General features: G+C 48.2%; 96 protein-coding genes, 3 tRNA genes and 1 pseudogene (2 of these 100 only partly in view). 66 read left to right on the forward strand and 34 right to left on the reverse strand.

Annotated features, from left to right (window positions below; genetic code table 11):
- A protein-coding gene (locus tag EWA64_RS20655; protein WP_061894375.1) for a S41 family peptidase crosses the window boundary here: on the reverse strand, positions 1–1917 show its 5' portion. The gene continues 1347 nt to the left of window position 1, outside the view; only the first 1917 of its 3264 coding nucleotides appear in the window; it begins with the start codon at positions 1915–1917; its stop codon lies beyond the left edge, outside the window.
- A gap of 290 nt (positions 1918–2207) precedes the next feature.
- Between EWA64_RS20655 and EWA64_RS20660 the strand changes: the two genes are divergently transcribed.
- Positions 2208–2708: a GNAT family N-acetyltransferase gene (locus EWA64_RS20660; RefSeq protein ID WP_039442645.1), complete on the forward strand. Its 501-nt coding sequence runs from the start codon at positions 2208–2210 to the stop codon at positions 2706–2708.
- Positions 2709–2755: 47 nt separating this feature from the next.
- Here the strand turns inward: EWA64_RS20660 and EWA64_RS20665 are convergent, their stop codons facing one another.
- Positions 2756–3031 carry a GNAT family N-acetyltransferase gene (locus tag EWA64_RS20665; RefSeq protein WP_039428082.1) on the reverse strand — a complete coding sequence of 92 codons (276 nt, stop codon included), beginning with the start codon at positions 3029–3031 and terminating at the stop codon, positions 2756–2758.
- A 176-nt stretch (positions 3032–3207) separates the two neighbouring features.
- Between EWA64_RS20665 and EWA64_RS20670 the strand changes: the two genes are divergently transcribed.
- Positions 3208–3954, forward strand: coding sequence for a flagellar brake protein (locus tag EWA64_RS20670; RefSeq protein WP_061894374.1), 747 nt, complete (start codon positions 3208–3210; stop codon positions 3952–3954).
- 230 nt (positions 3955–4184) lie between these two features.
- Here EWA64_RS20670 and EWA64_RS20675 read toward each other — a convergent pair whose 3' ends face one another.
- The gene (locus EWA64_RS20675; protein ID WP_061894373.1) at positions 4185–6545 is read right to left on the reverse strand and encodes a Lon protease family protein; all 2361 of its coding nucleotides are present in this window, start codon (positions 6543–6545) and stop codon (positions 4185–4187) included.
- Between the two features lie 274 nt (positions 6546–6819).
- Here EWA64_RS20675 and EWA64_RS20680 point away from each other — a divergent pair, with 274 nt between their 5' ends.
- Positions 6820–7314 (forward strand): hypothetical protein, encoded by a 495-nt coding sequence (locus tag EWA64_RS20680; protein WP_061894372.1) that lies wholly within the window; start codon positions 6820–6822, stop codon positions 7312–7314.
- Positions 7315–7328: 14 nt separating this feature from the next.
- Complete coding sequence (locus EWA64_RS20685; RefSeq protein ID WP_061894371.1) at positions 7329–8960, forward strand: ABC transporter ATP-binding protein; 1632 nt, start codon at positions 7329–7331, stop codon at positions 8958–8960.
- 212 nt (positions 8961–9172) lie between these two features.
- Here EWA64_RS20685 and EWA64_RS20690 read toward each other — a convergent pair whose 3' ends face one another.
- On the reverse strand, positions 9173–11218 hold the full coding sequence (locus EWA64_RS20690) for a prolyl oligopeptidase family serine peptidase (RefSeq protein ID WP_061894370.1): 2046 nt from the start codon (positions 11216–11218) through the stop codon (positions 9173–9175).
- Between the two features lie 160 nt (positions 11219–11378).
- Positions 11379–12278, reverse strand: coding sequence for a LysR family transcriptional regulator (locus EWA64_RS20695; protein ID WP_061894369.1), 900 nt, complete (start codon positions 12276–12278; stop codon positions 11379–11381).
- 172 nt (positions 12279–12450) lie between these two features.
- Between EWA64_RS20695 and EWA64_RS20700 the strand changes: the two genes are divergently transcribed.
- The 10 genes from EWA64_RS20700 to EWA64_RS20745 all read left to right on the forward strand — a co-directional run bounded on the left by EWA64_RS20700 (position 12451) and on the right by EWA64_RS20745 (position 23327).
- Entirely contained in the window at positions 12451–14145 is a 1695-nt protein-coding gene (locus tag EWA64_RS20700) for an L-lactate permease (protein WP_061894368.1), read from the forward strand.
- A gap of 165 nt (positions 14146–14310) precedes the next feature.
- Positions 14311–15450, forward strand: coding sequence for an FMN-dependent L-lactate dehydrogenase LldD (gene lldD, locus EWA64_RS20705; RefSeq protein WP_061894367.1), 1140 nt, complete (start codon positions 14311–14313; stop codon positions 15448–15450).
- A 95-nt stretch (positions 15451–15545) separates the two neighbouring features.
- Positions 15546–18389 carry an FAD-binding and (Fe-S)-binding domain-containing protein gene (locus tag EWA64_RS20710; protein ID WP_082796655.1) on the forward strand — a complete coding sequence of 948 codons (2844 nt, stop codon included), beginning with the start codon at positions 15546–15548 and terminating at the stop codon, positions 18387–18389.
- A gap of 114 nt (positions 18390–18503) precedes the next feature.
- On the forward strand, positions 18504–19259 hold the full coding sequence (locus EWA64_RS20715; protein WP_061894365.1) for a helix-turn-helix domain-containing protein: 756 nt from the start codon (positions 18504–18506) through the stop codon (positions 19257–19259).
- A 124-nt stretch (positions 19260–19383) separates the two neighbouring features.
- Positions 19384–21252 (forward strand): MFS transporter, encoded by a 1869-nt coding sequence (locus EWA64_RS20720; RefSeq protein ID WP_061894364.1) that lies wholly within the window; start codon positions 19384–19386, stop codon positions 21250–21252.
- A gap of 48 nt (positions 21253–21300) precedes the next feature.
- Positions 21301–21951 carry a PGAP1-like alpha/beta domain-containing protein gene (locus EWA64_RS20725; protein ID WP_061894363.1) on the forward strand — a complete coding sequence of 217 codons (651 nt, stop codon included), beginning with the start codon at positions 21301–21303 and terminating at the stop codon, positions 21949–21951.
- A gap of 162 nt (positions 21952–22113) precedes the next feature.
- On the forward strand, positions 22114–22695 hold the full coding sequence (locus EWA64_RS20730) for a porin family protein (RefSeq protein ID WP_061894362.1): 582 nt from the start codon (positions 22114–22116) through the stop codon (positions 22693–22695).
- A 216-nt stretch (positions 22696–22911) separates the two neighbouring features.
- Positions 22912–23002, forward strand: a tRNA-Ser gene (locus tag EWA64_RS20735).
- A 33-nt stretch (positions 23003–23035) separates the two neighbouring features.
- Positions 23036–23111 (forward strand) — tRNA-Phe (locus EWA64_RS20740).
- A gap of 140 nt (positions 23112–23251) precedes the next feature.
- Positions 23252–23327, forward strand: a tRNA-Asn gene (locus EWA64_RS20745).
- A 347-nt stretch (positions 23328–23674) separates the two neighbouring features.
- On the opposite strand, the gene EWA64_RS20750 is transcribed toward EWA64_RS20745, so the two are convergent.
- Positions 23675–24547 carry a mechanosensitive ion channel family protein gene (locus EWA64_RS20750; RefSeq protein WP_061894662.1) on the reverse strand — a complete coding sequence of 291 codons (873 nt, stop codon included), beginning with the start codon at positions 24545–24547 and terminating at the stop codon, positions 23675–23677.
- Positions 24548–24665: 118 nt separating this feature from the next.
- Positions 24666–25118: a copper resistance protein NlpE gene (locus tag EWA64_RS20755; RefSeq protein ID WP_061894360.1), complete on the reverse strand. Its 453-nt coding sequence runs from the start codon at positions 25116–25118 to the stop codon at positions 24666–24668.
- A 242-nt stretch (positions 25119–25360) separates the two neighbouring features.
- Here EWA64_RS20755 and artP point away from each other — a divergent pair, with 242 nt between their 5' ends.
- The 6 genes from artP to EWA64_RS20785 all read left to right on the forward strand — a co-directional run bounded on the left by artP (position 25361) and on the right by EWA64_RS20785 (position 29871).
- Positions 25361–26089 (forward strand): arginine ABC transporter ATP-binding protein ArtP, encoded by a 729-nt coding sequence (gene artP / locus EWA64_RS20760; RefSeq protein ID WP_039428106.1) that lies wholly within the window; start codon positions 25361–25363, stop codon positions 26087–26089.
- A 63-nt stretch (positions 26090–26152) separates the two neighbouring features.
- Complete coding sequence (locus EWA64_RS20765; protein WP_061894359.1) at positions 26153–26884, forward strand: arginine ABC transporter substrate-binding protein; 732 nt, start codon at positions 26153–26155, stop codon at positions 26882–26884.
- A 1-nt stretch (position 26885) separates the two neighbouring features.
- On the forward strand, positions 26886–27575 hold the full coding sequence (gene artQ / locus EWA64_RS20770) for an arginine ABC transporter permease ArtQ (protein ID WP_061894358.1): 690 nt from the start codon (positions 26886–26888) through the stop codon (positions 27573–27575).
- Positions 27572–28240, forward strand: coding sequence for an arginine ABC transporter permease ArtM (gene artM, locus EWA64_RS20775; protein ID WP_061894357.1), 669 nt, complete (start codon positions 27572–27574; stop codon positions 28238–28240). The genes artQ and artM overlap by 4 nt, the downstream gene beginning before the upstream one ends.
- Before the next feature lie 200 nt (positions 28241–28440).
- Complete coding sequence (locus EWA64_RS20780) at positions 28441–28854, forward strand: GFA family protein (protein ID WP_061894356.1); 414 nt, start codon at positions 28441–28443, stop codon at positions 28852–28854.
- A gap of 267 nt (positions 28855–29121) precedes the next feature.
- Positions 29122–29871 carry a substrate-binding periplasmic protein gene (locus tag EWA64_RS20785; protein ID WP_061894355.1) on the forward strand — a complete coding sequence of 250 codons (750 nt, stop codon included), beginning with the start codon at positions 29122–29124 and terminating at the stop codon, positions 29869–29871.
- Between the two features lie 293 nt (positions 29872–30164).
- Here the strand turns inward: EWA64_RS20785 and EWA64_RS20790 are convergent, their stop codons facing one another.
- Positions 30165–30941: a substrate-binding periplasmic protein gene (locus EWA64_RS20790; RefSeq protein WP_061894354.1), complete on the reverse strand. Its 777-nt coding sequence runs from the start codon at positions 30939–30941 to the stop codon at positions 30165–30167.
- A 205-nt stretch (positions 30942–31146) separates the two neighbouring features.
- Here EWA64_RS20790 and EWA64_RS20795 point away from each other — a divergent pair, with 205 nt between their 5' ends.
- Both EWA64_RS20795 and EWA64_RS20800 read left to right on the forward strand, forming a co-directional pair.
- Positions 31147–32682, forward strand: a complete 1536-nt coding sequence (locus EWA64_RS20795) for a methyl-accepting chemotaxis protein (protein ID WP_061894661.1) — start codon at positions 31147–31149, stop codon at positions 32680–32682.
- Between the two features lie 39 nt (positions 32683–32721).
- Positions 32722–33450, forward strand: a complete 729-nt coding sequence (locus tag EWA64_RS20800; RefSeq protein ID WP_061894353.1) for a transporter substrate-binding domain-containing protein — start codon at positions 32722–32724, stop codon at positions 33448–33450.
- A 120-nt stretch (positions 33451–33570) separates the two neighbouring features.
- Here EWA64_RS20800 and EWA64_RS20805 read toward each other — a convergent pair whose 3' ends face one another.
- Positions 33571–35613 (reverse strand): PhoX family protein, encoded by a 2043-nt coding sequence (locus tag EWA64_RS20805; RefSeq protein ID WP_061894352.1) that lies wholly within the window; start codon positions 35611–35613, stop codon positions 33571–33573.
- A gap of 260 nt (positions 35614–35873) precedes the next feature.
- Here EWA64_RS20805 and EWA64_RS20810 point away from each other — a divergent pair, with 260 nt between their 5' ends.
- On the forward strand, positions 35874–36212 hold the full coding sequence (locus EWA64_RS20810; protein ID WP_039442679.1) for a YggL 50S ribosome-binding family protein: 339 nt from the start codon (positions 35874–35876) through the stop codon (positions 36210–36212).
- 450 nt (positions 36213–36662) lie between these two features.
- Here EWA64_RS20810 and EWA64_RS20815 read toward each other — a convergent pair whose 3' ends face one another.
- Positions 36663–36974: a hypothetical protein gene (locus EWA64_RS20815; protein WP_061894351.1), complete on the reverse strand. Its 312-nt coding sequence runs from the start codon at positions 36972–36974 to the stop codon at positions 36663–36665.
- Positions 36975–37952: 978 nt separating this feature from the next.
- On the opposite strand from EWA64_RS20815, the gene rimK reads away from it, so the two are divergent.
- Together rimK and EWA64_RS20825 are read left to right on the forward strand one after the other, a co-directional pair.
- Positions 37953–38858 (forward strand): 30S ribosomal protein S6--L-glutamate ligase, encoded by a 906-nt coding sequence (rimK, locus tag EWA64_RS20820; RefSeq protein WP_039428130.1) that lies wholly within the window; start codon positions 37953–37955, stop codon positions 38856–38858.
- A gap of 65 nt (positions 38859–38923) precedes the next feature.
- On the forward strand, positions 38924–39352 hold the full coding sequence (locus EWA64_RS20825; protein ID WP_039428131.1) for an ATP-dependent zinc protease family protein: 429 nt from the start codon (positions 38924–38926) through the stop codon (positions 39350–39352).
- A gap of 27 nt (positions 39353–39379) precedes the next feature.
- Here the strand turns inward: EWA64_RS20825 and EWA64_RS20830 are convergent, their stop codons facing one another.
- Entirely contained in the window at positions 39380–40171 is a 792-nt protein-coding gene (locus EWA64_RS20830) for an MBL fold metallo-hydrolase (RefSeq protein WP_244881455.1), read from the reverse strand.
- Between the two features lie 235 nt (positions 40172–40406).
- Complete coding sequence (locus EWA64_RS20835) at positions 40407–40787, reverse strand: hypothetical protein (RefSeq protein ID WP_061894350.1); 381 nt, start codon at positions 40785–40787, stop codon at positions 40407–40409.
- 266 nt (positions 40788–41053) lie between these two features.
- Between EWA64_RS20835 and EWA64_RS20840 the strand changes: the two genes are divergently transcribed.
- The 9 genes and pseudogenes from EWA64_RS20840 (at position 41054) to EWA64_RS20880 (ending at position 53805) form a co-directional block, all read left to right on the forward strand.
- The gene (locus tag EWA64_RS20840; protein WP_425315134.1) at positions 41054–41404 is read left to right on the forward strand and encodes a hypothetical protein; all 351 of its coding nucleotides are present in this window, start codon (positions 41054–41056) and stop codon (positions 41402–41404) included.
- A 90-nt stretch (positions 41405–41494) separates the two neighbouring features.
- Positions 41495–42877 carry a TolC family protein gene (locus EWA64_RS20845; RefSeq protein ID WP_061894348.1) on the forward strand — a complete coding sequence of 461 codons (1383 nt, stop codon included), beginning with the start codon at positions 41495–41497 and terminating at the stop codon, positions 42875–42877.
- A gap of 4 nt (positions 42878–42881) precedes the next feature.
- Entirely contained in the window at positions 42882–44591 is a 1710-nt protein-coding gene (locus EWA64_RS20850; protein WP_061894347.1) for an efflux RND transporter periplasmic adaptor subunit, read from the forward strand.
- The gene (locus EWA64_RS20855; protein ID WP_061894346.1) at positions 44588–47716 is read left to right on the forward strand and encodes an efflux RND transporter permease subunit; all 3129 of its coding nucleotides are present in this window, start codon (positions 44588–44590) and stop codon (positions 47714–47716) included. Before EWA64_RS20850 ends, EWA64_RS20855 begins: the two co-directional genes overlap by 4 nt.
- Positions 47717–47810: 94 nt before the next feature.
- The gene (copI, locus tag EWA64_RS20860) at positions 47811–48377 is read left to right on the forward strand and encodes a copper-resistant cuproprotein CopI (protein ID WP_170320335.1); all 567 of its coding nucleotides are present in this window, start codon (positions 47811–47813) and stop codon (positions 48375–48377) included.
- A 164-nt stretch (positions 48378–48541) separates the two neighbouring features.
- Positions 48542–49996, forward strand: a complete 1455-nt coding sequence (locus EWA64_RS20865; protein ID WP_061894344.1) for an ATP-binding protein — start codon at positions 48542–48544, stop codon at positions 49994–49996.
- A complete protein-coding gene (locus EWA64_RS20870) occupies positions 49993–50643 on the forward strand; it encodes a response regulator transcription factor (RefSeq protein ID WP_061894343.1) in 651 nt (216 codons plus the stop codon). Before EWA64_RS20865 ends, EWA64_RS20870 begins: the two co-directional genes overlap by 4 nt.
- A complete protein-coding gene (locus EWA64_RS20875) occupies positions 50640–51482 on the forward strand; it encodes a DUF2861 family protein (RefSeq protein WP_061894342.1) in 843 nt (280 codons plus the stop codon). The genes EWA64_RS20870 and EWA64_RS20875 overlap by 4 nt, the downstream gene beginning before the upstream one ends.
- An 88-nt stretch (positions 51483–51570) precedes the next feature.
- Positions 51571–53805, forward strand: a pseudogene (locus EWA64_RS20880) (glycoside hydrolase).
- Positions 53806–53878: 73 nt separating this feature from the next.
- On the opposite strand, the gene EWA64_RS20885 reads toward EWA64_RS20880, so the two are convergent.
- The 3 genes from EWA64_RS20885 to EWA64_RS20895 form a co-directional block, all read right to left on the reverse strand.
- The gene (locus EWA64_RS20885; RefSeq protein ID WP_061894341.1) at positions 53879–55579 is read right to left on the reverse strand and encodes a methyl-accepting chemotaxis protein; all 1701 of its coding nucleotides are present in this window, start codon (positions 55577–55579) and stop codon (positions 53879–53881) included.
- Positions 55580–55840: 261 nt separating this feature from the next.
- Positions 55841–56851, reverse strand: a complete 1011-nt coding sequence (locus tag EWA64_RS20890; protein ID WP_061894340.1) for a sensor domain-containing diguanylate cyclase — start codon at positions 56849–56851, stop codon at positions 55841–55843.
- Between the two features lie 83 nt (positions 56852–56934).
- Positions 56935–58515, reverse strand: a complete 1581-nt coding sequence (locus EWA64_RS20895) for an ATP-binding cassette domain-containing protein (RefSeq protein ID WP_061894339.1) — start codon at positions 58513–58515, stop codon at positions 56935–56937.
- Positions 58516–59011: 496 nt separating this feature from the next.
- On the opposite strand from EWA64_RS20895, the gene EWA64_RS20900 reads away from it, so the two are divergent.
- Both EWA64_RS20900 and EWA64_RS20905 read left to right on the forward strand, forming a co-directional pair.
- Positions 59012–59596, forward strand: coding sequence for a hypothetical protein (locus EWA64_RS20900; protein ID WP_244881453.1), 585 nt, complete (start codon positions 59012–59014; stop codon positions 59594–59596).
- A gap of 83 nt (positions 59597–59679) precedes the next feature.
- Positions 59680–60270 carry a hypothetical protein gene (locus EWA64_RS20905; RefSeq protein WP_061894338.1) on the forward strand — a complete coding sequence of 197 codons (591 nt, stop codon included), beginning with the start codon at positions 59680–59682 and terminating at the stop codon, positions 60268–60270.
- Positions 60271–60313: 43 nt separating this feature from the next.
- Here the strand turns inward: EWA64_RS20905 and EWA64_RS20910 are convergent, their stop codons facing one another.
- Positions 60314–61645 (reverse strand): ferredoxin reductase family protein, encoded by a 1332-nt coding sequence (locus EWA64_RS20910; RefSeq protein ID WP_082796653.1) that lies wholly within the window; start codon positions 61643–61645, stop codon positions 60314–60316.
- Positions 61646–61786: 141 nt separating this feature from the next.
- Positions 61787–62293, reverse strand: a complete 507-nt coding sequence (def, locus tag EWA64_RS20915; RefSeq protein WP_039428204.1) for a peptide deformylase — start codon at positions 62291–62293, stop codon at positions 61787–61789.
- A gap of 296 nt (positions 62294–62589) precedes the next feature.
- Between def and paeA the strand changes: the two genes are divergently transcribed.
- Positions 62590–63882, forward strand: coding sequence for a polyamine export protein PaeA (gene paeA, locus EWA64_RS20920; RefSeq protein ID WP_061894336.1), 1293 nt, complete (start codon positions 62590–62592; stop codon positions 63880–63882).
- Between the two features lie 100 nt (positions 63883–63982).
- Here paeA and EWA64_RS20925 read toward each other — a convergent pair whose 3' ends face one another.
- The 5 genes from EWA64_RS20925 to EWA64_RS20945 form a co-directional block, all read right to left on the reverse strand.
- Complete coding sequence (locus EWA64_RS20925; RefSeq protein WP_061894659.1) at positions 63983–65152, reverse strand: D-alanyl-D-alanine carboxypeptidase family protein; 1170 nt, start codon at positions 65150–65152, stop codon at positions 63983–63985.
- A 184-nt stretch (positions 65153–65336) separates the two neighbouring features.
- A complete protein-coding gene (locus EWA64_RS20930; protein ID WP_061894335.1) occupies positions 65337–65855 on the reverse strand; it encodes an NUDIX hydrolase in 519 nt (172 codons plus the stop codon).
- Positions 65856–66024: 169 nt separating this feature from the next.
- On the reverse strand, positions 66025–68205 hold the full coding sequence (locus EWA64_RS20935) for a TonB-dependent receptor domain-containing protein (protein WP_061894334.1): 2181 nt from the start codon (positions 68203–68205) through the stop codon (positions 66025–66027).
- Between the two features lie 203 nt (positions 68206–68408).
- Positions 68409–69341: a hypothetical protein gene (locus EWA64_RS20940; RefSeq protein WP_061894333.1), complete on the reverse strand. Its 933-nt coding sequence runs from the start codon at positions 69339–69341 to the stop codon at positions 68409–68411.
- A gap of 157 nt (positions 69342–69498) precedes the next feature.
- Positions 69499–70365 carry a YdcF family protein gene (locus EWA64_RS20945; RefSeq protein WP_061894658.1) on the reverse strand — a complete coding sequence of 289 codons (867 nt, stop codon included), beginning with the start codon at positions 70363–70365 and terminating at the stop codon, positions 69499–69501.
- 175 nt (positions 70366–70540) lie between these two features.
- Between EWA64_RS20945 and EWA64_RS20950 the strand changes: the two genes are divergently transcribed.
- The 3 genes from EWA64_RS20950 to EWA64_RS20960 all read left to right on the forward strand — a co-directional run bounded on the left by EWA64_RS20950 (position 70541) and on the right by EWA64_RS20960 (position 74619).
- Positions 70541–71911: an L-serine ammonia-lyase gene (locus EWA64_RS20950; protein ID WP_061894332.1), complete on the forward strand. Its 1371-nt coding sequence runs from the start codon at positions 70541–70543 to the stop codon at positions 71909–71911.
- Between the two features lie 299 nt (positions 71912–72210).
- Positions 72211–73695 (forward strand): peptide MFS transporter, encoded by a 1485-nt coding sequence (locus EWA64_RS20955; protein WP_061894331.1) that lies wholly within the window; start codon positions 72211–72213, stop codon positions 73693–73695.
- Positions 73696–74067: 372 nt separating this feature from the next.
- Positions 74068–74619 carry an outer membrane beta-barrel protein gene (locus EWA64_RS20960; RefSeq protein WP_061894330.1) on the forward strand — a complete coding sequence of 184 codons (552 nt, stop codon included), beginning with the start codon at positions 74068–74070 and terminating at the stop codon, positions 74617–74619.
- Between the two features lie 216 nt (positions 74620–74835).
- Here EWA64_RS20960 and phnR read toward each other — a convergent pair whose 3' ends face one another.
- Genes phnR through EWA64_RS20975 form a run of 3 tightly spaced genes read right to left on the reverse strand, consistent with a single transcriptional unit; the run spans position 74836 to position 76595 of the window.
- On the reverse strand, positions 74836–75540 hold the full coding sequence (gene phnR / locus EWA64_RS20965) for a phosphonate utilization transcriptional regulator PhnR (RefSeq protein ID WP_061894329.1): 705 nt from the start codon (positions 75538–75540) through the stop codon (positions 74836–74838).
- The gene (locus EWA64_RS20970) at positions 75528–75692 is read right to left on the reverse strand and encodes a hypothetical protein (RefSeq protein ID WP_156478517.1); all 165 of its coding nucleotides are present in this window, start codon (positions 75690–75692) and stop codon (positions 75528–75530) included. Before EWA64_RS20970 ends, phnR begins: the two co-directional genes overlap by 13 nt.
- Before the next feature lie 33 nt (positions 75693–75725).
- Positions 75726–76595, reverse strand: coding sequence for an AraC family transcriptional regulator (locus EWA64_RS20975; RefSeq protein WP_045568708.1), 870 nt, complete (start codon positions 76593–76595; stop codon positions 75726–75728).
- A 132-nt stretch (positions 76596–76727) separates the two neighbouring features.
- Between EWA64_RS20975 and EWA64_RS20980 the strand changes: the two genes are divergently transcribed.
- The gene (locus EWA64_RS20980) at positions 76728–77882 is read left to right on the forward strand and encodes an aminotransferase-like domain-containing protein (protein ID WP_061894328.1); all 1155 of its coding nucleotides are present in this window, start codon (positions 76728–76730) and stop codon (positions 77880–77882) included.
- A 71-nt stretch (positions 77883–77953) separates the two neighbouring features.
- On the forward strand, positions 77954–78655 hold the full coding sequence (locus EWA64_RS20985) for a lipoate--protein ligase family protein (RefSeq protein ID WP_061894327.1): 702 nt from the start codon (positions 77954–77956) through the stop codon (positions 78653–78655).
- Here the strand turns inward: EWA64_RS20985 and yjjG are convergent.
- Positions 78652–79326: a pyrimidine 5'-nucleotidase gene (yjjG, locus tag EWA64_RS20990; protein ID WP_039463590.1), complete on the reverse strand. Its 675-nt coding sequence runs from the start codon at positions 79324–79326 to the stop codon at positions 78652–78654. The two genes, EWA64_RS20985 and yjjG, sit on opposite strands and share 4 nt — an antisense overlap.
- 112 nt (positions 79327–79438) lie before the next feature.
- Between yjjG and EWA64_RS20995 the strand changes: the two genes are divergently transcribed.
- The 3 genes from EWA64_RS20995 (at position 79439) to EWA64_RS21005 (ending at position 81436) form a co-directional block, all read left to right on the forward strand.
- Positions 79439–80344 (forward strand): LysR family transcriptional regulator, encoded by a 906-nt coding sequence (locus EWA64_RS20995; RefSeq protein WP_061894326.1) that lies wholly within the window; start codon positions 79439–79441, stop codon positions 80342–80344.
- 69 nt (positions 80345–80413) lie between these two features.
- A complete protein-coding gene (locus EWA64_RS21000) occupies positions 80414–80725 on the forward strand; it encodes an antibiotic biosynthesis monooxygenase family protein (RefSeq protein ID WP_061894325.1) in 312 nt (103 codons plus the stop codon).
- A gap of 24 nt (positions 80726–80749) precedes the next feature.
- Positions 80750–81436, forward strand: coding sequence for a helix-turn-helix transcriptional regulator (locus tag EWA64_RS21005; RefSeq protein ID WP_061894324.1), 687 nt, complete (start codon positions 80750–80752; stop codon positions 81434–81436).
- Here EWA64_RS21005 and EWA64_RS21010 read toward each other — a convergent pair.
- Both EWA64_RS21010 and EWA64_RS21015 read right to left on the reverse strand, forming a co-directional pair.
- A complete protein-coding gene (locus EWA64_RS21010) occupies positions 81433–81978 on the reverse strand; it encodes a sugar O-acetyltransferase (RefSeq protein WP_039463602.1) in 546 nt (181 codons plus the stop codon). The genes EWA64_RS21005 and EWA64_RS21010 overlap by 4 nt on opposite strands.
- 111 nt (positions 81979–82089) lie before the next feature.
- Positions 82090–82488: an OsmC family protein gene (locus EWA64_RS21015; RefSeq protein WP_061894323.1), complete on the reverse strand. Its 399-nt coding sequence runs from the start codon at positions 82486–82488 to the stop codon at positions 82090–82092.
- Between the two features lie 143 nt (positions 82489–82631).
- On the opposite strand from EWA64_RS21015, the gene msrB reads away from it, so the two are divergent.
- Positions 82632–83771 carry a peptide-methionine (R)-S-oxide reductase MsrB gene (gene msrB / locus EWA64_RS21020; protein ID WP_061894322.1) on the forward strand — a complete coding sequence of 380 codons (1140 nt, stop codon included), beginning with the start codon at positions 82632–82634 and terminating at the stop codon, positions 83769–83771.
- A 300-nt stretch (positions 83772–84071) separates the two neighbouring features.
- Complete coding sequence (locus tag EWA64_RS21025) at positions 84072–85088, forward strand: GGDEF domain-containing protein (protein ID WP_061894321.1); 1017 nt, start codon at positions 84072–84074, stop codon at positions 85086–85088.
- 137 nt (positions 85089–85225) lie between these two features.
- Here the strand turns inward: EWA64_RS21025 and EWA64_RS21030 are convergent, their stop codons facing one another.
- Positions 85226–85801, reverse strand: coding sequence for an aldolase/citrate lyase/malate synthase family protein (locus EWA64_RS21030; RefSeq protein WP_061894320.1), 576 nt, complete (start codon positions 85799–85801; stop codon positions 85226–85228).
- Positions 85802–85984: 183 nt separating this feature from the next.
- Between EWA64_RS21030 and EWA64_RS21035 the strand changes: the two genes are divergently transcribed.
- Both EWA64_RS21035 and EWA64_RS21040 read left to right on the forward strand, forming a co-directional pair.
- The gene (locus EWA64_RS21035; RefSeq protein WP_061894319.1) at positions 85985–87505 is read left to right on the forward strand and encodes a DUF3612 domain-containing protein; all 1521 of its coding nucleotides are present in this window, start codon (positions 85985–85987) and stop codon (positions 87503–87505) included.
- 469 nt (positions 87506–87974) lie between these two features.
- Positions 87975–89969, forward strand: coding sequence for a methyl-accepting chemotaxis protein (locus EWA64_RS21040; RefSeq protein ID WP_061894318.1), 1995 nt, complete (start codon positions 87975–87977; stop codon positions 89967–89969).
- Positions 89970–90014: 45 nt separating this feature from the next.
- On the opposite strand, the gene EWA64_RS21045 is transcribed toward EWA64_RS21040, so the two are convergent.
- Entirely contained in the window at positions 90015–91397 is a 1383-nt protein-coding gene (locus EWA64_RS21045) for a diguanylate cyclase (RefSeq protein ID WP_061894317.1), read from the reverse strand.
- Positions 91398–91540: 143 nt separating this feature from the next.
- Here EWA64_RS21045 and EWA64_RS21050 point away from each other — a divergent pair, with 143 nt between their 5' ends.
- Positions 91541–92155 carry an alpha-ketoglutarate-dependent dioxygenase AlkB family protein gene (locus tag EWA64_RS21050; protein ID WP_061894316.1) on the forward strand — a complete coding sequence of 205 codons (615 nt, stop codon included), beginning with the start codon at positions 91541–91543 and terminating at the stop codon, positions 92153–92155.
- 71 nt (positions 92156–92226) lie between these two features.
- Positions 92227–93339 (forward strand): DUF3541 domain-containing protein, encoded by a 1113-nt coding sequence (locus EWA64_RS21055; protein WP_082796652.1) that lies wholly within the window; start codon positions 92227–92229, stop codon positions 93337–93339.
- 55 nt (positions 93340–93394) lie between these two features.
- Here the strand turns inward: EWA64_RS21055 and EWA64_RS21060 are convergent, their stop codons facing one another.
- Positions 93395–95827 (reverse strand): beta-mannosidase, encoded by a 2433-nt coding sequence (locus tag EWA64_RS21060; protein WP_061894315.1) that lies wholly within the window; start codon positions 95825–95827, stop codon positions 93395–93397.
- 373 nt (positions 95828–96200) lie between these two features.
- Between EWA64_RS21060 and EWA64_RS21065 the strand changes: the two genes are divergently transcribed.
- Together EWA64_RS21065 and EWA64_RS21070 are read left to right on the forward strand one after the other, a co-directional pair.
- Positions 96201–98684 carry a bifunctional diguanylate cyclase/phosphodiesterase gene (locus EWA64_RS21065; RefSeq protein WP_061894314.1) on the forward strand — a complete coding sequence of 828 codons (2484 nt, stop codon included), beginning with the start codon at positions 96201–96203 and terminating at the stop codon, positions 98682–98684.
- A gap of 41 nt (positions 98685–98725) precedes the next feature.
- Complete coding sequence (locus EWA64_RS21070; protein WP_061894313.1) at positions 98726–99490, forward strand: substrate-binding periplasmic protein; 765 nt, start codon at positions 98726–98728, stop codon at positions 99488–99490.
- On the opposite strand, the gene EWA64_RS21075 is transcribed toward EWA64_RS21070, so the two are convergent.
- Positions 99491–100210 carry a UTRA domain-containing protein gene (locus EWA64_RS21075; protein ID WP_061894656.1) on the reverse strand — a complete coding sequence of 240 codons (720 nt, stop codon included), beginning with the start codon at positions 100208–100210 and terminating at the stop codon, positions 99491–99493.
- A 220-nt stretch (positions 100211–100430) separates the two neighbouring features.
- On the opposite strand from EWA64_RS21075, the gene EWA64_RS21080 reads away from it, so the two are divergent.
- From EWA64_RS21080 to nosR, 6 genes are read left to right on the forward strand one after another with little or no spacing between them, the layout of a single operon-like run.
- Complete coding sequence (locus EWA64_RS21080; RefSeq protein WP_061894312.1) at positions 100431–101573, forward strand: HDOD domain-containing protein; 1143 nt, start codon at positions 100431–100433, stop codon at positions 101571–101573.
- 10 nt (positions 101574–101583) lie between these two features.
- Positions 101584–101949 carry a response regulator gene (locus EWA64_RS21085; protein ID WP_039441266.1) on the forward strand — a complete coding sequence of 122 codons (366 nt, stop codon included), beginning with the start codon at positions 101584–101586 and terminating at the stop codon, positions 101947–101949.
- A complete protein-coding gene (locus EWA64_RS21090; RefSeq protein ID WP_061894311.1) occupies positions 101946–102530 on the forward strand; it encodes a chemotaxis protein CheX in 585 nt (194 codons plus the stop codon). The genes EWA64_RS21085 and EWA64_RS21090 overlap by 4 nt, the downstream gene beginning before the upstream one ends.
- Positions 102521–103852: a PAS domain-containing sensor histidine kinase gene (locus EWA64_RS21095; protein ID WP_244881450.1), complete on the forward strand. Its 1332-nt coding sequence runs from the start codon at positions 102521–102523 to the stop codon at positions 103850–103852. Before EWA64_RS21090 ends, EWA64_RS21095 begins: the two co-directional genes overlap by 10 nt.
- A 17-nt stretch (positions 103853–103869) precedes the next feature.
- The gene (locus tag EWA64_RS21100; protein WP_061894310.1) at positions 103870–105483 is read left to right on the forward strand and encodes a GGDEF/EAL-containing response regulator; all 1614 of its coding nucleotides are present in this window, start codon (positions 103870–103872) and stop codon (positions 105481–105483) included.
- Between the two features lie 10 nt (positions 105484–105493).
- A complete protein-coding gene (gene nosR / locus EWA64_RS21105) occupies positions 105494–106825 on the forward strand; it encodes a response regulator c-di-GMP phosphodiesterase, NosR family (protein ID WP_061894309.1) in 1332 nt (443 codons plus the stop codon).
- 35 nt (positions 106826–106860) lie between these two features.
- Here the strand turns inward: nosR and EWA64_RS21110 are convergent, their stop codons facing one another.
- Together EWA64_RS21110 and EWA64_RS21115 are read right to left on the reverse strand one after the other, a co-directional pair.
- Entirely contained in the window at positions 106861–108483 is a 1623-nt protein-coding gene (locus EWA64_RS21110; RefSeq protein WP_061894308.1) for a HAMP domain-containing sensor histidine kinase, read from the reverse strand.
- Between the two features lie 9 nt (positions 108484–108492).
- Positions 108493–109302, reverse strand: a complete 810-nt coding sequence (locus EWA64_RS21115) for a phosphate/phosphite/phosphonate ABC transporter substrate-binding protein (RefSeq protein ID WP_052074272.1) — start codon at positions 109300–109302, stop codon at positions 108493–108495.
- 278 nt (positions 109303–109580) lie between these two features.
- On the opposite strand from EWA64_RS21115, the gene EWA64_RS21120 reads away from it, so the two are divergent.
- From EWA64_RS21120 to EWA64_RS21150, 7 genes are all read left to right on the forward strand, one after another.
- The gene (locus tag EWA64_RS21120; RefSeq protein ID WP_061894307.1) at positions 109581–110648 is read left to right on the forward strand and encodes an ABC transporter substrate-binding protein; all 1068 of its coding nucleotides are present in this window, start codon (positions 109581–109583) and stop codon (positions 110646–110648) included.
- Between the two features lie 13 nt (positions 110649–110661).
- Entirely contained in the window at positions 110662–111468 is an 807-nt protein-coding gene (locus EWA64_RS21125) for an alkaline phosphatase family protein (RefSeq protein ID WP_061894306.1), read from the forward strand.
- Entirely contained in the window at positions 111465–112367 is a 903-nt protein-coding gene (locus EWA64_RS21130) for an ABC transporter permease (protein WP_061894305.1), read from the forward strand. Before EWA64_RS21125 ends, EWA64_RS21130 begins: the two co-directional genes overlap by 4 nt.
- Positions 112354–113142: an ABC transporter permease gene (locus tag EWA64_RS21135; protein ID WP_061894304.1), complete on the forward strand. Its 789-nt coding sequence runs from the start codon at positions 112354–112356 to the stop codon at positions 113140–113142. Before EWA64_RS21130 ends, EWA64_RS21135 begins: the two co-directional genes overlap by 14 nt.
- Positions 113139–114158, forward strand: a complete 1020-nt coding sequence (locus EWA64_RS21140; RefSeq protein ID WP_061894303.1) for an ABC transporter ATP-binding protein — start codon at positions 113139–113141, stop codon at positions 114156–114158. Before EWA64_RS21135 ends, EWA64_RS21140 begins: the two co-directional genes overlap by 4 nt.
- 1 nt (position 114159) lies before the next feature.
- A complete protein-coding gene (locus EWA64_RS21145; RefSeq protein WP_061894302.1) occupies positions 114160–114819 on the forward strand; it encodes an HAD family hydrolase in 660 nt (219 codons plus the stop codon).
- A 145-nt stretch (positions 114820–114964) separates the two neighbouring features.
- A protein-coding gene (locus EWA64_RS21150; RefSeq protein WP_061894301.1) for a PTS sugar transporter subunit IIA crosses the window boundary here: on the forward strand, positions 114965–115343 show its 5' portion. The gene runs 62 nt beyond the window's last position; the window shows 379 of its 441 coding nt (coding positions 1–379); its start codon is at positions 114965–114967; its stop codon lies beyond the right edge, outside the window.

The raw sequence follows: 115343 nt of genomic DNA on the forward strand, positions 1-115343 counted from the left end.
GCCAACTTGGTTTGCCACCAACAGCGCTTTGTTATCACGCGAGAGGTAGGTAAAGCGTGGCGACATTGAGTACGGCGTGATGCGGTAAGTACGATGCTTGAGTCCACGCGGTTCAACCTGTGTCTCCATCGGCATGGCTTGCTCGCCCTCTTCGCCCCTGTCGAGCGCGATTTCTCGATCAAGCCACTTCTGCTCTTTACTTTTCTTCAGCTCGTAATCGGCCTTTTGGTTGAGCACCGTAACGTAGACATCCGACTGTACTGCCCAATCGTCGATATCACGCAGGCTGTTTCTGTCGGTTAACCAGTAGACCATCTGTCCATCTGCGCTAAATTTCGGCTCACCCTCAACAAAACCGCTGTTGGTGATCTGCACTGGCGCTTCGCTGCCGTCGGCTTTGAGCAGTACGATATCGGCGTTGTAAACCGCACGGTTACGCGTCACCAAGTATTGGCTATCTGGCGACCATGCGTAGCTTAGATCTTGGTCATGGTAGGAATAGAGCTGGGTATCATTGAGTAACACATAGTGTTTATCTTCTTCCAGATTGTAAACTTTAAGCGTGTTGCTGTTTTCACGGTACGCCAGCTTTTTGCCATCAGGCGAGTAGAGTGGCTGAGTTTGATCAACAGGCTCATCCGACAATTGCTCTTCTCGCACATCCAGTGAAGTGGAAAAGCTCTTGCCCGTATCATTCACATAGCTGTGGAAGATATCCCAGTTGCCATGGCGTTCGGAAGCGTACACCAGCGACAAACCGTCAGCTGAGAAAGAGACATTTCGCTCCGCTTGCGGGGTTTTGGTGATGCGTTTGGTTGCCCCCGACAGCAGCGATACCGTGTAAACATCACCACGGGCCACTATCGCCACTTCAGGCGCCACCGGCGAAACCGCGATTTCTGTCGCTTCATAATTGAGATTAACGAAGTGTTTGCCTTGCCCGAGAAACACCTGACGGATATTGACCTCAACTGGCTTAGCGGCGAATTCACTCGCCGCTTTTAGCCAAATTTGTCCGTCAAAACCGTAGGCGAGATCGCCTTGTTGACTGGTTGAAAGAAAACGCACAGGCAAAAACTCGTGCTGAGTGATTTGCACTGGATTATCCGCTTCATTCAACCCTTTTTGCCAAATGTTGAAGCTGCCTGAGCGCTCCGACAAATAGTAGAGCGACTGCCCATCGGCAGACCAAACGGCATCGCGATCTTCACCACGGTAGTGCGTGATACGGCTATGCTTGCCTGTCTGTGGATCAAAGCGCCAGATGTCGCGCGCTGCATCAGAGACATCGCGTTTACGCCATTGCTGTTCCATCGGGGATGGCAGATCAGTATACAGATACTGACCATTTTGCCCATTGATGGATAAACTGCTGAGCGGATTCGACAGCATTAACTTTTCTCGCCCACCCTCTGCATTCACCGCATACAGATGCGCAGACGCGGTGCCGGCAAAGCCATTGTTCACACTGGCATCGGCATCGCCCAAACGCGCTGAGCTGAAATACACCTGTTTGCCATCGGCGCTGAAAGCGTAAGGCACATCTTTACTGAAGTGGTAAGTTAAACGCTTCGCTTCGCCACCGCGCAGCGAAGTGATGAACACGTCACCCGGGCCAAAGCGGTCAGCAGTGAACGCGATCGACTGACTGTCTGGCGACCAAACTGGGTGCTCGCTGTAGCTGTCAGCCGAGGTCAGCGGCTGTGCATCGCCCCCTTGCGAAGGCACCAACCAAATCTGTCCGGCATAGGTAAAAGCGATATGTCGGCCATCTGGCGACAAGGCAATATCGCGCATCCAAGTTGGGGATGGCATTTCGGTCTTTGGAACAACACTTTCCTGAGCAACGCTCATCATTGGGCAAGCGAGAGTCATCGCCAACACCACGGAGCTAGGAGTAAAACGTCGCAATTGCATCAGTTTTCCTTATTACTTTTTAGTTATTTAATGTGACCTGTTTATTCAACAGTGACACGGCATCCTATTACAGAACAAAATCTTTCTGAACAAAAAAATGGCCACAAAAAATGGTGCAACTGCTCACTTGTCAGCCAAGCCTCCAATAACTCTACTGAAATCTCCGCAAACCTCGGCGATTTTCCTTAGTTTTTTCTGAAATCAACTCACTCAATTTATTAACAAAAAATCTGGTTTTTATGATTTTTTCTAGTTAGATTGGTTAAAAAACAACAAACAAGGAGAAAAGCATGGAAATTATCGTTCGTCCGACGTGCGTTGATGACGCGCAAGCACTGGTGGAACTCTATTCACAACCGAAAGCGCAACGTGAAACCCTGCAACTCCCAAAGCCGTCAGTAGCAATGTGGAAAGAGCGCTTATCGAATATTCCCGCCGGAGTGTATAGCTATGTTGCGGTTGTCGATGGCAAGGTGGTCGGCAATATCGGCTTTCACCATTCTCAACGCCCGCGCACCGCGCACACAGCCTCATTTGGCATTGGCGTGCATGACGATTACCACGGTTTGGGGATTGGCAGCAGGTTGATCGAAACGGTGACTGAGCTGGCAGACAACTGGCTTAACGTTCACCGTATTCAGATTGAAGTCAACAGCGATAACGAAAGAGCCATCGCCCTGTATAAGAAACATGGCTTTGTGATTGAGGGAGAAGCGGTGGATGCGTCATTTCGCGATGGCCAGTTCATCAATACTTACATCATGGGGCGCATTCGCCAGCGTGCTAGTTAAGACGCAAGCATAGGTTATCAAGGCCAGCCGCGCTGGCCCTGTTTTTGTCAGGCGGCCAAGCTCTGCCAGCGCGGATTGCGCTGTAAATAATGCTTCACATAGCTGCAAATAGGCACCACTTTGTAGCCAGCTCGCTCAATTTCAGGCAGTACCGCTTCCATCAATACTTTACCGTATCCCTTCCCTTGCAGGGCCTCTGGTACCTTAGTTGAGGTAATGTGCATCACCCCGTCGACCAGTTGATAAGCGAGCGTGGCATAGTACTCTCCTTCCAAATGCACGCTGTAACGTTGACTTTTCTCATCATGAGTGACGTTATTCACACTATTCCTCCAAAATTTCAGGTATTTATCATTGAACATGTTAATCCCCCTGAATAAAATTCCCAATCGAAATATGCGCGAATACCATTTGGGGCATACGCTTAGTGTATGCGAGATGGCAGTGACACAACTGTGCCAAATCTCTCGGGCTGCTCTATCAGGAATCACTACAATAAATGACGTTATCTATGGCGAGAATTCAAGGACGTAGTCCGTCGGTACAACAGAGCAATCAAGCGCACAAGGTATCCACTTTAAACAGTACGGACGCACTGGCGATGATTGAGCATGGCAGTGAGATGACGCTGAACGTCACGACACCTGTCGGCATCAAGTTTTTAACCACAAGTAAGTTCATTGGTTCGCATTCGAACAATGCGATCTTGATCGAGGTGCCACAGATCTCGGATGAAGATCTGCGCTTTTATTTTCAAGCAGGTTTTTGGATCAATATCAAAGCGCTGTCGCATCGCGGTGAAGGGGCGATCATTCAGTTTCGCAGCCAAATTTCCTACCGCTTGGGCGACCCATTCCCGCTGCTGGTACTGAGTGTGCCGAGCACCATGCAGGTGTCGCAGCTGCGCAAAGAGATCCGCTATGAAGTAAACCTTAGCGCGAAAGCCTATTTGGGCGAGGTTGGCGTGGATTGCGAAATACGCGATCTCTCCCGTGGTGGCTGCCGATTTATTACTACGCCGATGAGCCGCACTTTCCAAGTGGGCGAAGAAGTGTCGCTCGATATTGTCTTAGGCAAAAATGGCGGCGTGACGCTCGCCCCGCTTAAAGGCAAAGTGTGCAATTTGCAACGCTCGACCCACTACGCACGCTACGGAGTGGAATTTGATGACTACGGCAAAGTCAACGCCAAGAGCCTGCTCAGCCACCTCACTTTCGATGGTACCAAACTGAAGCTAAGAAGCTAGATGATAAAAAAACCGCCCATATTTGTGGCGGTTTTGTATTTTACAACACGTGGATTTTACAGACGGAAGAAGCTTAACTGCTCTTTCTGTTTTTCAGCTAGATGTGAAAGCTCAGCGGAATCAGGCACCACCTCTTCTGAAATACACGTCAATTGATCGACCATGTAATGCACGTGGCGAACAGGCCAGAGAAGACACAGTAAAGGGCCACTTTGTGACCCTTGAAAGACTTATTTGCGCAATGCGTTAAGCTTCGCTTGGGCGATACCAAAGATAGTATCGATCGGGTAGCTGCCGTCGTCAGTCGGCTCACCAGCCCGTTTGCCAGTGAAGATTTCAATCGCTTCGGTGACGTGCTCAATCGCCCAAATGTGAAACTCCCCTTTTTCTACTGCGCGGACAATGTCCGGGCGCAGCATCAAATTGTGCACGTTAGAGCGCGGGATGATCACGCCTTGCTGCGGATGACGTCCTTTGATCACACACACATCAAAGAAACCTTCGATCTTCTCGTTCACGCCGCCAATCGGCTGTGATTCACCAAACTGGTTCATTGAGCCGGTGATCGCAATATCCTGACGGTTTGGCTGTTTAGAAAAGGCCGATGCCACCGCGCACAACTCCGCCATACTGGCACTGTCACCATCCACACCACCATATGATTGTTCAAAGGTGATCGTGGTGGTTAACGGCACACGCGCATTGCGACCGAACACCGACGACAGATAGGCAGAGAGGATCATCACCCCTTTAGAGTGAATACTGCCGCCAAGATCGACACTGCGCTCAATGTCAATCACTTCGCCATCACCGTAACACGTGGTGGCCGTAATGCGGTTGGGTGCGCCAAATGCATGATCACCGGTGCTGATCACAGACAACGCGTTGACCTGACCGACCGCTTTCCCCTCGGTACGGATCAAGGTGGTGCCGTTGATAAAGCCTTCCATCACCATGTCTTTTAAGCGGCTCACACGCATCTCTTGATTGCTCAGCGCCTCCTCCACATGACCGATGCGGATCATGTTAGAATTGGACTGCTTCGCCACGTAGTTCGACTCACGTAGCAGATTGGCGATGTGCGCCGAATGCAGGGAAAGCTTGCCCTGATCAGCGACGATACGCGAACTGTGCTCGATGATGCGCGCAATGGCTTTTTTATCGCAATGCAGCATGTTGTTGTCATGCACCACGCTAGAGATAAAACGCGCGTACTGAAGCTCAGATTCCGCGGTGCGTTTCATCTCGTCTTCGAAGTCGGCGGTGACACGAAACAGTTCGCTAAACTCAGGATCATAGTGTTGCAGCAGTTGGTAAGTGCGATAGTCACCAAACAAAATGATCTTAATATCCAGTGGAATAGGCTCTGGATCGAGCGATACCGCGCCAGTCAGCGTGACCTCTTTTTCCAGTGACGTAAAACTGAGTTGGCGTGAGCGCAGCGCTCGTTTTAGACCATCCCAAACGTAAGGCTGTTCGAGCACTTTTTGTGCATCCATCAACAGCACGCCGCCGTTAGCTTTGTGCAAACTGCCTGCGCGAATCAGCGAAAAATCGGTAAACACCGTGCCTTTAAAAGTCGCGGTTTCAATCGAGCCAAACAGAGTGTGATAGTTAGGTGTCTCTTCCACTACTATCGGAAACTCGTCGGTTTTGCGGCTGACCAGCACATTCACTTTGTAACGACGTGGCAACTTTTTATCCAGCGCCGCCGAGGCGATTTCCCCTTGCTCACCGCTCTCTTCCAAAAAGATGTCGGCATTCTCGATAATGTCTTTTTGCAACTCGGTGAGATAGGTTTTGATCTCCGGATACTGTGAATAGTCGAGTTTGAGCTGCTTGATAAAGTGGGTGATCACATCCCGCGTTACATCATCATTGAGCTTTTTGATCTTTTCGGTGTAGGCTTCTTCCCACTCGGTGAGCTGACGCACCATGGAACGTAAACTGATTTCCAGTTCATCAATGCTAGCGCCAAAGCTCTCTTGCTCTTTACGACTCAGCACATCAAAAGTTTCTTCGGTATGCAGCTCTTCGCCATTCATCGCGACAAACTGATAATCGCCCTGCGTGGTAATCGTAAGGCTGATGCCTTTCTCTTTCGCATCTTTGGAGATGCGTTCCAGCTCCGCTTCTTGCTTTTGCGCCAACTGATTTTTCAGTTTGTCGGCGCGGCTGAAATACATTTCATTGTCAAACGCCAACGGCATCGCATTGACCAGCTTGGTCATCAGCTTCTCGATATCGTTACGGAAACGTACCCCGACACCTTGAGGAAGTTTAAGCACTTTCGGCGTGCGGATATCTTCAAAATTCGCCACATAGCACCAGTCGTACAGCGCGCTGGCATCGTGAGGATGACGATTGAGGTAGCGCAGAATCATGGTGCGTTTCCCCAAACCGTTCTGGCCGATGGCGTAAATGTTGTAGCCTTTCTCCTTGATCGACATAGCAAACTCGACCGCTTTTTGCGCGCGTTCTTGTCCGACAATCTCATCGATCGGCGTCAACTCTTTGGTTGACTTACATGGCAGTTGTTCTAATTCAGCCACAGAGTAAAGTTGGTCTGCGGTAAGTCTTTGAATCGCCATACCTGCCTCCTTGTTCTTGTTGTTGTCTTGTTACCCTAAGCCCGAACAATGTGGTCATTGAGCGTTCTGTCGAGATGGTTGGGCGTATCTAGCATCACAGTACATCAAGTCTAGTTGGATTTAATAGGATTTTTAGTGACTTAACCTACAGCCCCGCACAACTGGCGATATTTCCACCAACTTGGCTCACTAGCTTATGCTTTTGATACTCACTTGCATTTGATAATAATTTTCATTTAAACTTATGAAAATTATTTTGCCGAGGATTGAGACAGTGGATGTGGAACAATGTTGGATGCGCTACCTCAAAGCGCAAGAGCTGATGGAACAAGGCCACTGGCCGGAAGCGCACCATTTGTTTAACGATGTGCTTTCACATCTGCCTATGCATATTCAATCTGCAACCGAGGCCTGTTCACTCAAGCCCTGCCAGTTTGCCTGCCTGCTCAGCGGGCTGCGGGACGCCAGCATCGCTCAATCTGAAATTTATAACCGTATGGGGTTGCATCACGATGCTTTCAGCACTCTCAATCAAACCTATGCGTTGTTTCAGTTCCTTGCTTTGGAATCGGGCGAGTTAATCGACCGTTTACGCTCCACTCTGGTGCAACATACCGACGCGCTGCTTTCTTACATGACGGCTTTCTGCCGCGCCCAACGCAACGCGCACTGGATGCTGGAGTTGGAACACGTCAGCCATGCGCATGCTCAGTTTTCGGCGCTCCATCATTACTCAGGGGCTGCTCAAGTGGCCAGAGTGCTCAATTAAGACAAGGAATTTCAATGTCATCGCAAACCATTCTCACGGTAGAGAATCTCTCCGTCAGCTTTACCACCAATGACGGTATCGTGGATGCAGTAAAAAACGTCACTTTCCAGCTCCGCGCAGGAGAAACGCTGTCGATTGTCGGCGAATCTGGTTCCGGAAAATCGGTCTCTTCCAGCGCCTTAATGAAGCTGTTGCCTAACAACGCCATTATCCATCCAGACTCTTCGATTGTTTTTGAAGGTCAATCGATCTTAGAAAAAAGCGAAAAAGAGATGCGCACCATTCGCGGTGATCGTATCGGTATGATTTTCCAAGAGCCGATGACTTCGCTCAACCCCTATTTGCGCGTCGGCATTCAAGTCGCCGAAGCGATCATGTGCCATCGCGCCGTTTCGCCCAAGCAAGCCAAAGCGAGAGTGCTGGAGCTGTTTCATCTGGTGCATTTGCCGAATCCACAGCAAGCCTATAGCAAGTTCCCTCACGAATTTTCGGGTGGTCAGTTGCAACGCATTATGATCGCCATGGCGCTGATCAACGAGCCCGATATTCTGATCGCCGATGAACCCACCACAGCACTGGATGTGACGGTACAAGCGGAAGTGCTGCAACTGATCAAAGAGATCCAAGCCAAAATGGGCATGGCGATATTGTTCATCACCCACGATCTTGGCGTAGTGAAACACTTTGCGGACCGCGTACTAGTGATGTGCAAAGGCGAAGTGGTGGAACAAGGTGAAACGGCGACGCTGTTTGACAATCCGCAACACGATTACACCAAGATGCTGATCAACGCTATCCCGAAAGGCAGCAAAATCGCGGTGGATGAGCAAGCGCCCATGCTACTCAAAGCAGACGATATTCGAGTGCAGTTTCTCACCAAACCTCACTTCATCCCTAGCCGCTGTGAATATTTTGAGGCAGTCAAAGGCATTTCGCTGCAACTCAAACGCGGTGAAACCTTGGGGATTGTTGGCGAGTCCGGTTCGGGAAAATCGACCTTAGGCCGCGCTTTGATTGGCCTACTGCCTTGCACTGGGCACATTGAATTTCAAGGTAACGATCTCAATCAGATCAGTGCCAAGCAACGTTTTGAGCTGAAGAAAGAGATGCAAATGGTGTTTCAAGATCCCTACGGATCGTTATCACCACGCATGACGGTCGGCGAGATAATCACCGAAGCGCTCACCGTACATCGCCCCCAAATGAGCAAAGCCGAACGAATGCAACGAGCCCGTGAAGCGCTCAAAGAAGTGCGCTTAGAGCCAAATGCGATTAACCGCTACCCGCATGAGTTCTCTGGTGGTCAGCGTCAGCGCATCGCCATTGCCCGCGCCTTGATCCTTGAGCCGTCGCTTATTTTGCTCGATGAACCGACCTCAGCGCTCGATCGCTCGGTGCAGTTAACCGTGATTGATCTACTCAAAGATTTGCAGCAAAAACACAATATCGGTTATCTGTTTATCAGCCACGATCTGTCGGTGGTTAAAGCGCTTTCAGATCGCGTGTTGGTGATGCAAAAAGGCGAAGTGATGGAACAAGGAAGCGCCGAGACGATTTTCCATCATCCACAAAGCGATTACACCAAGAAGCTGATCAGCGCCTCATTTGATCTCGATAGCCAACTCAACGTGGAGGAAGTGGCCTAGCGTCATCTGTTTGTCGCAATTACACATTACTATCCAAACCAGCAGATTAAATAACAACGTCAGTCATCATTACAACAAGCAAAAAACAGAAGTATTAAAAAGTAGGTATAGCTACCTTCGGCATGGCCGCCGACCCGTCAGTTGTCTCAGGCTTAACAGACGCTGACAAAAATGCCGCGACACTGTCGCGGCATTTTCACTTTATCGCGGGCTTAAGCTGGGCTGAGCTCACGGATCCCCATGTTGAACAGAGTAAAGGCATACAAGTCTGCCGACAGATCGATCATCTTACTCATTGGCATTCCCGCACCATGTCCCGCATTGACATCAATACGGATCAGAACAGGATTCTCCCCCGCCTGCTTTTGCTGTAGCTGGGCGATAAACTTGTAGGAGTGGGCAGGTACAACACGATCATCGTGATCGGCGGTGGTGACTAAAGTGGCAGGGTAAGCAACGCCTGCTTTGACGTTGTGTACCGGAGAGTAGCCCAACAAATACTGGAACATCTCTTCACTTTGCGCCGAGGTACCGTAGTCATATTTCCAACCTTCACCAGAGGTAAAGGTGTGATAGCGCAACATATCCAAAACTCCCACCGCAGGCAGCGCGACCTTAAACAGTTCGGGCCTCTGCGTCATACACGCGCCGACCAACAAGCCACCATTGGATCCGCCGCGAATCGCTAAATGCGCACTGTCTGTGTACTGCTGTTCAATCAAGTACTCGGCCGCCGCGATGAAGTCATCAAACACGTTCTGCTTTTGCATTTGCGTGCCGGCGTTGTGCCATGCTTTACCATATTCACCGCCGCCACGTAAGTTGGCTACCGCGTACACGCCGCCCAGCTCAAGCCAGCTTGAAACCATGCCGGAAAAGGCAGGCGTGAGGCTGACATCAAAACCACCGTAGCCATAAAGGATGGTCGGGTTTTTGCCGTTGAGCTGAATGCCTTTTTTGTAAGAGATGATCATCGGGATCAAGGTGCCATCTTTTGAGGGGTAAAACACCTGCTCAGAGATAAAATCTTCACGCTTAAATGGCGCGCTCGATTCGCGATACACCACCGACTCGCCACTGTGTACATCCAAGGCAAAAATGGTCGGCGGCGTCACGTAGTTGGTGAAGGTATAGTAGAGCGTTGTTTGCGACTTTTTCCCTTCCAAACCGCTCGCGCTGCCTTGTCCGGGTAACTGAATTTCTCGGATCAGCTCGCCTTGGTAGCTGTACTGCACCACTTTCGACAGCACATCGACCATGTAAGTGGCAAACAGATAGCCACCCGCGGCTACCACCTCTAAGGGCTGCTCTTGCTCGGCGATCACATCGCGCCACTCGCCGCTGGCAATATCCACGCTGACCACTTTGCCGTTAGGGGCATGCAAATTGGTGTAGAGGATAAAGTGGCTGTCGGTTGCGTCGAGCAGCTCGGTGTCCGAGTCAACATGCTCCAGCAGCGTGAAGACTTGGCGCTCCTCGCTGTGCAGATCGACATAAAACAGTCGGTTACCTGAGGTCGACTCATGGCCGCTAATCAGCAAATAGCGATCATCATCTGTCGTTTGAGCATAGACATAGCGATGCACTTCGCCCTCATTTTCACCGAATACCAACACATCTTCTGATTGCGGGGTGCCGAGCTGATGATAATAGAGCTTGTGCTGCTCAGTGCGCGCCGAGAGCTCACTGCCTCGCGGTTTGTCATAGCGAGAATAGTAGAAACCTTGGCTACCGAGCCACGCCACGCCGGTAAATTTCACATCGACAATTTCTGGTTCAATCTGCTCACCAGTTTGAGTGTTGAGCACAAAGATCTTGCGCCAGTCACTGCCCCCTTCGGAAATGGTGTACGCCACCAGCGAATCATCTTTAGAAAAATAGACCTGATCTAACGAAGTGGTGCCATCGGGTGAAAAGCCATTGGGGTCGAGAAATACCTGCGCTTCATCCTGATCGCCTTTGCTGCGATACAACACGCTTTGGTTTTGCAGGCCATCGTTTTTATAGAAATAGGTATACTCGCCGCGCACGAACGGTTGAGAGTACTTGGCGTAATTTTGGCTGGCCGCGATTCGTTCACGCAGCGCATTGCGAAATGGGATTTTCGCTAAGTAATCGAAGGTCACGGCATTTTGTCCATCCACCCATTGCGCGGTTTCCTCGCTGCGATCATCTTCCAACCAGCGATAAGGATCGGCGACAGGATGGCCAAAATAGTGTTCGATAAGTTCTTGTTTTCGTGTGTTTATATATTGCATAACGTCCCTGTGGTCTTTCTATGCTTGGAATGAAAGGAATCGCCAGCCATCGACTATTCCTTGCTAATAAGAATAATTTTCACCCCTTAGTTCGGGGTGAGAGGCGGCTTTTTCAAGGTTAAATTGGCAACAATCATCGAAATGCTGAATAGATCGCAGTTCAGAAATAGTGCGAGATGGTGAGATAGCGCGCGCGAATGTGTTCAATTAACAGGCGAACTTTGTTCGGTGGTTGACGCGTAAATGGATAGACGGCGTAGATGCCAAGCTTTTTACCCACTTGCTCTGGAAAAATATCCACCAGCTGGCCGTTGCGAAAATCGTGGTAGACCAAACAACGTGGCACATAAGCGATACCGTGGCCACCGAGCGCCGCTTTGCGCAGTGCGGTGGCGTTGTCGGTAGAAAAGCAGCCAGAGACTTTGACAATGTAGTTACCTTTGTTGCCTTTAAACTCCCAATCTGACGCGCCCGTGGTTTGATAGGCGTATTGCAGACAGTTGTGGTTGGTCAAATCATCCGGTTTGATCGGTTTACCATGCTTGGCGATGTACGAGGGTGAGGCGCACACCACCCACTGTGAGTCGAGAATGTGACGCGCGATCAGGCTGGAATCTTCCAAATAGCCAGTGCGGATCACCAGATCGTATCCTCCAGCGATTAAGTCAACAAAGCGGTTGTCCAGCGACATATCAACGGTTAGCCCCGGATGCAGGTTGCAAAACTCAGCCACCGCGTCGGCTAAAATCAGATCGCCCGAGATGGTCGGCACCGACATTTTGATGTGGCCGCTGACGTTTTCGCCGAAACCGGAAATCGCGTCCATCGCTTCCATCGTGGCTTGCTTCACATTTTTAGCACTGTGTAACAACGCCTTGCCTGCTTCGGTTAACGTCAACTTTCGCGTGGTTCGATACAATAGCTGCACGCCTATCTCCTCTTCCAATCTGGCAATTCTTTTACTAACTACTGAATTTGTAAGGCCATTTTCTTCCGCCACCTTACTAAAATTGCCCTGTTCTACCACTTGGCAAAACAAAATTAGGTCATCTGCACGCATCTTATTATGTGATTTTTGGAAATAATGAATTTCATTATTTCCCTATATCAATAAAAAAGAAAGGGGTAAATTCACCACAAATTAACAACCCCATTACAAAAACAATAAAGGATTTTCAATATTTCAGCCGAACTCGCCTGAGATTGGAAAGTCAGAGTACGAGGAAGTACCCATGAGTGAAACCATACTTGCCTTGGTGGCCTTTTCGCCGATTGTCGTCGCCGCCATCCTACTTGTTGGCCTTAACTGGCCTGCTAAAAAAGCCATGCCCGTCGCCTTTGGCCTGACCGTTGTCATTGCCCTATTCTTCTGGGATATGTCCGGCACACGCGTGCTGGCGTCTATCCTACAAGGGCTTGGCATCACAGTGTCAGTACTGTGGATCGTGTTTGGCGCCATTTTCCTACTTAACACCCTAAAACATACGGGCGCCATCACCACCATACGTAACGGCTTTACCGACATCTCCGCTGACCGTCGCGTCCAGGCCATCATCATCGCTTGGTGTTTTGGCTCTTTCATTGAAGGCGCATCTGGTTTTGGTACACCAGCGGCAATCGCAGCGCCGCTACTGGTAGCGATAGGCTTCCCTGCATTAGCAGCGGTGCTGATGGGGATGATGATCCAATCGACGCCCGTCTCTTTTGGCGCAGTCGGTACGCCGATCATCGTCGGCGTCAACAAAGGTCTCGATACTCACAACATCAGTGAAAGCCTGCTCGCCCACGGTTCAAGCTGGGATATTTACTTACAGCAAATCACTTCAAGCGTCGCGCTTATTCACGCCGCCGTTGGCACTGTGATACCAGTGCTGATGGCGATGATGCTGACCCGCTTTTTTGGCAAGAATCGCAGTTGGAGCGAAGGCTTGGACATTCTGCCTTTCGCCCTGTTTGCTGGCTTGGCATTTACCGTGCCTTACGCACTAACTGGAGTGTTCCTTGGCCCAGAGTTTCCGTCTCTGATTGGTGGTTTGCTTGGCCTAGCCATTGTGGTAACCGCGGCGAAAAAAGGCTTTTTAGTCCCCAAAAGCCAATGGGATTTTGAAGCGGAAGAAAAATGGCCAACGGAGTGGTTGGGTTCACTGAAAATCGACCTTGAAGAGGTCAAAGGCAAGCCGATGAGTTTGGCCAAAGCGTGGACACCTTACGTGCTACTGGCGGTAATTCTAGTCGCTAGCCGTGTCAGTCCCGATTTCAAAGCGCTGCTCACTGGCATCAGCATTGCGTCTGGCAATATTCTCGGTGAAACAGGCATCACTACCGCGTTTCAGCCACTCTATCTGCCGGGTGGGATCTTAGTCTTCGTCGCGCTGTTGGCCGTGCTTATCCAATCGGGCAGTGTCAAGCCGATGGCGAAAGCGTTTGGTGAATCAAGCAAAACCTTGCTTGGTGCTGGCTTTGTTCTGGTCTTCACTATCCCTATGGTGCGTATCTTTATTAACTCTGGGGTTAACGCCGCGGATTTGGCCAGTATGCCCGTCACTACCGCGAACTTCGCTGCGGACCTAGTGGGCTCGGCGTTTCCGGCACTGAGTGCCACCGTCGGCGCACTGGGCGCGTTTATCGCCGGCTCCAACACCGTCTCTAACATGATGTTCAGCCAGTTCCAGTTTGAAGTGGCGCAAACCCTGACCATTTCCAGTGCGATTGTGGTGGCGCTGCAAGCGGTGGGCGCTGCCGCAGGCAATATGATCGCGATTCACAACGTGGTCGCCGCGTCTGCGACTGTCGGGCTGCTTGGGCGTGAAGGTGCGACGCTACGCAAGACCATTATTCCCACGTTCTACTATCTTGTGATGACAGGCATCATAGGTTTGGTCTTGATCTATGGTTTGCAACTGACCGACGCCCTGATGATCCCATAACCACTATGTCACTGCACGGCATCGCGCGCCACATCGATTCGGCGCGCATGCTTGGCAAGCTCACTTTCAGATGTCGACTGCGACTTGTCGCGCAGTCAGTGAAAGCGGATTGAGCAGTGTAACACGCTCAAATCGCGCCCTTAGATTGACAGCTAGGAACCCAATATGATTATTTCCGCTTCTACCGATTACCGCGCTGCGGCAAAAGCCAAATTGCCTCCGTTTCTTTTTCATTACATTGATGGCGGCTCTTATGACGAGCGCACGCTCAAACGCAACACTGATGACCTCGGCGACGTTGCGCTGCGCCAACGCGTGCTGCGTGACATGGCTGATCTCAGCTTAGAAACAGAAATTTTTGGTGAAAAATTGGCGATGCCTATCGCGCTTGCCCCTGTCGGTTTAACCGGCATGTACGCGCGGCGCGGCGAAGTGCAAGCGGCGAAAGCGGCGGAGAAGAAAGGCATTCCGTTTACCATGTCGACCGTTTCCGTCTGCCCGATTGAAGAAGTCGCACCCGCCATTCAGCGCCCCATGTGGTTTCAGCTTTACGTGCTCAAAGATCGCGGTTTTATGAAAAACGTGCTTGAACGCGCCAAAGCAGCAGGCGTGACCACGCTGGTGTTCACGGTTGATATGCCGGTACCGGGCGCGCGTTACCGCGACATGCACTCTGGCATGAGCGGCCCAAATGCGGCGATGCGTCGCGTGTTTCAGTCGATGCTGCATCCAAGCTGGGCGCTGGACGTCGGTTTGCTGGGTAAACCGCACGATCTGGGCAACATTTCCACCTATCGCGGCACGCCAACCAAGCTGGAAGATTACATCGGCTGGCTGGGGGCGAACTTCGATCCTTCCATCTCGTGGCAAGATCTCGAGTGGATCCGTGACTTCTGGGACGGGCCGATGGTGATTAAAGGCATCTTAGACCAAGAAGACGCCAAAGACGCGGTTCGCTTTGGCGCTGACGGCATTGTGGTATCGAACCATGGTGGCCGCCAGCTGGACGGTGTCTTATCGACCGCCAAAGCACTACCGGGGATTGCCGATGCCGTCAAAGGCGACCTGAAAATCTTCGTCGATTCGGGCATTCGCACCGGCCTAGATGTGGTGCGTATGCTGGCGCTTGGTGCTGATTGCACGTTGCTTGGTCGCTCGTTTGTTTACGCACTGGCGGCGCAAGGTGGCGCTGGAGTAGAGAACTTGCTGGATCTCTATGCTAAAGAGATGCGCGTTGCGATGGCGCTCACAGGGGCAAAAACCATTGGCGATCTTTCGCGCGATTCTCTGGTAAAAATGCCTTAAGCGATTGATAAAAAACACGGTGCTGGAAAACGTGAGCCCAGCACCGCAGCCATTTCAAGCATAAAAACACATCGGCTGCACTGAAAAAGGAAGCAATGATGGCCAACACTCTTTCCAACGCCACTTACCAACAACTTGAAACACTGTTTGCAACACGCATCGAGCAAGAGCGGATCATTACCCAAGAGGCCAAACGCTTAGCCTACGGTACCGATGCCAGTTTTTATCGTTTGATCCCCAAGATTGTACTGCGCCTCAAAGATCTCGACGAAGTGATATTCGCCATTCAAAGTTGCCACAAACTGGGCGTGCACTGCACCTTTCGCGCCGCTGGTACCAGCCTTTCCGGGCAAGCGGTGTCCGACTCAGTACTGATCACACTGACCGACGACTGGCGCGGGCATGAAATTATCGACAATGGCCATAAGATCACTCTGCAACCCGGCGTGATCGGCGCAGATGCCAACAAATACCTTGCACCTTTCCAACGCAAGATCGGCCCAGATCCAGCCTCGATCAATACCTGCAAAATCGGCGGCATTGCGGCCAATAATGCCAGTGGCATGTGCTGCGGCACCGCGCAAAACTCTTACCGCACCGTGGATAGTATGAAGATCGTTTTTAGTGACGGCACCATACTGAACACCGCAGATCACGCCAGCATCGCTGCGTTTAAGCAAAGCCACGCTTCGCTCGTCTCCGGCATTGAAGCACTTTGCCAACAAGTCACTGATAATAAAGAATTATCGAATAAAATTAAGCACAAATATCGTCTTAAAAATACCACAGGTTACGCTCTTAATGCCCTGGTGGATTACCAAGATCCGATTGAAGTGATTGAACACTTGATGATTGGTTCAGAAGGCACCTTAGGCTTTATTGCCGAGATCACCTATAACACCGTCATTGAGCACCCCAATAAAGCCTCCACGTTGTTGGTCTTTGCGACCATCGAAGAAGCGTGTCGCGCCGTGACCACGTTGTCCAAGTTGCCCGTGGCCGCCGTGGAACTGATGGATGGACGCGCACTGCGCTCTGTTGCAGACAAAGCCGGTATGCCGAGCTTTATTCAATCGTTGGATCTCGAAGCCGCGGCCATTTTGGTTGAGTCTCATGCAAGCTGCCAAACAACGTTAGATTTACAATGTAAATCTGTGATGGATGCATTAGCAGAGTACACCATCATTGAATCTGTGCCGTTCACCAGCGATGCTGCGACCGTTGCGACACTGTGGGGGATCCGCAAAGGGATGTTTCCAGCGGTCGGCGCGGTACGCGAAGTCGGCACCACGGTAATTATCGAAGACGTTGCTTTTCCCGTGGAAAACTTAGCTAACGGTGTGCGTGACTTACAAACCTTGTTTGATCGTTACCAATACAGTGAAGCGATCATTTTCGGCCACGCGCTCGAAGGCAACTTGCACTTCGTTTTCACTCAAGGTTTTGATAGTCAAAAAGAAATTGATCGCTACGGCAAGTTTATGGATGACGTCGCTGAGCTCGTTGCGGTCAAATATCAAGGCTCGCTCAAAGCAGAACATGGTACAGGGCGTAACATGGCCCCCTATGTTGAACTAGAGTGGGGCCGTGAGGGCTACCAGTTGATGCAGCAGATCAAAGCGCTGTTCGATCCGCAGGGCCTGCTCAATCCCGGGGTGATTATCAACGACAATCCACATTCCCACATCGAAAACCTCAAACCCATGCCAGCCGCTGATCCCTTGGTGGATCGCTGCATTGAATGCGGCTTTTGCGAGCCCGTTTGCCCATCGCGTACGCTCACGCTTTCGCCTCGTCAACGCATCGTGCTCTATCGAGAATTACAGCGCAGAGAGCGTGCAGGTGAAAAGGTTGAAGCCAGCGAGTTGGAGAAAGTGTTTGAATATCAAGGTATTGATACCTGCGCCGCAACTGGTTTGTGTGCCGATCGCTGCCCAGTTGGCATTAATACTGGCGATTTGGTGAAAAAACTTCGCACGGCTAAATATCAGAAGTTTACCCCGATTGCCAAATGGACTGCGGACCATTTTTCCGCCACCGCCGCCCTAACACGCGCTGGCCTCAAAGCCAACCAGATCGCCACTAAAACGCTTGGCGCTGGAACGGTCGGCAAACTGACCAACGGATTGCGATCGCTTTCCAAAGGAGCAACGCCTATCTGGTATGCAGAATATCCGCAGGCCAATACGCATGACCTAGGTAAAGTCCCACTGGCGCAGCGCTCAGACGAAAAGAAAGTGGTCTACATGCCCTCTTGTGCCAGCCGTAACATGGGCCAGCAGAGCAGCGCGACAGATCAACGCCCGCTGACGGAGGTGACATTGTCACTATTAGAGAAAGCGGGCTACGATGTGATAATTCCATCGAGCCTGAATGATCAGTGCTGTGGCATGCCTTACGACAGCAAAGGCATGAGCGAACTGGCTGAAAGTAAAGCGAAACAGTTGGAAGAGGTGCTGTGGCAGGCCACTCGTCAAGGTAAATATGCGGTGCTTATGGATACCAGCCCTTGTGCCAAACGCAGCATTGAGCAGTTTAGCAAGCCGCTGGAAGTGCTTGAGCCTACCGGTTTTGTGCGCAAGTATCTGCTGGAGCATCTGCACATTAAGCCGCTTAATGAAACCGTCATGTTGCACGTCACGTGCAGTTCACGCCGCATGGGGCTGGAAAACGACATGTTGGCACTGGCCAAAGCCTGCACCAGTCAAGTGATCGTGCCTGAGCATATTCAGTGTTGCGGCTGGGCTGGCGACAAAGGGTTTACTACGCCAGAATTGAACGCCGCCGCGGTTCATCCGCTCAAAGCGCAAGTACCAAGCGATTGCACTCGCGGTTTTAGTAACAGTCGCACCTGTGAAATTGGCCTGTCGCATCACAGCGGAATACCCTATCAATCCATTTTGTATTTGGTCGACGAAGTCTCTTCCCCGAGAGGCTAACGTTGTTTCCCCCTTGGCCCTAAGCAGGGCCATTTTTTGTTGTTCGCAATTTCATATTGAGGTGGGCATACTAGGCCGAACTGGAAACTGAGCAAATCAGATGGAACAAAGGCCATGACCGAATCGCAGCAACTGATCGCTGAACTGAAAACCCAACTGAAATTACGTGGTGTGCACTATGCCGACATCGCCACCGCCTTAGATCTTAGTGAAGGCTCGGTAAAACGCTTGCTTGCGGAAGGCAACAACATCAGCTTGGAACGTTTGGAACGCATATGCCAGCTTATCGACCTAGAGATGAGTGAGTTGTTTAAGCTCGCCTATGCACAAAAACAGGGGCTAACCGCGCTCAATTATCAGCAGGAGAAAGAACTGATTGACGACAAAGCACTGCTACTGGTGGCGGTTTGCGTCGTGAATGGCTACACCTTCAAACAGATCGCCGAACAGTATCAGTTTAATGAACCGGATCTGATACAAAAGTGCGTGCAACTCGATCGTCTCGGCATCATTGAACTGCAACCCAACAACCGCTTCAAATTGAAAGTCGCAAAGCAGTTCACTTGGATTGCCGGTGGCCCGATTCAATCGTTTTTCCAGCAGCAAGTGCAACACGCCTTTTTCAACAGCTATTTTGCCGCAGAGGATGAAAAACTGGTGATGGCAACAGGGCTGATGTCGCTGCCCAGCAACCAGAAAATGCAGCAGAAGATGCAAAAACTGGTCGGCGAATTCTACGCCACCTGCCAAAGTGACAATGAACTGGATATCAAAGATCGTCACGGGACATCCTTGGTGCTCGCGATTCGCCGCTGGACGTTCCCGCTGTTCGCCGAGCGAGAAGCAAACGCGAGCCAGTGTAAAAAGTAACATCAGATTAGATCTCGAGTAACAATATACGTTACTTTTATCGCTATTCTCGCGCCTAAAAGGGATTTGCGGCACTCTGCCAGCCATTGGAACGTAGTAAAACTACGCACTCATGGAGGCTAAAATGTTATTTTCTCGTCGATTTTTTCCTTACTTTTGCACCCAATGTTTGGGCGCTTTAAATGACAATGTCTATAAAAATATCTTGCTGCTGATGGTCACTTACAGCCAGCTCGATAGCTTGCCAATGCCTGTCGATCTATTTGTCAACTTGGCTGCGGGTCTGTTTATTCTGCCCTTTTTACTCTTTTCTGCGCATGCGGGGCAAATCGCCGATCACATGGACAAAGCGCGCCTGATCCGCCGTTTGAAAATCGCCGAATTTTTTATCATGGGATGCGCTGCCGTGGCTATTTTGACGCAAAGCCCTATCGCCATGCTGGTGCTGCTCTTTCTCACGGGAACCCAGTCGGCGTACTTCGGCCCGGTCAAATACTCTCTGCTGCCGCAAGCGTTGCTGCCTCGTGAACTGGTCAAAGGCAACGCTTGGGTCGAAATGGGCACCTTTATCTCGATTCTTGCAGGTACTCTAACCGCCGGATTACTCATCGCGCTCGACGATGGGCTACCGATTGCCGCAGGGCTCGTGCTCGTTTTGTCACTAATTGGGGTGTTCACCAGCCGTTTGATCCCTTCTTTACCAGCCAGCACTGCGGGCAAGGGAAGCTTCCAGCCAATTTCTGCCTTAATCACCACACTCAAAAACAGCCAGCGTAATCACGGCATCTGGATGGCAATCCTCGCCATCAGTTGGTTCTGGTTTCTGGGCGCAACTTATCTCACTCAGTTCCCTAACTTTGCGAAAATCCACTTGCACGCCGACAGTACCGTGGTCTCGCTGCTGCTGGCCCTCTTTTCTATCGGCATTGCCGCTGGATCTTGGCTGTGTGAAAAACTCTCTTTTGATCAAGTGGAACTCGGTATTTTGCCTTTTGGCATTGCTGGTTTAACACTGTTTGGCATTGACTTGCTGCTTGCTCTTCCGCAAAGCCAACCGTTGAGTGACCCCTACTGGCAAGCAGGAGCATTTATAGCTCAGTCAGCACACTGGCGAGTCATGTTTGATCTCTTCATGGTTGGCGTTAGTGGCGGCCTATTCGTTGTACCTCTGTATGCTTTTATCCAATCACGCGCCGAGCATGGGCAATGTGCGCAAGCAATCGCCGCCAACAACATCATGAACTCGCTATTTATGGTCGCGTCAGCCGCTTTGACCATCGTCCTTTTAACGGTGCTCGGGTTCTCTATCGTCCAGTTATTTGCTCTGCTCGCGGTCGTCAATCTTATCGTGGCGGTATACGTTTATCGCCAAGTGCCTGAGTTTACGCAACGTTTTGTCAGCTACTTACTCAGCCATCTGATGTATCGCGTGACGATTCGTGGCCGAGAGTTGATCCCTCAGCAAGGAGCCGCTCTGCTGGTAGCGAATCACGTTAGTTACGTCGATGCGCTGATTCTGATGGGCGTATCACCAAGGCCAGTTCGTTTTGTGATGGCGAAAGAGATCAGCGAAATACCACTGCTCAAACCTCTATTCCGACACGCTGGTGTGATCCCTATTTGTTCGCCGAAAAAATGTCGTGACACCTATCAAAACGCTTTTCAGCAAATAGACCAAGCGCTCAACAATGGCGAAGTGGTGTGTCTTTTCCCTGAAGGTCGTTTGACCACCGATGGGTTGTTGGGGGAATTTCGCCCCGGGATAGAAAAGATTTTGCAACATAACCCTGTCAAGGTGATTCCGGTGGGTTTAGTCGGGCTGTGGGGATCGTTTTTCAGTCATAAAAATGGGCATGCTTGTACTAAGCGACCAAGCCGCTTCTGGTCAAAAGTCAGCGTCAACATTGGCGAAGTCGTGTCTGGTGATGTCACTGACCGTCACCAATTATTTCAGCAAGTACAAAACTTGCTTGCTCGAGCAGAGTCACAGTAACAGAATAAATCGCATGCGATACTCATCGCAGCCACGAAAGGAGTCGAGATGAAAATCATCATCTTACATGGGTTGTATATGCATGGCTTGGTTATGCAGCCACTTAGCCACCGCTTGCGAAAGCTGGGCTATCAAACGCAAACCCTGACCTACAACTCAGTCAAGATTGATGAGGAAAAAGTCTATCAGACGATCGATCAGGCGCTCGACCCCTTCTCCCCCAACGTGTTAGTGGGTCACAGCCTCGGCGGGCTGATGATCAAACATTATCTTGCGTCGCGGCAACCTTCGACAGCCTCCATCTCCCATGTCGTGACGATAGGCTCACCATTACAAGGCGCCTCCATTGCCGAGCGCATTAAAGAGTTAGGTTTTGGCGCCATGCTTGGTAACGCGCCTAAACACGGTTTGGATCTGCACGATGACCGTTGGCGATGGCCGCAAAAACTGGGCAGTATTGCGGGCACTCTACCTTTGGGAGCAAGACCGTTTCTACTAATGGATAATCATACCTTATCTGACGGCACCGTCACTGTCGAAGAGACCAAAATCGCGGGTATGACTGACCATTTCATGGCACACACTAGTCACACTGGCCTAATCTACAATCTCTTTATTGCCAAGCAGATTGACCACTTTATTCGCCACTCCCGTTTTATACACAACGAGAATTGGGCTAAAAATCGCCATCTAAAATAGACATCATCAATAAATTCCCTCTGCCTATGGCAATTATTATGAGATTTGTATATCATCCCGGCCACTATAAAACAGTGTTCAAAACCAGAGCACAGAAAGTGTTGTGAGTTGCAAAAAAAGAACAGCAAGCAACTCCTTAGACCAAATTAGTGGGAAATAACAATGAGAATGAAAGCGATCGCACTCGCTATACTGAGCTTAGCCGCCGTATCAGCAGCTCAAGCTGAGTCGAAAGTGTCAGGATTTTATGTTGGTGGTGGCATAGGTTCTACCGATTTCGACAGCGATGAAAGTGTGGATGGCAAAGCCGATGGCAGCGCACTTAAACTTATCGCTGGTTATCAGTTTAACCGTATCGTGGGTATTGAGGCACAGTACAATAAATACGGTGATATTAAGTTCACTAACCCAGTGAATACTTGGTCGCCTACGGCATTGTCGATCAACGCCAATCTAGGATACAGCTTTGATAACGGCTTTCGCCCGTACGGCTTAATTGGTCTTTCGGCGCTTGACCTAAGCGAAAAGACACAGACACTCGAAGACGATCAGGGTACCGCCATCCATTTCGGTCTCGGTCTAGAATATGCACCGCCAACACTGAATGGACTAGCGTTCCGCGTTGGATACGATAGCGAGATCTTCGGTATTCGCACCACTTATGTAGAAAACAGCAGCGTGGTCACCAAAGATGTGGCTTACAGCATCGGTGCGCTTTATGCGGGTGTCACTTACAAATTCTAAGCGCTCAGCCGCAGAAAAAACGTCACCAACCGGAGTCACACCACTCCGGTTTTTTTATCTTTGTTATTTGCACGCATACTTTGCGACGAAACGTCGCGTAAAAAGAGATCAAACGCTCAAAATCACAGCGAATAAGCGCCTAAGTGGCGATAAATCAAGCAATTGAATTTTTTCCGCTTTACAAGCGAATCTCTTCCCCCTATTATCGCGGCCTACGGAGAGATGGCTGAGTGGTTGAAAGCACCGGTCTTGAAAACCGGCGTACGTTAATAGCGTACCTAGGGTTCAAATCCCTATCTCTCCGCCACTTTTGCACTATTTAGCTTGTGCTAGATAGTTTGCCTCGATAGCTCAGTCGGTAGAGCAGAGGATTGAAAATCCTCGTGTCGGTGGTTCGATTCCGCCTCGAGGCACCATTTAAAATAGCTGGTGTTTTTTCGTTGAAAACCCCGGTCAGTGCTCTGGGCGAGCCCGTTATTCCGCCTCGAGGCACCATTTAAATTAGCTGGTGTTTTATTAAAACGTCAGTAAGTGCCAAGCACGATAAAAGAATCGTTCCTCCTTAGCTCAGTCGGTAGAGCGACGGACTGTTAATCCGCAGGTCGCTGGTTCGAGCCCAGCAGGAGGAGCCACATTTAAAAAGCCTTATCGAAAGATAAGGCTTTTTCTTTATGCTTCAGCAATCGGGCAGCTGTGCGGTGAGATTATAAGTCAACGCCGACGTCAGCAGTTCCTGATTGACTGCAATATACTCAAGCAGTGTATCGGCAGAATCGAAACGTATCTCCCCCGATTCAATACAACAGTCTGCCACAGGATCGATAATGATAGCTTGGTGGGTACGACCATCCGATACCACGTAACTGATGGTACCGGACGGCGAATGATGAAATTCCTAAATCCATTGCCCTACCATTTTTCCCCCCGAGCAACGTTGCCTTTGATTACACCTTTTAGTCTAGACCTCGGCTACGCAGCTTCAAGCGGACAGGGACAATTCAGCTGTTTTGTTTTCCTGAGTTTTAAAGCGCTCTTCGTACGCATGCATAAAATCTTGGCGGATCAAGTGTTCCAAGTGAGTCGCTTTATCGGTCGGGCAAAAAATCATGTAGTGCACAACCTGTTCACCAGCGGCGGTGGTCGTGATATGTATGTGCGGTTCAGAGCCCGGCAAATCGACACCCGCATGCTTTTCAATCATGGCGTTGTAGCGGCGAGCCACGTCACTGAAATAGTGGCAGTGTTCTTCAATCTTTTCGGTTAAAAGAGGGATAAGCGGATACAAGTTGACGAACTCCGGCACCACAATGGAAAAATTGTGGTAGACATAGCGCTTCATAAAATTGAGGTTTTTCACCGGGTAGGTAAAAAACATGCTGTTCGGCAACGTCGCGGTTTTTCCAGTAAAGTGATACTGGCCGTGGTGCAAATCGATCTCTTGAATCACGGTCGCCATCATATTGTGTTCGATCACCTCACCACAGATCTTGCCCACTTCTATCCAATCTCCGACGCGAAACGAGCGCGAACTCGCTCTTTGGATCGAACCCGTAAAACAGAGAATAATCTCTTTCGACGCAACCACGATTGCCACCGCAATTGCGGTAACAGAAAGTGCAAACTGGTTGATTTCCGCTTGCCAAAGGGCAAATAGAATAAGCAGTGTCGCAGCGAAAGTGCCATTTTTGGTAAGCGACATCCAGTTACGTTGTTTCTGCGTGATTAGCGCCGCATCACCGCGGATAATTGACAAAGTAAAACGGCGAATCGCGATGACGAATAACACAATCAACGCGGTAAAAATCAATTTGTGCTGCAGAAGAAAATCGACAACCAGCAGTACGTTCTCCACAAAATACCCCATAGAAAAAAGAGGGCTCAATCCCTCAGTTTGTGTAGGCGCACACTCTATAAAACTGGTCGACAGAGCGCAAACGGCGGCGGCAAAAACGTTAACTCACCAGAGTTATTTACTGTTTAATCAGGCGGTAGAGGTCCGCCAACTGCCCGTTAATACGCTGCCCTTGTCTGTCGAGCATGAAAAGAACATTTTCTCCGACGAAGAACTGATTCGGCGCCTCTTCACCAGAAAGAATCACCACACTGCCGCGCTCATCCCAATGGAAGCGATCTTGCGAAGTAAATTGCCCACTGACTTCGCCAACATAATTACGAATGAGCTGATAGGTGCCGTCTTGATTCAGTGTGAGAGAAACTTCAATACCCTCGCAATCAGCACAAGGCAGCGTACCTTGATAAGTGCCGCTCCAATCGAGCGAATTTCTCGCATTGTGCGCGCTGTCAGCAACACTCATCACTGGCTCACTTTTCGTTGCTTGGACATCCGCGCTAAGATTCTCGCTGGACTGGCAACCCAACAGTAATGAGGCCATACCCAAGGCAACAATTGCATTTATTTTCATTTTCACTCCTTATCTCGTTGCTTTCGCCTCATCTTAGCCCCTTTGCTGAGAAAAACAGCGTCGCTTCGCTATTATTGACTCAATATTGGCAAAACAGATGCTGGTTTAACCAGTAGGTCTGTCTGATAGATCGGCTTAAAACTATACAAAAAAGCAACATAATAAATTTATATACATTTTTATTGCATAGATCAGCAAAAATGCTAGCATAAGCCACATAACAACTAACGCAGAAATGAGACATGACGATTCAGGTTAATGGCATCAATAAGTCTTACGGCACCACCCAAGTATTGCACGATATTCATTTTCGTTGTGACAAAGGCGAAACCTTAGTCTTACTCGGCCCAAGCGGTGCGGGTAAAAGCTCTCTTTTGCGCGTGTTGAACCTACTTGAAAATGCCGATAGCGGTCAGCTGAATATCGCTGGGCAAACTTTCGATTTCGCTCAGCCAATGAGTGAACATCTAGGTTTGCAGCTAAGACGTAAAGTTGGCATGGTTTTCCAGCAATACCATCTTTGGCCGCACATGACCGTACTAGAAAATTTAATCGAAGCCCCGGTCAAGGTCTTAGGCTTGAACAAAGCCGAAGCCAAAGAGCAAGCGACACAGATCTTAACCACGTTGCAATTGGCTGAAAAAGCAGATGCTTGGCCGTTGGAACTCTCCGGTGGTCAGCAACAGCGTGTCGCTATCGCCCGCGCCCTGATGATGAAGCCAGAGGTACTGCTGTTTGACGAACCAACGGCGGCGCTCGATCCCGAAATCACCAATCAGGTAGTGAAAATTATTAATCAACTGAGTGAAACGGGCATTACCCAAGTGGTCGTGACACACGAAGTCGATTTTGCAAAAAAAATTGCCAGCCATGTGCTCTACCTTGAGAAAGGGAAGATCGTCGAGCATGGCACTAAACAAGCGTTTACCCAGCCACAAACCAGCCAGTTTGCGGATTATTTAAAGCACTAAAAGAACAAAATAAGAAGCGAGCCCCAGAGGGAGCTTCAGCGCATAAAAACACGGAGTATTACAATGAAAAAGATGTTACTGGCGTCCCTTATCGGACTCGTCTCTACCAACGTAGCTGCTCAGCAGGAAATTAAATTCGCCATGGAGGCCACTTATGCGCCGTTCGAATACATGGATGAGAACAATCAAATCCAAGGTTTCGATGTCGATTTAGCCAACGCGCTGTGTAAACAGATGCAAGCGAAATGCAGCTTCCACAATCAAGCGTTTGATAGCCTTATTCCTGCCCTGAAGTTCAAACGTTACGACGCGGCGATTTCCGCTATGGACATCACCGAAGCGCGTCTTGAGCAAGTCAGCTTTACGGATGCTTATTACGATAACTCAGCAGCATTTGTTTCCATCGCGGGCAAAGTGGCCGATCAAGGTGCTCTGAAAGGCAAACGCGTTGGAGTGCAAAATGGTTCAACTCACCAAAGCTACTTACTTGAACAAATGGCAGGCGTGACCGCCGTCCCTTACGCCAGCTACCAAGACGCCTTTATCGATATGAAAAATGGCCGTATTGACTCGGTATTCGGTGACACTGCGGTTGTCGCGGAATGGTTCAAGAAAGAGAACAATCTCGCTTACGTCGGCGAATACGTTACCAACACACAATACTTCGGGAACGGCTTTGGTATCGCGGTCAATAAAGACAACCAGAAACTGGTCGCTGATCTGAATGCAGCACTTAAAGCTGTGAAAGCAAACGGCGAGTATCAAACCATTTTTAACCAGTACTTCGGAAACTAATATGGGGCTGACGGGCTACTCACTTTCACTGGTTCAAGCAAGCTGGATGACCGTCCAACTTGCAGTGGTCAGCCTGTTGGTTGGTCTGGTTCTGGCGGTCATTTTCGCCAGTGGCGAGATGGCTCGGCTTGTCGTCGTCAAGTGGCCAACAACGCTGTTGGTCACCTTGCTGCGCGGCCTGCCAGAAATTCTCGTCGTCCTGTTCATCTATTTCGGTTCGACGCAGGTGCTGTTTTTACTTACCGGTGATTTCGTCGAAGTTAGTCCGTTTCTTTCTGGCGTGGTGGCGTTATCTCTGATTTTCGCCTCTTATGCCTCGCAAACCCTGCGCGGCGCACTCAAAGCGGTTGGCAGAGGACAACGTGAAGCGGCCAGTGCGCTGGGCATAGCCAAAAGCCATGCATTTTTTCGCATCGTCCTGCCACAGGCCATTCGCCACGCGTTGCCTGGGTTAACCAACCAGTGGTTGGTGCTGCTAAAAGATACCGCTTTAGTTTCCTTGATCGGCGTGACGGACCTGCTCAAACAGGCGCAGTTAACCTCAGCAGCAACTCATGAGGCCTTTACTTGGTATGCCACTGCGGCGGCGATTTATCTGCTTATTACGCTCATCACTCAACGCTTGGTAAAAGTGATCGATAAGAAATTCTCCATTCAAGGAATGAGTATCAGTGAAGGAGGCAAAGCATGAAAGAGCAACATGTTTGGCAATTACTGCAAGGCTTAGCCACCAGCTTAGAGCTAACTGTCGCTTCACTGCTTGTGGGCTGTATCCTGTCGCTTTTAATGACCACCACATTGATTTTACGAGTGCCAGTGTTGCATTGGCTAAGCCGCAGCCTGATCACCCTGTTTACTGGCACGCCGCTGCTGGTACAGATTTTCTTGATCTATTACGGCCCGGGGCAGTTTGATTGGATTCGCGACAGTTTTCTATGGCACTGGTTTAGCCAACCTTGGTTTTGCGCCATGCTGGCACTGGCACTCAACACGGCGGCCTACAGTACTCTGTTATTTAAAGGCGCATTTAACGCTATCCCTTCCGGACAATGGCAAGCTTGCCGTGCATTAGGCATGGATAAAATCAGAACCTTACAAGTATTACTGCCTTATGCGCTAAGACGTGCTGTACCGGCTTACTCGAATGAAGTGATTTTGGTATTCAAAGGGACGTCTCTGGCCAGCACCATTACCATTATGGATTTGATGGGTTATGCACAACGCATCAATGCACAAACCTACGATACCTTGACCGTCTTCGGTGTCGCCGGGGCGTTTTATCTCACCATCAATGCGATCTTGACCTTACTTTTCCGTCAGATTGAGAAAAAAGCTCTCGCATTTGAAGCGCACTAAGGTGACCAGCTCTCAATGCTTGTCCGATTGTGCTCCCTCAACGGCAGAAAGCCACATCGCTCTCTGCCCTTTCTATTCCACGTAATTTTCCACCCAGATCACTCTTTGCAATGAAATCACACTAAAGCCACGATTCTAGTGGCAGAGCAATGCGCTTTTTCCCTACAGTATCCAACATCAACTCACCAAAGGAACTGTTTATGGAATTTCCAATTAGCGCCAGCTGTCAATGTGGACAAGTCGAGTATCAACTGCACAAAGCTCCCTTTAAAGTGCTTGCTTGTCACTGCACTGAATGTCAAAAACTCTCTACCAGCCCCTTTAGTGTTACCGCGTTGGTTCATGTGCAAGACATTGAATTTAAAGGTGAGATGCATGAGTGGCAACGCGCCTCCGAAAGTGGCAATATCAACGCCGCTAAATTTTGTCCCGGCTGTGGTAACCGAATTTATCACTTCAATCCCGCGGCACCAGAGGTCATTAAACTGAAACTCAAACCCGTTGCGCCTGATGTGCAGTCTCTGTTTCAACCGACTACCCATGTTTGGGTCAAGGAGAAACAGAGCTGGTATGAGATTCCACAAGGTGTTGAGGTATTTGAAAAGCAATCCTAGCTTCCGCTGCAACGCAGAATGGGCTGAACCAGCCCACTCTCTCTAGGCAGAAATGGGGTGACGTTGTGCTCTCTTCACTTTAATCGTATCTAGATTCTCCTTAGTAACATCCTTATCACCAATATGGCAACTGTAGTCTAATCTAAATAAAGCGGTCTGTTGTTTACCGCCATGGATTCAAATATTCAGTCAGATTTATTAGTTACCACGACGAAGACGTTTTCGCCAAAACCGCACTCGCCTAGGTGACCGAAAAGGAGACTCGGTATGAACCGATTAAGTACCAGATTTTTTTCTTTTATTCTTATCGCACTGTTTTCATCCAGCAGCTTGGCCAACACCGTTAGGCTCGCCAATGGCGAATGGGCACCTTACCAATCCAAGTCACTCAAACATGGAGGTTATATCTCTCATTTAGTCACCGAAGCCTTCGCCGCAGAAGGCTACAACGTTGAGTTTGTTTACTTACCTTGGAAACGGGGTTTTGAACAGACACAGGACGGTGAGTTAGACGGCTCGTTTCTGTGGAGCAGAAATGAAGAGAGAGCGCAGCATTTCTTCTACTCAGATAAAGTGCTGACTCTAAAAACATCCTTATTCCAACGTAAGGGCGCACAGATTATGTGGAGTAAACCTGAAGATCTCGCCAAATACGCTATCGGTGGAGTCATTGGCTATGCCTATGGTGTTGAGGATTTAGAAAAACAAGGGGTGGTGAAGATCTCCCGTATCTCCGATGCCGACGCGAACTATAAGAAACTTGCAGGTGGACGTTTAGACATTGTTTTGGAAGACTCCAATGTTGGCCAAACGACCGTCATGCGACTCGGCTTAACCGATCAAATCGAGATGAATGACAAACCGATCGTAGAAAGAGACTACTTTCTCATCGTGCCGAAAAAATCCCCCAGAGCGCAAGAGATCTTAGATGCTTTCAACCGCGGTCTAGCCAAAGTACTGGCGGAGGGAAAACTACAAAAATTTGAGCAAGAGTCAATCAAAGGCAATTACCAGTAAAGTCAACGCTTAGATGTTCCCCTAACAAAAACATTTAGGGGAACATCAGTATTAAATGAATTATATGTTTTTATTAAAATTGCTTATTCCAATTATTTTCTTAACACCCAAAATTTCTTGTTATCCTTGCAATTTCCTTACTTTATTACATTACGAAAATTGCTCCTTACTTGATTCTTTAAATTCATCTTAAAAACAAATAAGTTAGTCAAAAGACATTTCTAAATACTGGATCTAGATGCATAAAAAAGTGAGCGCATCGATCATCGCTCAATTTTCCATTAGGAGAATGATCACATTCCAGTTTTATCAGGTGTCAGACTAGAAAAATAGTCATTGATCAATTCAAAGTAGCGTCCTGTTTGTTTCATTTTCTGTAGTTCCACATCAAAGCGATTTCGTAACTCTTCACTCTGGCGCTTTTTAGAAAAAGCAATATAACTCAAGGTGGTTTGCATCGGTGGCAGCATGATTTCCAATTTATCCTGCAAAGCTAACCGAGCGATAATACTGCGAGCACCAAACTCATTCGACACCCAAAGGTCGACACGGCCTGCACTTAGCATCAGAGCACATTGTTCAGCTGAATTCTGCCTAGCTATGGTTTTAAACGTGCCAGATTTGATCTTCGAATCAATGTACTCTCCGTAACTCACTTTGTTTACCACACACAAACTCAAACCAGAAAAACGCTTTTGCTCTATATCATTTGAGTTTACTGAACTGTTTTGATTACGAATTAAGCTGATATTTTGCCTAAACAAAACCTGTTCACTAAAATAAGCAAACTCTTCCCTCTGTGGCGTTTTAAATATGGTAAATATGGCATCAGCTTCTCCGGTCTCCATATAGTTGAGTGCACGAGCCCAAGGAAGAACGGTAATTTCCGCAGGGATCTCCAAATTGCTAAATATTTCTGCGACCAAATTCACTGCTATACCAGATACTTGCGATCCTTTACTCTCGATATAGGGTGGGTATTCAAGAGTAACAACACGTAAAGATTCTGCCGCACTCGATTTTGGCAGAAGAGCTAACACTAGCAAACCTATTAATGTCCATTGTTTCATATTAAATCTCTCCAGAGATAAATATCACTGTTAGTTATAGTTCTGCCTATCAAGATAAATCAAGAAATCAGAAAAGTGAGAAAGGTGGACTGCCTACAAAACAGATAACAGGCTATTTTCTATCGAATTAAGCGATGATTGAATTTGCATATTCTCTCGCTTGAAACTACTTTTTTAAGAAGCATCCAAATCGAGAGTGCCTGCCGTGAAAAGTTTAAAAATCGTATTTCTCGCTCAAGTCATTTTCGCAGTCACCTTAGTTCTTCTGGTTTCTGCCTTTATTAAGCATCAAAACTTTAAGCAAAGCTTGACTGCTGAACTGATGCTGAGTGTTAACAACACCAGCCAACGTATGGCCATCAGCCTCCCAAAAGCGGTGTGGGATTTTGACCTTGATACCGCTAAAAGAGCGATTTCTGCTGAGCTAAACTTACCGGAAATTTCCGCAATTCAGTTGCAAGATACCCAAGGAAGTGACTTGGTTTTCCTACAACCGAGCCAAAGTGAAAACGATAAAGCAGGTGTGGACGTCAAAGACAAAAGCGCATTTTCAGCCGAGATGATGGTGAGCAAAGAGCTGCTTTTCTCCGATTATGGCGAGGAGAAATCCGTCGGCAAAGTGAACGTTTACTACAACACGCGTATTTTAGATGAAAAGCTGGCACAGTCTCTACTTCTCAATCTCGTAGAACTTGGCATCGTTGCTCTGATTATCAGTGTCGTTGTTATCGCTGCGCTGGCAGCTACCGTTTTGAAACCGATACGCCAACTCACCAACGTGATTCAATCACTCTCATCCGGCGACGGCGATCTGGCTAACAAGCTCGCCCCAGCGAAGTACAAAGAGTTTGATGACATTACCGACGGCATCAACACCTTTACCGAAAGCTTGCGTGTGATTGTGCAAGATGTCAGCCATTCATCCGTCACATTGGAAGAGAAAGCACGCGAAAGCGGCAGCAATGCCCGTGAGAATGCCAACAAGCTTGAGCAGCAGAAACATCAACTGAGCACCGTTGCGGCGGCGGCAACCGAGCTTAACCATTCCGTCTCTATCGTCGCAGACACGGCCTCTGAAACAGCCGACCAAGCCCACACCGCGACCTCCCTTGCCAATCAAGTCAATCAAGCCATCGAACATTCTGCGAATGAAATCATTAACATGCGCAATGAAATGAATCAGGTAAACGACAAGATGCATGTGTTGGTTAACGAAGGGGAGAAGATTACCACCGTGCTCAACGTGATTAATGATATCTCTGAGCAGACGAACCTACTGGCGCTTAACGCAGCCATCGAGGCGGCTCGCGCTGGTGAACAAGGCCGTGGCTTCGCCGTGGTCGCCGATGAAGTGCGCAACTTGGCGGTAAAAACCAGCCAATCAACCGAGCAAATCCAGAAAAACATTGCCACCTTAGGTAGTGCCACTACCTCGGTAGAACAAGAGCTGTCCCGCATAGCCTCTTTGCTTGAGAAAACGGCAACCCGCGTCAGTGATTCACAAGATTCGGTTAATCAAGTGCAAGAACTGATCAGCGTGATCTCTGATCGCAACGGCCAAATTTCTCAAGCCACCGAAGAACAAAGACAAGCGGTTGAAGAGATCAGTCAAGCGATTGTCGAGGCATCTGAAGCGTCCAATGAAGTCTCCTCTGGCGCAGTTCAAAATGCCCAGCGCACCGAAGAGGTACTTGACTTAAGTCAGAACATTGCTCGACACATGACCAAGTTCCGTACCTAGTACCTAAACTTATTTCGCTTCTTACAAAGAGGAAAGCTTATGAAAACGCTTTTGCTTACAGTCAGTGCCTTATTACTCTCCTTCTCCGCCCATGCTGCGACCATCACGGCGGCTCAAGATCCTTGGCCACCGTTTGTTCAGCAAGACAACATGAACAAAGGGATTTCAGTGGAAATCGTTACTGAAGCCTTTAAAACACAAGGATATGATGTGGATTTTAAAATCATGCCTTGGACACGCGCTTTGAATGACGTGAAAGAAGGGCGAGTGGATGTGTTGGTCGCAACATGGTTTACACAAGAGCGAACTTCCTATCTTAATTACAGCCAACCCTATCTAGAAAATTCACTTAAGTTTATCAAACGCAAAGGGGACAGCTTCGACTATCAAGGCATCTCAAGCCTGACTGGGAAAAACGTCGGCATCGTACGCAATTATGGTTATGGCGATGAGTTTCTCAATGCGACCAATTTCAATAAACCTGAAGCCAACGATCTACTGACTAATGCGAAGAAACTTTTGGCGAACCGAATTGATTTGACCTTAGAAGATGAGTTGGTGGCTAAATCAACCTTGTCAGGGGCAGGAATGAATCTAGATGATTTCGAGTTTACTCAAAATGCACTTTCAATTAATCCTCTCCACGTCACCTCTGGGGTAGCGAACGCTCGAAATGGTGAGATTATTGCGGCGTTTAACAAGGGTCTGGCCGAGATCAAAGCAAACGGTACGTTCGACAACATCTTACGCAAATATGGCATTAAGTAGTGTCTACCTCTCAAAGATGAACGGGATTTGATGAGAACAGGCGTTCGAAAAAGAAAATTGATAAATGGCCCCTGAAATCGGGGCCATTTTTTTTGACTGCGGCTGACTGAAAAAATACGGTTAGAGCGCAATTTCTCCGCCATCTTCACGGCGAATCACTACCGTCGCAGCGCGAGGTCTTACCGTAACGCCAGCAGGTGTGGCTTCTGCTGCATCATCGGAATATGGCCAGTTGCCTGGATGTTGAATGTTCACGAACACCGATTTGTAATCTGGACTGATGGCAAACCCCGTCACTTCACAACCGTTTGGTCCAACAAAAAAGCGCTTCAACTGCGTTTGGTTGTCGGCACCAACCGTCACCTGCTTGCCATTTTCGTCGACCATACGTGAAGGTACGACAGCCAACATTTGATCATTGGTGTAACCGGTGACTTCACTGGCGCCGTTATCCGTTTGGATCCACAAGATACCGCGGCCATCAAAGGCCAAGCCGTCTGGGCTAGCAAACTGGTTCAAATCCGTCAAACCTGAGCGGTTAGTAGCAGCATCGCCGTTAGCAGGAGAGCCAAAGACAAAAATATCCCAACTAAACGCCGTCGAACTTGTGCCTTCTTCCCAACGAATCACGTGACCAAACTTATTGTTCAAACGTGGGTTAGCCGAGTTGGCTTCTGTGCGCTTGGTATTATTGGTTAATGTGAGATAAACGCTGCCTGTGTAGGGATCTACCGCGCACCATTCTGGACGATCCATAGGCGTCGCGCCAACCAAGTCTGCGGCACCTGCGGTATTAAGAATGATATCGGCCAGCGAAGCGAAACTGTCTGCCAGTGTACCTCCGTCTGTTGTCACACTCTCTAGGGTCAATGGTAGCCAAGTACCTGTTCCATCTTCGTTGAAGCGTGCGACATACAAGGTGCCTTCGTCCATGTATTTATCGCCAGTTGCTAAGCGGTTAGCGGGTTCAGCATCTGCTGCATCCCACAGCGCTTTCGATTCAAACTTGTACAGATACTCGAAGCGTGAATCATGGCCGGAATAGAAGACTACTGGCTTACCCACTTGCAGCTTACCAAACGTACAACCTTCATGACGGAAACGGCCAAGCGCAGTACGTTTTACCGCTCTTGAGTTCGCGGTATATGGGTCTATCTCAACGATGTAACCGTGACCACTCGCTTCATTGCGGTAGTCATCCATCGCGCTTGCTCCAGTTGGTGCAACGCTAAAACGGGTAAATTCGTCTAGACGCTCTTCTGCATGTCCGGCCAAAGTTTCCCACGCGTAACGCGTTGTGCCACTTTTTTCAATACCGATACGAGACTGCTCTGCGGTCAATGTATCGGTATTAACAAAGTAACCCGGCCAGTTTTCTTCACAGGTGAGATAAGTGCCCCAAGGTGTATAGCCGTTACCGCAGTTGTTTAGCGTACCGCGCGCTTGGCTGCCGTCTGGTGAGAAGCGTGTCACCAGATGTTCGGAGTAGGCCATCGGGCCGGAAATGTCCATGACCGTCGCCCCTGTGTAGCGGCGGTTAAGTGGATCGTTGTCCACCATTTTCCACACATTATCTTCGAGCTTGATACGCACAACTGAAACGCCATGTGCGTTGATCTCTTTGCGCACTTCATCGACGATGGTACGAGCACCGTTGACAAAAGTTTGACCATTGGTGTGCAAGGCATCTTCATCAATGTATTCGTGGTTGATACAGAGTAAACCATCATTGGGGTTGCCATTAATTGGGAAGAAATGCATCCCATCATGGTGCATGCCAAGCGAATATTGCTGATCGTCTGCGCTGTTGCTGGCATCCGATTTCCATGCCGCCGCTTTGCTGTTGAGCGGCGTTCCCCAAGGAACTAGAACTTGCGCTTTATACCCAGGTGGTACGCTCACCGCATCAGTTAACGATCCGGCAATTGAGTCAAAATTGAGCACCGCCGTTGCTTTTCCTGCTCCAGCATTACTGCCAGCCGATGCGGCCGTTGAAGAGCTGTTACAGCCCGCTAAACCAAATGCGCCAAACGCCGTCATCGCACTGATACCAAGCCCTCCTTTGAGGATGTTACGTCGAGTAAGACTCGCTTCTAAAACCTCTTCAAAAGGCTTGTTTTGGCTATGGTTATAACGCGTCGCGTCAAATGTTTCCTTACTCATAAGTTTATTGTCCCAAGTGTTAATAATTAGAGTTGAGCGGGGAACATCATGAGATAGAAAAATGACAAATTTTGTCTATCTTTATGAAGATTTGTTTGAATAAATGTTATGAATTAGTCAATTAGAAGCGAATAAGCGCAATAGTCTTTGGTTTCTAGGACAAACAACGTTATAAAGACGCACGCCTGAACAAGCAAAGCATACTCAGTGGTTTTTGCAGTATGGGCTTTTTATCATTACAACCCTAGCGAGAGAACATAATGAAACTAGATAAAGTGGAAAACAAAAACCGTCGTCTTCGCAAAAAACTGTTTTTAGGCGAGTTCGCTATTCTTGGTTTCGAAATCAGCTGTGAAACCGACATCCACGACTTTGATCGCTATGACGTTTTTGTCGATGATTTCATTGATTTCATCGATGCGTTGGGTCTGTGCTTTGGCGGTGGCGGTTTAGAACATTTCGAAGGCTTCATTTGTGCCAAAGAGCGTTACGCGAGCGCGACAGAAGAGCAAAAAGCGCAAGTGCTTGAATGGCTAAACGCACGTGCAGAAGTCAAATCGGTTCTAGCAAGCGAGCTAGCTGACGCAAACTACTTGTAAGATCTATTTAAGATCTTGATACAAAATCGGATTCTGGTGAGATAAAACTGACTAGATGAAGAGATATTTGAGCTGGCAGTTGTGGGGATCACTCGTCCCAACGCCAGCTCGATTTTTTGGTATGACTGATTTATTACGGTATTGACTTAACGGTTTACGGTTTTAACTACTTAGCAAGATTTTTTAGATGCATCTTTCACATCTTTCCAATATTGGATACGGATGCGATGAAGCTGAGCTCTTCTCACTTTTCTCATAGCAATCTCCTTAAATTATCTGCCTAAATATAGACTTATCTATTTTCTCTGAGGTTTATTTGCTCCGATAACATATCGGGTAACCTCGACTTTGGCTGTGAGTAACTTCACAAGTTAATGACAAATCACCAAAAGTTGCAACTCATTTTTTGAACCCTGATGGTACCTATTGTCATGGCAACTTCTAATCTACTCAGCTCATATGACAGAAAAATGGCAATTTTGTTCCGCTTTCCTGATGATTAAAACTCATACAATTGTCATGCCAGTCCAACAGCCTCATTTTTAATAACGGCACACCCACTCCGCATTCATTCATCGACGATGAGTGTGACTGCCGAAGCATTTTTTCCATAGAAGCAAAAAGGTTAATAACGACTTTGGCCATCAACTTTGTGCGAGATCTCTTACAAGAGATGTAAGCCTTTCTACTATTCTCAGCTAAGACCACAACCAATAAAAGCCACAAACTATTGTTTTTATATAATTTTTTTTCAAATGGCATTTTTTCTCTCTAATTATTTTCCACAACAGCAATTGTCAGCGTTACGTAAAAAATCAATACTAGGTCCGTCAACAGGATGTTGGCGGGAACAGGACAAAGCCTAAAGGATTGGGTATCTTCAGGATGAAGATTTGATGACTTAGGATGAGTTATCAGCAAGGAAGTGACACTCTGGGATAGAGTTACGCCCGTCAGGATGACAGGCCAGCAAGGACACCGCTAGGAAGGCGATGTAACAAGGATTAGGTTAAAGGATTTAGCCAATATCATGGATAGATGCAGGGAGCACTATCAGTAGCTGGATTGCTGCGAAAGAGAATAAGCCCCGTCTGGGAAACCAGGCGGGGTTTTATTTTATCCCGCCAGCAAGATCGCTGCACAAAAAGTTGTGTTTTTGCACATTTTCAACCTTCAGTCCTAGAGAACCTTATCGAGATCGATTAAGTTGCTACCAATGGTTAATAAACGCTCAAGAAATGAGGTGGGCTGTTTGGCGAGATCGATTACCGACTACGCACTGTCACTCCTATCTAAGAACATAGATAGAAGAAAAAACAATCGCACCAAATTTGTTCCCTCTTCTATTATTACTAAACAGGTAGCTAGCCACTTGTTGCATCATCCGCTTATAAACTACTTCAGACGGCCAGAAGTCTAATCGGACCAGTTGTAACTCACGCTACCATAACCAATTTTTCTAATATCCGACGCCTTTTTCACTTGACAATCATTAGCCGTAAGGGATGCCACGTTGATAGAATATTTTTGTCCTTACGATGAGTTTTTTTCGTTTTCATCGCTAGTTAAAAAAATCTAAGGTGCGCACCTCAAAAACGATGTGGTGTTCTACCACAATCCTGAATCGTGTGAACGAATGGTTTTTGCCCGCGTTATTTAAGGGGTATGTCACATCATTTAAACCCGTTCGCTTTATTCTTAAATGATTTGAAATTGGTCATGACTTACTAAGGAAATGCCATGCGTATTGCTATTCTTTCTCGTAATGAGAGTCTATATTCCACCACTCGCTTAAAGCAGGCTGGTGAAGCACGTGGACACCAAGTGGATGTCATCGACACGTTGCACTGCTATATGGACATTACGAGCAACAACCCTAAGATTCGCTACAAGGGTGAAGAATTGCCGGAGTATGACGCTGTCATTCCACGCATTGGCGCTTCAGTCACCTTCTACGGCACTGCAGTGGTTCGCCAGTTTGAAATGATGGGAACCTTCTGTATCAACGAATCGGTCGCCATTAGCCGTTCGCGCGACAAACTGCGTTCTTTGCAGTTGTTATCGCGCAAAGGCATTGGCTTACCACGCACTGGTTTTGCACATCATCCAGACAACATCCAAGACGTGATCAAAAACGTTGGCGGTGCCCCACTGGTGATCAAGCTTCTTGAAGGCACTCAAGGCATTGGCGTGGTATTGGCTGAAACCAGCAAAGCGGCAGAGAGCGTTATCGAAGCCTTTATGGGACTGAAAGCCAACATCATGGTGCAAGAGTTTATCGAAGAAGCCAAAGGCGCTGATATTCGCTGTTTTGTGGTGGGGAACAAAGTCATCGCCGCGATGAAGCGTCAGGCCAAAGAGGGAGAGTTCCGCTCCAATCTACACCGTGGTGGAACGGCGCAACTGATTCGTCTGAACAAAGAAGAGCGTGCGACCGCGATCAATGCGGCCAAAGCAATGGGACTGAACCTTTGTGGTGTGGACATTCTCCAGTCGAAAAACGGCCCAGTGGTCATGGAAGTGAACTCTTCTCCCGGCCTAGAAGGGATCGAAAAAGCCACGCAAAAGGACATCGCAGGCATGATCTATGAGTTTATCGAAAAGAACGCGAAGCCAAATGCCAATCGCACACGAGGCAAAGGATAATCATCCGCGGTGAAAGCGAGCCTTTCACTATACTTAAAATTGCGTAGCAAGCTTGGATATATACAATGACTCAGAAATTGATCATCGGAAATACTGAAGCTGTCTGCTTACCAGAGTTAGGGATTACTCACTTAGAGACACGAATTGATACTGGCGCGCAGACTTCTTCTCTGCACGTTGATAATCTGCTTTGTCTGAGAAAGAAAGGCAGAAAGTATGTCGAGTTTGACCTTCATCCTGATGTCTATCATTTGGAAAAAATTGTGCGTTGCAGTGCGCCTCTTAAAGCATGCAGAAAAGTGAAATCTTCCAACGGAACCTTTGAACACCGCTGTGTGATCGAAACCCTATTGCGGATGGGAGACCAAGAGTGGCCGATTGAGATCACCCTTAGTAACCGTCAAGATATGACCTACATGATGTTGTTGGGCCGCCAAGGCATGTCAGATAAAGTCCTAGTGGACCCAAGTCAGTCTCACGTATTAGCCTCTTGAGTTGAATAGGAGGAGATTTTCTCCTCCTCACTCTCTTTTATGACTTTTCTTGCTGCCAACAGCCAAACGCCCTATCGAACCAACTAACCCTCTCAGCTTAACTTTCGTTACCCGCCAATGTGTTGCAGGGCTACGCGGTGCGGTATTCAGAATGTGCTGATAAGCAACCTCATCAAATACGACTTGTCCACCATGCGCAGCAAGTAGCATTTTCGGCTGCATTTCGAACACTCGCTTAAGCGATGCACGATACTTATTGGGATGAAAAACTGGAAAAGGCGCAATCAGATGCTTTTTCACTTCCACCATTAAATCGGCGACATAGAGAATATCTTGCTGAGGATGATAGACCGATAGGTCGCGATCGGTATGCCCCGGCGTTTCTAATATTTGCCAATCTTCAAAGCCCGGAATCGCTTGACCGTCACGCAAGCGGTAGTCCGGTTTAAGCCGTCTCGAATACCAAAGATTACGCCTTGGCTTTTTCAGTCGGTTAGCCATCCAACGTGCTAACGCTAGATCGGTTAAATGCATCAAAAATCCATCCCAGCCGTGATACCAATCGTGCGTTTTGTCAGCCGAAACCAGTTTGCACCCTGTCAAACGTCGCAGAAGATGGGCCCCACCCGCGTGATCCGGATGCATGTGCGTCACCACCACCACTTTGAGGTCGGAGAATGATTTTCCCAACTCGTGATCAATAAATTGCTTAAGATAGGGAATATCGGCCCGGCTTGCTCCATCCAAGAGCATCAGTTTGTCAGGATATTCCGCCAAATACATGATCTGGATATAGCCTTGAATTGTATGTAATCTCACCAAAATTTCCCTTTATTGCCTTTAGTTAGGCATTTCATCCATGACCCTATCTGGTCTGACCAATAGCTTAGCAACAAATTTGTACAACGTCAGCTATGCGCCACATTAACGAGGAAATAGTGTGGAGCGAGATTTAAGGCTCTGCTCTAGAAACAACCCCCCCCCAACCAACGTTGAGGGATTTTCTATTTTTTGACCTGAAAAGCGCGTTTAAGCTAACTCATTTCGCTCCGTGTCACTCACTATCCATATCGCAATCGGTACAACTTTGTAGGGCAATTTCGTGTTCGAACACGATTGTCTCGTTACCTTCTGCGGTGAGATCGGCGATTTCAGCCGCAACTTCTTGTTCATCTTCTTCTTCCACTTGATCCACCAGCTCTTCTTCTGAGTAGCCGTAGAAGTTAAGCAACAAGTAATCACGCGCTTCTTCTTTGGTACAAGTCACGTTGACCGCCAGATCAGGTTCCACATTGTCTTGTGCAGTAATTACGGCCACTTGGGCTAACACATCCTCTTTCATCGCTGCCGTTAACCAACCCAGATCCGTGCTGACGGTAGTTTTTTTACAGTTAAAACAAGGCAGTGGGTGAAAGTAATATTGGAAATCAGTCATAAGTCATTTCTTCTGTGAGTGTTGGATAGCAGAATTATGCGCGATTTCTCGCAAAATACTATCTCAATAGCGAAGGAAAACAGAATTGGGGCTCTGTGGCAAACTCGCGCTAACACGATGATGCAAAATCATCCTTTAGAACGCTTTTATGCTTGACCTTCCCCCAGGGTTAAGCTTTAAAGTACGGCTATCTTTTTCATTTAAGGCACGACATGCGTTTCTCTTCTGTTCGCATCTTCTGGATCTCACTCATCAGCATCTTTGCCATGCTGAGCTCAAGTTTTGCCTCCAGCGCGCCTTTAATGACTTTTCAAATGCTCAATGCATCCTCAATACAAACCGATGTCGCCTCTGCCTGTTCAATGACAATGGATGAGATGTCTTCTCATGCGATGCATATGCCCCCCTCTTCTGAGAAAAACAGTCACCCACCCTGTATGAATGATGACCTTGCCATTCATAGTTGCTGTACTGCAGCCTGCGTGAGTGTTTTTGCCTTTCTTCCACAAAGTAGCTACAGCCTACAAGCCCATTATCAGTTGGCGTTGATTCCGCATGAATCCTCCACATTGGTCATCCAAAGACAGCAATCTCTCTATCGCCCCCCGATAGCGTAATCCGATCATCGATATGTCGTATCACAAGCTCTAACGAGCTGTGGTGTGTATTTTCACGTCCCTTTTTGACGTGCAGATTGGATTATAAAAATGAAACCAAGCTTATTGGCGCTGTGTATCAGCGTTTCCGCTCTGGTTGCAACTCCAGTGATGGCGCAGTCTTCAACTGTAGCATCAGGTCAGTTGCTCTCACAGAGTGAACCTTTAATGCTGCTTATTGAACAGGCTCTGGCAAACGACGCCAGCCGCAAGCAGTTCTATGCCCAATCGCAAGCAATGCGAGAAACCGGTGTCGCCGCTGCGACTCTCATGGATCCCAAACTCAAAGTGGGTTTTGGTGGTTTACCTGTCGATAGCTTTAAGTTCGACGAAGACCCAATGACCAACATTTCTGTTGGTCTAATGCAGCAGTTTGAACGAGGTTCAACGCTAGACTTACAGAGTAAAAAAGCCACTCAGCAAGCTGATGGTATGGCGCTTCAAGTCGACACCCGCGAACGGGAAGTGGCCAACAGTATGACGCAGCTTTGGCTGGAACTCGGCTATCAGCAGCAAGCTGAACGCGTTCTACGTGAAAATCAGCGTTTAATGCGTGAGCTGGAAAGTTTCATCAGTACCAACTATTCAATTGGTAAGAGTGAAGCCCAAGACCTGCTCAACGCACAGTTGCAAGTCAGCCAATTAGAAGAAAAGCTGCAAGCCAACCAACAGATGCAACGTCGCATTCTGTCACAAATGTCTGAGTGGTTAGGTAGCGAATGGTTGGGGAAACAAACCATGCTGCAAGCAACCAATCAACTGAACTGGCAATCGCTCGATACTCTGCTCGCGTCGGTCAATAATGAGCAATACTTTTCACTTCTCGCACAACATCCGATGGTGCGAATGGCCGATGCCAGTATCGCCGTTAGCCAGACGCAGGTGGAACTGGCAGAGCAATCCTACACTCCGCAATTTGGTGTCGAAGTGATGTATGCGTATCGCCAAGCGAACAATATGAAAGGTGAGCCAGCCTCTGATTTGGTCAGTGCCTATTTAACCATGGATATTCCTCTGTTTACCGGCAACCGCCAAGATCGTAATCATGCTGCCGCACAATATCAGGTAGGTGCCGCTCAATCACAGAAAGATCTACTGCTCTCTCAGATGAATGCCAAGGTCAATGCACTGATGGTTGATCGAACCAATCTTGAACAGCGCCTTGAGCGCTACCAAACCACATTGGTAGAACAAGCTAAAGCTCGCACCAAAGCGATTGAGCGAGGCTACCAAAACAGTACCGCACAATTTAATGATGTGATTGCCGCCACTCGTGACGAGCTGGCCGTCGAACTGGAATCTCAACGACTCATCACCGACCTTAACCAAGTGAACAGCAACCTCAGCATGCTACTTGGTGGTTTTAACTATGTCGTTGCTAAACCAGAACTCACCCATATCGATGCCACTCGTCAGCAATCAGCAAAGGAATAAAATCATGAAAACACTACAAGTTGCCACTATTGCCCTTTTGGTTGGCGGTGCTGTCGGATTCGCAGCAAACCGTTATTTGAGTGGCCACGATATGAGTGCAATGGCCTCAACAAGCAGTGCTCAAAGCAGCAATGAGCCTCTGTATTGGGTTGCTCCTATGGACCCAAACTACAAACGTGACAAGCCAGGAAAATCGCCAATGGGCATGGACCTCATCCCTGTTTATGCGGAAGATTTAGCCGGTGCGAATGACAAAGCAGGCACTGTGAAAATCGATCCATCGGTTGAAAACAATCTCGGCGTCAAATCCGATAGCGTGACACTGGCCAAGCTATCTCCACGTATTGAAACCGTTGGTTATATCGCCTTTGACGAAAGTAAACTCTGGCAAACCAACGTCCGTGTTTCCGGCTGGGTAGAAAAACTCTACATCAATGCCGTGGGAGAACAGGTGAAAAAAGGCGATGTCCTCTTTACGCTTTACTCTCCCGAACTGGTTAAAGCGCAAGAAGAGCTGCTCAATGCCAAACGCACTGGCCGCGATGGGCTCGTCAAGGGCGCGACAGAACGACTCCTCTCACTCGGTGTGGATCGCGAGCAGATAAACCAAGTCCTTCGCCGCGGTAAAGCATCGCAAACCATCGAAGTCAAAGCGTTAGCCAATGGTGTTATCGCCAGCCTAAACATTCGTGAAGGGGGCTATTTGTCTCCCGCTCAAGCCGTCATCAGTGCTGGCCCCCTCAACGAAGTTTGGGTGGATGCGGAAGTGTTCGAGCGACAAGCGCACTGGCTAACCAACGGTAGCCAAGCCAGCATGACGTTGGATTCATTGCCCGGTAAAGAGTGGCAAGGAGCTATCGACTATGTTTACCCTATTCTCGACCCAAAAACACGCACGCTACGTATGCGCCTGAAGTTTGCCAATCCCAATGGTGAACTCAAACCCAACATGTTTGCCAACATCACACTGCAACCCGTGAGTGACTCCGACGTTCTGACGATTCCGAAATCCTCAGTGATTCGCTCTGGTGGCATGACACGTGTTGTCCTAGCGGAAGGCGAAGGTAAATACCGCTCGGCGCGCATCGAAATTGGACGCGAAGCGGGTGATAAAATCGAAGTGCTGCAAGGTTTAACCATCAATGATCGCATTGTAACTTCTGCGCACTTTATGCTCGACTCTGAATCCAGTCAAAGCGCAGATCTCTCTCGTATAAACGGGGTTGAAGCAGCGGCAGAAACCGCATGGGCAAAAGGTGAAATCACCGATCTAATGGCAGATCACGGCATGTTAACCATTAACCACCAGCCCGTACCTGAATGGAACTGGCCAGGCATGACCATGAACTTCAACGCCGCGCAAGGTGTAGACCTGAGTGCGCTACAAAAAGGCCAAGCGATTGAGTTTGAAATGGAGAAAACCCCCGAAGGCCAATACCAAATTATTGCGGTGAAAGCAGACAACAGCGTCATCGTTAACGAAGTCTGGTTAAGTGGTGATGTCTCAATGCTGATGGCGGATTTTGGCATGGTTACCCTCTCCCACCTTCCCGTCGCGGAATGGAACTGGGATTCAGGTGAAATGAACTTCTCCGTAGGTGAAGAGATCAATTTGTCGGGCTTTGAAGAAGGGCAGAAAGTACGATTTCTAGTAGCGAAACAGGGCTCAGAGTACGTTTTAAAACAGCTTGAAGTATTGGGAGGTAAACAATGATTCCTGCCATTATTCGCTGGTCACTCAACAACCGCTTTCTGGTGTTGATTGCCACCGTATTACTGACTCTTGGTGGTTTGTATAGCGTCAAAAATACCCCCGTTGACGCTCTACCCGACCTTTCCGATGTCCAGGTGATCATCAAAACCAGTTACCCAGGTCAAGCGCCACAGGTCGTGGAAGACCAAGTCACCTATCCACTCACCACCGCCATGTTAGCGGTACCGGGTGCAGAAACGGTGCGCGGTTACTCGTTTTTTGGTGATTCATACGTCTACATCATCTTCAATGATAAGACCGACATGTATTGGGCTCGCTCACGCGTATTGGAATACTTAAGCCAAGTCGCGCCAAAATTACCCGCGAATGCCAAACCTACCCTCGGTCCAGACGCAACAGGTGTGGGCTGGATATACAGCTACGTGCTGCAAGACAAAACAGGAAAGCATGACTTAGCCCAACTACGAAGCCTACAGGACTGGTTCCTAAAGTATGAGCTGCAAACGGTCGAAGGGGTCTCTGAAGTCGCCACCGTTGGCGGCATGGTCAAGCAGTATCAAGTGCAAATTGATCCCGCGAAATTGCGCGCATACAACCTGACTTTGCAACAAATCAACATGGCCATCCAAAACGGCAACCAAGAAAGCGGTGCGTCCGTGATTGAGGTAGCAGAAGCCGAGCACATGGTGCGCACGACAGGCTATCTCACCAGTATCGAGGATATTCAGTCACTGCCACTCAAGGTGACCGACAAGGGTACGCCACTGCTATTGGGGGATATTGCCGATATCAATATTGGCCCACAAATGCGTCGTGGTATCTCTGAGTTTAATGGTGAAGGGGAAGCCGTAGGCGGCGTTATTGTCATGCGCTTTGGCGAAAACGCGAGCGAAGTGATTGATAACGTCAAAGCCAAGCTGGCCGATCTGCAACGCAGCCTGCCAGAAGGGGTCGAAATCGTCTCCACCTATGACCGTTCAACGTTAATCAATGCTGCGGTAGAGAACCTTTGGAAGAAACTGGCGGAAGAGTTCATCGTCGTAGCGATTGTCTGTGCGCTGTTCCTGTTCCACATCCGTTCTTCCTTGGTCATCGCGCTTAGCCTGCCTGTCGGTATTCTCTCTGCCTTTATTGTCATGCACTGGCAAGGGATTAACGCCAATATCATGTCTCTCGGTGGTATCGCGATTGCGATTGGTGCCATGGTGGACGGGGCAATCGTAATGCTCGAAAACGTGCACAAGCACATCGAACGAACACCACTCACGGACAAAAACCGTTGGCAAGTGATTGGCAAAGCAGCCGAAGAAGTCGGTGCGCCGCTGTTCTTCTCACTGCTTATCATTACGTTAAGCTTTGTGCCCGTGTTCGCTCTTGAAGGTCAAGAAGGCAAAATGTTCTCGCCACTTGCCTTCACCAAAACCTACGCAATGGCGGCAGCGGCAGGTCTGGCGATTACGCTTGTGCCTGTGCTCATGGGGTACTTTATTCGTGGTAAGGTACTGCCTGAACACAAAAACCCTGTCAACAAAGGGTTGGTTTCGCTCTATCGCCCACTGCTAAGCTTAAGTCTTAAGTACCCAAAATCGATGATCGTGCTGGCATTGGGACTGATGGCATCGGCTTATTACCCGACCAGTCACTTGGGCAGTGAATTTATCCCACCATTGGATGAAGGCGACTTGATGTACATGCCAACCACTTATCCGGGTATTTCCATCGGTAAAGCGCGTGAGCTGTTGCAACAAACCAACAAGCTGATCAAAACCGTACCGGAAGTGGAAACGGTGTGGGGCAAAATTGGCCGTGCCGATACCGCAACCGATCCCGCGCCACTGACCATGATCGAGACGGTTATCCAGCTCAAACCGCGCGACCAATGGCGTGAAGGCGTAACGACAGAATCACTTCGCAAGGAGTTTGATAACCTTGTTCAGTTCCCGGGCTTAACCAACGCATGGGTGATGCCCATCAAAACCCGCATCGACATGCTTGCCACAGGCATCAAAACACCGATCGGCATTAAGATCGCCGGTCCTGATTTGAAAGTGATCGAGCAGATCGGCTCACAACTCGAACCGCTCCTCAAAGGCGTGCAAGGCACCGCGTCTGTTTACGCTGAGCGTGTTGCGGGTGGACGTTATGTCACCATCGACATCAAACGTAAAGCGGCAGCACGTTACGGTTTGAGTATTAAAGATGTTCAACAAGTGATTTCCACCGCGGTTGGCGGCATGAACGTGGGAGAAACCATTGAAGGTCTGGAACGTTACCCCATCAATGTGCGTTATCCGCAAGACTACCGTGATTCCGTGGTCAAACTGCAAAACCTACCACTGGTAACGCCCAACGGAGCACGCATTGCACTCGCCGACGTGGCAGACATTCGCTATGAAGATGGCCCACCGATGATCAAAACCGAAAACGCACGTCCAAATGGCTGGGTGTTTGTCGATATTGATGGTCGCGATTTAGGTTCCTACGTACAAGAAGCGCAACAAGTGGTAGCAGAGCAGCTTGAACTTCCTGCTGGTTACTCACTTGCTTGGTCTGGTCAGTATGAATATATGGAACGCGCCAAAGAGCGACTCAGTGTCGTGGTGCCAATTACTTTAGCCATCATCATGCTGCTGTTGTACTTCAGCTTCCGCCGCGTTGGTGAAGTGCTGATCATTATGGCGACATTACCACTCGCAATGGTGGGAGGCCTATGGCTGATGCATTACCTCGGTTACAACTTCTCCATTGCGGTAGGGGTCGGCTTTATCGCACTAGCCGGGGTGGCGGTGGAAATCGGTGTCATCATGCTCGTCTACCTCAACCAAGCATGGCATTACAAAAAGCTTCACGCTGAAGAAAACAAGCAAGCGCTTAAGCCACAAGATCTCACCGATGCGATCCGCGAAGGCGCTGGCTTACGTGTACGCCCAGTCATGATGACGGTTCTAACGGTGATTATTGGCCTTATCCCAATCATGTACGGTGAAGGCACGGGCTCTGAAGTGATGCAGCGCATCGCAGCCCCGATGATTGGCGGCATGGCTTCGGCACTTCTGCTCACGCTATTGGTTCTCCCTGCCATATTCAAGTTATGGAAAAGCAAAGAACTGACCAAAACCGAATAGAAAATCAGGGGCAGTACTGACTGCCCCCTTAACAAAACAATCAACAACAGAACACAAAAGAACACGACTTAAAAAGGAAAAAACCATGAACAAGATGACAAAAACACTGATTGCAGCCGCACTGACTTTCTCTGCCACCGCAGTATTTGCGAACACCATGGATCACTCAAAAATGGACCATTCTAAGATGGAGCATGAAAAAGTGGACCACAGTAAAATGGATCATGGCAACATGAAAGAAGGCAGCATGAAGATGGACCACTCGAACATGATGGGAATGGAAGGCATGTCGGATGTTGGTATGCCAGCCAAAGGTTCAAAACCAGACAAAATCGTGCATGTGATTTTGAGCGATGACATGAAAATCACCTTTAAAAAAGAAGTCACAATTGAGCCAAACGACGTAGTGCAGTTCGTTGTCATGAACACCGGTAAAATCGACCATGAGTTTTCTATCGGCTCTATGGCTGAACAGCTTGAACACCGCGAAATGATGAAAAAAATGGGAAATCACACTCATGACAGCGGCAGCACCGTGACCGTTCAACCCGGCAAAGCAAAACAACTGATGTGGCATTTCCACGGCGATAACAAAGTCGAGTTTGCATGTAACATTCCAGGCCACGCCGAAGCGGGTATGGTGAAAAGCATCGAGTTATAAAGCCATCGTTTTACTTTTAATCAATCGAGCGGTGGTTCTCCTACCTAAAGTAGAAAGTCTGCCGCTCGTTTTGCTCTGAATGACACATTTGTTGACATACAGATTACAAATCTCCGTCTTGAGACACTACTATTGGCATGAACCCAATTCTAAGTGTTTAGATCATGACCTTGCTGCTGACTCACCGCTGGTTAAGCCTCTTACTGTGTAGCTTATGGGCAGTTCCCACACTGGCCAGTATTGACCTGCCTGAAACTCAGCGTTGGTCGATTTTTTATCGCGTGGCGCTTGAGCAGCAAAGCACGCCACTGGTGGCTAGCCAAACCCTCAATCAATACCCGTTAGCGCTCCTCAGCAGTCACAGTCAATATCCTGATTTTACTCAATATACGTGGCAAGACATCGCAGATTTAGCCGCCACGGCCAAGCAGTGCCAGCCGCTCAACTCCTCTTCGCCGTATTTGGCGAAAGCGGTCGAATTTGAGTTGGCGTTATGTCGCCAAACGCCGCTCGGCGCAGAGTGGTTTCAGCGTGTTGCGTGGCAACATCCGGCGGGAGGCAGCTACGCAGATCGCTATATTGAGCACTTACCGGATGCAGAGCAGGCAACCTTTGCCTCTGCGCACCCAACACGTTTCACCTTGGCGAGCCGCTATCATCCGTTACATACCTTGTGGCAACGACCGGGCGCTGCCGGAGTGGATGCACTGCTCAACGGCTTTCGCCTGTATCTTGCGCCAAATGATGAACTGTGGCTAAGCAGCGAAGCGGGCTGGCATGTGCTTTCGAGCGTGCAGTGGCGCGCACTCACCGCACCACTGCCATTCACGCTTGAGCCTTATCAAGCGCACAAGCCTTGCGATGAGCGTTACAGCAACCTCTGCTTTAATCAGCGCGTGAGCAGTCATGCGCTGCTGTATAGCGGTTTGGTGATCGGAGTGTTGCTTGCGTTTGGCGCTGCGCTGCGTTCACTTTGGCTGCGCTATCAAGAAGGGCGCGAGCGGCGCTTTATTTTGCAACTGCTGACTCACGAACTGCGCACGCCCATCACCAGTTTAGGGTTTACCGTCGAATCACTACGCGGCCAATTTGATGAGTTATCCCCCAAGGCGCAAGAGAGCTTAGGGCGATTAATGGCCGATCATCAGCGGCTAGCACAACTGAGCGAAACCAGTCGCCACTACTTGAGCCCGAGCCACGACACCATGGCTCGCCACCCAGCGCAGTTGAGTGAATTTATCGAGCATTGTATCGAGGGCTTTGAGGTTGAGCTTCATCTTAAACACGACCCAATGCTCGAACTGCCCTATTACTGGCTTGGGCTGTGCATCACCAACTTACTTAGCAATGCCAAGCAACATGGCGCGCCGCCCATTCGCCTTACGGTGAGCTTAGTTGCACAAACGCTGCGCATTGAAGTGAAAGATTACGGTGAATTTCCCTCTTTCTACCAACGTCTGTACAAACGCTTCTCGATGCCCCGAAGCATAATCTCTCGTCCAAGCACGGATAACATGGGGGTTGGCTTGCAGTTGGTGCGAAAACTCATCACCCAAATGGGCGGCAAACTGGTTATCCGTCGTCATCCCACCCGTTGTATTTTGGAGCTGCCGCTATGAAGCGTATTTTGCTGATTGAAGATGACACCTTACTCGGCCAAGGTCTGCGCGATTATCTGCATGACCATGGTTATGCATGCGAGTGGGTAACGCAGAGCCAACAGGTCGAAAAGCACTGGTTCAGTACCGATCTGGTGATTTTAGATCGGCAGTTGCACGATGGTGATAGCCTGAAACATCTGCCGTACTGGTTAATGCTCAAAGCCCTGCCAGTGATCGTACTGACCGCCAAAATTGAAGTGGAGCAACGGATTGAAGGGCTCAAAGCGGGGGCGAAAGATTATGTGCTCAAGCCCTTTTCCCACCAAGAGTTGCTGGCACGCATCGAAGCGCAACTGCGCCCGCTCGGCAGTAGCGTACTCAGCTACGCGGATATTGTGGTCGATGTGGCCAATCGCTCTGTACTTAATAACCAAACGCCGGTTGAACTCAAACCGAAAGAGTTTCAACTGCTGCTGATGCTACTGCAAAATCCGGGGCGCGTTTATCACCGTGATGAGCTGCTCAATCTTATTTGGGGTTATCAATATTTCCCGACCACGCGCACCGTGGATAACCACATTTTGCATTTGCGGCAAAAACTGCCGCAACTGGATATCGAGACCCTGCGCGGTGTCGGTTATCGCCTCAAAGTAGCCGCCGTATGATCTGCGCCTCTTTTCGCAATCACATTGTGCGACTTGGCATACTCAGTGCGTTAGTAAGCGTGTTGATAAGTGGCGCTGCGATAGCGAAAACGCCGCCAAGCCCCACCCATGCTTGGTTTCGCACCACACCACTGCAAAGCAGTTATCAGCTATTGGTTGATGGGCATCCCACGCAAGCGTGGCACGAGCTCATCCACACACTGTCTACCACGCCCGTAGCCGAGGATTTTTGGCAACCCATCAAAGAGGCTATCCTCAGTCAAACCCAGTGTGGACAGGCACTTCCAAGCACATCGCCTAACGATCTCGCGATTGCGGTGACTTTTATTCATAAGTTCAATCAGACCTTTCAAGGCTACCAAGTGAGGCTGAGCGCCGAAAACCTCAGCCAGCCGCTGGCGGTGCGTCTGACTTCTGCACAAGGTGCAACGGTGTTAGAAACGGAGCTTGCGCCTGCCGATTACGCCGAAGTGGAAAGTCGCGATCTGCTTTCGCCGTATGCCGCAGGTGTCTATTGGCTCACTTTGGGCGAGCAGCGCATGGCGCTGCTGATTTCGGCCCCTTCCAGCACACCGTGGATTGAACAATCCAGCGCGGCCGATCTCACTATCCGCTTCCCCTCCACGCCTTCGGGCTGCGCATCGTCACTGGCTCGTTGGCAATTTTTTGATCAAAACTTTACCCTGCTGCACTCACAAACCATCAACCGTGATCAGCCCCCAGCCCCACCTTCTGCCCCTTCTCAAGCGCGCTGGCGTAGTCTCAGCATCACTCAAAGTGAATACCAAGGCACTATTCGCGTTGAGCAAATGCAGCGCCTCACGATACCCATTGACTAAGTTCAGGCAAAAGTGAGAAAGACATACTGGTGACAAAACCTATCGACGGACAAGGTTAAATATCTGGGTTATTCGATAGGAGACCGATATGAAATTCACCTTTTCCCCACTGGGGCTACTGCTGCTGGTGAGCGCGCCGAGCTTTGCGTTGACCTTAGAACAGGGCGATCAGCACTGGCAAATTGACCCAGCTACGCTTGCCATCAGCCTTAAGCTAGACTCGCAAACTTTCACCATCAACCAAGGCAGCTTGCAGATTGATGGGCAGACTCAACAGGCAACGCAAGTAACCCAAAGCGCCGAGCAAGCAACATGGACACTCAAGCCAAGTGGCGTGCAAGTGTCTGCGCAGTTGCAACAAGGGTTGAACATCCACTTTCGCTGGCCAAGTGCTAGTGGGATTGAACGCCAAGCACCCAAAGCACTGCGCAGGTTTGATCTCAGTGAAGCATCGACCCAAACGCTATTACTGCCGTTTGATGAAGGAATGCGAGTGCCGACCGATAACCCGACTTGGACACGCTATTTGATAGACAATCATTCGGGCTCCAATACCACGCAAGATCTCAAAATGCCGTTCTGGAGCGCGCAGCAGGGCGAACGATTCATCAGCTATCAACTGCTCAACGCCACCAATAACCAGCTGCACTTTAATGAGCAGCAAGGCAAGTTGGACGTGAAAGCCGAGCACTGGTTTACCCCGCTGAACCAAAGTGAGCCTTTTAGCGTGCGCATCACCGTGGGCGATGAGATGCTGGCCGGAGCCAAAGCGTATCGCGACTGGCGCGAAGCCGCGGGGCTGCGTGTTTCACTTGCGGAAAAACGCAAGGCAAATCCGCAGATCGAAAAAATGATTGGTGCAAGCCACGTCTATCTGTTCGGGCGTGATTTAATCGCAGAGCAAGATGTGGTGGATTGGTGGGGACTGCGCGATTGGTTTTGGCGCTCTGAGTTTACCCCTTAACCAGAATTACAAAAGGAATTGGCGAGCCTAAAAAAAGGCCAAGATTGGCTTAATCAGTATCAGAAAAAATTGCTGGTCGGTGAGATAAACCAAGCCTTGAACCAAAAGTTCAGCGCCGCTCCATCGTCCATTCAAGCGCAGTACCAAGCCGCGCAGCAGCGCAAAGTGTGGCTGACTGAACACGCAGGCGCATACCTCAAACCAAGCGATCAATGGGGACAAGGGTTAGCGCAACCCATGATCAGCACTCTTCAGCAAGCGGGATTAAGCAAACTCTGGCTAGGTCTCGATAACTGGATGCCCGCTTTTTATCAGCCGCAAGTGGTCGATAGCGCCAAACAAGCCGGTTATTTGATTGGCGTGTATGACTCATACAATACTGCGATTGAAAAAGGCATCAACGACAGTTGGCTGACCGCGCAGCTGCCGGATCGCATGCGCGAAAACTGCGCGATTGAAAAAGCTGATGGCACGTTGCAACTGGGCTTTCGCGGTAACGGCTTTTATCTCAATCCCGCCTGTGAACTCAGTTACGTTAAACAGCGCGTGCAAGATATTCTCCATTTGGGGCGCTTTAACAGCCTGTTTCTCGATGTGGATGGCACCGCCATGGCGCGGGAAGATTACCGCTCGCGCAACAACGAAACCGCGATGCTGGCTGCGTTTAACACCCGAATGCAGGATATTGCAAACACGCCGACGCTGATTTTGGGATCGGAAGATGGCAATGCCCTGACCACTCAAGGGCTGGTGTTTGCTCATGGTATGGAAACAGTCGGCTTTGGCTGGACAGACCAAGCGATGAAGAGTGACAAGCAGTCACCTTATTATTTGGGCAACTGGTATCCCGATGAAAAACCGGATTTTTTCTTTAAATCGGCGCAAGTTAAAGAGCCCTACCGCAGCTTACTGTTTGCTCCAGAGTACAAAGTGCCGCTCTATCAAACGGTGTTTCATGACGAGCTGATCAGTAGCCACCACTGGCACAGCGACAGTTTGAAGTTTACCAATGTCAAAGCCGTGCGTGATTTGCGTGCCATGCTGTTTAACACTCCGGCGATGGTGCATTTAAGCCGCGATGAAACGCATAAAAACTCCGCGCGTATCGAGCAGCTCAAACACTATCAACAAGGTTTTTTGCCCTTGCATGAGCAGTTGTGGGATAAAGCCTTGGTCGATTTTCGCTGGCTGGATAAGCAAGGCCAAGTGCAACAAACGCGCTTTAGTGATGGCTCGATTCTCAGTGCAAATTTTAGCGCGCAGCCGTTTAAGCTAACAGGAGGAGAAGTGATCGCGCCACACACTCTGATGGCCAAGCTAAGTAATGGGAAAACACTGACTTGGGCACCAATGCCATAAGTGCGGGATCTACGCTCAGTATGAAGGGCAAAGAAAAGCCGCCGCTCACTTTGTGGGCCAGCAGCGGCTTTATTCATATTGACTGTTTGACTACAAACTTGCCCATAAGCATTTTCAATGCTTGTGCTTGCTGCGCTAAGTCCTCACTGGCTTGGGATGTCTCATTTGAACTCATCATTACAATTTCACCAGCGTCGCGAATACCGTTGAGGTTGCTACTTATTTCTTCGGCAGATACCGCCTGCTCTTCACTCGCTGCTGCAACTTGGGTATTCGCTTCCATCAATTCAGCAAGCGCATTTGAAATCACATCCAACTGCGCTTTCGCTTCTTCGATAGACGCAAAACTACTCTCGATCTTTTCATCGCTAGAGTGGATCATATCTACCGCCGTACCAGCGCGCACAACCAGGGTGTTGATCAGATTACCGATTTCCTGTGTCGCGTGTTGGCTTCTCGAGGCAAGCGCACGCACTTCATCCGCCACCACGGCAAAGCCTCGTCCTTGTTCACCAGCACGAGCCGCTTCTATTGCCGCATTCAGCGCGAGCAAGTTAGTCTGCTCAGCAATGCCTTCGACCACCATGACAAAGTTTTGGATCTGCTCGGTACTAGTTTGTAGCTCTTCTATGATTTTTTGCGAACTTTGCGCGCTTTCCACTAACTCTTTAGACAGGGACTGGGTTTGACTAATCACAACGCAAGTTTGTTTAGCATTTTCATCCGCTCTTGCTGTCGACATCGTGGCCTCTTCGGCACTACTAGCAACCTCGGTAATGCTCGCGGCCATTTGATGCATCGCACTCGCTACTTGATCCATATTCTGCTGCTGTTTCGATACAGAACGTCTGTTGCTTTCAGCAACAGCATTTAATTCAACCACCGTCGAAGCTATTGTGTTGGCCCTATCCATGACCTCTCCGACCATGCTTTCAAGCGCTTGAGCCATACTGTTCATGTGTGTTAGTAACTGACCGATTTCATCTTTGGAATCCACCTGAGCTCGCTGGGTGAGATCGCCATGAGCGATTTTGTAAGCGAGATTTCTTGCATAGGCAACCGATCTAACAATCTGCTTGCTAAACAACAGACCCAATGTTGCGCCGAACGCTAACGCAAACAAAGAGAGGAGCAACATACCGCTAAGTGCTTCTTTTTCTTCCTGTTCGGCGATATAGATCGATTGAATCGTTGCCGCTTCAATTTTGCCCAACACCTCAACTAAATGATGATCCAGTTGCTCTGTATAGGCCTCTAACTCTGCGGCTAAGGTAACGAGTTCAGCCGCAGCAACGCCTTTGTGCAACTCTTCCAGCAGTTTATTCAGTTGACGCTCAAAACTTGCTTGTTCTTGCTGCAACGCTTGAAAATCTCGCTCTAAGTTTTGTAAATAACGTTGAACTTCTGGCATGACGTTTTGTTGTAAAGCGATGTTTAGCGCCTGGTTGGCTTTCTCTAGTTCTAGCCGCCCCTTGTCGACACCGAGTCGCAACTTGTTGAGATATTGCTGTTGTTCGTTCGCAGAGGACTCAAGCGGGATCTGGGAGAAACGCAGCAACTTTTCCAGCATGACTGCACTTTCAAGTTGGTGAACCGCTAAGTCAGTAACGACTTTGGTCAAAGGAATATTATTATTGGCGATGCTATCTATCTCTAGAGCAACTTTCTCCATTTTGGTGACCGCAAACGCAGAGACAAGAATGATGAGGCTGAGCAGTGCGCCAACCAAGCTACTCATTTTTTGCGTTATCGTTAAATTGTTCAACCATTTCATATTCATTTGTCCTTGCGTAAATAAAACCAACTTGGTAAATGCTAGCCCCACATCCAAAGCTCGAAAACTCTATAAGCCAGACGACTGAAGTCGTTCTAATTCACGCATCATCCAAAGTGTTAAGCAGATACCTCTCACTTTTTTGATTCTTTCATTTTAGAACACAATTAAAGTAGAACAAGCTAATTAAGCAATGAATGAATAATACTTTAGGCGAATAAAAAGCCAGTCACTGAGACTGGCTGTCATTGAAAATGAGGTTCAGGAGACTGAGCTTTGTCGCAATTTACGCCGCTGCTTCTTACAAAGATACATCGCCTCATCTGCTTCAGAGAGCAACGCTTCAACCGAGTCTCCGCAGAGATGTTGCAACCGTGTAGCCGCTCCCCAACTGTACTCAATTGGCGGAATACCCGATTCGCCTTGAGAGTTAAGGCTCTCCTCCAAACGCTGAATCGTGCTAGCCACGTCATAATGGCCGCCATGTTGGACCAGAGCACAGAATTCATCGCCGCCTAATCGACAAGCCACATCCTGAGAACAGCAAATCGACTCAGCCAAACTGTAAGAAAATTGCCGCAGTACCTCGTCGCCAACATCGTGACCGAACTGATCGTTGATCTGCTTAAAACCATCTAGATCAAAATAGATCAGCGTATAGCCGTCATGACTTAGGCTACTGACCGACAATATGCGCAGCGCTTCTTGATAGAAGCCGCGTCGATTCATCAAACCAGTGAGCTCGTCGACAATCGCTAATCCACTGCTCTTAAGCTCGGTCTCCAGAATACGCGCCAAATCACTGAGCGCTTGTACCTGTTCAGTCGAAAGTTGGTGCGGCTTTTTATCAATAACACACAGAGTGCCAAGACGGTGAATACCATCAATAGCGATAGGAAAACCAGCGTAGGCACGTATAAAAGGCTCGTGTAGAACTAAGGGATTATCTTTAAAACGCTGGTCATCAAATACATCGCTGATAATCAGCGGCTCAGAACCTTGGATTGCGTGAGTGCAAAAAGAAGAGTCTCTGTCTGTTTGACACACATCCAAGCCAGCACGAGACTTAAACCATTGCCGATTGCTGTCGACCAAACTTATCAAGGCAATATCACTACCAGCGATAAATTTAGCCAAACGAGTAAAACGCTCGAAACGCTCTTCTCGCTCTGTATCGAGAATTTTCAGCGAGTGCAGCAGCGCGACTCTTCGCTTCTCATATTTCACGTCCATCGACTGCAGATTCCGTTGCACAATTTCCTCTTTGCTCATGATTGCTCGTTAACCTTAAGTCTAGCCCAAATTCCGCCTCCGTCATCCTTGACAGAGCACTTACCTTTGACCATAACGCCTCACTAGCCGAGCGACTCCACTTTGCACTCTTTGTCCAATTTTGCGGCCTCAACGAAATAGTCATCGTGACTGACGAGAATCAAAGCACCACGATAATCGCGCAGCGCGGCGGCTAAGACTGTTTTCGACTCGATATCTAAGTGGTTATCGGGTTCGTCCAATAGCAGCAAAGGATCGCCGTCAACATGGCTAACCATCAGCATCGCCAGTTTCATTTTTTCCCCACCACTCAGATGTCGCGCTTGTCGATGTACCGAGTCACCACGAAAGCCGATCCCGGCCAGCAGCAAACGAGCATCCCCCTCTCCTAAGCTTGGACAAAAATTCGCGAGATTTTCCAGCAAAGTGTCTTCAAGCTCAAGCAAGCTGTAATACTGATCTAAATAAACCACCGATCTGTTGAGTTTGATTTGTCCTTGATACTCTTGATGTTGTCCATCAATCGCTTTAAGTAAGCGACTTTTTCCACTGCCATTGGCACCACTTAGACGCAGGTGCTCAAATTGCCTAACTTGAAAATCCAATAACGGATGATTTGCGCCGCATGAGCGATAACGCTCAACACTCAGCAGCAGCCGGTTTTTACTGCCCTCAACATCAGCCAGATAGATTGTCGTTGGCGATTCGAGCACTCGTTTTGCGGACAAACTCAACAACTGCTGCTGATTACGTTTCAGTTGATTTTGCCCATTGATGACAGCTGCAGAGCGACTTTTTTCCGCACTGTTTTTTTTGCCATCCATCAATATCTTCGGCTGGCTACCTGTTCTTAGCGCTTTGCGCCCCTGAGCTGCGCGCTGTTGCGCTTTTTCACGGCTTTTTTGCAACTCTCGAGCAATCGATTTTTGCTCACTTTTCAGTTGGGCGACTTTTCTCTCTAGTGCTTGTTGCTGTAATTGCCACTGGCTATGGTACGCCGCATAGTTACCTTCAAACCAATGCAGCCCTTCTGAAGTCAAACGCGCGATACGATCCATCTCCATCAACAAAGCGCGATCATGACTGGCGACTAAAACTGGACGCTGTTCTTTTCGCAACTGAGTTATCAGCCACTCTCTGCTCAATGTGTCGAGATGATTGGTGGGCTCATCCAACACTAAGGCATCACTTGACGCCAGAAACAAGCGCTTGAGCTTTAAAAGAGTAAACTGCCCGCCGCTCAGTTCACGGCAGCTCGCATCAGGTGGCAGCGTGATTCTCAGCTCATCTAATGTGCTTTGTATCGTTTCAACGATGTTCCACTGCTCACCAAGTTGGGTAAAGTGTTCAGTGTCCACACTCCCAGCCTCAATGGCGCGAAAAGCCGCAAGCGGTTCTGCCATGCCTAAGTAGGTCGCAATCGTTGCATCACGTTCTTGCTCTTGAGAATTTTGCTCGAAATAGCCTATCGTTGCACCAACGTGAACATGGCCTGTTGTTGCAGTGAGTTTGCCGATGAGTAGTTGTAGCAAGACAGATTTTCCGATGCCATTGCGCCCGACTAAACCCGTTTTTCCAGCGGGTAAATGAAGATCCAGCGAATGGAATAACCACTCACCACTATTTAATTGAAAGCTCAACTGATGAGCATGAATATTGGGCATGAGACCCCCTTACTATTAAAAACAGTAAGAAGTCAGTCGGCTAAAATTACCCTCTAACCCGAGTATTAATCCGCACAAATAGCACGGAGTATCGGGTAAACAAGGTTAAACTAATTTAGATTATCAAGATAATCGGAAACGCAACTACGCCAACTAACTCCAAGAGCCGAATGAATGAAACATCATCGGTATAAGGAAAGTTAGATATCCATGTTGGCGTCATCTCCGAAAGAAAGGATGTCGAGAGGTTAACAATTGAACAATGGCGATGTCAAGCGTGTAGAAAAATAGGGCTAACGAACAGAAGCAAAAAAAACAATAATATCAATAACTAATAATTTTGTGATTCACCATTAATATTTAGAATAATTATAAAATAAAGCAATGAATCACATGATATTTTCCTCCCCCTATCTATGCATCACAAATACAACTACAAGTGATCGTAATGTGTATAGATATTATCAAAACGTTAAATATCAATAAGGAACTATCTGTGAAAAAGTTGGCTTTATCTAAAGTTTTTCTCTTGGGCTTAATCGCGTCTTCTTCAGTGAATGCAAACGGACTTTCCGGCGTACTAGGAGTTGGTTATGGTTTCGGCGGTGATGACCTGTTTAAAGGCATTTACGATAATGGCGAAAGCGACAAAATCAAAGGGAACCAAGGCGTCTCTTTCTTCGGTGGTGTCGATGTAGCGCTTCCGCAAGATTTTCTATTACGTGGCACCATCGGCTATAAGTTTGATAGCCTCACTGCCTCAAATGGTGATGTGACTTTCGATCGCGTTCCGCTTGAGTTCATCGCGTTTAAAGCATTCAACGAGCATAAAATTGGCGCAGGTATCGCCTACCACACGGCGGTCACACTAGAGTGTAAAGTAACCAATGTTTGCGATGGCGAAGTCGAGTTTGATGACGCAGCAGGCTTTACCGTGCAGTACGAATACGCTTTTGCTCCTCTAGCGATCGGTCGTTTTGCCGTTGGCGCAAAATACACCAACATTGATTACAAAGTCTCTTCGACTGGAGAGAAATTTGATGGTAGTGGCTTTGACTTCCATCTGAGCTATTTATTCTAAATAGATATCCTCTAAGCAAAAGGGGGAGCGTTGTTCATTGAGTCAACGCTCCCTGTGAAAAATTTCAATGTTAGGGATAGACAATGAAAAAACTGTTGCTTCTTCTCTTATTCTCGGTTAATTGCCACGCATTGGGTGAAATAGCCCTCACCAACTCAGACATCAATTTTGAGCCGTTTCTCTCTGACTCTCTGCAAATCTCGCTTTCCCAATATGCCGAACAGCCATTGGCTTTGACTCCAGATTTAGTAGGAACAAAGCCTTATATAATCAATAGTACCACTCAGCAAAATTGGAATTTTGTATCTAACGAGGTCGTCCCGATGCTACTCATTGAGTCGGTGGCGGCGGCTTATTCTTATTGGGCCTCTAAAGATCCGGCCACCGCTGGAACCTTTTTAGGCCTCTCGGGCTTATTTCTACTCGATATGGAAAATAGAAAAGTTGGCGCCATCGGCGCATTAACTCTAGGCGCCTTAGGCTTGTACAATATCAATATTGATGAAGATGAAAAAAGTGAAGGTGAGATTTTTCGCGATAATATGATTGGGGTAAATCTCATCTTCTTGTCGATGGCAACGACCCATCTCCTCTTTCCTCGCCTGCAGGGTGATATCAGTATCTATCCTCAAGGCAAAGATACCTGGTTTATTAACTACCAATATCGCTTTTAATCGCTAAAACCGTCAGCCCGCTGATTTACGGGCTGACTGATTTCTAACGCATCACAAATTTTTCCGCGTGGAAAGCCTTATCAACCTTCACTCGATATGGTTTGAGCGCTTTTTTCAATGCGTTTGAAAACGGCGCCGGACCACAGAAATAGAACTCGAACTGACGCAAATCCCCACATTGCTGGGCAATACTTTGCGCCGAGAGTAGTAGATCCTTGCTTGAGTCCATGACCGTTAATGACACTCCGGCTTGTTGCGCTTTTTGCTTAAGCTCCTCACATAACCGTGGCTCTGCCTGCTGACAACAGAAAAACAGATGTGTCTGCGGATGGCTTTGTTGACTGGCTAACCACTCTAGGCCTGCCATAAACGGCGCGATACCGACGCCCGCTCCAATCCAGATTTGAGGCCGCTCAGCGGTAAACGAAAACTTGCCGTACGGCCCTTCTATTTGCAAAACATCCCCCTGACTTAAGCGTTGATGTAACCCGGTAGTAAAGTCCCCCAGCTCTTTGATCAAAAACCTAAGCTGAGAAGAGTTCGGTGCGCTGGCAATAGTGAAAGGATGCGGCTCTTCCCCGGCAAAACAGAGATAAGCAAATTGCCCAGCTTGGTGGCTTGGCCACTTAGCCTCGGCTTCCAATGTGAGATCCAGTGTCTGACTTAACGCACAGTAGCGTAACGCTTTTACTGACGCAGAGTAACGCGCTCGGCGTCCGACCAATCCCGCAAGGCTGTACAAAGCGGCTAAAGAGCCAAGCACAAGAAAACTGGTGGTCAACCAGTAGATAGGCTCCCCCCAATAGGCACGTTTTAGCAGCGCAAACGAATGAAAAGCCAATAGCAAGTAAACGATAGCCATTAAGCGGTGAGTGAGGCGAAAGGGTTTATACTTGACGGCAGACCAAAGCGAGAGCACAAGCAGAGCGAGTAATAGATAAAACCCCCATTCGCCACTTTCCAATGCCAGTGGTTTAAGTGATTTCAGCCACTGCGCCCAGCCCGTCAAGTTCGCATTCGGACCAGAGCCATTAAACCGGACAGGTTTCGATATCACCTCTAGTGAAATCAACCATTTAGGTAAATGATATGCCAACCAGTGGAACGCTCCAAGCAGCACAGCGGCAATGCCGAGCCATTTGTGAATGCGGTATCCTTTATCCAACCCTTGCGTCCAAGTCTCGATTATCGGCAAACGCAGCGCGAGCACCATCGCGGTCGACATCAGGATGAGAGACAGAATGCCAGAATACTGTATTAATCCCGATCGCCATTGGAAGAAATTATCCGAGGTGAGTAATGATGGCTCCACTTGAATCCACAGCAGTGTGACAAGCGCGACCACGCTTAAAACGCCATATGTAACCCTATCCATAACCAATTCCACTTTTCTATTAAGGTTATTTTAGAGTAACCAACCTAATGTAAAGCAGCGTTTTGTCTTGGTAAATTTGGGTAAAGAAAAGGCCACTCTCTAGCAGTGGCCTTGTTTTCGCTTTAGTCCAGCAGATGGCGGTTAACGCGCGCGATTTTTAACAAACTTCTTCACTTTCTTCATCGCCATTTGCTGTTTGAGTGGTGACAAATAATCGATAAACAGATTGCCGGACAAGTGATCAATTTCGTGCTGCATCACAATGGCAAGAAAATCACTGCTTTCGATTCTCAGCGGTTTGCCATCACGGTCCAACGCTTCGACCACCACAGAGGTGTAGCGCTCAACGTCGGCGTAGTATTCTGGCACCGACAAACACCCTTCCTGTCCCATGGCTTTGTTATCACCACTGACAACAACCGGGTTAATCAGAACCAAAGGCTCATCACGCTTTTCCGATAAATCGATCACCACAATCGCCTCTTCTCGGCCCACTTGAGGTGCTGCCAAACCAACGCCATTGTCGGTTGCGTAGAGGGTATCCAATAGATCGTCGATCAGTGTTTGCACAGCAGCAATATCAGTTACAGGTTTGGACTCCACGCGAAGTCGCGGATCGGGTGCGGTCAGAATATCTAAAACAGCCATGAGTTCCTTAAATCATCGATTGAATAAAAATAACGCGGCGTAAGATAGTGTTTTCTTACCCAGTTGTAAATCTTTCAAAAGACTAAGTTACGTTTGCTCTTGAAAAGTGTGGTTAGGGTTGCTGCATCTGTTCCTTCATCTATTCCGTCCTTACGTATAGAATAGCCGAGCCGAATCGGCTCCATTGACCGAGCCGCGATTTGGATTTCTTTCTGGTTTAAGCAAACAAGCCACCACCCGATGTTCCTGTTCCATTCGGTTAGTGGATTTTATTGAACGCTACTTGGACACTCATCATGAGTTTATTTGAGAACTTCTCAATCATCATCGCGCTGATACTCACCAGCTGCTTCTTTTCTATGTCTGAAATCGCCTTGGCCGCGGCGAGAAAAATTCGTCTCCGTCAACTTGCTGAAGAGGGGGACGAACGTGCCACTCTCGTGCTGGCTTTACAGAGCCACCCCGGCAACTTCTTCACCGTGGTACAAATTGGCCTAAATGCGGTCGCCATTATGGGCGGTATTGTCGGTGAATCGGCTTTTACTCCGCATATCAAAACACTCTTGGAAAGCTGGCTGCCTATCGCTTGGGTTAACCAGTTAAGCTTTTTCTGCTCTTTTATTCTGGTTACTAGCCTATTCATTCTATTTGCGGACTTGATGCCAAAACGTATCGCCATGGTGATGCCGGAAAAAATCGCCATGACATTGGTTCGACCGATGCTGATCTGCATTTCACTGCTAAAGCCTTTTGTATGGATCTTCAACGGCTTGGCAAACACCATTTTCCGCCTCTTTAGCGTGCCTGCTGAGCGCAACGACGATATTACCTCGGACGATATCTACGCGGTAATGGATGCGGGGGCCGAAGCGGGCGTGCTCGATCGCGGCGAGCAGAAGATGATGGAGAGCGTGTTTGAGATGCAATCGGTCCCGGTAACGTCGGCGATGACGCCTCGTGAAAGCCTGACCTACCTGTCGATGAAAGATGATGAAGAGGTGTTGAAGAAGAAAATTTCCGAAGACCCGCACCATAAGTTTTTGGTCTGCGATGATCAGTTGGACGCGATCAAAGGTTACATCGACTCGAAAGAGCTGCTAACGCGCCTCATCAATGGCCAGCCACTTAACCTAAAAGAGGGTAGCATAGTGCAAACCTGCCCCATCATTCCCGATACGCTGAGCCTGTCTGAAGCACTGGAATACTTTAAAAACAGCCGCGTCGATTTTGCGGTGATCATGAACGAGTACGCGCTGGTGCTGGGGATCGTCACCTTCAATGATTTGCAAAGTGCCGTGATGGGCACTTGGGTACTGGCCGAGGGGGAAGAGCAAATCGTCGCCCGCGACCACAACTCTTGGCTGGTAGATGGCGTCACCCCCATCACCGACGTGATGCGCGCGCTCAACATTGATGAATTTCCTCACCCGCAAAACTACGAAACCATCGCTGGTTTTATGATGTATATGCTGCGCAAGATCCCGCGCCGCACCGACTCCATCATCTACTCAGGATACAAGTTTGAAGTGGTCGACATCGACAACTACAAAGTTGACCAGCTATTGGTCACTCGGGTTGAAGTCAACTGATCGCACCGGATTAAAAATCCCTTTGCACTGGCAAAGGGATTTTTGTTTGGTCTTGCTGTTTTAGCGCTTTGCTTTTCAAAGTTTGCTTTGAATAGATTGCTTAGAACAGATTGCTCAGCCAACGCTTAAACCAATCTACTACACGTTTAAACAGGCTGCCTTCATCCACCGCTTCTAATGCTACCAAGTCCACCTGTTTGACCACCTTGTCATCGATTTTATACCGCACCTGACCGACCACCTGCTGCTTTTTCACTGGTGCGGTGATGTCGCTGGTGTACGTCAGTTCAGCATGCAGAGTCTTACTCTCACCTTTAGTTAAGGTTAAGAAAACTGGCTCGACGATGCCGACTTTCAACTCGTCTTGACTGCCCATCCAAATCCTTGGCGTGGCTAGCACTTGGTTTACATCGGTCGGAGAAATCGTATCGAAAAAGCGAAAGCCATAACTGAGCAATTGCTTGCTCTCAATTTCCCGACTGCTGGTGCTGTTTGAGCCCATCACCACCGAGATGAGGCGCATGTTGCCGCTAGTCGCGGACGTGGCGAGACTATAACCCGCACCGCTGGTAAAGCCGGTTTTCATTCCGTCCACATTGAGGCTGCGATCGCGCAGCAAACCGTTGCGGTTGTACTGAGTGATGCCGTTGTAGGTGAACGACATCTCACTGTAAAACGGGTAGACGGCGGGTAAATCATGGATAATCGCTTGGCCCAACTTGGCAATATCGCGCGGGGTTGAGTAGAGCCCATCGCTGTCGAGCCCATGCGGATTGGTAAACGCGCTGTTTTGCAGGTCGAGTTTTTCCGCCCACGCGTTCATTAAGCTGACAAACGCCGCCTCGCTGCCGGCAACATGCTCGGCAATCGCCACGCTGGCATCATTGCCGGACTGAACAATAAGCCCACGATACAGATCGCTCATGCTGACCGACGTACCGACTTCGATGAACATTTTTGAAGAGTCAGGAAAGTTTTTCGCCCAAGCATTGCGGCTCACTACCACTTGATCGTCAAAACTAATGTTGCCACGATTCATCTCCTGCCCTGCCACATACGCGGTCATCAACTTGGTCAAGCTGGCGGGATTCATCTTCACATCGGCGTTTTTGGCGACGAGCACTTCACCAGAGTGATAATCCATCAGCAGATAGCCTTTGGCGCTCAATTGCGGAGGATCGGGGACAACGGTAGGCGCAGCGATAGACGTCACGCTGCTCAAGCTGGCAAGCAGCGTCGTACTGAAGGTCACAAGAAATTTTCTATTCATAGCCATCATCTGTAGTCAAAACTTACCTGAGTATATTCAAGCGCATCTTTGTTACAGCGTCTGTGTTACGAATCGTTACCTTTCTTCGAACAATGTCGCAATCTTCTATGAAAACCAATAAGTTAACAGCAAGCTTGGCGCTAACTTATTGATAGGAAAAATAGTTTATGGCGAAAAGAGGACGTTAGAGCAGCTCTTTGGCGATCAAGCGTAGCAAGAAGGTCTCTCGCTCGATGCTTAAGCCCTTTTTCGAACTCTGCGCCATGGTTTGCTCATTATGCGCAATCGCCTGATGAATATTGATCCACATTGGTCGCATACCGTTGTTGATTTCATACTGCTCAAAGCGCGTCTCACCGAGTTCTCGGTCGATGTTGCAGGTATAACAATACGAGTGCATGTGCATCACATTTGCCTCTCCTTTATACCAAGGACGAAACTCTTCATAGATACCAAATGGCTTGATGTTATGAATATTCGTCGCACCCGTCTCTTCTTGCAGCTCGCGGATCATCCCAGCAATCACATCTTCCCCTTGGTCCAAACCGCCACCGGGAATGGTGTAGTCATGATAACGCTCGGTGTAGAGCAATAAAATGTCCTCACCATCCAGGCAAATCGCTCGGGCGGCGTTGCGCTTGAAAATGATTTTATCGTCCAGATGATCGATTTCCGGATGGACGGCGGTTTTCAGATGTCTCATGGCGTCACAGCTCTGGGTAAACAGTGGCAGGGATACTAGCAAAAATCGCTCTGTAATCAACCTTGATCACAGAGCAAAAAGGAGGAACCGCACTAAGCCGATCGTGATGGGAACCAACCGTTTAGCTCACGGCCTGCGCTCTTGGCGACACCGTAAGTGTTTGTTGATGCTAATATTTGTAGCTAAGGTGCAGTTTGATTTCTCGTCCGAGCGCTGGCACCCCGTTCATCAAATAGGGTTGGTAGTAGCGATCCGTAAGATTCTTCACCACGACTCCGGTGCGCAGCCCCGGTACTTGTTTGACGTCCCAGTTAAGATAAGCGTCTTGCAGCGTGTATTGATCGCTCGGCAGATTTGACAGCATATTGCCCGGTTCGGTTTTGTTCTGCACATCGTACCAACGTACCTTCCAGCCGGTGCGTAACCCTTCCATCCACTCATAACCAAGGCCGAAGTTGATGTTGAGCGGTGGTACGTTCGGGCGATCCTCATCGGCTCCCGTCGAATCTTTCAAGCTGCCTTTGTTTTTGCCGCGAGCATAACTGGCGGAGAAATCGGAATAGAAATCGTGCCAACGAAGTTGCGAAATCAGCTCGAAACCATAAATTTTGTAACCATCGAGGTTGGTATTCCAACTTTGCAGCGCGTTACTCTCTTTATCCAAGTTGGCTCCCTGTCTATTACCAACGCTGTTGCTGATGTCGTTGAAAAAAATCGTCAGCTCTGTGGCCAGTGCGCTATTGTCGCCAAGCACCCCCTCGTCAATCTGAATGACACTGCCCTGATAAGCATGCACGCGCGATACGTCTAAATCTCGCGCAGAGGCGGGAGCGCTGGCCTTGGCAAACTGCACCGAATAGAGATCGTCAATAGTAGGCGCTTTAAGTGCGTACGCGTAAGAGAAATTGAGCAGCGTACTTGGGCTTGCTTGGTAGTTGATTTCTAAACGTGGACTAAAGCCCTTATGTGTGGTTTTGCTATAATCATGCCCTGCATCAGGGTCATTGTAATCGGGCGCTGCGTTGCCTTTCCCTTGGCTTTCGATGTACTCGTAGCGCAGTGACGGAATAATCTGCAGCGCATCACTCAGGCGATAGTGATCCGCCACATACACGCCATAAATCGATTGCTCGCCCGACGGTTCAAAATAGGGCGTATACCAACCGTAGTTCTTCTCCGCTTTGCTTTTGTACGATTTGTTGTACACCAGCGACTGACGATCGGTTTTTTCGTATTGCAGCCCCATCACCAGATCGTGGTCACGAAAACTCGCGCGGTTGGACAAATCGACGTAGTCACGTTCGTAGCTGAGCCATGATTCGTGCCCGTAATTGCCAACCGATACAAACATTTTTTCAAAAGCGATATCCGGGCGAACCCAGTGCCGTTCGTTTTTGGAACGCGCCGCAGTCAAGGTAAGATCGAGGTACGGATTGGAGGGCATGTAGCGATAAGACAAGGTGGTGGTGTTGTCTTGATAAGTGTTGTATGCCGTATTGGCGTACTGCGCCGCTTCAAGCGAACCATATTTTTTGATGTTGTAGTCGGAGATATCCGGCATTTTTCCGCGGCGGTTCGCCCAAGGCTTGCGTCCTTCATCACGATAACGTGTCGTGATCACGTTCAACTGGTGATGATTGCTTAGATAACCGACTTTCAACAGCAAGTTATCTTGCTCAAACGCCGAGTAATCGACTATTTCGCCGCCGCCGACTTGCACATCTTGCGAATCTTTGAGTGAACCATTGGCTAAGAAGTAAAACCCTGTGTCACTGCGCCCGTAAAAGCTTAAGGTTTGGCTACTCTCATTACCATTGGTGTTGTAACCGGTGGAAACGCGCGCGCCCAAGTTTTGCCCGACCTCTAGAAGATCATCAACCGTTTTGGTTGTGATGCGGATCACGCCACCAAATTTGCCGTTCAACGCTTGGTAATCATGTGCCCCTTTGATGACTTCGGTTTCTCCGATCAAGAATGGGTCAAAGAAAAAGGTACCATAGCGATACTGCTGAAAACCGATCGGTGCGCCGTCAACGTAAACAGCGATATCACTTGGATCGCTAAAACCGCGAATGTTGATCCGTTCGCCACCTGAGCGCGCTCCGCCATCCAGCGTCGCACCGGGTACCGAGCCAACTAGCTCAGCAAAGTTAGCGTACTGCTGCTCTTCAATCTGATCAGAATCGACGATGGTTTCTGCTGGCTTGGCGACGGTGATGGGTTTGGCGTAACGCACCCCAAGTACTTCCACTGATTCATCAGTTTGTTCACTGGCATGCAGAGCCAGACTGTGGAATACCGCTAAAGAGATTAGGCTGACTTTACAAGAAATTGGAAAATGAGGGTTCATAGCAACCGCTTATCGTTATTATCGAAGCGACTGATTATATGAATCTTACCTCATTTTACAAAGAGAATTGATATTTATTATCATTTAAACAAAAGGCAAGTATATCTGTTTAACTTGAAAAGAAGAGGGATCGAGAATAGTCACCGACTTTGGCTTTGACCACCAAAACGCGGTTGGAGTTCTCGATTCCTCGTGTTTTTGCTCTATCCGTCTCGATTGATCTGAGCAATCAACTCTGCTTCGACACGCTCGGCATCTTCCACTTTAATTTGGCAGGTACCCGCAGCGTGGTGGCCACCGCCGCCATAGTTGAGCATCAATGCGCCAATGTTGGTTTTCGAGCTGCGATCAAAAATCGACTTACCTGTGGCAAACACGATGTTCTGCTTTTGGAAGCCCCACATCTTGTGGATTGAAATGTTACATTGCGGAAACAGAGCGTAAATGATGAAGCGGTTGCCGGCGTATATTGTCTCTTCACCGGTCAAATCGAGCAGTACCAAATTGTCATACACCGTGGCGCAGCGCTGGATCTGCTCTTTAAACATCACTTCATGCTCACGATAGAGATCAATACGCTCTTTGACATCCGGCAGTTCCAGAATCTGCTCAATGGTGTGATGCTTGCAGTACTCGATCAGATCCATCATCAAGTTGTAGTTTGAGATGCGAAACTCGCGAAAACGGCCCAGACCAGTGCGCGCGTCCATCAAAAAGTTAAGTAAATTCCACCCTTGGGAATCAAGCACTTCATCGCGGGAAAACTGCGCAGAGTCGCCTTTATCCACCGCCTCCATCATTTCCAACCACTCTTGCGGGAAAACCGATGTGCCGCCATAGTAATCCCACACCACTCTCGCCGCCGAAGGCGCATTCGGATCGATGATGTGGTTTGCACGCTCGCCACGGTTACGAATCGTCTCGGATAGGTGATGGTCAAACACCAAGTGCGCTTCCGCGACGTAAGGCAAGTTGGTCACAATGTCGTTTGCCGTAATGTCGATTAGCCCGTCTTGCATGTCTTTAGGGTGGACAAACTTTATCTCATCGATCAAATCTTGCTGCTTGAGCAACACTGCGCAAACCAGACCGTCGAAATCACTGCGTGTTACCAATCGGAATTTTTGTTGTGACATTTCCATTTCCTTTGCCAATGATGGATTGCCATACGATAACCGGAGAGAGAAAAGCGGCGCAATAACCCGGTAAATATCAATGACAAAAATAAGAACTTCGCCACTTTGAAACTAAAATAAGGATAGTCGAGCCGTTGATAACTAACAAACCTCTCACTTAATTGAAGCGAAAGATGGGGGTTTGTTCCGGATCGAGCTGGCGGTTGAGCGAGATAAGCTGTTGGTTGAACATGCGAGCAATCGCTTTTACCGACTCAATATTTGCCTCAGGTGGTGTATCACCAATCCAGCCCTGCAAACGCGCAAAGTCAAAGTTTAGCGCTGCGTACTCGGCGCGCTGTGCAATGATCGCCCCAATCCGCGTCAAGGCACGCGTCGCGCTTTGCAATGGTAGCGCTCTTACCTCGGCAAGCGGCCGCTGGAAAACGCCACGTGCCACCCCTTCCAAATAGACCCGATAGGGCGTTAACTCGTCGATCAACAAAAACAGCTCCGCCTGCGGGCCATGATGCGGATATGGCACACTCAGATGATCTTGCAAGCAATAGCTAATGGCGAACTCAGCACCAAGCGCCGCGCAGCGTTCTCGCAAAACGCGCAGCAGACCTTGTTCGTCCATCGATTGCTGGATCTCAAAGATGCGCTGCAAGTGGTAATCGTTCGAGACAAACGTCACGTTCAACTGACTTCCCCGCTGACAAACACCACTTTCGATCAGCACTCGCGAAACTTGCAGGATGTTTTCTAGCGTACTGGTTGATTGCTCTTCTAAAAGAGTTCGCTGAGGCGCAACGGTCAACCCTTGTTGCTGGCAAAGTAGGGCGAAGTACTCAAGCATCGCGCTCGCTTCTGAGCGAGTTTGCCCTTGGGTCACGCCACCACAAAAAGCGATCAGGCACTGTTCGTCTAGCGTACCTTCGCTCAGCGCGGCCACCAGCGCCTCCACGCGACTGCGCCCTTCTTCGGTTAATTGGTTAGCAAACAGTCTCTTACCAAGGACTATCACCACGTGGTTTGCGTTCATCTTTTCTCTGGCTCTGGATTTTTTCATTTGCGCTGCACGAGCTGCTGTACTTTTCGCCTTTTTGGCGCTACTTTCACCACACAACAAGCTATTAACAAAATAACAACATTAAAACTGTGGTGGTGTTGGTGAATCACACTAATCCATCTTGAGCACTGTCAATAGGACGTTAAACATGCTGTCAATTTTCGATATCTTCAAAATCGGCGTCGGGCCTTCAAGTTCTCACACTAATGGCCCTATGATTGCCGGGTATCAGTTTACCCAATTGTTGGGCGAGGATCTTGCCAAAGTTCATCGCGTTCAGGTGGATCTCTACGGTTCGCTATCACTGACCGGCCGCGGTCACCACACCGACAGAGCGGTGATTCTTGGTTTGCTGGGCAATCGGCCAGACACCATTCGTATGACCAGCGCCAACCTCGCGCTGCATCAAGCGATTAATGAGGGGCAGCTTTCACTCAGCGGTGAACGTTTTATCACCTTCCATTTTGCCAGCGACATTCTGTTTCATCGCGACAACTTGCCGTTACACGAAAATGGCATGACCATCAGTGCCTTTGACTCGCAGGGTGCGCGGATTGCCTTCGAAACTTACTATTCGATTGGCGGCGGATTTATTGCCACCGCCGATGAACTCCTCAATGGCAAGAAAGAACAAGGTGTCGCTGTCGATTTTCCGTTTAAAAATGCAGAGGAGATGCTCGAACTGGCGGAGAAAAATGGCCTGAGTCTCGGCGGAATGATCCTACGTAATGAGCAAGCGTTCCATGATATGGCCACCATTGATGCCAAAGCAGAGCAGATCTGGAAGGTAATGAGTTTGTGCATGAAACGCGGCTTTGACACCGAAGGCATTTTGGAGGGGGGATTGAACGTCACGCGCCGTGCCCCAAACTTGCTGAAAAAGCTTGAAGCCAATGCCGCGATTGAAAATGACCCGATGGAAATCATGGACTGGATCAACTTGTTTGCCTTCGCGGTCAGCGAGGAGAATGCGGCAGGTGGTCAAGTGGTGACCTCCCCGACCAATGGTGCGGCTGGCGTTATCCCTGCTGTTCTGATGTATTACCATAAATTCATCAAAGAGTTAGATACAAAGCAGCTCAAAGATTTTCTCGCCGTTTCTGGCGCCATTGGCATCTTGTACAAAACTAACGCTTCCATCTCCGGAGCAGAAGTCGGCTGCCAAGGCGAAATCGGTGTCTCTTCTTCGATGGCTGCGGCCGGGTTAACCGCGCTACGCGGTGGCAGTAACGAGCAAATCTGCATTGCCGCGGAAATCGCCATGGAACACTCACTCGGCATGACCTGCGATCCGATAGGTGGCTTAGTGCAAGTACCCTGTATCGAACGTAATGCCATGGGCGCGATGAAAGCGATCAACGCCTCACGCATGGCTCTAAAACGCACCAGCAAATGCCTAATATCATTAGATAAAGTTATTGATACCATGTATCAAACTGGCAAAGACATGAACAAAAAATATCGGGAGACTTCACTCGGTGGATTGGCGTTAATCCACATGGCGCCACCATGCGAATAATTTTTATCGACGCACTTCACACCACTAATGGGCAGAATTTCTGCCCTTTTTCTTGCTCATTCGTCAAATTTCATACGTTCAACAGATTTGAGTTTAACCAGCGATCAGTTCACTCAAACTCTCTTCCCTACGAATTTTTGATCTAGAACAACGCATTAGCAAAGCAATCGTTTCGCATTAGAAAATGTAGTGAAAGGCGTATTTTTTCTGCGACAATTGTTTCAAAATATTACTAACCAGTTAAGTAAAATAAAAGCAGTTATAAACACTGCCTATAAATCAAATATGAGCAATTAATTATGTGGAATAAACTAAATAAATCCATGATGTTCTGCCAAATGATGTTTGGCTTATCTTTCTACGGCGTGATGGTCATCCTGACCCGATTTTTTCTCGAAGAGCTAAATTACAGCGAAGCGGACACCATGATGGTGGTCGGTGCTTTTTCCGCCATCGGGCCGCTGTTTGCCATTGCTGGCGGCTTTATCGCCGACAAGTTCCTCGGTGCTTATCGGGCTCTGACTATCGCTTATTTTGGCTTCGCCAGTGGCTACACCTTGTTGGTACTCGGCGCCGCAACGCAAAATGTACCGATGGCACTTAGTGGTATCGCTTTGGCGAGCTATTCACGCGGTTTGATGTCTCCTTCCTACCCCAGTTTGTATAAGCGCACTTTTAACTCTCAGGAAGACTTTGAAAACGGCTACCCGGTGAACTACTCAGTCAACAATATTGGTGCCTTCCTCGGTCAATACCTGTTCCCGATGTTTGTGTTGGTCATTGGCTTTCACGGCAGCTTTATGCTCTCTGCGGTGTTGGCCGCTTCTGCCGTGATCACTTTGGTGGTGATGCATAAAGGGCTGCGTGATGTAGCAGCAGAAATCGACCAGCAACCCGTCAGCAGCAAACACTGGGCAGCTTTTCTTGCCCTATCTGCTGGCATGATTGGCTTGGTGTTCTTCATGTTCTCCAACATGGCGGTAGGCCAGAATATCGTTTACGCCATCGGCGCTGCGGCCATTGTCTATTTCATATCCCTGATGTTGAAATCGGACAAAAGCGATGCATTGAAGATGGGTACGATCCTCATCATCACGTTCCTCACTACCTGCTTCTTTGTTTACTACGGCCAAATGATGACCTCGATGAACATGGTAGCGATCAACACCATGCGTGGCGATCTGTTTGGCTTTATTCCGGTTGCACCAGAAGCGGCCATGGCAATGAACCCTCTTTGGTGTATGGTGGCTGGCCCTGTGATTGCGCTGCTGTTTTCCAATCTTGAGAAGCGTAACATCAACTTCTCCACAGCAACCAAAGTCGGCTTCTCGTTTATTCTCACCGCGATTGCCTTTGGCATTCTGACTTTGGCCGTGACCACTGTCGGTGAAGATGTGCTGATCCGCCCTGAAATTTTCTTAGCCATTCACTTCTTCCAAGCTTTTGCTGAGGTGATTGTCGGTTCAATGGTGGTCGCCTTTATCCTTTCGGTTGCGCCGAAACACATAGAAAACTTCTCCGTCAGTCTCTTCTCAGTGGCGATTGCGCTGAGTGGCATTGTTGGTGCGGTGTTCTCCACCTCAATAGCACTGGAGAAAGGCCAAGCCATTACCCAAGAAATTGTGCACACTGTGTATGGCGACTACTTCCAATTACTCACCGTATTGGCCGTCGTGATGGTCGGTGTGGCGCTTGGCGCGTCTCTGGTGATTCGCAAAATGTTACAAGCGGCAGAGGCTAAGCAAACCCCAGCAGAAAGTATTGAACTGGAAGCACATAGCTGATTTACCGTTACCTCTATTAATTGCTAGCCCGCTCCGCGGGCTTTTTACTTTTTCGCAAGTAACCATTTCGCAGTTAACTATCTGAACTGTTAGTTAAAAATCAAAACTCGCTCTGTTCTCTGCACTGATCCTTACAAATCCATACAAAACCTCCGTACTTTTTCTCATAAAATAAACAAATGAACAGTGTTCAATATTTTCCGCCTATGCTTTAAACTGTACAGGCTCTACGCTTCGGTAAGTTGGCCGAAACATGGCTTTCGTCCTCAAGTTATTCGAAAAGGACAATCGGCAGTCATGCCAGATAGCAACACAACGACGTGGACCCAACATACGCTGCACAACTAAATTACTCGAGAATTCGGAGATCTTATGTCTTACAAATACGCTTTCGCTGGTTTGCTGTCTGTCCTTTCCTTAGCGGCGCACGCTGCGCCCAACAAACACGTGATTGGTGGTAGTTTGGGCTATGGTGACGTTAGCTATAGCACCAAAATCGGTGATCAAGACGGCGACATGTATCTGGGCGATATCTACTACCGTTATATGTTCAATGAGTACTTTGGCATCGAGCCTGGTTTGAAAGGGGCGTTTATGGGCATCACCTCTGCCGTAATCAGCCCATTAAGTGAAGTTAAATCTGTCGCTTATGGTGGCGAGAGAGTGAGTGGCTACGCCAGTTACCCACTGGGAGCCGGCTTTGAGCTTTACGGAAAAGGCGGCCTCACTTACTACACGCTCAGCTACACACTGAAAGTCAGTGGCGAGAGCAAAGATTACAAAGAATCAAGCCTTGGTGGTGAAGCAGCGGCAGGTGTCGCTTGGGCCTACAAACACTTCGGTTTGAATCTCGAATACAACTACGCCAAAAACAGCGACTTTTCTTCTGGCGGAGTGATGGTCGGCGCGCAAGTACGCTTTTAACCTGTTCTCATTCAAAGATCTGCGTGGTTAAGAGATAGGCCGGGTAGCTCTCCATCTTCCCCCAGCGAGAGCTATCTGGCCGTTTACAAACGGTTAGCTCAACCCGAGCGATAAAAGAACTCCCAGCAGAATCAGCATACTCCTCGGGTAAAAAATCTATTCACTCTCCTTAAACAAAAGGCGCCCAAACAGGAGCCTTGCTAAACCACCTTGGGTTTATCGCGACAGTTGCGTTAACGACTCAATACACAATGCATCGTGGCGCCAATACTCAATATTGCAGTCAATCAACTCGCCTTGCTGGCTGTAGTTGACACGCTCAACCACCATCGCTGGCGTACCCGATGTGGCGCGCAGCGCTTGAGCTACCTCACCTAATAAACTGCTGGTGGTAATGCGGTAACGAATTTGCTGATACACCACACCAAAGTGATCGCGGTAAATGTCCGTCAGCGATTGCGACAAATCGAAATCGAAAAGATTAGGAAACTGCTCAGGACGCACATAGTTGGTCACGTACGCCACTGGGCGATCTTCAAGATAACGCACACGGTCAACGCGATAAACATCCGAGAACGGCTGTAAATTCAGCAGACGTGAGGCCACTTTATCGGCCAAGATGGCTTTTGCCAGCAGCAGTTCGGTTTTCGGTTGGCGATTTTGCGCCAAAGCCATATTGGTAAAATTGAGCGTTTGCGTCGGATCATAACGCAGCGGCGCAGGTGAGATAAACCAGCCTCGGCGATCTTCGCGATAGATGCGCCCTTCCGCTTCAAGCAGGCCAAGCGCCTCACGCAACGTCACACGTGTGGTATCAAATGATTCCGCCAGTTTTCGTTCTGCGGGCAATTTCTGCCGAGGTGACAACATGCCAGCTTCAATCTGCTCTACGATGGCATCTTTAATTTTTACGTATTGCACTGCGTGTCCTTATCTTTTTCGCCATGGCTGCCAGAGGCGGGAATGGTGTTGGCTAAGTAGAAGAATACTACCGCAGAAGTGGTGGCTAATGCATTAACAAACAAATAGCTAGCGATATCGAGCAGTGCTGGTAAACAAACGGGCAAGGTCACATTGAAAAACCGTTTGTACTGCGGCGATGCGGCTTAGAAAAAGCTGATTGGCAGATAGAAATCGAGTTCAAACGCTTCGTTTTCATCGACAAAATGGTTGCGGTGATAGTGCACGTAAGCCGGGGTTGAGCGCAGTTTAAAGCCCGAGTCGGGCAGCCATTTTTCCAGCACCTGACTGATTTGCGGCAGCAGTTCCCCATACACGCCGTGCAAACGAAAGACTGCATGCAGCCCACCCGGAATGACCATTTGGTTAACGATACCTCGATATTTCAGCGGTTTATCGATACCGATACAGGCAACATAGCGGCATTTATCCAGTTCGACCCAAGCTGGATTCGAGTGATGCAAGCCAAATTGCGCCGCAAAAGGGCGCCCTTCCGCGCTCGCCCACGCTTTTAAAATCAGCCACGACTTTTTGATTGAACGGTTGTAGCCGACATGACGCACATAAGCCGCCAATCTTTGCGGCACTTCTACAATTTTCGGCTCAGGCAAACTGCGTTTCGCGACTCGATGGTAGCCCGCCGCCACTTCGGGATCTTTAAGGTAGGGTTTGTCCGACACATGCGGGTCATGACCTCGCCACTCCCCCGGAGCCATGTGAAAAGTGGCTTTAAATGCGCGGCTGAAAGAGGAAAGCGACGTAAACCCGCACTTATTGGCGATATCCAGCACTGATGAGCGCGTATCGAACATCAATTGATTGGCGGCGTATTCCATGCGAGTACGGCGAATATATTGGTGAATCGACTCCCCCACCACTTGCTTGAATACACGATGAAAATGTTGCTCCGAATACGCAGCGATTTCCGCCAACTCGCGAGCAGACAGCTCACGGCTAATGTCTTGATGAATGTAGTAAAGCACATCATTGATGCGCGAAATGTGCTGTTTACTCATGACGAAAAGGCGGCCTTGCAAACGAAAATAGCATGAATGGACATATTCAACAGCATAAATGGACACACCATAAAACACAACCGGATGTACTATCAGTCAAATAACAAAATCAAAGCACAGACAGGAAACTCCATGGAAATCGCTCGCTCATTACAACAGATTCAATCTTCCTATATTCGCGAAATCCTCGCCGCTGCCAGCGACCCTAGTGTGATCTCTCTTGCTGGCGGTTTGCCAGACGAGCAGACTTTTCCAATCGAGCTGATGAAGCCGTCCTTGGAAACATTGTCTGAGATGCCTGAAGTGTTCCAGTATGGCGCAACGGCGGGTTATGCACCTTTGCTGCACTTTCTCAAAACATACATGGCGCTGCCAGAGACACACATGGCGATGGCGTGTACCGGCTCGCAGCAAGGGTTGGATCTGATCGCGCGTGCTTACATCAATCCGGGTGACACCGTGGTGATGGAAGCGCCAAGCTACCTCGGCGCGATGCAAGTCTTTGGCTTAGTGAGCGCGAACATCGTCACCGTGTCGCAAAACGAATACGGGCCAAACCTCGATGAGTTGGCCGCCTGTTTCAAGCAACACGCGCCAAAGATGTTTTACGCGGTGCCAGATTTCCACAACCCAACAGGGGTCTGCTGGTCGCTCGAAACACGTCAGCAAGTGGCTAAGTTGTGCATTGAGCATAAAGTCGCCTTTATTGAGGATGCGCCGTATCGCGAGCTACGCTTCCAAGGGGAAGCTCTGCCGCTGGTATCGGACTTCTGCCCGCAAGATTCTATCGTGCTGCGATCTTTCTCCAAGATAGCCTCTCCGGGTCTGCGTATCGGTATTGTAACTGGCAAAACCAGCTATTTAGAGCCACTTATCAAAGTCAAACAAGGCGCGGATCTGCACTCCAGCGTACCAATGCAAGCTCTGCTGCTTGGCTTATTGCAGCATGAGCAGTTCCCTGAACATATGCAAAAAATCCGCACCCTGTACCACGCTCGCTATCAAGTGCTCGCGCAAGCGCTACAAGAGCTGCTCCCAGCAAACTGCCAACTGAAGCCCGTCGATGGCGGTATGTTTGTCTGGGTCACTTTGCCACCATGCGATACCTTCGCATTGGCTAAGGCGCTGCTTAGCAATGGTGTGGCCGTAGTGCCTAGCCCTGTTTTCTACCCAGCCGGACAAGATGCTCCTGCGGCGCTGCGTCTCAACTTTACTAACGCGACCCCAGAGCAATTGAAAGAAGCCGTGACCCGATTGGCCGAAGGGCTTAAACTGGCCTTGGTTTAAGTCAATCTCATTGAAATACAGTGACATGAACCGCCTTCGGGCGGTTTTTTATACGCGCGAAAAGGTGACCTGTGGCAGCTAAGAACAAACTCATCCGCTATCTCAGCATCGAGGCTGACGAACTTTTCCAACGCGAGGCGGCGTTGATCAAACAAGTGCAAACGAGTGAACTAGAGCAAGCGCTGCTGCTGTGGCAGGTCAAACAGCCAACGCTCGTCTTGCCAGCGGGGAACAAGTGGCCACAAAGCGAGCTGCTACACCGAGAGCTGGCCCAACTGGGCTGGCAACTGACGGCCAGAAAAACTGGTGGCGCGCCAGTGCCACAAGTGCCCGGCATCATTAACCTTTCGCACCTCTACCATTGGCCGCACGATCAAACTTATGACATTCGCAGTGCGTACTTAAAACTGTGTGACATCCTACGCCACTTCTTTCGCCACTATGGCTTAGAGGTCGATGTCCACGCCACGCCGGGTTCCTACTGCGATGGCGATTACAACCTCAACATTGGCGGACAAAAAGTGGTTGGCACCGCGCAGCGAGTACTGCTGAAAAAAGAGGGCGGGCAAGTGATACTAGCGCAAGCGTGCATTTTGATTGATGCCGATATGGCGCGGATTGTACAGCCAGTACAACTGTGTAATCGGCTCAGCCAGCGTGACGTAGAGATCAAAGCCGACGTTCACACGCCACTCTTTTCTCATCTGCAAAAAAGGCCCTCTATCGAGAGCCTGATGCAAACCTTAGCGGACTGTTTTCTGCGTTACGCTTAAGCAAGCAAAATGGCATGCAGTTCAGCCATGGAACTGACTGTATAGCTCGGCGCAATACGTTCATCGGCCGGGTTGCCTTGATGGTTCAGCCAACAGGTCTCGATGCCGAAATTCATACCGCCGAGGATGTCGGAATGCAAGTTGTCCCCAACCATCAAAATCTTGCTTTTACACGGTTGCCCAGCCACTTGTAGCGCGTGATCAAAAATCGCCAGATCCGGTTTTGCCACGCCCACCTGCTCGGAGATCACCACCTTGTCAAAATAACCCGCCATGCCGGTGCGCTCGAGACGAATCGCCTGCAACTCGGTAAAGCCGTTGGTGATGATACCCATTTTGACTTTACCGTGCAGCGCTTCCATCAGCTCCTTGACCCCAGGCAACAAAGTACAAATATCGGCCATAGCTTCAAGAAACGCACTATTGAGTTCCAGCGTGGTGGTATTGAGTTTCTCGGCCCACTCCTGAAAGCGGCGATGTTTGATCTCATCGGCGGTGATTTTGCCGTCTTGATAGTCGACCCACAGCGGCTTGTTGACTTTTTGATAGTGGTGAAAATCTTGCTCGGTAAAATCCACCCCTTTACGGGCAAACATCAACTGCATGCCTTTGAAAGCGTCAAAGTGAAAAAGGGTTTCATCGGCGTCAAACCATATCCAATCGTATTTCATTTCTGTGTCCACTACTGCGTTTTATTACTGAGGTAGTTTAGATTGTTTTTAATATGAATATAATCTCTCTCCATAGAAAAACATTGTGTCCATCTGCTCAACAATTTTACTTATGATCAATCAATTTGCCGATCTGCCCGTGTTCGTCACTGTGGTCGACTGCGGCAGTTTTTCGCAAGCAGCGAAACAACTCAACCTGACCAAATCGGCGGTGAGTAAACGCATCAGCCATCTTGAAGATGGCTTGGGTATTCGCTTACTCAACCGCACCACCCGCAAACTGAGCCTGACCGAAGCGGGACAACGCTACTACGACTATGCATCGCAAGCACTGAGCCTTGCCAAACGCGGGGTCGACGCCGTTTCTGAGCTGCATGGTTCTCCGCAAGGTCGCTTGAAAATCACCGCGCCGATGACGTTTGGCGTCTTGCATGTCGCGCCGCTGATCAGCGAATTTCTTGGCCGTTATCCTGAGGTGGAAATCGATCTACAACTGGAAGACAAAATGGTTGATCTGGTCGAAGGCGGTTTTGATCTCGGCATCCGTATCGGCCACTTGCCCGACTCCAACCTGATTGCCAAACGCCTTGCGCCGTGTCGCACCGTTTTATGCGCATCACCGAGTTACGTCGAGAAAATGGGGGCGCCGCAAAAACCGGCTGATCTCGCGGATCACAACTGTCTGCGCTACAGTTATTTTCGCGGCGGCAATGAGTGGCTATTTCTCCACCAAGAGCAGGAGTTTAAGGTGCTACCAAGAGGCAATTTTATCGTCAATAACAGCGAGGCCATTCGCCGCGCCCTCATCGCAGGCATTGGCGTGGCGCAAATGCCCACCTTCATCATCGGCAAGGAACTGCGCTCCGGGACGTTGGTCAATCTTATGCCAGAGTATCTTTTACCCGAACATTTTCTCTACGCTGTCTACCCGCAACGTAAGCATATGCCATTGAAAGTAAGAATGTTTATTGACTTTCTCAACGAGAAACTTGGCAGCGATACACCGTACTGGGATTAGGCTACTGACATCTTCTGACAAAGCCACGCAGTATGCTTTCCATGAACTCACACAACAGGAGAAAGTCTCATGGAACAAGTTATTGAAATGGTCAGCTTCAAACTGATTGAAGGTACGTCAGCGCAAAATTACATCGCAGCCAGCGAGCAGAGCCAAGCTTTTGTCGCCAGCCAACCCGGCTTTTTGTACCGCTCGCTGAGCCACGATGCCGCAAGCGACAGTTGGACGGATGTAGTTTACTGGCAAGATATGGAGGCAGCAAAAAAGGCGGGTGAACAGTTTAAAAATCACGCGGACTGCCAACCGCTGATGGCGTTAATTGAGCCAAACTCGGTCGACATGCGTCACCAATTGATCAAAATGAGCAGTTGTAACGTCTAAACGCCACCACAACAAAGGAACCCCATGAGCAAGTCGGAACGTCTATTTGAACTGTTGACCTTATTGCGCTCCAAGCGTTATGCGGTGACCGCCAAGCAACTCGCGGAAACCATGGCCGTCAGTGAACGTACCATCTATCGCGACATTCAATCACTGCTCAGCTCCGGGGTTCCTATTTGCGGCGAGGCGGGGGTGGGCTATCTGCTACAAAACGGCTCACACCTACCGCCATTGATGTTTAGCGAAAAAGAGATGGTGGCACTTGAACTTGGCATGCGCATGGTCAGGGCGTGGTCCGATGCCGAACTCGCTCAAGCCTCACACTCGGCATCGGCCAAAATTCTTTCTGTGCTGCCCGACAAACTGAAACGGCAGGTGGAAGAGTTCCCTATCTTGGTGCCCGATTATCATATCCAGTCCGATAGCGCCAAACGTGCTCTATTACTTCGCCACGCCACTGACAGCCAGTTTGTTGTCGATGTCGGCTATCAAGATGAAAAAGGGTCAGTGACCCAGCGCCGCCTACATCCGCTCGGGCAAATCTTTTGGGGGAAACATTGGACACTGGTGGCATGGTGCGAACTGCGCAACGATTATCGCCACTTTCGCCTCGATCGAATCGAATCGCTATCCGTCAGCGATGAAACTTTTACCACCAACGAGAGCAAATCTTTGTCTTACTATCTGGCGCACTGCGTGCCACCACACTAGCTGAGCACGCGGATCAGTTTGGCTGGCGTTCCGCCATACAAACAATCAGGCGGTACGTCGTGATTCACCACCGAATTAGCAGCAATGACCGAGCGGGCACCGATGGTAACACCTTGGTTGATAACACAGTTTCCGCCGATCCACACATCATCCTCGACCACAATTGGCTTGCAAAATGTTTCCCAGCGGCGGCGACTGCGGTAATCGAGCGAGTGAGATGCGGTATAGAACTGACAACTCGGCCCGATCAATACGTGATCGCCAATGGTGATCTTCGCCCCGTCAAGCATCACCACATTCATATTGATAAAAGTCTGCTCGCCAATATGAATAGTTTGGCCAAATTCACACATGAACGGCGATTGAATAAAACTCTCCCCTACATGGCCAAATAACTGCTGCTGCAAAATGGCACGCTGATCGCTTTGTGTCGTCACATTCAGACGCAGTAAAAGCTCCGCCGCCCGGCTACGTATGGCATCAATCTCACGATCCGCTCCATCAAAGCTCAAACCGCTCATCATTTTTTCAAATTCTGTCATCAGATCATCCTTATTAGCTAACGGCTTTATCCTACTTGGCCCTATAAAGGAAAAAAGAGAAAAGCAGCCGCTTTTCTCTTCCTCTTTGTGATTTTGTGGCACGCTTGGCGATCAGACGATTTCCCAACTGTGCGTCATCTCAACACCAGCACCCAGCATCAGGCAAACAGAGCAGTATTTTTGCAGCGAATCAGCGGTGACTTTTTCCACCAACGCAGGCTCTAGCGCTTCACCAGAAACGCTAAAATGAATGTTGATCGCGGTAAAAATGCGCGGCGCAGTATCACGGCGCTCAGTCGTTAGTCTGGCGCTGCACGCGGTCACTTTCTGCCCTGCCGATTTCAGGCCATCGACCACATCCACCGAGCTGCAACCACCAGCGGCCATCAACACCATCTCCATTGGGCTTGGTGCTGTGGCGCCACCATTACCATCCATCACTACCGAGTGCTCCGATTGCGATTGACCCAGAAACTTAAAATCTTCAACCCACTTCACTTCAGCTTGCATGGCTTCCTCTTTTATCGTGACGTTACAACGGCCTAATTTAGCTAGCTGGTCAGTGAAGGCAATCGAAATTTTCTTTTCGCTGTAATTTTTTTGCTGCCTCTTCGTTCTTATTACGTACAACAAGCGAAAACCCTGAGGTAAGTATGAAAAAGTTGACTAAATTCATTTGGCTGGTGCCGGTGATGTTTTCACTCCTCTTCATCGGCTACAGCAATATCGGTGTGGCCGATACGATGAAAAGCAACGGCCATGGCAAACTGCAAACCGCCACACTGGCGGGCGGCTGTTTTTGGTGTACGGAATCAGATATGGAGAAACTCGTTGGCGTCTACGATGTTGTATCGGGTTATTCCGGCGGCGATGTGGTCAATCCAAGCTATCGCCAAGTCTCTTCAGGAAAAAGCGGTCATTTAGAGGTGATCCAGTTCCAATACGATCCGCAAGTGGTAAGCTACGAAGCGGTGCTGGATTACTTTCTTCGCCACATTGATCCCACCGACGATAAAGGCTCTTTTGTTGATCGCGGCCCACAATATCGTCCGGCCATTTTTTATCACAATGCCGAACAAAAACGCATTGCCCAGCGCTTCTTAAAAGAGGTCGATGAAGCCAACATCTATCCCGCACCGCTGAAAACTGAGCTGATTGAGTACAAAATCTTCTATCCAGCAGAAGAGTACCATCAGGACTACTACAAAAAGAGCAGCTTGAAGTACAAGTATTACCGCTACGCTTCTGGTCGTGACAAGTACTTGGACGAGGTATTTGGTGATGCGCGCAATAAGCAACCGAAAACGCTTCGCCAGTTGATTGATGAGCATCAACAAATCAAAAGCGCCAAGCCCTACCGTAAACCGTCGGATGCAGAGATCAAAGCCAAACTGAGCGAGCTGCAATACTACGTAACGCAAGAAGACGGCACAGAGCGCGCGTTCCAAAATGAGTACTGGGATAATAAACAAGCGGGTATCTATGTGGATGTGGTCACCGGAGAACCGCTGTTTTCTTCCACCGATAAATACAAATCAGGCACGGGTTGGCCAAGTTTCACTAAGCCTATCAACCCTGCGTATGTCGTCACCAAAACCGATTACAAGCTAGTGTACCCACGCACCGAAGTCAGAAGCCGCTACGGTGATTCCCATCTCGGGCATGTGTTTGAAGATGGCCCAGCGCCCACTGGCTTAAGATACTGCATGAATTCGGCGGCGATGCGTTTTATTCCGGCAGCCGAACTCGAAGCAAACGGTTATGGAGAATACGCGACACTGTTTGAAAAATAAGCCCTTGTTGCTGAAATGGCAGATGAGCGGTCAGGTGCGTCTTTTATTGCTACCTGACCGCCGATTTTCCCATTCGCTCTGGCGGTGCTGGTACGGTAACTTATTGACCTCTTCTATCTTCGCTGCACATTTTGTTAAGGCAATGCATTACCTGTGCACAAAGTCATAAAATACATTGATTGAGTCAGCAATATTTTTAATAATCGCTGTTCAAAAAATGGCAAAAACTCCAGCATCTCAATCGTTCATCCGCTAATCTTAGCAGTATGATTGTTTAGCTATCGTAAAAGCATAATTAGAATGACAAGCGACGACTTTAAGAAATCCACCGCCAATCTCAAAAAAGCGGTACCCTTGATGATTAAAAATCATGTAGCAGCGACGCCTGCTAACTACGCGCTTTGGTATACCTACGTCGACAATGCTATTCCCCAGTTAAACCAAGAACTAGACACGGTGTTGGAAAACTTTGGTATTTGCCCTCCCGCCACCAGCGAACAGCTCTATCACAGTTATGTGGCCAGCAAAACCGAGACTAGCCTAAGAGAGCTCAAAGACAGCATTGAGATTTTACTCGGTGAGATCGCCAGCTCCATGTCGGATACGCTCTCCGATACGTCCTCTTTTACCGCCTTGGTAGACAAAAATTTCAGCAAGCTGGAGAAAGTCGAAGATGAAGGGCTAAGCATTGAAGAGGTGATGGGGGTGATTCGAGAACTGGTGTCTGAATCACGGGAAATTCGCCACTCGACCCGATTTCTTAGCAGCCAGCTCAATAACGCCAGTACTGAGATCTCACGCCTCAAAGAGCAGCTTGCCGAAGTGCAAAAAGACGCGCTATTTGACGGTTTGTCGAGCCTCTACAACCGCCGTGCATTCAATAACGATCTGCGTGCTTTGGTAAACGCCGAACAGAACATCAGCTTGGTCTTATTGGATATCGACCATTTCAAATCATTCAACGATAACTACGGCCACTTGTTTGGCGATACGGTGATCCGCGCTATTGCTAAACGCCTGCAAATGAGCTGTCGCGAAGGCATTACCGCGTACCGATTTGGCGGTGAAGAGTTTGCGCTGATTGTTCCTAACAAATCGCTGCGTATCGCTAGGCAGTTCGCCGAATCACTGCGGCGCAATATCGAGAAACTGAAAGTCAAAGATAAACGTTCCGGAAAGCAGGTGGAAAACATCACCGCATCATTCGGTGTCGCTGAATGGAAAGTGGGAGAAACACCAGACGATTTTGTCGACCGTACCGATAAACTTCTCTACGAAGCAAAACAACTTGGGCGAAATCGGGTGATGCCACTTTAATCACATCACGGCTTTAATCGCGTTACTACTTTAATTACGTCAGTGAAATAACGCTGCTCAGCAGTCTAACCAGCGATTTTCTGCTCAGACAAAAACCCCGGAAAAGCACACTTTTCCGGGGTTTTCTTATTTTATACTTAGATGCTGTAGCAATAGCTTAGAATGTAGTCTTGACCATTTTTCGCAGTGTACTCTTTATCTTCACTGCTTGCCATTGGCTTGCCATTTACATCCCCTTTCACAAGGCTAATCCAGTGACGCATCGCGGTAGGCGCGTCGCCAGTTAACGACGGACTGAATGTGGTGCGCGTTTCCAGTTGGATGTCATCAATTTCAATCAGTTCAACACAGCCGGTTCCTTTGTGGCAGCCCAGCATCACTTCCACATGGCTGCCTGTTTCGTCACGCAGTAGGATAGAGCAAGGATCTTCTTTTCCACCGGTAAAGGCGACAAAGTGCTTGGGAGAGCGCAAGCCACTGTGCGTACCGTCTGCAAAATAGGCCATCAGGTGACGATAATCGATCACATAACTGGTGACGTCTTGGTGTGAACCATTTTCCAGCGGGAAAAGGCGATCAAGCAGTTGTTTCGCTTTCAGTTGCTTCTCATTTTGTTCGCTTGAGCTCACCGCTTCGACGGCAAAGACGGCTTCTGCGATAAATGGGCGGTGTTGTTGTTGGATATCATTTTTATCGAATCTAAGCATATTCATCGTCTTTCCCTCTTAGAAAATCTCATTCCTTTTTTGCTTTTGGAGCAAAAACTTTAAACTTGCGTTTGGTTTCTAACAATTCTGTGAAGTGGAAGGTTTTTTTCCTTGCCTGCTCACTATGTAGACTAGCGAATTTTTTACTACAATTTCACAACAAAAATTTTACAGTGTGAATTTTACAAAATGTCTGTGTCAAAAAGCTTGATTCGCCAATCGCATTTCCTCGGAACCAAAATTAGGAACCTAAGAAAAAACAACCATTTAACTATGGAAGACCTCTCTGCGCGCTGTATTCGTATCAACCCTGAATACGCGCCATCGGTCTCCTACCTCTCGATGATCGAGCGTGGAAAACGGGTTCCCAGCATCGATATGCTGGAAGTGATTGCCGAAGTGTTTCAAAAAGATCCCGCTTGGTTTTTGGATGACGAGCCCGAATTAGAAGCGATCACGCCCAACAAAGGTAATCGTGGCGGGTTAAGTGGCATGGCGCTTGAGCCGAGCTTTTTGTTCTCCAATGACATTTTACAAATCGCAATTCCGGAAATGCTCTCGCAAACGGGCATCACTGGGCGGCAATTTGCTCATCTGCTGATCCGCGCTCATCAAGAAGCGAACCAAAACCACTTCCCGGATCTGGAACGTGCCGCGGAAGAGATCGGAAAAAAACGCCTCAATATGTCGGTGGAAGATCTGATTGATATTGCCAAAAGTTTGGGCATGGATATCCGCTGGATAAACCGCACGCCAAAAGATGTGGTTGACGAGCTGGGCGTTAACGCCAAACAGTTGGTGACGTCCTTTATGGAGCCGCCGAGCACCATTTATCTCAACAGCATGATGAAAGAGTATCCGACTCGGCTAAAGTACGATTTAGCGGTGTATATTGGCCATCGCATTTTGCACAGTGCCGACAGCGTGAAAAGCATTCTCTCAATTGGTCATCAAAATCACTGGGACCAAGCCGACGATCTCTCCCCGACATCCGACCTCAACTCCCAAGATATTCTGCTGGCGTGGCGTGATTTTGAATCCAGCTTTTTTGCCGGGGCGCTGCTCTGCCCGAAAGTTCCGTTTCGCCAATTGCTCGATCGGAGCGGCTACGAAATCGACGTACATAAGAAAGCGGGAGTCTCGCCCTCTGTTGCCATGCGCCGCATGACGGTGGTTTCACCTTACCCTCACTGGCATTATTTCGATGCGTATGGCCCCGGTAAACTCAAAGCGGTGTATCGCGGTAACGGCATCCCGCTGCCTTGGGGGAACATGCGCACAGTAAACGATCCATGTCAGCATTGGGCGGTGTTTCGTAAGCTGTCTGAATCACAACCGGGGAGCTCTGCGCAGCTTTCCATTCTTAATGTTGGCAATGAGCCTAGGTTGTACTGCTGCGAATCGGTGAACGTGGTTGATCCCGCGGGCAATAATCGCGTGCTCTGTGCTGGTATTGATCTCAACCCGGCGATCAATGCACAAGGTGGCGATGCGATTGAAATTGCAGAAGAGTTGAAGCGTTTGTGCGTCAGCCATGGTGGCACAAGTGAAGTGCCGTACCATATCAAGAAAGACCTGACCACGATAGCCAAAATACTCAATATCAAGTGGATAGAGCGCGGGATCAACACTCCTGCACGTTTGATCTGCTCCCGAGGAGCCGTGTGTCCGCGTCAGCCAAGCTGCTACGCAAAATGTGGCGAGGAATGATTTTAAGCAAATCTGCAGATTGCAGATAAAAAAGAGGCCAAACACAAGCAAGGTGTTTGGCCGTTTATACGTGTGAACAATCTGTGTCCACTAACAACGTCAGTTGGCTAGGTGACCCTCGGCTTAAGAAGGGTCGTAATAGGTAAAGCACAATGTGTGCCAAAAAAACAATTGTCTAAAAGGTCTATTTTTGTGCTGAACATCGTTGTTTTATAGACATTATTTGCATATCGCATTCTCAATTTGCAAAGACAGCGCATTATGCCATCGAGTGCATTATTAATAGTTAAAATTATTAGTTATCTGTATTGTTAGACTCGTCTTGTTTTATTCTGGAAATGTGTGACATTGACGACGTTATCTCACCACCATAGGCAACGACGTTTTAACGTCACCTATACTGACTAGGCAGATCAAAATCCACAAATCGGCTTATTAATCAATAACAGAGAATGCCTTGGAGACGCTTATGCACGCGTTACTACGTCAGTTCCAACTCTATAACATCGTCACCGTGATAGCGGGTATCCCTTTGCTGCTGTCAATCATACTCGCCGCTCATAGCATCCAGAGTTTTAACCGCCAAGTTCAAACCTCACATCTTGATCGAGAGGCGATTCAATTGGTCATTTTGTTTGATAACCTAGCCCATAATCTCGCGGTTGAACGAGGACTGACGGCCGGAGTGCTTGGTAGTAAGGGAAATCCAGAGCAAATCAATGCCCTTAAAGGACAGCGGACGAAATCGGATCAGGCGATCGCCCAGTTGCGTGCTCATCAAGCGCAACTTTTTAGTTCAACAGCAATCAAGGCCCTCACCAAAGACATTGACACGGCTTTAGGTGAGCTCAACGCTGTGCGTATGGGCGTCGACAAGCTTGCTCCGACCATTGCCCCTTTTACTTTCTATTCACACATCAATCAACTCGCGATAGATAACAACCGCTTAGTGTTATCTGAAGTAGGCAATGAGCAGTTGTCAGCGCTTGGAGAGTCACTGGTTTCTATCATCATTATGAAGGAACGAGCAGGCCAAGTTCGCGGAGCGCTGAATGGCGTTTTCGCCCGGGGCAATGCGACTGCGTCGATTTTTGCTAATATTGAGAACTATGTCAGCGCAGGGGACTACGCCAAACGTAGTGCACTGCTTGAGCTGCCAACAAAGTTCAAGCAGCAATTACTCGATTACGAGCGCGACCCTGTTTGGCAGCAAGTCGACAGTATTCAAAAAAGTTTTCTGTCCCAAAGGGAGCAGCTTGATCAGATCAACGGTCCAAGCTCACCGGAATGGTTCAAAATGGCCACACAACGCATCACGCTGATTAACCAAGTCCGCAATGCGCTACAAACCGAAATGCATGCACTCTCTGAACAACACGCCTTTCAGGCTGCCACCACTCGTAATATACTGATCTTCGCCTCTTTGACCGTCTCTTTTTTGCTCATTTGGGTGGTTTTTACCACGGTAACTACGCTACGCCAACGCGTCGGCCATTTGACCAACACCCTGAGTAATATGGCAAAACGCTTTGATTTGTCGCTCGATCTTGAGCAATCAGGAAAAGATGAAATTGCCTCTATCGCTTCCAGCATTAACCATTTGACTCATGCGATACGCACTCTTCTCGACAACGTGCAGCAAGCCAACGATCACAGTACTGGCAGACTGAACACCATCGTGAATTCAGCTCAAAGCCTTGGAGCCAGTAGTCAGGCGACGATGGCGAAATGTGACAATATTGCAACGGCAATGACCGAGCTTTCCCAATCCAGTGTTGAAATTGCCCATTCAGCTGAAAGAGCAACCGAAGATGCCAACACCATGAACCAACAAGTGCTGGAGTGTCAAAGTCAGAGCACACTCTCTTTCCAATCTGTCAAAGCTTTGATGGAGCAAATTGAAGCCACACAAACGTGCATGCGTGAACTGGACAAAGATACGCAAAGCATCGGCCAGATTGTGGACACCATCAGCGCGGTTTCAGATCAAACTAATCTTTTGGCTCTCAACGCCGCAATCGAAGCGGCACGCGCTGGCGAACATGGTCGTGGTTTTGCCGTGGTCTCATCAGAAGTGCGTGATCTGGCACAACGTAGTCAACAAGCAACCGAAAATATCACTAAGCTGTTAGACAGAATTCGCGACAACACCAAACGTTCGGTCGAAAACATGGACAAAAGCCAAACAGCTGGCAACGACACCTACCACTCGGTCGATGTCGTACGCTCAAGTGTTGAAAATCTAGAAAGCGCGATTGAACAAATTAATCAACACATCAGCAGCATTGCCAGCGCTACGATTGAACAGTCGAAAGCCAGTGAAATGGTTGATAAAGATGTCGATGTACTTGCCGAAATCGCTCATCAAACGGGAAATCAGGCAAATGGTTTAAATGAGATAGTCAAAGGATATCAATCTGAAGTGCAGGAAATGCAAACCCAACTCAGTGCGTTTAAACTTTAGTGCCAAGGCCCAAAGTTCGCTTTCACGAGCTTTGGGCCTTGGTTTTTAACTGAGCAAAGAACTGACCACTTCACGCTGCAGCTTCTTCTCTCGATACATACGATCGTCCGCTTCTTTGAGCATTTCATCATAATTGCGTAAGTCATGGTGAAAAAAAGCATAACCAATACTGACGTGCAGATAGATCAACTCACTTTCGTACACCACCGGATTGGCACACAGCGCAGATTTTAACTTTTCTATCAGTTGTGCAATGTCTTCCTGCTTTTGAATTCTCGGCAAAATAATTAAAAATTCGTCGCCGCCAATCCTAGCAATGATATCGGTGGAACGCAGCGTACTTTTTACTCGCTCGGCACAGGCAAGCAACACTTTATCCCCCGCCGCATGACCAAACGTATCGTTGATGTGTTTAAAGCGATCTAAGTCGAAATTGATCACCGCAAAAGTCTCGTCTTTACCCAATTTTTGCGCGTGTCTGAAATAGCGATCCAGCGAATACATGAAGTAACGCCGATTAGGTAACCCTGTCAGTTCATCATGCAAAGAGCGCACGCGAGCAATGTCGTATAAACGATAGATGGTGATAAAAACCAGCCCAAGCAAAAGCAGAATTGGATACCCTAACAAACGTGCAATATTGAGTTGATACCAAGGGACGCCCGCCAGGAACTGCTCATCTTTCGCCACAGCTAAAACCCAACCACCATGCGGAAAATTCACTTTCTCGCGAACAAACGCTGAGTCGTAGGTCTCTTGCTCTCCCCAGAAAATATCGCCATCTGCGCCTTGGCTATCATAGCCTTTGATCGCCACTTTGTACTTGTAAGCAAAACTCACTAGGCCCACGTCCGTGAACAGGGAATCGAAGTTTAAGACGGCGCTACACACCCCCCAATACTGAGTATTGAGCGGCGGATCACTGAAAATCGGCACTCTGGCAATCAAGCCTCTGCCACCTTGAACCAAGTTCACTGGACCAGCAATAAAGATCTCAGCAATGTTTTTTGCTTTCAAAATAGAGGCCCACTGCTTGGGCACCGTATGGTAATCAAGGCCAAGCACTTGCTCATTACCAGACAAGGGGTAAACGTAATTCACCACGTCATCTTTGGCTAACACGACGTTTTTTATGTGACGTCCTTTGCGAATGATTTTGGATGAAGCTTCGTCGAGCGCTTGAACATTGCTGCTAGGATGGAGTGAGACCAGCGTCGCTAAACTGCTGACAATGTAAATGTCAGAAACAATCGTTGCTTCCAGCTTAGATCGAATCGCTGAAAGTTGATCTTTTGCTTCTCGCTGCAAATGCTCTTCTAGCACTTGCAACTGGTTGCGATTGAGTACTTCAACCACACCTACCGAGAGCACAACAAAAAGGAAAAACAGCAGGTTTATGCTCCACTGTTTATCGAACGTGTACTTCATCTAAGCCCCTGTCCACGCCTAAGAGATAGGTAAAATAATCAATAAATCATTATTATTGTTAAAAAAGTTGATATGTATAAGAATAAACCAATCTGGTTAATAATAGTAAGCATATTTTACGGGTGTGAACTTTCGGACAACTTATGACACAGCAACCCTCTCTGTTCCATAACGATAAATGGCTTGCCATTCGCGCTGGTGGACTCTTGTACTGGGATCCGCAATTTCTTTCACCTTGTGAGGCACAGCGCTATTTTCATCAGTTACGCTCTGAGCTCCCTTGGGCTCAAGAAGCGATTACTCTGTTTGGCAAACCCGTACTGCAACCTCGTTTGCAAGCTTGGTGTGGTGACGCTATCTACCGCTATTCTGGATTAACCATGCATCCTTCCCCTTGGACGAATAGTCTGCTAGAGCTCAAACAGCGCTGTGAGCAGGCATCTGGAGGCCACTTTAATTCCGTACTCGCCAATCTCTACCGCCACGGTCAAGATTCCATGGGTTGGCATCAAGACAATGAACCAGAGTTAGGCAAGCAGCCGATTATCGCGTCACTGACTTTGGGCGAATCACGACGTTTTCTATTGCAGCACATCGAGACAAAAGAAAAAATCGAGTTTGAACTGCAAGCGGGCTCTCTATTGATCATGGCTGGCACAACACAAACCTATTGGCGTCACTGCGTGCCGAAAACGGCCAAATCTAAGGCGGAACGCATCAATCTGACATTTAGACACGTCAATCCTACTATTTATTGACCAAGCAATTACATTAACTCAAACCATAGCTGCTAAAGTCCAATTTATCAAAGTGATAACAGGACAAGGTTATGCGTTTTAAAATCGGATATTTGGCCGTGTTGGTTTCGGCCTGTATCGCCTTTCATACCAGTGCGAGTGAAGAATCTCACACGCTGAGCTTTGAGCAATCCGCCGAGCAGATCAAAGCGACCTACGAAAGTCAACTTTATACTCTGCCTGCCTACGTCGAGGGGCACTATGGTTTGCGACTTTTTCGCCAAACACTGGATGAAAAATACGCAGCGGCGGTATGGAGCGATTTAGCCAGAGTGGCTAGTCGGCTCAATTACTTTGCGGCAGAGGTTCACACCCCTGAACAGATTATTCTCTATGCAGAAAAGCGCCTAACAGGCTACATGGACGAAACCGATGAGCGCAGCAGATTACGTTATACCGCAACCAAGCATATGCCAGAGTATCTTTATCTTGGCGTTGATCTCATCGGCTCAATGGCTCGAGCTGATGAATATGGGCTGGCACATCTGCAAGATAGCAAACTGCGCGATGTAATTCGTCGCTATGATTTTAAAAAATACGCCACCGACTCAGACATGATCAAAGCCTGGGCTGCGCAGCTAGCAAATCAAGTTTACTGGTTAAAGCAGCTTGGTGAGCAGGATGTGGTAAATGATTTTATTCAGGCGTTTCAGCACACCTATCCAGATACCAGTGATAAGAAACTCTCACCTCAGCAATATGGCAACAAGTTGTATGGCATGACGCACATTATTTTTGCCGATTCTGAGTATTACCAGCATCAAGTCGATGAAAAGCAGCATCAGTGGATTTACGACTATTTTCGCGCCAATATTGACACCATATTGATCCGGGCGAAAGAGGACATCATCGCCGAAGTCGGTATTAGTTTTCTGCTTGCTGGGCTAGAAGACGATCCGGTTGTCGAAAAAACTCGTCAAGCAATTCAGGCTTCTATTAATCACGATAAGGGGATGATTCCCTCTGTCTCTGGCGATTTCGATCTGAAAAGTGGCGAACACCGCAATGTATTGGCCATCATGCTGCTCGATTGGCAGCAAGTGAATGCAGCGCCAACGGTGACGAGCAATCCAAAGGTATTTTCCTCTATTCCCTACGGTTTGGTCGCTGAGAAGGAGGCACGCCAAACAAAACGCCTTTTATGATAAAATGAAACGCCCCTCAGTCAAGGCGAACCAACGCCGAGACTGAGGGAAAGTGTCAATTTTGCATTAGATGGTAAACCCGTAGCGAATCTGCCATCGCCTCTTTGTCTTCCCCCAAAAAGCGGATCGTCACCGCTTTACCGGGCAGTAAAGTGAAGCTGGAATCACTAAATCGTCCAGACGTGTCACATTCTAAATGCACATAAAATGCCGGGTTGTTCGCGATCAGGGTAATTTCATCCGCGTCGATTTTCACCTCAATACAGGCTTCTTTCATAGGTAACTTTTTGAGCTCATGAGTAGCAAACCAAGTATTGATGATCGTCTCACCTTCGCCCTGCACCTCGACGTAATAAAAGCCCTCGTTGGATTGCGCCAAATTCAACCTATCTTGCCACACTATCTGATTGCTATTGGCGTTCATCTGACACGTGAGTGGCCAACTGTGTAGCACCTCTCCTTGCCAGTTCATCCAGCTGACCGCCCCAGACACATTGGAACAACGTCGGCTATCATTGAGCAGATGCAAACTCAGCACGCCAGTGTGTGAAGAAAAGACCGCATGGATCGGTGCAAAAAAGCGTTTGGCTTGATAGTGCAACTGCTTCCAACGCCCACTGTATTCAATACTGGACCAAGAACTCACTGGCCAATTGTCGTTCAGTTGCCAATAAAGGATACCGCGACAAATGGGAGAAATAGATCGCCAATGTTCACTTGCCGTTTTTATCGCCATGGCTTGCTGAACTTGGCTTAAATAAAGCATTTGTTCAAAACCACTAGGGAAACGAAAATAGCGCGTAAACATCTCTGTGATGATGCTGTTGCCTCGCGGGTTTTTTTGGTGCGTTTCAAACGTCGGTGAGGTGATATTCCAATCGTGTGCTGGCGCAAAGGCTTTTACCTCCGCCAATGATGGCCAAGATTGAAAACCAAATTCAGAGCAAAACCTCGGATTAATGGCTTGATAAGCACTAAATGATTTACCTGAGTGCCACACATCCCAGAAATGCATATCGCCTTTATTGTCGTCGTGCCAAGCATCACCAAAATCAAGCTCCCCATTGCATGGAGAACTTGGCCAGAATGCACGTGTGTCATCAAGTGCCAGCACATGTTGTTCAATATGGCGATTCAAACGGTCATAGTTCACCGTATACTTCACTCTGTTGGCTCGCGACTCCTCGTACCAACCAATAGCGCCAATCACTTCGTTGTCCCCGCACCAAAGGGCGACACTAGGATGTTCGCGCAATCGTGGGACTTGATAAGCAATCTCTTGTTCCACGTCACGCAAAAACGCCTCATGACTTGGATAGAGCGAACAAGCAAACATCATGTCTTGCCATACGAGCAAACCCAGCTCGTCACACAGCAGATAAAAGAGTTCACTTTCATATTGGCCACCGCCCCAAACGCGGATCATATTCATGTTGGCGTCTACCGCACTTTGCAACCTTTGGCGATAACGCGCTGGTGTTTCTCGAGCGGGCATTGCATCAAGTGGGATCCAGTTGGCCCCTTTGGCAAAAATTGGCACGCCATTGACCACAAATTCCATCGCTGAACCAATCTCATCTTCTTGTCTATTAAGCTGCAACTGGCGTAAACCGATCAACCGCTCCAATCGTTGCTCAGCAAAGCGCACTTGCGCACGGTAAAGCGGTTGTTCACCGTAACCATTTGGCCACCACAATTGGGGAGAACTCACCACAAACGAGCATTGCACTGAGCCACCGTCTTGCACTTCTATCTGGCACTCTTGCTCTGCCAGGCTGAAATACAATTGTATCGGCTGCGTGGTTTCAACCTCGGCGATCAGGGTCACTTTGACGCTGCCATCGTCAAGCCATTTCTGCTCGGTGGAGAGGGTTTTCAGCCAAGTTTGATTAATCACTTGCAACTCGATGGCATCATAGATGCCCGACACCATCAAACATATTCCCCAGTCCCAACCTGAATGACACTGTGTTTTCCGTACTAAATTCATATGGGGTAACTGGTTGTTTCCCATCGCAGAGGGGACGGGGAATGCAAGACGCTCGGCACGCTGTTTGGCTTTCAGATCAACACGATAAAACTGCGCACAGAGATGATTGTCGCCCGCTCGCAGAAAAGGACGAATATCGACTTGATGACGCGCAAACATGTTGCTGCACGTCAGCACTTCAATTTGATTGATGTACAGAGTCATGAAGGTATCGACCCGAGTCATGCTCAACCAAATCGCTTGTGAGGCCAACATAGCGTCATCAACCCAAACGGTGCGTTCAAGATGCCAATCAACCTCTGCAATCCATTGGACCTGCTTTTCATTGTCTCCCCAATAGGGGTCGACAATCACCCCTGCGGCAAACAAGGCAGAAACATTGTCGCCGGGAAGGGTCATCGGAACAGAGATTTCTGGCCGCTGAGGTGAAGTAAGCCGCCACTCACCATTTAAACTGACATTGGATAACACTTCGGATGCTGGAGAACACAGAGACATACGTACAACCTGCTATTTGGCTACTACTAGAGAGCGCCAGTGTAGCCAGAAGGGAGAGTCCGATATTCATGGTTTTGTCAACGCAAGGGGATTTGCGGCGGACTTCAAAAATAACAGATGCCGCCCCATTAAGCACAGAACCATCAATAAGAAACGACTCCGCCTATCACTCAGGATATTGGTTTTATAAACAGACTAAAATATGAATTAGATCACCTACACTAATCGCACACTACTCACTGTAATAAAATGTATTTATTGAATAAAAACTGGATCTTAACAACTTTGAAGTGATTATTATCATTATTAATAACGCATTTTCTAATCACTTTGTTACTATGACTCACCCGCTTTGTTGAGATAAGGATGGTTTATGGCAGAGCTCACGGATAAAAAACTGCTGACCCTCATCACCTATGCGCCCGCCGCCATTGTCGCTGTTTTTGCCTTGCTATGGACGGCGTTGTCCGTTCGCGACGTAATGTTGCATTCCGAGCAGGAATTGATTTCACTGCGCGCCGATTTCCAACAACGACAAAGCACTCAGCTCACCAGTCAGGTCGAATACGTCGCCCAGCAAGTCGACTACGCACGCGAGCTCACCGAAGAACAGCTTGAAAACACCATCCGTGAACGTATTTACGAAGCGCACAAAATTGCCACGCGCATCTACGAAAGCAACCGCCATCTCCCTGAAGCCACCGTGACGAAAATGATTACCGACGCACTGCGTGACATTCGCTTCAATCAAGGCCGGGGCTACTTTTTCATCTACAAAATTGACGGTATGAGCATCATGCACCCGCTGCTGCCTAAAGTCGAAGGCACCTCTTTGTGGGATTTTAGAGACGTGCGTGGCAGCTACATCGTGCGTGACATGGGTGAACAGGTGAAGGCGAATGACGAAGCCTTTTACCGCTGGTGGTTTGTCAAACCCGACAATAAAAATCACGAGTTTGAGAAGATCGGTTTTGGCAAGTATTTCGCACCTTATGACTGGTTCATCGGTACCGGCGATTATGTGGTCGATGTGGAAAACGACATCAAAGCCACTGTTCTCAAATGGATAAACAACCTACGTTTTGGTGATTATGGCTACGTGTTTGTGATGGACGAAAAAGGCACAGTCTTATCGCACATCGACCCGAACTTGATTGGTCGCAACGCCCTGCAAGGGGAGAGCGAATCAAGCCCCTCGGATGCTGCGCGTCTTGCCAAAGCCGACCACCAATTTGTAACCTATCAAGCGGCCTACTTGCCATCGGGTTTGGATGATCGCACCAAAACCAGTTACGTCATTCAAATCCCAGCATGGGGCTGGACCATCGGCTCGGGAGTGTATGAGCAAGTCAGCCACAACTACCTCAAGCAAAGAGAGTTGCAAGCGAAAAGTGAAGGGCAAAGTACTTTTAGGCAAATGGCGACACTGGGCAGTGCGACCATTTTGTTTGTCGCGCTATTTTCACTGGGGTTAAGCCGTGTGATCGCCAAACGCTTCCAGCGCTTCCAGCGGCGCATCAATCAAGATTTCAAACAGTTAAAACAGACCAAAGACCAACTGGAATACATCGCCCGCCACGATGAATTAACTGGTCTACCCAACCGCTCTTTGCTCCATGAGCACATTCGTGAAGGTATTGAAAAATCGGAGCAGAAATGCTGTCAATTGGCGGTGATGTTCGTCGATCTGGATGATTTCAAGAAAGTGAACGACCTGTATGGTCACTCGGCAGGTGATCGCTTGCTAAGCGAAATAGGCAAGAAATTTGAGGCATTCCTCGAACCAGGCGATTTCGTCGCACGTTTTGGCGGTGATGAATTTATTTTCTGTTTCCCTTGCCTCGACAACTTGGCGCAAACCCAACAAAAAGTGGAAAAGATCAAACAGGTTTTCCGTCAGCAATTCGTCATCGACAACAAAGTCATCTTCACCAGTTGTTCGATTGGCGTTGCTATGTATCCGTCTGACGGCCACGACCCTGAAGAACTGATTTCCAAAGCCGATATCGTGCTCTATAAATCCAAAGCACGACAAAAAGGCGATGTGCTGTTTTTTGATAGCAGTATCAACTTGCAAGTCCAGCATGATTTCTTACTTGAGCGTGAACTGCGCGGCGCAATTGAACGTGGTGAACTCTCTGTGGTTTATCAACCGCAAGTTGAAACCCAAGGCGGTAGGTTGCACGGCGTAGAGAGTTTACTTCGCTGGCACAATCCGCAATTAGGACATGTGTCACCAATTGAATTTATCTCGCTGGCTGAAGAAATTGGCCTTATCAACCAATTGGGACAGTTTGTCATCCATCGCGCCTGCGAAGAGATAAGCCAGCTCTTTCCGGATAGCGATTCTGACTTAACCTTGTCGATCAACATCTCGCCGATGCAACTGATCAGCGACGCTTTCGTCACACAGCTCACGGAGGCCGTGACACGTTACCGCATCGCTAACCATCGCATTACGCTGGAGATTACCGAAAACGTGCTGATCAATGACATGCCAAAAGTCAAACCGATCATTGAGCAACTCAAAGAGCTTGGCTTCACCATCTCACTCGACGACTTTGGCACCGGATACTCCTCGCTGAGTTATCTGAGCCACCTCACTCTTGATGAAATCAAGGTTGATCGAGTCTTCATCGACAAAATGCTCAATTCTGAACAGAGCGATTCTTTGGTGAAAGCGATTATCGCCATCGCCCGCTCTTCAAACATGCGCGTAGTCGCTGAAGGGGTAGAGACCGAGGCACAGCGTCAAAGGCTCCAAGAGTATGGCTGCGATATTTTGCAAGGCTATTTGATTGAACGGCCAATCAGTGCGCAGCTACTCGCTGAAAAGTACGCCACCCGCACAGAATAGACTAAAGTTAAGGGAAACATGGCGTGAGAAAGGGCTAAAGAATGTGCAAACGGATACTCGCACTACTGTGTTTGATTTGCTCGTCAGCCAGTTGGGCTATACAGGAGAACAAGACTGTTCGTTTCGCCATTGGAGATTGGGAACCTTATACTAGCCGCCAAGATAATCCTGAATTCAAAGTCGCAGAAACCATTGTGCGCGCTGCCTTTGCCAATCAAGGCTATCAAGTCGAATTGGATTATTTCCCTTGGAGCCGAGCCTACAAATATGCTGAAAGTGGGGCTTACGATGGTTCATTCCCATGGATGATGACACCAGAACGGCAAACCATTTTTTTGTATTCAAAGCCCTTTTTCACTCAACACATTGTCTTTTTTTATCATAAGAGCAGCCAGTTTGACTGGCACAGCGTAGAGGACCTGAAAAAGTATCGTATCGGCGCGACTCAGGACTACGCCGCCACCGCTTTGTTGCAAAAACTGGGGATTACACCAGATATTGATAACGAAGATGGCGGCAGCATCATCAAACTGGGTAAGCAGCGCGTGGATACCTATCCTGCGGGGCTAGAGCGTGGTCAGTATTTGATCAAAACATTACTAGAGCCTTCGGCGGCAGCGCAGATAATGGTACACCCAAAAGCGCTCAGTGAAGACTATATGCATATTCTGTTTACTAGAGCAGATTTACAAAGAAGCGAGCATCTAAGCCAAGTATTCAGCAAAGGACTCAAAGCGCTATTTGACAGTGGTGAATATTACCAAATTGTCGACCCTGCCAATCAGTTACCAACGGATGATGAGTAACTACTCGTTCAGACTATCAATGCGAATCATCACCGCATCGGGGCGCCAATATTCAAACTCGCAGTCAATTAGCTCACCATCTTGCTTATAGTTGACTCGACATATCTTGAGTACAGGCTGTCCTTGCGCCAAATTGAGCGCTTTAGCTACGTGGGCTGGCGCAGAAGTCGGCACCACCTCAAAGCGTGAGCGGCGAGTCTCGTAACCATATTTTTGCCGATAGAGCCCCGTTAAGGAGCCCGTCAGATTCTCCTGCAAGATAGTGGGAAACAAGGCTGCTTTGAGGACATTTTCCACAAACAGCACCACACGGCCATCAATAAAACGCAGCCGTTCAATCACGTAAATTGGCGTGATTGTCTCAACCTCCAACATATTGGCGTACTCTCCGCACGCCATTTCACAGTTCACATGCAGCAAACGGGTTTCAGCAATACGATGCTGATCTCGCACCATTTGATGAAAATGCGAACGAGAAAGCGGGTTGTAGCAAATGCGCTCCGGTGAGACATACCAACCACGACGTTCTTCACGGTATATCAGCCCTTCCGTTTCCAGTGAAACCAAAGCGTCTTTGATGGTGATACGAGTGGTAGCAAAAAGCCCACTCAGTTCGCGCTCCGAGGGCAACTTTTGCCCTTGAAACCATACTCCGGCGTTGATCTGTGCGCGAATTGTGCTTTTTATCCTGCCTAGCTGAGTGGTTTCTTGAGTGCTCATTGCTGATCTAGTCCATTGCGTTTTTCTTTCATAAGGTAAAGCGAGCAGATAACAGAAATATGACGCTAGGTTGAGTTGTGCAATCACCGTCGTTTCGCTGCTGACCTCCATACAGATTTCACAAATGTGATGATCGTGTTCTCAACCGCTCAATTTGTAGTCTATGCTAAAAGCAATACACGGCTTATCTGTATGATAATCTAAGACTTTAGAGGTAGTAATGAGTGGTTCAGCCTTACACGTGATGTTCATTGATGACGATGAGTTGATGCTGAAAGCAGCAGGCAGGATGCTGCGTCGTCTACGTCCGGATTGGCATTTCACCTTAGTCAATGATCCTCGATGCTGGCAAGAAGCGGCAGCAGAAGTCGCTCAGGAACCCGAGCTCATCATCAGTGATCTGCTGATGCCAAACCTCCAAGGAGACGAGCTTTTAAAACAGGCCAGCCAAGCCTACCCCAATTCCATCCGCGCGCTAATCACTGGCGACACCAGCAAAGAAGCCAGCGCACTACTTAACTCCTCGGTACACTTCATGCTTCCCAAACCTTTTTCGGAGGAAGACTTCGTCCATGTGCTCAATAGTGCCGAGCGACTAAAACAGATGCCCTTCTCCACCGCATGTCGAGCCAAACTTGCAGAAATAGAAGATCTGCCAGTGTTGCCTCGCAGTATTTTGCAAATTCGCCAATGCATCCTTCGCCCGGAAGCATCGATACAAGACGTGTCAGATCTGGTGAACAGAGAACCAACATTGGCAGCAAGGCTGGTACAACTCGCCAATTCGGCCTATCTCGGTTTTCAGGTCAGAACAAGCTCACTGAGTGAGTCTATCAGACGTCTTGGCTTGGCGATGGTCGAGGCGGTTGCCAGCATTATGCTCACACAGAAAAGCTTTAAACATCTCGATTCGCTTGTTCACCAACAAATCGTCAACCGCTATCTCAACGCAGCAGAAAAAAGCAAAGTGCTGTCTGAACGTCTCAACTTGCCTTCCCGTGAACAAGAAAAGATCTACCTCATGACGTTACTTTGCTCGATTGGAGAGCTGGTATTACTGGAAAAAGGCGCAGAGCCTGATCAATTTGAAGCGTTCTACTCGTTTGAGTGCGGCTACAAAGACAGCCTCGTGATCTGCAGTTATATACTGATTTTGTGGGGCTACAGCGTTGATATGGCGGAGAGCATCCTGCGCATCGGGGGGGAGCAAACCTTAAATGACGAAAATATCGATAGCCAAGTTTTATTGCTCGCCATGCGCTGGATGGAGGCTGAAGCAAGCAATAGTATGGAGGCATTTTTGCTCTCCTTACCTGACCACTATAAAAATGTCATTCAATCTATTTTAGCCGATGCGTCTTAAGGAGAGTGTTATGTCGATATCTGTTGCTGTGGTCGATGATTCAAAAATGTCGCGAAAAGCAGTTATACGAGCGCTGCCTGAGCAATTTAAAGAAAATCTTCATGAAGCGCAAAATGGCCAAGAGGCGATTCAGCTCTATTTAGATGGTAAAGCCGACGTAATGTTTTTGGACCTAACCATGCCCGTGATGGATGGTTTTATGGTGTTAGCCGAATTGAAGAAAATTGCCGCGAGAAATTTCGTTTTTGTCATTAGTGCCGATATTCAGCCCACTTCACAGCAAAAAGCACTGGAGTTGGGTGCGGTTAAATTTCTACAAAAGCCTTTAGAGGCACAAGAACTAGAGTCCGTTCTAAAGGGGGTCGGTTTACTATGAATCATGCATTTACGCCCGACCATGAAGATTCGCTAAAAGAATTTCTCAACATATCAATGGGCAAAGCGGCCAATAAATTGGCCAACTTACTCAACTTGCACGTTACGCTCACGGTTCCCAATATCAGCATTGCCTCTCATGAAGAGCTCAACAACATTCTAAAGCAAAACCAAGAGTACTATTACACCCAGCAGTCATTTTTTGGCCAAATGCAAGGCGAGGTACTGACCCTTCTCAGCCGAAAAGGGGGCAAGGAGCTGGCAAAAAATATGTGGCGTCTTGAGGGTGACGATAACCTCTCCGACAACCTCCTCGCCGACTGCCTTTTGGAAGTATCCAACATCCTTTCGGGTGCCAGTATTCAAGGATTGTGTAACCAGATCGAGCTTAAAGCGAGAGTTCAACCACCGGTTATCTTGGAACCTGACGATTTCACACTGCCAAAAGACAAATGGCAGCACACAATCATTTTGCAGGTCTCGTTTCTCATTGAGTCCTTTGAGTTCGAAACCAAAACCGTGATTTGCTTTGCAGACAGTGGCTTTAGTCAAGTGATTGAGAAGCTAGATGCATGGATATAGCAGGTAAAAACATGTCGAATATCAAGTCAAAATTGATGCTCTCCGATCTGGTGGATCAGCTCTCTGTGGCGATTTGCATCGTTCGTCGTGACTACACCATAGCCATGGTCAACGAGTATTTTGTCACGCGTTCGAAAGTGACCACGAATGAGTTAGTCGGCCAAAATCTGTTAGAGAAATATCCAGAATCGCAGCATTTCCTCAAACGGAAGATTGATACTGCCTTTATGATTGAGTCACCCACTTTCTCATCTTGGGAACAGGCTCCCCATGTTTTGCCTTTTTACACTTCTCGACCGATTTCTGGCTCTGAAGACCGAATGTTTCAAAATATTGAGGTTCTGCCTATTCACAGTGACGACGGCTCTTTGGAACACGTCTGCCTTTGTATCCATGATGTCACCCTGCAAGCCGCTCAACACCATTCCTTAAAAGAGTTGACCGTCAAACTGAACAATGAGCAGCATCAACTCGAAGATGCCCTAAATAAGCTCAAGCAGGCACAAAGCCAGTTGTTACAGTCAGAAAAAATGGCCTCGATTGGTCAACTTTCGGCTGGAATAGCCCATGAGATCAATAATCCAATCGGCTTTATTACTTCTAATTTGCAAACACTAGATGATTATTTTTCGACAGTAAAAAATCATATTCAACAGCTAAACACATTAATAAATAGTTGTGAGATTGAAAATATTATAGAGATCAAAGAGAAAGCGGAAAAGAAGATCAATCTCGACTATATTCTCGACGATCTGTCTGATCTTATTCAAGAATCTTTGGAAGGATCAAGTCGTGTCATGGCTATTGTTAAAAACCTAAAAGAATTCTCTCATATTGACAGTTCTGAGTGGAATTACAGCAATTTAGAGAACGGCCTAGAATCGACACTTAAAATAATAAACAACGAAGTAAAGTACAATATTGAGGTAGAGAAACACTTTTCTAAAGACGTTCCAGAAGTGTATTGCCAACCGATGCAAATAAATCAAGTTTTCCTTAATATACTTGTCAACGCCTGTCATGCGATCGAAGGAAAAGGGAAAATATCTATTTTCCTCGATAAACACGACGATGATTTTGTATCGATTAAAATTGCCGATACAGGCAGTGGAATTCCACAAGAAATTCTAAGTTCTATTTTTGATCCTTTTTTCACCACTAAACCAGTTGGCTCTGGCACAGGATTGGGGTTATCCGTCTCTTACGGCATAGTCGCCAAGCACAAAGGGAAAATCGAAGTTGAGAGTGAAGTAGGTAAAGGCTCAACCTTTACGATTCTACTCCCTATCAATCAAAATCCACAGCAGGATGCTTCGAAGTAGCAGATGGATGAACACTTATGATCGATTATGCAGAAATACTCCTTGTCGATGACGAACCGCTGATCCTAAAGTCTTTAGAACGACAATTACGACGAAAGGTTGGGCACATCTATACTGCTCAGTCAGGAGCAAGCGCCATTGAGATTTTAAAGCAAAATCAAAATATTAATCTGGTGATTACCGACTTTAGAATGCCTGAAATGGACGGTTCAGAACTGGTGGCAAGAATAAAATCCGACTTTCCTGAGGTAGCCACCATCATGCTCTCAGGGCAAGCAGATTTTGAGCGGGTGACCAATGCCTTTAATACCGGTGCACTGACACGATATTTAGGAAAACCTTGGGACAATGATGAACTCACGTCGGTCATCGAAGAGGTGCTGGATATCCAAAGTAAAACACGAAACCGAGACAGACTCACTCAACTTAAAAATATTTTTGCTTTAAATAATCATATTGAAAAAATAAAAGAGTATCGCTGTAAACCTTGGTTATTAGTGATGCTAGATATTCAATCCATGCAAAAATTTAATGACCAATATGGCGTCATGGAAGCGAATGACTTTATTCATGATATCGCCAAGGCCATTCCTAAATCAGAAAAGCTCGTGTGGTATCGTTATGAAGATAAATTTTTTACCTTTGTTGAATACCATCACTCAGGATACGAGTTAATCTTTAATCTAGAGGAATCAAATTTTCCATCATCAAAAAGCAAAGCACGTATTCAAGTCAGTATTTACCTAAGTGACGCCTACTCGTGGAATACAATTTGCGCAGAAGAAATTGCCCGAAGAAAACTCGACATATCACCCATCGATAATCATACTTACTGGCTAAACGATCAGTCACCGAATGAGAGAGTGAGAGAATTTTCCGAATTATCATTGATTATCAAAGATCTTCGTTCAAATAATTTCGTCGCTTATTTTCAGCCTCAATTAAACCTAAGAACGGGTAAAATTGATTGCTGTGAAGCACTCGCCCGTCAAAAAGGAGAACATGGGCATATTCTAAACCCCGCACAGTTCTTACCACTGATGGGAAAATATGATTTATTGGATAAATTAACCGAGCGCATGCTTAATCAGTCGCTCCAGTTGATCGCGCGGCTCAAACAACAACAGCTTGCAATCCGTGTTAGCGTGAATGTCACTGCCGCGCAAGTTGAGTCCGGCTACGTAAAACAGTGTCTGCACAATGAAAGCGGTGAGTGGCTTGCAGGGACAGAGCTGTTAGAACTTGAAATTCTAGAGACAGAGAAAATCATCTCTTTTTCTAGGATGAGTGAACAGATCAAACTACTGAAAACCGCTGGCGTGCATAGCGCAATTGACGATTTTGGCACGGGCTATTCTGGCTTTGAATCGCTAAAAGAAATCCCTTTTGATGTGGTTAAAATTAATGGTCGCTTCATACGCTCTTTAGGAGAAAGCGAATCCGATGACGTTATTTTGAAATCCATCACAGATAGCGCAACGTCACTCAATATGTCTATCGTTGCCGAGTGGGTGGAGAATAAATTTCAGTATAATTATTTAAAAGAGCATGGCTGTACGCGAATACAAGGATATTGGGTCAGTCCTCCACTACCTGGTGACGATTTTTTAAAGTTCCTCGCTAGTTATTAAGGAATCATTTATGAACGATACGGCAGAAAAAGATCCCCTTGATAGTTCTGAAGAAAGCGAAAAACTGGCTATTCTGCTGGTCGACGACGAAGCAGATATTCTCAAATCTCTCACTCGAGTGTTGAGATTCGATTACGACGTGGTGAGCTTTACAAGTGGAGCAGAAGCGCTCGCTTATCTTGATCAAGACCAACCGCCGATCATCATCTCTGACATGCGCATGCCGGAAATGGATGGCGCTGAATTTCTTCGTTTAGCGCGTGAACGCAGCCCAGATTCGATCCGCTTTTTGCTGACGGGTTACAGTGATATGGAGTCTACGGTGAGAGCCGTCAATGAAGGTGGTATACACACCTACCTTTCCAAACCTTGGGACAATCAACTGCTTAAAGAAACCATCGCAAAGGCAGTCGAGTTGTTTCAGTTGAAAAAAGAGAAGCGAGAGCTGACGGCTGCATTGGCCGTGAAAAATGTTGAGCTAGAAGAGCTCAATCAAAATCTCGAAGAAAAAGTGAAAGAGCGTACAGAAATGTTGGAGTTAGCCAACAAGAAATTACAAGCGTTGCTCAATAATCGCACCCAAACCTTTAAAGATATCTTAGCGACGCTCTCTGCGATTATTCAACGCGCAACGGGCAACAATAACGAACACAGCTTACGCATCGCTGAGATATCTCGAGCAATCGCCAAAAAGCTCCATCTCAGTGACAGTGAAATCTCGCATATTTATCTCGCTGGTTTACTGCATGAGATAGGCTTAATTCGCTCCGTTGAAGAGGAGCCTGTAGAAATCAACTTAGAACAAAATGAAGAGCAAAATAAAGAGCTTCCTCACCTTCCACATTGCAACCCCGTGGTTGGCGCTGAGCTCATCAGTCAGATAAAACGTTTTCAACCTCTCGTAGAGATCATACGCCATCAAGACGAACACTTTGATGGGACAGGTACACCAGATCACCTGCAGGCGAACGCAATTCCTGTGGGTGCACGTATCTTGAAGATAGTGAAAAGCTACGATTTTCTTGTCGCTAATATGCGTAATCCCCATCGGATGAAAACCAAAAGTGCGAGATTATTTATTAAAAGCCAAGCTGGTGAAATGTTTGATCCAGATATCGCGGATCTGTTTATCAAATTCGCTGAGAAGCAGATGGCTGACATTGATATTGATCGCTGCGTCAGTCTCGAAGAACTCAAAGTGGGCAGTGTTTTGAAGGAAGATTTATATCTACCCAACGGCAAGTTGATGCTCACCGCGGGCAGTAAAATTACGTACCATATTCTCGAGAAATTAAAAGAGATAGAGAAAGAAACTCACCTGCCTTTAGCCATCTTTATCTAATTTTTACTAACTAAGAGCAATATTGAACATCTGAGTTATTGGCTGTTTTCTTTCGTTACACAGGGAAGAGTGAGCGTAACAACAACACCATGCTCTTCCCTATTTTTAATTTCAATTTCACCTTTATGATGCTTAATAATATCGTAGCAATAGGTTAGCCCCAAGCCCATCCCATGCCCAACTTCTGCTGTGGTAAAGAAGGGATCAAACAAACGCTTCAACCACTCACTTTTTATTCCAACACCATTGTCTTCAATATCGACAAGGCAGGAATTGTCCATCTGCTTCGCCTTAATCTGAATATGTCCACTTCTCTCTTTCAAGCAAGAGCACGAATTAACTGCATTTTTGAACAGTTCAATAAAAAGTTTAACCAATTCACTTTCCGAGCCTAATAAGAGAGGCGCTTTAGTCACGGATGAATGAATATTTATTTCTACATTATTTGCAACTTGTATGTTTGACAGCGCTTGATGAACTAACTCAAACAGCTCGATTGGTTTAAAGTCTGGGCGACCTTCATGATTATTAGCCGAATATTTCTGCAATGCATCGACCAAACCTTTCACTCGATCAACGCACTGCTTGGTCTCCAGAAGACATGCTTTAAAATCCTCATGAAGATATTGTACATGGTGGTTTTTTTCCCACTTTTTGAGCATTTCTGAATCAACCACTTTATCCGGCTCTTTCAGTAAAGCGATCCAATCTTGGTAAATGGAAAGATATTCAAGGCTCACTTGCAAATTGCTATTAACCACACCAATAGGGTTATTAATTTCATGGGAAAAGCCCGCCGCCATAGTACCAATTGAGGCCATCTTTTCCGATTCCACTAGCTTCTCTTGCGTCGATTTAAGTTCTTGATTCAACTTTGTTAGCTTTCTATTCGACTCAAGCAAGGCTTGCGTTCTTTGCGCCACTTTGCTCTCCAAAGATTCGTTGGCTTGTTCAAGCTGCTGTTGATATTGAACGGCTTTCTTCTCCGAAATGGCAAGCCTTTCCACCATATTCATAAAGGCTTGAGATACGGTAGAAACCTCATCTTTGCCCGCAATATTCAAATCGACTTCTCTGTGACCATTCGCGATTTGGTCTGCGGCATCTCTCAGTTGTGTCAAACGCTTCGTCAAATAAGCCCCCAAAATATAGGAAAACAAGGCCACCAAAGACATTTCACCCAAGACAATAATGGCAGTCCATTTCTGCGCTTCCTTGATCTGGCTGTTCAGTTTCGTCATGTCAAAGCCAAGCCAGACCGAACCAAAGGTGATTCCCGCCTCTCTAATGTCTTGTTTTACATCAAATATGCCATCTTTTACCTGTTTGGAGGACTCTTCTAAAATTCGTACACTGTAACCGCTTGGGGTTTGACCTTGTTCTGAGAGCAGCTGTCCTCCCTCGCCAAATACCGCAACGTAGACAATGTCACTTTCAGTGACCAGCTCTTGGGTGAGTGATTCAATGGTCGCTAAGTCGTAGGACAGCACCGCATTCTTGACTGTATATTCCAGCAAGCGCGTGGTTGAAATAACCCGTTGATTGAGGCCGTCATAGTTAGTGGTTTTCAAATAGTTCAAAGTTAAGGATACCAAGATCGCCAGCGCAATGGCCTCAATTAGTGCAACACCTATGATCGTTTTTAACCTAAGTGACATCTTGACCTTCTAGTTCATTAAGTGTTCTAAAGAGGTGATATTGAGGGCGCGGACATCGTCCCAATCTTCATCTTTTGCGGCGGCGATACCGCTGAAATTGATCGCCTTTAACAGCATGGCGCCCTCTTCTGTATCGGCCAATTCAATAAGCGCGGTTTGAATCTGCTGCACAACCTCTATCGATAAATTCGGATGATAGGCAAACGCGTGGGGAGTGTAAGCATCACTTCGCCACAGTACCGCTAGCTGCTCTCGCACTTCTGGCTGAATATTATTTAATGTTCTCTCTATTCCACCACCCGCCTCAACCACTCCCCTGGCCACATTAAGATAAACAGAATCATGTGAAGAGACATACATAGGTTTCACTTTAATGCCGCGTTGTTCTAGCGCCGCTTTAGGCAGAACACTGGCTGCGAACGCCGCTGGCGAAGGAAAAGCCACCATCTTGCCATTCAGCTCACTGATGTTATCCAGCGCACTGCCCTTTTGCACCACGATCAAACCTCGAATCATTTTGTCTTTCTGTTTAGCAAATGCCTTGTAACCGGGCGTTTGATGAAAAACGGTGTAGTGGTAAGGGTTCATGTAAGCGATGTCAAACTCACCCCTTAGCAGCTGTTTTTCAAATTCGGGAATGTCTTTAGTGGTACGAAACACAATCTCATGGCCTGTCGATTCTGAAACCGCTCGTAATATCGGCCCCCAGCGCTTCGCTAACGTGGTTGCCGATTGCTGAGGAACAATGCCAAAGGTAATTTCTTCAGCACCAATGGAAAACGGCAAGAGAACACACATTAAAAGGGGCTTAACATTCATCGACAAGATCCACTTTCTACCTGATTTATTTATTAAATGTAGGATATCTATGAGGAATATCTATCTTCAATACTGGTATTGTTAGACTGATCAAGCAAAAAGATGTCGATGGATTTCCCAATGACATTTCAACGCGCCGTATCGATACCTCCTTTCCTCTCAGCCTCTTAGCGCAACCGAAACGACACAAAACTGTCAAACAACTTGCGCTAAATCGTCACACTCCCTCCCTAGGATAAAAAACGAACTTACTGACCTAGTCCAAAAGGATGGAGACAATGAAAACTTTGCTTAGTCGTTCTACGGCGGTATCGGTTACGCTGATCGCCGCTTCGCTATCGACGCACGTCATGGCAAAACAAGCGGATTTGCAATCTCTGATTGAAGCCGCACAAAAAGAAGGGGCGGTGTACAGTGTCGGGATGCCAGACAGTTGGGCCAACTGGAAAGGCACTTGGACAGACTTAAAAACGAACTATGGCTTGAAACATCAAGACACTGACATGAGCTCGGCGCAAGAGATCGCCAAGTTCGAAGCAGAGAAGAAAAACGCCACCGCAGATATCGGTGATGTCGGTTTTGCTTTTGCTCGTGTTGCGGTCAAAAAGGGCGTCACTCAGCCCTACAAACCGACCACTTGGAACGACATTCCGAATTGGGCGAAAGACAAAGAGGGCCACTGGGCTCTGGCCTACACTGGCACAATCTCTTTTATTTCCAACAATAACTTGGTGAAGAATGCCCCTAAATCTTGGGATGATATCCTAAAAGGGGATTACAAAGTGACGGTTGGTGATGTCGGTGTTGCAGCGCAAGCCAATAACGCGGTGTTAGCAGCGGCGTTTGCCAACGGCGGTGACGAAAGTAACCTCAAACCAGCACTGGACTTCTTCGCTAAGCTGGCTAAACAGGGGCGTTTATCGTTTACCGACCCAAGCATTGCCAACCTTGAAAAAGGCGAAGTGGAAGTGGCCATTTTGTGGGACTTCAACGCGCTCAACTACCGTGACCAAATTGACCGCACACGCTTTAGCGTAAACATTCCACAAGACGGTTCGGTTATTTCTGGCTACACCACCATCATCAACAAGTACGCAAAAAACCCGAATGCAGCCAAGTTGGCACGTGAGTACATCTTCAGTGATCAGGGCCAGATCAACCTTGCCGAAGGCTACGCACGCCCTATTCGCAGTAACGTCACTCTACCAAGATCGGTGCAAGATAAACTGATTGCGAATGACCAGTACAGCAACGTGCACCCGGTAAAAGATTTCAATGCGTGGGAAAAATCGGCGCGTAAACTGCCGCGTCAATGGCAAGAAAGCGTTCTGATCCACCAACAATAAGAGGCCATTTTTCATGAACAGCAAAGTGATCTTGGTTGTTCTAGATGGACTCAACTATCAGGTAGCCCAAGACTGCATGGGCTACCTGAATGGCCTGATAGAACAGCAACGCGCAACGCTTTATAAACTGCACTGTGAACTCCCGTCACTCTCTCGCCCGCTCTACGAGTGCTTACTTACTGGCGTTCGGCCTGTCGACAGCGGTATCGTGCATAACCAGATTGTGCGCCTTTCGCAGCAGGAATCGATTTTCAGCTTGGCGAAAAATCAGGGCAAAGTCACCGCAGCGGCGGCTTATCACTGGGTCAGTGAACTGTACAATCGCGCTCCCTATGATGCTGTGCGCGATCGCTTCACCCACGATGACAGCCTCAACATCCAGCACGGCTGTTTTTATCATTGGGATCACTACCCTGATGAAGCTTTGTTTCTCGATGGCGACTATCTACGCCGCCGCTATCAGCCCGACTTCTTGCTGATCCATCCAATGAACATTGACGACATGGGCCACAAACATGGTTTAGATTCACGCCAATACCGTAACAGTGCACGCATGGCCGACGGCTATTTGTCTCATTATCTCGATACTTGGCTTACCGCCGGCTATCAAGTCCTCATCACGAGCGATCACGGTATGAACAACGACCTCTCCCACGGCGGCATTTTGCGCGAGGAGCGTGAAGTTCCTTTATTTGTACTTGGCGAGCACTTTAGCCACCGCGAGTGTGACATCCAACAAACCGAGCTTTGTGGTGCCGTCTGCCAGTTACTTGGCCTTGATCACCAAAAACCTTATCCTCAGGCACTATTAGCACTATGAGCAGTTCTGTTATTCCTCAGAGTAAATCCGCCACCAAGCACGCCACGCTTCGCCGATTTTCTCGTTTTAAACCCGCATTATGGTTGGCGCCATTTGCACTGTTTTTTTATCTGTTCCAACTGGCCCCGATGGTTTGGGTGCTTTGCAACAGCTTTATTTACGAAGAAAGCCTCTCGTTAGAGAACTATGTTGAAATTCTTGATTCGGCGTTCATGCGTCAAGCCTTTACTAACAGTATCTGGTTGGGGTTTTGGTCTAGCCTGATTGGTTTAGCCATCGCCACTCTTCTGGTTTCCTCGCTGCGCCGAGTCAATAGTGTGCTACGCGATGGTGTGATCGCCTTTACCAATATGAGCAGTAACTTTGCTGGTGTGCCGCTCTCCTTCGCTTTCATCATTATTCTCGGCACCAACGGCGCGCTCACTTTGTTGCTGAAACAATATGGCTTGCTGGGCGAGTTTGACTTGTACGGCAAATGGGGATTGCTGGCGATTTACATCTACTTTCAGATCCCCCTTGCGACCTTACTGCTCTACCCCGCATTCGACGCACTGAGCGACGATTGGCAGGCCGCCGCCGCTCTGCTGGGAGCAAAAACTTGGCAATATTGGCTCAAAATAGCGCTGCCGGTCCTGTCACCTGCGCTGCTGGGCACTTTCATTATTCTGATCGCCAACGCGATTGGTGCCTACGCCAGCGTTTATGCGCTCACCTCCGGTAATTACAATTTGATCACCATCCGCATCGCTAGCTTAGTGTCGGGCGATCTGTTTCTTGAGCCCAATCTCGCGGCGGCCATTTCAGTGCTCGTGATGGTGCTTTTAGCGCTGATTACCGTCATCAACCAGTGGTTGATCAGCAAAAGTTACCTAGGGAGAAAGCAAGATGCACAAGCATAAGCGCACTTTTGACCAAGCCGTGGTCACCACTGTGGTCGGTTTGATGCTGATCCCGATTGTCGCGACTTTAGTGTACTCGCTTTCATCACGCTGGGGAGCGACCATTTTGCCGGACGGATTTACCTTGGACTGGTACATTAAGCTGCTCAGCGATCAGCGTTTTCTCGATGCTTTTAGCCGTTCGCTCTTTATCTGTCTCTCAGCACTACTATTAAGTGTGGTGTTAGTGTTGCCCGCGATTTTCGTGGTGTTCTACTACTTTCCTAAACTCGACAAGGTGATGAATATACTCATCTTACTGCCTTTTGCTGTGCCTCCGGTGGTCTCTTCGGTCGGTCTTTTGCAGCTCTATGCAGACAGCGAGATTGCACTGGTTGGCACGCCTTGGATTTTAGTGGGCACTTACTTCACCATTGCACTGCCTTTTATGTATCGCGCCATTGCCAACAATTTCGCCGCTATCCATCTGCGCGATCTGATGGACGCCGCTCACCTGCTCGGTGCAAGCACCACGCAAGCGTTTTTGCTGGTGGTGTTGCCGAATCTCAAGAAGGGGTTGATGGCTTCGCTGTTTCTTTCTTTTTCATTCCTGCTGGGGGAATTTGTCTTTGCCAATATTTTGGTGGGCACCCGCTATGAAACCTTGCAGATCTATCTGTACAACATGCGCCAGACTAGCGGCCACTTTACCTCCGCGCTGGTGATGACCTATTTCCTATTTATCTTTTTACTGACTTGGCTCGCCAGTCGTTTTAGCCGAGGAACTCACTCATGAGCTACGTTACCGCCAATCAACTCACCAAATATTTTGCCGATAACAAGGTGTTTGAAAACATTCAGTTTCAGATTGAACAAGGCGAGTTTGTCACTCTGCTTGGCCCTAGTGGTTGTGGCAAATCGACTCTGTTGCGCAGCCTGGCTGGCTTAGAAAGCCTGGATGATGGCGAGATCTGGGTCAACGGAGAAAACATCTCTCAGCAAACACCGCAGCAGCGTGGTATCGGCATGGTGTTTCAATCCTATGCGCTGTTTCCCAACTTGACCGTGGCCGGTAATATCGCCTTTGGACTGAAAATGCAGAAGATGCCGGCTGATGCTATCCAACGTGAAGTGGCAAAAGTGATTGAGCTGGTGGAACTCAATGGCAAAGAGCAGCACTACCCGCATCAACTCTCTGGTGGACAGCGTCAACGCGTAGCACTGGCGCGCGCCTTGGTGGTAAAACCCCGCATTCTGTTACTCGATGAGCCGCTTTCTGCGCTGGATGCCAAAATCCGTAAACACTTGCGTCAGCAGATCCGCGATATTCAGAAAGAGATGAACCTGACCACTATCTTTGTCACTCACGATCAAGAAGAGGCGATGATCCTCTCAGACCGCATTTTCCTGATGAATAAAGGTGAGATAGTGCAGGCAGGCACGCCGGAAGCGATTTACACCCATCCGGTCAATGAGTTTGTCGCCGGATTTATGGGCCACTACAATCTGGTTGATGCGAGCCAAGCAAAACGTCTGTTTAATCTCGACACCGAATGGAAAGTGGCGATTCGCCCTGAGTCGATTTATGTTAGAGAGCCCGGCCGACAGTACGGCCAACACATTTCTGCGCCGCAAACTGGGGTGATTAAAAGTCACCAGTTGCTCGGCAATGTGATCCGCTATCAGGTGAACGTCAATCAGTGTGAGCTCACGGTCGATTTGCTCAATCGCTCATCAGAACGGCTACTGGCCAGCGGCAGCCAACTGGAACTGCTGTTCAACCTTAACGAAATTCAACCAGTGAGAGCTTAAAATGGCCAACCCTTTGTACGTATTTGACCTCGACAAGACCTTGATCAATGGTGATTGTGCCATGATATGGAACGCCTTTCTGGCAGAAAAAGGCATTGCCACCGACGCCAATTTTGTCCAAGAGGATCAAAGGCTTATGGCGCTCTACGACCAAGGCAAAATGAACATGGCAGATTATCTCGCCTTCACCATCGCCCCGCTCACCCACTTGCCGATCGAAGAAGTTCACGCATTAGCCGCAGAGTGTGTCGAACGCGACATCTTGCCCAAGCAGTTCTCACAAGCTAAAACGCTGATCGCCCAGTTACAGCGAGAAGGCATCGACATGCTCATCATCTCTGCATCCGTCTCTTTTTTGGTGAAAGCGGTCGCACAACGTTTAGGGATTAAACAAGCCATCGGTATCGACTTACAACTCAACGGCGATCGCTACAGCACACAAATCAGCGGCATACCCAGCTATCGAGAAGGTAAGGTGACACGTTTAAAGGAGTGGCTTAAAACAGAAAATAGAAGTGATGTGACGATCCACTTCTACACCGATTCAATCAACGATCTCCCTTTATGCCAATACGCAGACGTCACGTATCTAGTCAATCCTTGTCCGCAATTGGAAGCTTACAGTGCACAGACCAAGTGGACAAAACTCAAGTGGTACTAATCATAAGAATAGTGTTGATATTGAACCCCATCACACTTAATTCGGTGTGATACAAAAGTATAGCGACTGAATTATTTTTGCTATTTCTCTTACCTAAAGAATAAACTAATTTTAGCTCATCCGTTATTTACGTCATGAGCTAAAAATGATCACAGAACTCACCAATGCCAATTTAATTAAAGGCAATCTCCAAGCGAACAATAAAAAAGAAGTTTTTGCAGAACTGGCACAAATGCTATTTGAAAATAACCGAGTCAGTAGCAAAGAGGCGTTTTTAACCGACATCGAAGCACGTGAAGCATTAAGCGTCACTTCAATGGACGGCATCGCTTATCCGCACGCAAAAAGCAAAGCAGTAATAGAGCCTGCTATCGCCGTTGGCGTAAAGCGCGAAGGCATCGAGTATGGCGACGAAGAGGGCGTAAAACCGACCGTATTCTTCATGATTGCTTCACCCGATAACGGCGCAGACCATCATATTTATGTTCTTCAAGAATTATTCGGAAAATTTAGCGAAGAGTTTA

It is taken from the genome of Vibrio cidicii, assembly GCF_009665415.1.
Classification (GTDB): Bacteria; Pseudomonadota; Gammaproteobacteria; order Enterobacterales; family Vibrionaceae; genus Vibrio; species Vibrio cidicii.

Coding starts and splice junctions, on each gene's coding strand:
- EWA64_RS20660 (WP_039442645.1), top strand. CDS start 2,208: ATGGAAATTATCGTTCGTCCGACGTGCGTTGATGACGCGCAAGCACTG.
- EWA64_RS20670 (WP_061894374.1), top strand. CDS start 3,208: ATGACGTTATCTATGGCGAGAATTCAAGGACGTAGTCCGTCGGTACAA.
- EWA64_RS20675 (WP_061894373.1), bottom strand. CDS start 6,545: ATGGCGATTCAAAGACTTACCGCAGACCAACTTTACTCTGTGGCTGAA.
- EWA64_RS20685 (WP_061894371.1), top strand. CDS start 7,329: ATGTCATCGCAAACCATTCTCACGGTAGAGAATCTCTCCGTCAGCTTT.
- EWA64_RS20690 (WP_061894370.1), bottom strand. CDS start 11,218: ATGCAATATATAAACACACGAAAACAAGAACTTATCGAACACTATTTT.
- EWA64_RS20695 (WP_061894369.1), bottom strand. CDS start 12,278: ATGCGTGCAGATGACCTAATTTTGTTTTGCCAAGTGGTAGAACAGGGC.
- EWA64_RS20700 (WP_061894368.1), top strand. CDS start 12,451: ATGAGTGAAACCATACTTGCCTTGGTGGCCTTTTCGCCGATTGTCGTC.
- lldD (WP_061894367.1), top strand. CDS start 14,311: ATGATTATTTCCGCTTCTACCGATTACCGCGCTGCGGCAAAAGCCAAA.
- EWA64_RS20710 (WP_082796655.1), top strand. CDS start 15,546: ATGATGGCCAACACTCTTTCCAACGCCACTTACCAACAACTTGAAACA.
- EWA64_RS20715 (WP_061894365.1), top strand. CDS start 18,504: ATGACCGAATCGCAGCAACTGATCGCTGAACTGAAAACCCAACTGAAA.
- EWA64_RS20720 (WP_061894364.1), top strand. CDS start 19,384: ATGTTATTTTCTCGTCGATTTTTTCCTTACTTTTGCACCCAATGTTTG.
- EWA64_RS20725 (WP_061894363.1), top strand. CDS start 21,301: ATGAAAATCATCATCTTACATGGGTTGTATATGCATGGCTTGGTTATG.
- EWA64_RS20730 (WP_061894362.1), top strand. CDS start 22,114: ATGAGAATGAAAGCGATCGCACTCGCTATACTGAGCTTAGCCGCCGTA.
- EWA64_RS20755 (WP_061894360.1), bottom strand. CDS start 25,118: ATGAAAATAAATGCAATTGTTGCCTTGGGTATGGCCTCATTACTGTTG.
- artP (WP_039428106.1), top strand. CDS start 25,361: ATGACGATTCAGGTTAATGGCATCAATAAGTCTTACGGCACCACCCAA.
- EWA64_RS20765 (WP_061894359.1), top strand. CDS start 26,153: ATGAAAAAGATGTTACTGGCGTCCCTTATCGGACTCGTCTCTACCAAC.
- artQ (WP_061894358.1), top strand. CDS start 26,886: ATGGGGCTGACGGGCTACTCACTTTCACTGGTTCAAGCAAGCTGGATG.
- artM (WP_061894357.1), top strand. CDS start 27,572: ATGAAAGAGCAACATGTTTGGCAATTACTGCAAGGCTTAGCCACCAGC.
- EWA64_RS20780 (WP_061894356.1), top strand. CDS start 28,441: ATGGAATTTCCAATTAGCGCCAGCTGTCAATGTGGACAAGTCGAGTAT.
- EWA64_RS20785 (WP_061894355.1), top strand. CDS start 29,122: ATGAACCGATTAAGTACCAGATTTTTTTCTTTTATTCTTATCGCACTG.
- EWA64_RS20790 (WP_061894354.1), bottom strand. CDS start 30,941: ATGAAACAATGGACATTAATAGGTTTGCTAGTGTTAGCTCTTCTGCCA.
- EWA64_RS20800 (WP_061894353.1), top strand. CDS start 32,722: ATGAAAACGCTTTTGCTTACAGTCAGTGCCTTATTACTCTCCTTCTCC.
- EWA64_RS20805 (WP_061894352.1), bottom strand. CDS start 35,613: ATGAGTAAGGAAACATTTGACGCGACGCGTTATAACCATAGCCAAAAC.
- EWA64_RS20810 (WP_039442679.1), top strand. CDS start 35,874: ATGAAACTAGATAAAGTGGAAAACAAAAACCGTCGTCTTCGCAAAAAA.
- EWA64_RS20815 (WP_061894351.1), bottom strand. CDS start 36,974: ATGCCATTTGAAAAAAAATTATATAAAAACAATAGTTTGTGGCTTTTA.
- rimK (WP_039428130.1), top strand. CDS start 37,953: ATGCGTATTGCTATTCTTTCTCGTAATGAGAGTCTATATTCCACCACT.
- EWA64_RS20825 (WP_039428131.1), top strand. CDS start 38,924: ATGACTCAGAAATTGATCATCGGAAATACTGAAGCTGTCTGCTTACCA.
- EWA64_RS20835 (WP_061894350.1), bottom strand. CDS start 40,787: ATGACTGATTTCCAATATTACTTTCACCCACTGCCTTGTTTTAACTGT.
- EWA64_RS20840 (WP_425315134.1), top strand. CDS start 41,054: ATGCTGAGCTCAAGTTTTGCCTCCAGCGCGCCTTTAATGACTTTTCAA.
- EWA64_RS20845 (WP_061894348.1), top strand. CDS start 41,495: ATGAAACCAAGCTTATTGGCGCTGTGTATCAGCGTTTCCGCTCTGGTT.
- EWA64_RS20850 (WP_061894347.1), top strand. CDS start 42,882: ATGAAAACACTACAAGTTGCCACTATTGCCCTTTTGGTTGGCGGTGCT.
- EWA64_RS20855 (WP_061894346.1), top strand. CDS start 44,588: ATGATTCCTGCCATTATTCGCTGGTCACTCAACAACCGCTTTCTGGTG.
- copI (WP_170320335.1), top strand. CDS start 47,811: ATGACAAAAACACTGATTGCAGCCGCACTGACTTTCTCTGCCACCGCA.
- EWA64_RS20865 (WP_061894344.1), top strand. CDS start 48,542: ATGACCTTGCTGCTGACTCACCGCTGGTTAAGCCTCTTACTGTGTAGC.
- EWA64_RS20870 (WP_061894343.1), top strand. CDS start 49,993: ATGAAGCGTATTTTGCTGATTGAAGATGACACCTTACTCGGCCAAGGT.
- EWA64_RS20875 (WP_061894342.1), top strand. CDS start 50,640: ATGATCTGCGCCTCTTTTCGCAATCACATTGTGCGACTTGGCATACTC.
- EWA64_RS20885 (WP_061894341.1), bottom strand. CDS start 55,579: ATGAAATGGTTGAACAATTTAACGATAACGCAAAAAATGAGTAGCTTG.
- EWA64_RS20890 (WP_061894340.1), bottom strand. CDS start 56,851: ATGAGCAAAGAGGAAATTGTGCAACGGAATCTGCAGTCGATGGACGTG.
- EWA64_RS20895 (WP_061894339.1), bottom strand. CDS start 58,515: ATGCCCAATATTCATGCTCATCAGTTGAGCTTTCAATTAAATAGTGGT.
- EWA64_RS20905 (WP_061894338.1), top strand. CDS start 59,680: ATGAAAAAACTGTTGCTTCTTCTCTTATTCTCGGTTAATTGCCACGCA.
- EWA64_RS20910 (WP_082796653.1), bottom strand. CDS start 61,645: ATGGATAGGGTTACATATGGCGTTTTAAGCGTGGTCGCGCTTGTCACA.
- def (WP_039428204.1), bottom strand. CDS start 62,293: ATGGCTGTTTTAGATATTCTGACCGCACCCGATCCGCGACTTCGCGTG.
- paeA (WP_061894336.1), top strand. CDS start 62,590: ATGAGTTTATTTGAGAACTTCTCAATCATCATCGCGCTGATACTCACC.
- EWA64_RS20925 (WP_061894659.1), bottom strand. CDS start 65,152: ATGAATAGAAAATTTCTTGTGACCTTCAGTACGACGCTGCTTGCCAGC.
- EWA64_RS20930 (WP_061894335.1), bottom strand. CDS start 65,855: ATGAGACATCTGAAAACCGCCGTCCATCCGGAAATCGATCATCTGGAC.
- EWA64_RS20935 (WP_061894334.1), bottom strand. CDS start 68,205: ATGAACCCTCATTTTCCAATTTCTTGTAAAGTCAGCCTAATCTCTTTA.
- EWA64_RS20940 (WP_061894333.1), bottom strand. CDS start 69,341: ATGTCACAACAAAAATTCCGATTGGTAACACGCAGTGATTTCGACGGT.
- EWA64_RS20945 (WP_061894658.1), bottom strand. CDS start 70,365: ATGAACGCAAACCACGTGGTGATAGTCCTTGGTAAGAGACTGTTTGCT.
- EWA64_RS20950 (WP_061894332.1), top strand. CDS start 70,541: ATGCTGTCAATTTTCGATATCTTCAAAATCGGCGTCGGGCCTTCAAGT.
- EWA64_RS20955 (WP_061894331.1), top strand. CDS start 72,211: ATGTGGAATAAACTAAATAAATCCATGATGTTCTGCCAAATGATGTTT.
- EWA64_RS20960 (WP_061894330.1), top strand. CDS start 74,068: ATGTCTTACAAATACGCTTTCGCTGGTTTGCTGTCTGTCCTTTCCTTA.
- EWA64_RS20975 (WP_045568708.1), bottom strand. CDS start 76,595: ATGAGTAAACAGCACATTTCGCGCATCAATGATGTGCTTTACTACATT.
- EWA64_RS20980 (WP_061894328.1), top strand. CDS start 76,728: ATGGAAATCGCTCGCTCATTACAACAGATTCAATCTTCCTATATTCGC.
- yjjG (WP_039463590.1), bottom strand. CDS start 79,326: ATGAAATACGATTGGATATGGTTTGACGCCGATGAAACCCTTTTTCAC.
- EWA64_RS20995 (WP_061894326.1), top strand. CDS start 79,439: ATGATCAATCAATTTGCCGATCTGCCCGTGTTCGTCACTGTGGTCGAC.
- EWA64_RS21000 (WP_061894325.1), top strand. CDS start 80,414: ATGGAACAAGTTATTGAAATGGTCAGCTTCAAACTGATTGAAGGTACG.
- EWA64_RS21005 (WP_061894324.1), top strand. CDS start 80,750: ATGAGCAAGTCGGAACGTCTATTTGAACTGTTGACCTTATTGCGCTCC.
- EWA64_RS21010 (WP_039463602.1), bottom strand. CDS start 81,978: ATGACAGAATTTGAAAAAATGATGAGCGGTTTGAGCTTTGATGGAGCG.
- EWA64_RS21015 (WP_061894323.1), bottom strand. CDS start 82,488: ATGCAAGCTGAAGTGAAGTGGGTTGAAGATTTTAAGTTTCTGGGTCAA.
- msrB (WP_061894322.1), top strand. CDS start 82,632: ATGAAAAAGTTGACTAAATTCATTTGGCTGGTGCCGGTGATGTTTTCA.
- EWA64_RS21025 (WP_061894321.1), top strand. CDS start 84,072: ATGACAAGCGACGACTTTAAGAAATCCACCGCCAATCTCAAAAAAGCG.
- EWA64_RS21030 (WP_061894320.1), bottom strand. CDS start 85,801: ATGAATATGCTTAGATTCGATAAAAATGATATCCAACAACAACACCGC.
- EWA64_RS21035 (WP_061894319.1), top strand. CDS start 85,985: ATGTCTGTGTCAAAAAGCTTGATTCGCCAATCGCATTTCCTCGGAACC.
- EWA64_RS21040 (WP_061894318.1), top strand. CDS start 87,975: ATGCACGCGTTACTACGTCAGTTCCAACTCTATAACATCGTCACCGTG.
- EWA64_RS21045 (WP_061894317.1), bottom strand. CDS start 91,397: ATGAAGTACACGTTCGATAAACAGTGGAGCATAAACCTGCTGTTTTTC.
- EWA64_RS21050 (WP_061894316.1), top strand. CDS start 91,541: ATGACACAGCAACCCTCTCTGTTCCATAACGATAAATGGCTTGCCATT.
- EWA64_RS21055 (WP_082796652.1), top strand. CDS start 92,227: ATGCGTTTTAAAATCGGATATTTGGCCGTGTTGGTTTCGGCCTGTATC.
- EWA64_RS21060 (WP_061894315.1), bottom strand. CDS start 95,827: ATGTCTCTGTGTTCTCCAGCATCCGAAGTGTTATCCAATGTCAGTTTA.
- EWA64_RS21065 (WP_061894314.1), top strand. CDS start 96,201: ATGGCAGAGCTCACGGATAAAAAACTGCTGACCCTCATCACCTATGCG.
- EWA64_RS21070 (WP_061894313.1), top strand. CDS start 98,726: ATGTGCAAACGGATACTCGCACTACTGTGTTTGATTTGCTCGTCAGCC.
- EWA64_RS21075 (WP_061894656.1), bottom strand. CDS start 100,210: ATGAGCACTCAAGAAACCACTCAGCTAGGCAGGATAAAAAGCACAATT.
- EWA64_RS21080 (WP_061894312.1), top strand. CDS start 100,431: ATGAGTGGTTCAGCCTTACACGTGATGTTCATTGATGACGATGAGTTG.
- EWA64_RS21085 (WP_039441266.1), top strand. CDS start 101,584: ATGTCGATATCTGTTGCTGTGGTCGATGATTCAAAAATGTCGCGAAAA.
- EWA64_RS21090 (WP_061894311.1), top strand. CDS start 101,946: ATGAATCATGCATTTACGCCCGACCATGAAGATTCGCTAAAAGAATTT.
- EWA64_RS21095 (WP_244881450.1), top strand. CDS start 102,521: ATGGATATAGCAGGTAAAAACATGTCGAATATCAAGTCAAAATTGATG.
- EWA64_RS21100 (WP_061894310.1), top strand. CDS start 103,870: ATGATCGATTATGCAGAAATACTCCTTGTCGATGACGAACCGCTGATC.
- nosR (WP_061894309.1), top strand. CDS start 105,494: ATGAACGATACGGCAGAAAAAGATCCCCTTGATAGTTCTGAAGAAAGC.
- EWA64_RS21110 (WP_061894308.1), bottom strand. CDS start 108,483: ATGTCACTTAGGTTAAAAACGATCATAGGTGTTGCACTAATTGAGGCC.
- EWA64_RS21115 (WP_052074272.1), bottom strand. CDS start 109,302: ATGAATGTTAAGCCCCTTTTAATGTGTGTTCTCTTGCCGTTTTCCATT.
- EWA64_RS21120 (WP_061894307.1), top strand. CDS start 109,581: ATGAAAACTTTGCTTAGTCGTTCTACGGCGGTATCGGTTACGCTGATC.
- EWA64_RS21125 (WP_061894306.1), top strand. CDS start 110,662: ATGAACAGCAAAGTGATCTTGGTTGTTCTAGATGGACTCAACTATCAG.
- EWA64_RS21130 (WP_061894305.1), top strand. CDS start 111,465: ATGAGCAGTTCTGTTATTCCTCAGAGTAAATCCGCCACCAAGCACGCC.
- EWA64_RS21135 (WP_061894304.1), top strand. CDS start 112,354: ATGCACAAGCATAAGCGCACTTTTGACCAAGCCGTGGTCACCACTGTG.
- EWA64_RS21140 (WP_061894303.1), top strand. CDS start 113,139: ATGAGCTACGTTACCGCCAATCAACTCACCAAATATTTTGCCGATAAC.
- EWA64_RS21145 (WP_061894302.1), top strand. CDS start 114,160: ATGGCCAACCCTTTGTACGTATTTGACCTCGACAAGACCTTGATCAAT.